An 83,478-nucleotide genomic window follows, 5' to 3' on the forward strand; every position below is an offset into this window, starting at 1 on the left:
GGCGAGTGGTTTAGCGGGGTGCGACATGGATTAATAATACCATCACCAGTAAACTATTTCAAGGACAGTGCACTAGCAGGCCGCAAGCACGTCCATTCCATAACCAACGCAAAGAAGGGTGACCTGTGTTCACGCACCGGCCACCCTTCTTTCGCACCCAAAGCAATCCGAACGCCAACTCTGCCCCGCAACAACCATCACCGAATACATACCTAGGACTAAAGTAGCGATCACCCCACCATCCGATCATGCATTTACAACAATAAATAAGATAATTACGACCGCGTCAGTTAGTGCAGAAACGGCCATATTCCGCGATATTTTTGCGACAGATCACGAAGTTTAGAGACACTTTTGCGAGACTCTTGACACGCCTCACCCACCCGGGACTAAAGTACTAACCGAGCCGGCGAAGTGGCCGGCGACTCACTACTAAAAGAGGTGATTTTTAATGGCGAAAATTCTGATGGTGCTGTACCCGGATCCCGTGGACGGCTTCCCGCCCAAGTACATTCGCGATTCCATCCCCACGATCGATTGCTACCCGGGTGGCTCCAGCACTCCTACGCCGTCGGGCATCGATTTCACCCCGGGCGAGATGGTGGCGTGCGTCTCCGGCGCCCTGGGCCTGAAGAAGTGGGCCGCGGATAACGGTCACGAACTCATCGTCACCTCCGATAAGGAAGGCGAGAACTCGGAATTCGAGAAGCACCTCCCCGATGCGGACGTGGTTATCTCCCAGCCGTTCTGGCCCGCCTACCTGGGCAAGGATCGCCTGGAGAAGGCCAAGAACCTCAAGCTGGCCATCACCGCCGGCGTGGGCTCCGATCACGTGGATCTCACCGAAGCGATGAAGCGCAATATCACGGTTGCTGAGGTCACCTACTCGAATTCGATTTCGGTGGCCGAGCACGCGGCCATGACCATCCTCAATCTGGTGCGCAACTTTGTTCCCGCCCACCGCATCGTCACCGACGAAAAGGGTTGGAACATCGCCGATGCCGTGAAGTGGTCCTATGACCTGGAAGGCATGGACGTGGGTGTTATCGCCGCCGGGCGTATCGGCCGCGCCCTGCTCAAGCGCATGAAGCCCTTCGATGTGAACCTGCACTACTACGATCTGTACCGCCTCGATCCGAAGACGGAGAAGGAACTCGGCGCCACCTACCACGAGACCGTTGAGGACCTCATGCGTAGCGTGGACGTGGTGTCCATCCACTCCCCGCTCACCTCGGATACCTACCATATGGTGGACGAGAAGATGATCAACTCGATGCGCCGCGGTTCCTACATCGTGAACACCGCCCGCGCGGAGATCGTGGTGCGCGACGACATTGTCAAGGCCCTCGAATCCGGCCAGCTCGGCGGCTACGGCGGGGACGTGTGGTACCCGCAGCCCCCGGCCGAGGATCACCCGTGGCGCACCATGCCGCGCAACGCGATGACCCCTCACACCTCCGGTTCCTCGCTGTCCGCACAGACTCGCTACGCTGCCGGCACCCGCGAAATCCTCGAAGATTTCTTCGCTGGCCGCCAGCTGCGCGATTCCTACATTATCGTCCAGGGTGGGGCGCTCGCCGGAACCGGCGCGAAGTCCTACACCACCGACGGTAAGGCCAGCCCCGGATCCACCGGTAAGTAAAGGTAGAGCGTTCTCGCTCTATTTCTAGCTCTCGCAAGTCCTGAACTCTCCATTGGCGCCGCGTTGCGAACCGCGATCTCCCTCGGGAATCCAATTCGCTCCGCGGCGCCGGTGTCGTGTGTGGGTGTTTTCTATTCCGCCGCACGGCCGCCTTTCACGCGAGCCAGCTTCTTCCCACTATGCGTCCGGCGTACGCCCAGGAACGGCCACTAACCTGCGCTCCGGGAATTATCCCTTTCACTTTCACGGTCGAAACAGAAAGAGACTCTTATGCGCACATCGGCACTCCTCATGACGGGGGCTCTGCTGGTCCCGCTCCCGCCGCCGCCAGCGACATCGCGCCAGGTAGTAATGCCGCAACCCAGCTCGCCGTGGCTTGTGCCCGGCTCACCGCCGCGATTAAAGCCCGGGACGCCATCCTCGCGGAAATAAAAGCGAGCGGCGCGAGCCTCGCGGATATTCAGAGCGCCGCGCAGGATTACGCACGGGCAAACGCGCAGGTGGAGGCCGCGCAACAGGCTTATGATGCCGCGGTAGCGAAAGCTTCCGGTTTCGATTCCGCAAAGAAGGGGTACGACGACGCAGCTTCCGTCATGCCCCAACTCACCAAGAACGCTGAGTCCGCGCTGGCCCGCCGCGATGCCGCGCAGGCCGCCTACGATAAGGCGATTGCACCCAATCCCGAAGCGGCCAAAGCTGCCCAGGAAAAAGTGGATGCCGCTCGGACCAAGCTCGAAGAATCCAAGGCTGCGGCGAAAGCGCAGTGGGACCGGGGAGCCCTCGGGTTTTACGAAGCCCGCAGCGCCCAGAAAGCCCTCGATGTTTTCAGTACCAATACGGAGTACCAGGGTAAGCCGCTGGCTTCCTATACCCACCCGGGCGCAGCCGATGACGCCACGAACCTGGATTCCATGGCGACAACCCTGAGCCTCATTACGAAGATCAACGAGCTGCGCGCCACGCACCAGCTTGAGCCGCTCAAGGTCACGGACTACCTCATGGCGGTTGCCCAGCTGCAGGTTAATGCGCAATCCCGCACCAATAAAATGGCGCATATTAAGGCGTTCAACGTGGCAGAAAACCTTGCCTCCGCGAACTATCCCGGCGATGAGCTTTCCCTCAAGCTCTGGTATCACAACGAAAAGGCACTCCACGATCAGGGCGTCACGGACTTCGCGAAAGTCGGGCATTACCTTAATATTGTCAATCCCAATTACTCCGTGACGGGGATAGCTTTCGCCCCTAATATCCAGGCGAATACTTTCGATCACACGCCTCTGTACGGGGATCGCTCCGAAGCGCAAACGGTTGCTGACTACTCCGCCGCATTGCAGCGCTATATGGATGGCCTCAAGGATGAGATGGCTCAGGGATCCTCCGTGGCTCGCACGGCTCTGGCAGATGCCACGGCCGAACTCGAAGCCGCCACCAAGGGCGATCCCGAATCCTTGGAGGGTCAAATCGCGAAAACGCAACTCGAGACCGCTGCCCGAGAGTACGAAGAGGCCAAGGCCGCGCTCGATACCGCGCAGGCCAAGCTCACGGCCGCGACCGCAGCTTATGAGAGCGCGAAGGCCGCGAAGGAAACCGTCCAGAAACTAGCCGAGCAGCTCACCGCCGCTCAGGGCGAGCGGGATCGCGCCGCCGCCCGTGCCGCGCAGCTCTGGGAATTCGGCGAGCGGCTCGCCGCCGCGGAAGCCGATGTGGCGCGCGCCCAGGCCGATGTAGATCGCCTCTCCCCCACGCCGAAGCCCGCGCCGGACCAGCCCAAACCCGCGCCCACACCCGGCGCGCCCGGCACGAACGCGCCCACTCCCAGCAACCCCGCCACCGGCAACGTCTTCTACGTCTCCAATGATTGGACCTCACGCGAGGCCGCCAGCGTATTTTCCTATGGGCGAGCCGGCGATGAGGTGCTCGTCGGCGATTGGGACGGCGATGGTAAGGATACGTTCGCGGTGCGCCGCGGCAACAAGATCTACGTCAAGAACAGCGTGGATGGCGGGGCCGCCGATGTGGAATTCGCCTACGGTCGCGCCGGCGATGAGATCCTGGTGGGCGATTTCGATGGCGACGGTAAAGATACCTTCGCGGTGCGGCGGGGCAATACTTTCTATGTCCTCAATTCCTTGCACGGCGGGGAGGCCGACCGGGTGGTCCACTACGGGCGTGCGGGCGACACCGTCCTCACCGGCGATTTCGACGGGGACGGCAAGGATACGTTCGCGGTGCGCCGCGGCAACCTGTACTACGTCAAGAACGCCATCGCGGGCGGCGCAGCGGATACCGTTTTTTCTTACGGCCGTGCCGGTGACGCCACAATTTTGGGTGATTTTAACGGCGACGGCGTAGATACGCTGGCGGTGCGCCGGGGCAATACCGTTTATGTGAAGAACTCGCTGGCCGCTGGTGAAGCAGACCAGGTCCTCACCTACGGGCGCACCTCCGATCAGCTCTTCGTGGGCGACTGGGACGGCAACGGCACTGACACCCCCGCCGTCCGCCGCTAAGCTCCACACCTGAAGAATATCTCCGTACCGGAGTTCCCTTGACCTGGAACCACTTACGGCTCTTCCGCCCTCATCGCTTCATTGGGATGAGGGCGGAAATTTTGCGCCGTCGCCAACGGTTTTATGAAAGACGCAAAATCCTGATTCCGCACCACCGCAACAACCGAACAAAATACTCACATACCGTTCTATTAATTAACTGTTGACTCCGCTTTCCAGTACTTTATAGGCTTCTTATAACCTCAACGATGAGGTATCGATAGCAGAGGAGCTATAAATGAAATACAAGAGAATCACAGCAGCACTGGCCCTTCTTGGGTGCTCGGTTGCCCTTCTACCCGCGGCTAACGCGCGAACCGCTTATTTCGTCAAAGACAACGGTGTTGTTTCCGCCTCCATCTGGACGACTAACAACGAACAAACCGTTAATGTCGAAGACGAAGCACCCGATGATCGCTGGGTACTTGGCAATTACACCCGTATGGGACATGGGGACAACGTCCGCCAGGTTGTCAACCGTTCCGGTTACGGAGCAGTTGTCACCCGCAACGCTGGCGGTACGGTTTCATCCGTACAAGCTTGCCAATCCGGTGCCGGATTAGCACCCATGCAATGCGGCCAGTGGAAGTAACCCGATAACACACGAGGTGGGGGAATAGCTCATATAGTTATTCCCCCACCGCATAAGAGAAGGACCACCCATGGGCAGCAAACTCACAGTCACTAACCTCGCAATGCAGGTAGGAGACCGCCAGCTATTCAGCGGGGTTTCTTTCTCACTAGCCTCCGGCGAAAGCCTCGCGCTCCTTGGGAAAACCGGGATTGGCAAAACTACGCTGCTTAACGGAATCCTGGGCTTTCTCCCTCTCGCATTCGGGAGTGTTGAGATCGACGGCGTGCCTATCGAATTTGGCGATAAAGAAAAACAGCGTGCATTCCGCCGGAAATTCTTTGGGGTGGTCTATCAAAATGCCGAACTTTACGGCCCCATGAGCGCGGTGGAAAACGTCGCGCTTCCGCTCCTCTTTTCCGATGATAAGGAAGTGCGGAAATACGCCATTGACCGGGCCCGCACATTATTAGAAGAACTGGAAGTCGAATCTATTCATATCCCCGCTTCCCAGCTCTCCGGAGGGGAACGGCAACGCACATCTTTGGCCCGTGCACTCATCACCGAACCGAAGTTCATTCTTGCGGATGAACCGACCGGCAATCTTGATGATCTCACCAAAAATCGCGTCGCGGACTTGCTCTTCGAAAAGCAGCGGCGCCACGGCTTCGGTATTCTTTTCGTTACTCACGATCATGAGCTGGCCCGCCAAGCCGATGCCCATGCGTTCCTCACTCAACAAGGGCTCCGCGATTCCCAGGCCTCCGGGAACGGTGATGGCCATGAGTGACCCGCTTTCCGCAATTATTCGCATGCCCACCTGGAGGCGCCTCTGCCTCGCATTTTTTGTTAGCGCTTTTATTCTGGCAGTAACCAGCATCGGCATGGTTAGCGCAGGTTATAGCGGTGCCGCTCAGCGCAGCCCCATCCCCGCGGGAGTACCCGCTCAGAGCGACGCGGATACCATCGCACTTTTCAGTTACGGATGGGATTCTCTGGAAACTGAACAATACGGTGTTTACTACTACATCCGCACAAATGATGCCGCTCCCCCACCGCCAGGCTTAGATTCATGGCCGACTCCTGGATCAACCGCGGTTTCTCCCGAGCTTTACGAAGCCCTCAGTAGCGAGCGCGGACCTTCTTCCACCCAAAATACGGTCGTCATTGCACCACAGTTTTTGACACAGCCAACTGAAAAACTGGCCTACGTCTTCCCATCCCCCGAACAAGCCCAGCTTGATAAGTTCACTCCGATTTCGGCCTACGGCGGCAATCTGGCTTCGGTCAGTGAAATGCTTAATTACCAGAATATGTGGATGTTGCAGGCTGTTTTCGCACTCATGTTTATCCCCGCCGCAGCCCTGGGGATCTTCACCGCCGCTCGCATCAACCATCAGCGCTGGAAGGACCTGTCCCGAGTTTTCCGCGTCCTCGCGCTTCCCCATCGCGATTTACGCGCTCTGATTCTTCGATACGTGATGCCCAGCCTGCTCTACGGGGTTGCCGGAGCGGTCATTATCCTAGCGCTCTTCTGCACGCTGCCGATCCGCCTGCCGTTCACCGGCTTCATCACCACACCCTCCGATTACAGATCCGCGTTAGTTGTGCTCCTTCTCCTCGCGACGCTAGGACTGCTATGCGCCGCATTCCTGACCGTGAGCGCCATCGCTACGCACCTGAATAAAACATCAGGAACAGCTCACCGCAGCTCGGAATTACGCTGGTACCACTATGTCTGCGCCCTGGTTTTCCTCACGATTCTATGCGGGTTAATCCCCCTCGTTTCACTCCTATCCGATATTCCCGTCATTGAACTAACGACGATCATCTACGCAGCATGCACAATTGTGGCGTGTATCGTTCTCCCCGGAACTATCACGCTTATCTCGGCACTCACGGGCAGGCTCACCGCCGCGCTCGGAAAACGCCGCCACGCCGGCGCACTCCTCCTGGTCGGAACGGCGCTGCGCAGCGCGCCACGTATGGCTGGTAAAACTGCAACAATCCTCGCCTTCGCCCTGTTCTTCGTATCCCAACTCCAGTTGTGGCAGGGGACTCTGGGCCGCGATTCGCGGGGAATCGAGATATACCAGGCTCAATTCGGACATATTCTCGAGGGTGACGACGACGCTCCAGCCGTCCTCGCGCACTTCCGCACGGGTTTGGATCAGATTCCAGAAGCCACCTGGGTTCTCATGTATATGGATCGGGCAGAGAGCGGTGATCGCGAACTGACGGTCTCCGCAACAGAAGAGAATCTTCGGAAACTGGGAGTTGCTGCCGGCACCGTTCACGAACTCAACGGCAATTCTTCCCCTTCCGACTCAATTCTGGAACAGCGTGCGAGCCTGTTACGGGTGGAGCGAGTGTATTACACCTCCCTCACGGAAGCTCATCCGGAAAGCCGCTTGGCTCTTTATTCGGACGGGATCCACCGTTTTGACGGGAAACAGGTCATCGAGCTCGGCCGGAGCGTTGCACCTTTCTACAGGTTTGACACTCCCGCTTCTTCCTCGGTAATCGGATCGCAACGTCTCATCCACCAGGGTCACTGGCTGACATTCGCAACGGTGGGAGGATGTATTCTCCTCACCTTGGCGACTCTCATCTGGACGGCTTCTCAAGCACGACTGAAGCCAGAGGAATGCGGCCCACTTGCCATAAGCAATGTTCCCCGCTCGGCCACCCGCAGACTCACGATGTCCAGATTTATGGTTCCGGTATGGATCGCCATCGCGCTCTCCTTCCCCATGACCTACGTTTTTGGCTACATCCACATCGACCCACTTTTCGGCGTAACTATCCCCTGGCCGGCACTCCTGGCAAGCGCAGCATGCGTGGTGCTATGCGCCTGGATCATCGGTCACTATGTGGCTAAGGCGTCCGCAAATACCGCGGATACCTGGATTCCCGGCCGGAGCCAAGGCGAGCTTTAGCTCACGTGCCCGCCAACTCGCTTTGGCTGGCCCGCCCGCCAACCCGGCGTGCCAGCCAACCCGCCGCGCTAGCGCGCCACTTCGCCGCCGGAGATCTCCGCGATGGTGAGTTCTTCGCGGGTGGGCCCGCCTTCCCAATCGCCGATGGTGCCCACAGCGAAGGCCCCCAGGAGGTGCCCGCGGTCCAGGCGCTCCGCGAAGGACAGCCCCTCGAGCCACCCGGAAAGATAACCGGCCACGAAGGCGTCACCAGCCCCGATGGTATCCACAACGGTCACCCGCCGCCCGGGTCGTTCTACCGACTCGGTGGGGGTGGTCACGCGCGCCGTCGTCGAATCTTTCCACACCACTTCCGAAACGCCCCAGTCCAGCAGGCGCTGAGTCGCCGCGGCCACCTCGGATTCGCCGGTGAGCAGCTCCAGTTCCTCCGTACCGCCGAAGACCACATGAGCCCCGCGCGCGATTTGCGCGAGCACCGGCGCTGCCTCCGTCGCATCCCACAGGCGCGAGCGGAAATTGACGTCGAACGACACCGGCACCCCGCGCTCCCCGGCCAGCTCCACGGCGAGCATCGTGGCGGCGCGCGCTTCCTCCCCGAGCGCCGGGGTGATGCCCGTCAGGTGCACGATTTTTGGCTCCAGCTCAAACATGGCGCGGATCTGATCAGGGGTAATGAGGCGCCCCGCGGAAAACTTACGATGGTAATCCACCGCGAACGTGCCCAGCCCGGCGTGGCGCGAGACCAGCACCCCGGTGGGCGCGGTGGTGATCTGGCGAGCGTGATCCCAGCGCACGCCCTCGCCGCGCAGGGTCCGCATAATCATGTAACCAAATAGGTCCTTGCCGACGCTCCCGACCCACGCGGTGGAATGCCCCAACCGCGCCATCCCGATGGCCACATTCGTTTCCGCGCCGCCGAAGGACGCGCGCGGCCGCGCCCCGATCTGCGGGGATTCCGTAAAGGTCAGAGCCCCCATCGATTCGCCGAAAGTCACCAGATCCGTCATATTTTTCCTCCTTGATGACGACGCCGCCCGCGCCCCGCCGCCCCGGCCTTGAGTGCCGGGGTCGCGCGCGTGGCGGTCACCATAGCCATCATATCGAGGGGAAGTCCGCGCGGGAGAAGAGGCCCGGCGTCGTCGTTAAGAAAAGGAAAAGCGCGGCGACCGGGCCGCACGGGGACGTGAACGGGCCGCGAGCGCGCGCGTGAATCTCGGCACATCGCAGCCCTCAGCACCGCACCTAACTAAAACATCGCCGTAGTTTTACTGTATCTTTACTAATGGGAGTGGGTTCCACGCACCCTTCCCGCAAGCTTCGCGTGAATCGCGCGGGCCCGGGCAGATCGCAGACCGCGAGCGCCCGCGCATCGCGCCAAGCGCACCTATCGCAACCGTAGGAGGGACGATGAACGCATATACGCCGTGGACCATGCTGGTCGATGCCGGAATGATTGGTCTGCTGCTCGCCATTGGGGTGTTTCTGCGCGCCCGGGTGAAGTGGCTGCAGAATATGCTGGTTCCCGCCTCGGTGATTGCCGGTGCGCTGGGGCTGGTGCTCGGTCCGAATGTGCTGGGGGCGGTGGCGGAAAGCCGCGGCTGGCATATCGGGTCGTGGCAGGTGACCGGGATTCCGTTCTCCGAGCATATGGGCACGTACGCCTCGATTCTTATTGTTATTGTGTTTGCCTGCATGGCCCTCACCGATGATTTCGATATTCGCAAAGTCAATAAAGCGGTGGGCGGTTTCGCATCCTACGGGGTGCTTATGTACGGGGCGCAGGTGGCGCTCGGTATGGCGTTCGCGCTGCTGTTCCTCACCCCGGTGCTCGGTTCGCCGGATGTGCTGGGCATTATGCTGTTCACCGGCTGGGCGGGCGGTTTTGGTACCGCGGCGGCCGTGGGCAATATTTACGCGGAAAATGGGCAGCCGGAAGTGGCCTCGCTGGCTTTCACCTCGGCCACGGTGGGGTTGCTGGTCGGGGTGGTCGGCGGGATTATCCTCGCGAAATTCGGGGCGCGGCGCGGGCAGGCCAAGGCTTTCCGCGGCATGGATTCCCTGCCCGATGAGCTCCTCACCGGGGTGCTCGACGCCAATAAGCGCCGTCCGGCCCTGGGCTACCACACCTTCTCCGGCGGTTCGATTGAGACGCTCTCCTTCGAGGTGGGGATTGTGAGCCTGGTGGCGGTGGCCGGCTACGGCATTGGTCAGCTCCTCAAGCACCTGTTCCCCGGTATTTCCTTCCCGCTTTTCGCCATCGCTTTCCTGGTGGGGATCGTGGTGCGGATTGTGATGAACGGGGTGGGGGCCTCCCACCTGCTCGATGCGGGCACGCTGCGCTCGGTTTCCGGGCTGTGCACAGACATTCTGATTGTGTGCGGTATTGCTTCGATTCAGCCGGAATTTGTTTCCGACCACCTGCTGGCCCTCGGGTTACTGTTCCTCTTCGGTCTTATTTTGTGCACGTTTTTGGGCCTGGTGGTGGCTCCGCGGCTTATGGGCGAGGGATGGTTCGAACGTCAGCTCTTCACCTGGGGGTGGGCGACCGGCTCGGTTTCCACCGGCCTGGCGCTGCTGCGCATTGTGGATCCCAAGCTGGAATCGGGCACCATTGAGCAATTCGGTTACGCCTATCTGCCGGTGGTTCCGGTGGAGATTTCCGCGGTGTCCTTCGTGCCGGTTATGGCGCTGGCCGGGATGGGCTGGGCCGTGGTGGGCGTCTGGGGTGCCATCGCGGTGCTCGGGTTGCTCGGCGGCTGGTGGGTGGTGCGCTCCGGGCACGCGAATACCCACGGCGAGCCCGGTCCGGTGGGCACCCTGGGTACCGGGTTTACCGGGTAGCGCGTTTCGGCTCGCGTGCGGTTCGCCTGGGGTTCGCGTGCGGTTGCACGGTTGCACGGTTGCACGGTTCGCCCACCCACTCCAATCCGTGCAACGCGGCCCGCTTCGCTACCATGGTGGCATGAACGACGACGCTGCCACCTCCCCGACCGCGAACTCTCTCACCCAGCGTTTCCTCTCCGCCGTGGAAGACCTCCGGGCTGAGCTCGATCATGCCACCGGCCTGGATTCGCGTGGTTTCGGGGATGCCTGGGCGAAGGCGTACGAAAAGCGGGTTCCCGCCGTCGTTCGCAATAACAACCTGGGCGAGGTACTGCGCAATCTGCGCAATACCATCGCGCATAACAACTACAAGAACGGCCAACCCATTGCCACCCCGCGCGCGGACCTGGTCGAAGCCGCCGAGCGGCTACTTTTCCAGGTGCGCAACGAACCGCAGATCCAAAACTTCATGATTCACGACGTCGCGACCGTCTCTCCCGTGGATACTTTCGCTACCGTCGCCGCTATTCTCGACGCGCACGGCTACGCCCAGCTTCCGGTAGTGGATGGCTCCACGATTATCGGGCTGCTCACCACCAATATGGTGGCCCGCTGGGTGTCCGGAATGGTGACTGCCGGGAAAGAATCCCAGCTGGCCGACGTTCCGGCCGGGGATATCCTCGCCCACAGCGGCACGCACGACGCTCCCCTCTACGCCAAACCTTCTGATAGGGCCATGGCAGTATGTACAGCTCTGACCGACCGCGGCCATCCCGCAGTGCTCATCACTCGCACCGGGGATGCCACCGGGGTGCTTATCGGGCTGGTGGCCCGCGCGGATGTGGGGCGGATTTTCAGGGACATCGCCATCGCAAGGTAAGCGGGCGGGGCGAGAGGCTGCGGCGGCGTCGTACTATTCTGTGGTGCGGCGGCGCGAAACCGCTGCGCCCTCGCTCATGAAGAAATTTCCGCTCTCCCGTTTCTATTTAAAGCTTTCTACGGCACACTAGAATGTATCTATCGCCACGTTATTGGCTGACGCAAAGGGGATGTGATGGCGCAAAAAGATGTTGAGAACGCACGGGCAAGCACCACCGGGCCGCTTCCGGGCTCCGGCTACGTGGCGTCCTCCTCGGAAGAAGCGCGGGCAGCCGCGGCGCGCGAACCGAACCGCCGGACCGTGGGCGAATTGTTTTCCTCCGCCACGGCGCAATTCTCCACCCTGGTCCGCGACGAAATTCAGTACACCCAGGCCAGTCTCAAGCACAAGGTCCTCAACCTCGGGATGGGCGGGGTGCTCCTCGCGGTGGCCGGGGTGCTGGCCCTGTTCATGCTCGGGTTCCTGCTGCACGCGGCGGCGGCCTTCTTTACGGTTGTGTTCGGCGGGCGCTGGTGGGCCGGCTACCTGACGGTTGCCGGAATTCTGCTCCTTATTATTGCGGTGCTCGCGCTGCTGGGGCTGCGCAAACTCAAGAAATCCGGAAAGTATCCAACTAATCTTGTTGGCGGCCTGAGCAAGGACGTCGACGCCGTGAAGAAAGGCCTGTCGAAGTGAGCGCTTCCGATAACCGTAAACCTGAGGACATCCAGCGCGATATCGAGCGCACCCGCGCGGAACTGACCGCCACCGTCAATGAGCTGGTGGATCGCCTGGATCCGCGCACAAATATCAAGAACGCGACCGACGCCGCGAAGGACAAGGTGGCCACCACCACGGCCACGCTCAAGGACAAGGCCTCCGCTTTTGCCGAGGCGGCGAAGGATAAGGCTTCAGCTTTCGCGGATAGTGCGAAGAGCACCGCGGCGGACGCCTCCGCCAAAGCCTCCGCGAAAGCCTCGGATTTCGCGCATACCGCGAAGGCGAAGGTGAACGACCTGGCCGATTCCGCGAAGGAACACCTCGCGGGCGCGGGCCTAGGCGGAGGTGCTGACGGGGCTGGTGCTGACGGTGCCGATTTCGGCGAGCCGTGTGGCTGCGGTTGCGCGGATGCTGATGTTGAGGCGGTTACTGAAGGCGCCGCGTGCGGTGGCGGTTGCGGTTGCGGCGGGGCTTGCGGTGGCGCGCATCATTACGACGACGCCGCTACCGGCCACGGGTGCTCAGGCCGCTGTTCCGCTGGTCATTTCTCCGCTGGTGGCGGCGCTGCCAGTCATTCCTTTGCCGGAATTCCCTCGGCCGCGCAAGTAGCCCAGGATGTTATTGACGATGCTCGACGCGGGGAACAAACCGGGCTCGCCGTGGTGGCTGGCCTCGGGATTGCCACCCTGGGTGCGGTCACGCTGCTAGGCAGCGCCCTCTTCGGGCGCGGGCGCCGGCGCAAGTAACCGCGTGGCGGGCCGGTTCACGGAAGATTTCCGCGGGCTGGCCTGTGCGGGCCAGCCTTATGTGAGTGTCGGCCTGTGCGGGGAGTCGAGCGTGGCGCGCGACACCTGTCGCACGACTTATGGCCCGCAACGGGCCATCTACCTGGGAAAGGTGAGGAGCGCCGTACTCTTTCCGCGTATGTCACATAGCCATATATAGGCCATAGCGGCTAATATAGGTCACGAAATAGTAAACCGGGCCAGATGAGCCCAGATGAGATGAAGGGGGTCGAGCTCATGGGGCGCGGCCGTCAGAAGGCTAAGCAGCGTAAGGTAGCCCGGAATCTCAAGTACTTTACACCGGATACTGATTACGCCGCTCTCGAGCGTGAGCTGGGTATTAATCGTGATGAGCGCCAGGAATCCCACTACGATTCCTCGGATGATCCGTATGCTCGTTACGCCGACTACGCAGATTACGACGAGTCAGATGACAATGACGATGACTGGGCGGATGATTACGATCCGAACAATATTCCACCAGCCACCAAATAGGTACTCATTCCTGTAACGAACGTGCCGGCGGCCCCAGGGCTGCCGGCACAATTGTTTCCAAAGAACAGGGCATCAGCATGGAAACCGGCCGAAACAACGAAATGCAACGGCAACTACATTAACTTTCCCAAATCGTGCGCTGGTGTTACTTTCTGTAAGCTCACGTCTCGAGGCGTTGCATTCTGAAGAGAGCCCTCGCCGGAAGGTTGCTTTTTGCGAGAGTGCGTGTCGAGGCGTTGCTTTTTACACCCATTCGGGTTGGGATGTTGCTTTCTGTTTGCCACCTCGGCAGGGCGTTGCTTTTTGCGACGCCAGCGGCGACACTGACCGCTCTCAATCACGCCGGCTCACAAAGTGGTACTGGAGCTACAGCCAGGACCCGATTTTCTGTCGTGCAGTACCACTCTGTAAGGCCCGCTGTCCAGTACCACTTTGTCTCCGCACCGCGGGCCTGGTGGCCAGCCACCACCCGGAACCGATCTGACATCTGGCGGCCCGGGCCCGCCCAGCCCGGGCGAGTCCAGCCCAACCCCGAAAACAAAGTGCGCGTAAGAGCACCGTTTCGGAGCGAATTCGTGTCTCTAACGCGCACTTGACGAGGGTGACGGTTCGAAATGCACGTTTTGCGGCCGTGAAGCTTGAGAACGACTCACTCCACCTGCCCCGCGCCGGCCGGTGCGGGTATGTTTTTCCGAGATGTACTTCGCATGTACAACATCTGCACTACAGCTCAGACAACACATACCACCCCGGCGGAGACCCGTGTGACTATTGAGACTCCAGAGGCTTGTGCGACTTATGGGATTACCGCGCGCGGCACTCCACACCCTCGGCTCAGTGATCCGCACCGGCCACATGCACCAGGGGGAGAAACTCGGAGAGGTTCGCGCGGGTTCCGGAGGCGTCCACCCGCCCGGAAGCCACGGCATCATCCCAGTTCAGAGTCCCTACACACAATCCTAGGAACGTGCCCGCATCGCATTCGACCACATTCGGCGGGGTACCGCGCCGATGGCGCACCCCGGCAACCGCCTGCACCGCGCCAACATATGGAACCCGGATTTCCACCGCGTGCCCGGGATGCCGCGCCGCGAGTTCCTCGAGAAGGAAGCGCACGGCCGTACGCGATTCACTCGCGCTGAGCTCCTCACCTGCGCGAAAGCGGGCGAGGAGGGGCAGCGCGTCCGCGCTATCGATTTTTCGTGTCACAGATCCACTCTACGACGCCTTGGATGACAACGGCACCTAAGGTACGACGGCGCCGCCGGGAGCGCGCCCGCGGCGCCCGGCGCACGCCGCCCTTAGATCACACCCTGGGCGATCATCGCCTCGGCGACCATCTCGAAACCCGCGGCATTGGCGCCGACCACGTAGTTGCCTTCGTGGCCGTAGCGGGCGGCGGCATCCAGGGAGGTGTCGTGGATATCGCGCATGATGTCGTGCAGTTTGGCATCCACCTTCTCGAAGCTCCAGCTTTGCCGCGCGGAATTCTGCTGCATTTCCAGCGCGGAGGTAGCAACCCCGCCGGCGTTCGCGGCCTTACCGGGGGCGAAAAGCACCCCGTTTTCCTGGAGCAGGTGGGTAGCTTCCAGGGTGGTGGGCATATTCGCGCCTTCCACCACCGCGCGCACTCCCCCGTTGAGAAGCTGGCGCGCATCGGCCTCGTTGAGTTCGTTCTGGGTAGCGCACGGGAAAGCGATATCCGCGCGAATCCCCAGTTCAGCCAGGTCCCACACCTTCGCTCCGGCCTGGTAACGCGCGCCGGGGCGCTGCGCCGCGTAATCAGAGACCCGCCCGCGCAGATCTTCCTTAATATGGCGAAGCAGCTCGACGTCGATGCCGGCGTCGTCGTACACCATCCCGGAAGAATCCGAGGCCGTGACCACGCGCGCGCCCATCTGCTGCGCCTTCGCGATCGCGTACAGCGCGACGTTCCCGGAACCGGAGACGATCGCGGTGCGCCCGTCCAAACTTTCCCCGCGCGCGGCGAGCATAGCGTCCGCGAAATAGACCGCGCCGTAGCCGGTGGCTTCGGTGCGGGCGAGCGAGCCGCCGAAGCCGAGGCCCTTGCCGGTGAGCACGCCGGCGTCGAAAGTATCGCGGATGCGGCGGTACTGGCCGAACAGGTAGCCGATTTCGCGCCCGCCCACGCCGATGTCGCCGGCGGGAACGTCAATATCGGGGCCGATGTGGCGTTGCAATTCGGTCATGAAGGACTGGCAGAAGCGCATCACTTCGTTATCGCTTTTGCCTTTGGGGTCGAAATTCGCGCCGCCTTTGGCGCCGCCGATGTGCTGGCGGGTTAGCGCGTTTTTGAAGATTTGCTCGAAGCCGAGGAATTTGAGCATGCCCAGGTAGACGGTGGGGTGGAAGCGCAGGCCGCCTTTGTAGGGGCCGAGCGCGGAGTTGAATTGCACCCGGTAGCCTTTATTGACGCGAATCTTGCCGGCGTCATCGACCCACGGCACGCGGAAGGCGATAATGCGTTCGGGTTCAACCAGCCGTTCCAGGATGGCTTGGTCGGCGTACTCGGGGTGAGCCGCGAGGACCGGAGCGATGGAATCGAAAACTTCGCGCACGGCCTGATGGAATTCGGGTTCGCCCGGATTGGCGGCGACGACCTGATCGTAAACTTTATTCGCGTAATGCATATCAAAATGGTAAAACGTCCGGGTGCTTTCGCGGTATGATTTCGAAGCTCGAACACCACTCCGCGGTGCACGTCACATTGAGGTGCGGTGCGCGCGGGGTTCGTGTAGAACGACGACGGCGCCACCGGGCAGCCGCCACCCCGGCGCGTAAAGTGAGTGCGGCGCGCGCCCATCGCTGCGCCGCCGAGCCGCCGCACTTAGTGCCCGGGCCAGCGCTCCCCGGTGAGCATTTCGCATACGCGCAGGTAGCGCTCGCGAATATCGGCCACCACGGCGGCGGGGAGGGCCGGCGGCTGGGTGCCTTGCTCCGCATTCCACCCGGATTGGGCGGACATGAGCCAGACCTGCGCGGCGTCTTTATCGAAGGGGCGCAGCGCCTCCGGGGTGGGCAGCGCCTCCCCGGATTTCACCGCGCGGTAGTCGATGGAGAGCCAGTAGTGGGCGGTATCCGGGGTGAAGGCTTCGTCGGCCAGGATGAGGCGGCTGGAGCCGGCATCCATATCCGTGCCGAATTCCAGTTTGGCATCCGCGAGCACCAGCCCGCGGGCCAGCGCGATGGCGTGGGCGTGCCGGTAAAGGTTGAGGGCCAGCACGCGCACCCGTTCCGCGGTGCTCTCCCCCACCCGCCGCATGAATTCATCCCACGGGATGGGGATATCCGGGCAGCCGGGCCGGCGCTTTTCCGCGATTCCGACCCACGGTAGTTCCAGCTTGGCGCCGAGCTCAATAGCGCCGTCGTACCGCATGGCATCGAGAGTGCCGAGGGTTTCGAGGGAGCGGACCGCACCGGCGGTCAGATAACCACGCACCAGCACTTCGTAGGGGAGCATGCGCAGGGCTCGCACCAGGATGCCGCGCGCGGCGATGTCCCGCGGGACGCCGCCGGGCAGGTAGTGACTTTCCGCGATGTCCCCGGTGCGGTCGAACCACCAGCGGGCGATCCGGGTGAGGATTTCGCCTTTGTCCGGAATGAATGTGGGAACAACGTGGTCGAATGCGGCGATGCGATCCGAAGCCACAATGAGATAGGTATCCATCCCGGCCATCGCGCCCCCGGGCACGGGCCAGTACAAATCGTGCACCTTCCCGGAATAGGTGCGTTGCCATCCCCGAATGGGGACAAGGCTACCTGTGGTGTATGTAGACATTCCCGCCCCTCAATCTCTTCACGCGGGAGGCTCCTTCGCGTTCCCGCTCCGGTGCTGCGCGAGGGGCCACCGCCGGTTCCGTACCGCGCATCGCGGCGCTGTTCGCAACCGCGCCCGCGGCTCATAACGAACTCACGGCCCGGGGTGACCCTCCCCACACAACCTTCTTTTCCTTATAGTAAAGGAATTCTTACCACCTGTCCTGGGAGCTAAGTCACGCACGGTGCATTAGCGCAGGTCAAACGGGGTAAAGTACGACGGCGCAGCTGCCCGCCGGGCAGCTGGCGGCGCGGCCGCGCGGGTGCTTTCGCTAGTGCGGAGCTGCCGCTCCGCGCCCGCGCCCGCGCCCGGCCGCCCAACTTAGCCAAGCAGATCGTGAAGCACGATGGTTTGCTCGCGATCCGGCCCCACCCCGATAAGCGAGAAGCGGCAGCCAGCCATCTCCTCCAGCCAGCGCACGTAGCTTTGGGCGTTGGCGGGCAGGTCCGCGAAGTCGCGCACCGTGGAGATATCCTCCGTCCAGCCCGGGTGGTATTCGTAAATGGGCTTGGCATTGGCGAAATCCCAGGTATCGATGGGGAATTCGTGCACCCGCTGGCCGTCAATCTCATAGCCCACACACACCGGGATCTGCTCCACGCCGGTAAGCACATCCAGCTTGGTGAGGACCAGGTCGGTCAGGCCATTGACCCGCACCGCGTAGCGGGTGACCGGGGCGTCATACCAGCCGCAACGGCGCGGGCGCCCGGTGGTGACCCCGTATTCGCCGCCCGCTTCGCGCAGCCAATCACCTTTCTCCCCGTGCAATTCGGTGGGGAATGGCCCCTCGCCCACGCGGGTGGCATAGGCCTTGACGATGCCCACCACCCGGTCGATGCGGGTGGGGCCCACCCCGCTACCGGTGACCGCCCCGCCGGCCGTGGCATTCGAGGAGGTCACATAGGGGTAGTTGCCGTGGTCGATGTCCAGGAGGGTGGATTGCCCGCCTTCGAAAACAACCGTCTTGCCTTCATCGAGGGCCTGATTGAGTTCGCGGGAGGCGCTAATCATCATGGGCGCGAGGCGTTCCCCATAGGCGAGCAGCTCGGTGAGCACGTCGTCGACATTAATCTCCTCACGCCCCAGGGCCCGCAACACCAAGTTTTTCTGCGCCACCGCGGTCTCCACCTGCCCGCGCAGGCGCCGCGGGTGCACGAGGTCGACGATGCGAATCCCCACGCGATTGGCTTTGTCCGCGTAGGTGGGGCCGATGCCGCGGCCGGTGGTGCCGATTTTGCCGTCGCCGAGGACTTCTTCGTTGAGGCGGTCGAACATTTTTGTGTACGAGGTGATGACGTGCGCGTTGCCGGCGATGCGGAGGTTTTTCGTGGAAACGCCGCGCGATTCCAGCTCCGCCATTTCCGCGAAAAGCGCTTCGGGATCAACGACGACGCCGTTGCCAATCACCGAGATGCAATCTGAATTGAGAATGCCGGACGGGAGGAGGTGGAGAGCGAATTTTTGGCCATCCACGCTGACCGTGTGGCCGGCATTATTACCCCCGTTAAATTTCACAACATAATCGGCACGCTGGCCGAGCTGGTCAGTTGCCTTGCCTTTTCCTTCGTCGCCCCACTGGACGCCGAGAATAATGACCGCGGGCATAGTATCTAATCTCCTCGTTATATCAAACAGGTGTAAAGAGCTCCGCCGCCCGTGCCGCTGTGCGGCCACCGTGCCGCCGCCATTGGACAGCCGGCTGCCGACCGTATGGTCACCGGGCGACCGCCGTATGGCCGCGCCCCGTTGAGCCTGAGGCCCCGGGCTAACGTCCCGCTTTACTACACAATAATAACCGCCACAGCCCGGCGCGGGCATCTTTGCACATTTTCAGAAAGTTTCTCAGCTAAGGTAGAGGAGGCACGTGCCCGAATACTTTCGAGGAGCAAAATGTCTGAACTGACTCAACCACTCGGGGCTTTTACCCGTTCGGTATCCGGTGTTTCGACCTCCGGATCCTCCCTGCGCGATTACTGGGAGGGGCTGTCCGAGCTCACCATGAGCCGGCTGGCCGATAACTGGGAAGCTACCACTAAAAAATACCGGGAGGGTCAGCGCGCCAGCTACTTCTCCGCGGAATTCCTCATGGGGCGCGCACTCCTGAATAATCTCGTCAACCTTGGCCTGGTGGAAGATGCCCGCAAGGCGCTGGAAGATTACGGCCTCAACCTCACCGATGTGCTCGATGAAGAACCCGATGCCGCGCTCGGTAACGGTGGGCTGGGGCGCTTGGCCGCCTGTTTCATGGATTCGTGCGCTACCCTGAATTTCCCCGTGGTCGGCTACGGGATCCTCTACCGCTACGGCCTGTTCAAGCAGAGCTTCGTGGATGGTTTCCAGAAGGAAGAACCCGATCCGTGGATGGAAAACGGTTCGCCTTTCGTGGTGCGCCGGGATAGTGAATCCAAGCACGTGAAATTCGCGGATATGGATGTGCGCGCGGTTCCTTATGATATGCCGATCACCGGCTACGGCACCGCGAATGTCAATACCCTGCGCCTGTGGAAGGCGGAGCCCCTCGAAGAATTCGATTACGATGCCTTCAATTCTCAGCGTTTCACCGATGCGATTGTGGAACGCGAGCGCGTGAATGACCTGTGCCGGGTGCTCTACCCGAACGACACCACCTACGAAGGCAAGGTGCTGCGGGTGCGCCAGCAGTACTTCTTCTGCTCGGCTTCCCTCCAGTGCCTCATTGCCGAACATAAGGAAGCGCACGGGGATATTCGTTCCTTCGGGGAATACAACTCGATTCAGCTCAATGACACCCACCCGGTGCTCGCCATTCCGGAGCTCATGCGCCTGCTCATGGATGAGGAAGGCCTGGGCTGGGAGGATGCCTGGAAGATCGTGTCCCAGACCTTCGCCTACACCAACCACACGGTGCTGGCCGAGGCCCTGGAGACCTGGGAAACGTCGATTTTCACCAAGCTTTTCCCGCGTATTTATGACATTGTGGCGGAAATGGATCGGCGTTTCCGCGCGGAGCTGGCGGAGGCCGGTTTCCACCCCGGCAAGATTGAGTACATGGCGCCGCTCTCCGGCGGGCTGGTCCATATGGCGTGGATCGCCTGCTATGCCTCCTTCTCCATTAACGGGGTGGCCGCGATTCACAGTGAGATCCTCAAGCGGGATACCCTCCACGACTGGTACGACATCTGGCCCGAGCGTTTCAACAACAAGACGAATGGCGTGACGCCGCGCCGCTGGCTGCATAATTGCAATCCGCGCCTGGCCGCGCTGCTGACCGAGGTGCTCGGGGATGATTCCTGGGTGACGGATCTGGATAAGCTGGCCACCATTGAGGAACGCGGGAATGCTGATATTTACCGGCGCCTCATGGAGATCAAGGCGGAAAATAAGCGCGATTTCGCGCGCTGGATTAAGCGCCGCGACGGCATCGACATTCCTACCGATGCTATTTATGACACGATTATTAAGCGCCTGCACGAATACAAGCGCCAGCTCATGAACGCGCTGTACATCCTCGATCTGTACTTCCGGATTAAGGACAATCCCAGCATGGAGGTCCCGCCGCGGGTCTTCATTTTCGGGGCGAAGGCCGCGCCGGGCTACAAGCGCGCCAAGGCGATTATCAAGTTCATTAACGAAGTGGCGAAGCTGGTGAATAATGATGCGGATACCCGCGGCAAGATCACCGTGCTCTTCGTGGAGAACTACAATGTGTCGCCGGCCGAGCATATTATTCCGGCCACCGATATTTCCGAGCAGATTTCCCTGGCCGGGAAGGAAGCTTCGGGTACCGGCAATATGAAGTTCATGATGAACGGCGCGCTGACGCTGGGCACCATGGACGGCGCCACCGTGGAAATCGTGGATGCCGTGGGCGAAGAAAATGCCTATATTTTCGGGGCTCGCGAAGAGGAGCTGCCGGAATTGCGGGCGCGCTACAACCCGCGCGAACAGTACGAGACCGTGCCCGGGCTCAAGCGGGTGCTCGACGCCCTGGTGGACGGCACCGTGAGCGACGGCGGGACCGGCGAATTCCACGACCTCCTCGGGTCCTTGCTGGACGGGTCCTCGTGGGAGACCCCGGACGTGTACTACGTGCTCGGCGATTTCGCTGATTACCGGGCCACCCGCGACCGCATGGCCGCGGATTACGCCAACCAGGAAGAGTGGGGCCGCAAGGCGTGGATCAATATCTGCCGCTCGGGCCGCTTCTCCTCCGACCGCACCATCGCGGATTACGGCCGCGATATCTGGGGCGTGAAGGCGACGCCGATTAAGTAGCTGCGGGTACCCAAACTGAGCGGGCGGCTGCGCGACGCTACTCGAACCGCGGGGGGCTACACGTAAAGCGCACGCAAACTAAGCGGGCGGCGGGTGTGTGATTCTGGCACATCCCGCCGCCCGCATTTGTTTTGTTTCGCGGCCCGGCCTACCCGCCGCGAACGTTCATGCGCGGGCGGCTTCTCATTTTTAAGAACGACGACGCCGCGCCTACCGGCCAGCCGGGTCTCGTATAGCGACCGTGACCCGCGCGGCGAGTTGGTCACGCTGCGGTCGGTGTGGCAGTTTCGCTTTCCGAGCCGGCGTTTCGGGTGAAGAAGAGGAGCACTGCGATGAGTGCGTACACCGCGGCGGACAGCATAATCGCTTTATCCAAGCCGCAGGCCAGCCCGATTGCCGCGACTGCCGGGGCGAATAATGCCGTGACGATGGAGTCGGCCAGGGAGATCACCGACAGGGCACTTGCTCGCACGCTATCGGAGATTCGGGTGTGGTAGCGCCCGGAGACCTGGATGATCAAGATTGTTTGCATGGCCACGTGGAGAGCGAACGTTATCCACACAAAGAACTGCTGCTGGGCAAGCGCGAAGAGTGCCGCGGCCAGAATATTGGCGACCGCCACAGCCCAGGCCCACCGCGAAGGAATATTGAGTTTCTCCTGGAGGGTGGCCGCACCCAAACCGCCCAGGCACATGGCAGCGTAACCGGCTGCCACCAGCCAGAGTGAGGCCTGGCCGAACTTGATTTGCCAGAGCATGAACGGCCCGAGCGCTGCCGAATTAACGAGGATTAAGGCGAGTGCTTGGTGTGACCACACCGCGGTTTTCAGATTTGCGCCGAGTTCCCGCCAGGTATATTCGGCAGCTTCCTGCGAATCAGGAACTGTCCAGGAGACCATCGCCGCACCAATAAGCGCGGCGATGCCAAGCAGCCAGATCGCCGGCGGCCATATCGCGTAAACCGCCACTCCGGCCAAGCCACCCAGGAGGGAGGTACCCGACCGCACGAACTGCATGATCGTCAATGTCTTGCTTGATTTTTCGGCGGTCAACGTATCGACCTGGTTCATCACCAGCGCCTCGAGAGTGCCACTCATAGCGGCACTGGCGATTCCTGCAAGGAACTGACCGGTCAATAGGACGCCGTCGTTCACCGCCCAGAAGAATGCCGCGAAAGCGACGATGCGCACCAGAATCCCCACCAGAAGAACCGCGCGCTGCGAGTAGCGGTCAAAGAGTACGGAGAACGGAAGTTCCGCCAGAGAAACGGTGACATTGAAAACCGACACCATGACACCGAGGAAAACCAGGTCTCGCCCGAGGAACTGCGTGAAGTACAGGTTATCGACCGCACTGAAGCAGGCAACCGCCAGGGTACAGAGACCTAAAAGGGCTAAAGCTTTACGCATTTCATAAGGGTACATCCCCAATTCCGAAATTCCGAGAGTTACACAAGGGCCAGGCGTCCGCACCCCTTTCTTAACGTAGCTGCCGTTGCGCTTTGATTTCGAGAAGCCACGGCAACCGGCCCGCGCGATTCTCACGGGCCGCGCGAACTTCAACAGTCACACCAGCACCTGGAGAGGTGGCACGTGTTGTCAGAGCTGTACTTCATATGTCGTACATGCGCAGTACATCTCGGAAAAAGCACCCCGCCTCCGGCCGGGGCGGTGAATCGGCGGGAGCCAAAATGTGTATTCCAGACGGTGCATCCCGTGTAGTGTGCGTAAGAGACATAAAACCGCCCCGAAACGGTGCTCTTATGCACACTTCATTTCGGGGGCGCGCTGGCAGCGGCCGGCGTCTAGGAAGAAGCTTACGCTGCCGATCCGCTTTCGGGTCCGCTTTCGGGCTCGGGCTCAGGTTCGGACCAGGGCTAGCCTTCGGCTTCGGCGAGGAGGGCGTCGAGGACCGGGCGTTGCAGCCAGGCCGTGAGGTAGAGCGGGACGCTCAGCCCGGCCAGCGCCAATGCCCAGAAGATGGCCAGGCGCGATACCGGCGCATAAAGCCAGGCCAGCGGGAGCGCCACTGCGGCCGCTACGCACGCGGCCGTGCGTAGCGGCCGGGTGATGGCGAGGAGCACCGAGTTACCTAGGTGCTCCAGGAAGGCGTTGGAGAAGAATGCCTGGAGCGTTACCAGCCAGACCAGCACTGCCAGCACTAGCAAGAGGGCCACAATAATGAGGCCCGAGAGGATGCCGGCCAGCCGTGGATCCGCGGCGATTGCGGGGTCAGTAGTGAGCGCCGCGGCAGAGTCGACGACCGATTGCCCGGCGAGAGCAGAATCGGCGGCGTGAGCGGCCGCGGAGGCGGCGTTGCCGGGGGCGGCGAGGCCGGAGACCCAGCGGTTTTCCCACCAGGCCAGACCGAGGAGCCCGAGAGTGGGCAGCCACCAGGCCAGCGAGGGCAGCAGAGCAGCGCGGAAATGCTGCCACCACAGGCGCCAGGGCCGGGGCGCCTCGCCGCGAAGCAGCTGGGCGCTCACCCGCGCCGAGGCCACCAGGCTGGCTCCCCCGCTCACCACCGGGAGCAGCCCGAGCAGGGTAATAATATTGAGCTCCACCAGGATGACGGCGTCGGAAAGTCCGCGCTGGAAAGGTGAGTCAGGATCGAAAATCCGGCGCATACATCTCCTTCAGTTGGTGGCGCCCGCGGGTGGAAGCGCTACGGGCTTGTGCGGCAAGCGAAGCCCCGCGGACCGGCACTTCACAGGCCAATCCCCACGTGGCTGAGCTACGGCGCCGCGCGCCCGGTATCGGGTGCGCGGCGCCGCGTCGTCGTCGTACTTTTTAACCCTTGACGGAACCCGCCGCAACGCCTTCCACAATATAGCGCTGCGCAAAAAGATAGAAAATAATAATCGGGATAATGGCGAGCACCAGCACCGCCATTTGCGCACCCAGATCCTTATTTCCATTCGAGCCCACCAGGAATTGGATCACCACCGGGACAGTGCGGTAGGCCTCCTCGCGCCCGATCACGAGGTTAGGGAGGAGGAAGTCGTTCCAAATCCACATGGTGTTGAGGATCGCGACCGTGACCGCCGTGGGCTTGAGCATCGGCATGACCACCTGGAAGTAGGTCTTGAAGGGGCCGGCGCCGTCGATGGACGCCGCCTCCTCAATTTCGCCGGGGATCGACCGCACGAAGCCTGCGAAAATAAATACCGAAAGCCCCGCCCCGAAGCCGAGATACAGCACTACCAAGCCCCACGGCGAGGAGAGCCCCAGCTTGTCCGCAATTTTCACGGTCGGGAACATGACCATCTGGAAGGGCGCCACCATGGAGAACACCAGCAGGTAGTACAGCAGCGACGTCCACCAGGAACGCACCCGCGCCAGGTAATACGCCGTCATCGCGCAGAAGAACACAATGACCAGCACGGACGCCACCGTCACGAAGAACGACCAGCCCAGGGCCCGCATAAAACCGGACAGGCTCAGCGCGGTCTGGTAATTATCCATCCCCGCGAAGGTTTCGCCGGCCGGCAGGCTGAAGGGGTCGTCCGAAATGAAGAAGCGGCCCTTGAAAGAATTGACGAGGATGAAGAGCAGCGGCACCACGTAAATGAGGGAAAGAACCCCGAGGAAAACCACCGCCGCCCAGCGCCCGGGGGTCATGCGCACCCGATGGCGCGGAGCATTGAGCTTCGGTTTCGCCGCGGGATCGGTGCCGCGCGCTTCCGCGTGCGCTTCCGTGCGTGCAGAGTCGCGCGCTTCCGTACGCGTTTCCGCGGGTACGACGGCGCCCTGGGACTCAGCGGCGACCGCGCGTTTGCCAGTTTCGGTACTCACAGGTCCACCTCCTTCGTGCGGGTGGCGCGCAGCTGGATGAGCGCAATCGAGGAGACGATGAGGAAGAAGATCACGGCCTTGGCCTGCGATACTCCCTGCTGCCCGACCTGCTCATACATGCTCTTGACGATATTAAGCGCCGCCATTTCGGTTTCCCGCATGGGGGCACCGTTCGTGAGCGCCAGGTTTTGGTCGTAAATCTTGAAGGTGTTCGCCAGCGTCAGGAAGAGGCAGATCGTAATCGAGGGCATCATCATGGGGATGGTGACCGAGCGCAGGGTGCGCCAGCGGCTGGCACCGTCGATCTGCGCGGCTTCGTTGAGTTCGGCGGGAACATTCTGGAAGCCGGCGATGTAGATGATCATCATGTAGCCGATCATCTGCCAATTGACCAGCAAGATGAGGCCGATGAAACCGTATTTCGAGTCATTGACCAGCGTGGTGCCGTAATTGGAAAGGATCGCGTTGAGGAGGGACTGCCAGGTGTAGCCCAGCACGATCCCGCCGATGAGATTCGGCATGAAGAAAATCGTGCGATAGAAATTCGTGGCGGGTAGTTTCTGCGTGAGCAGATACGCCAGGAAGAACGCGATGATATTGACGCTGATAATGGATACGATCGCCACCGAAGCCGTGAAGATCAACGCCCCAACGTAGTTTTGTTGCTCCGTGAAGGCATTGACGTAATTCTGCACGCCCACCCAGGTGACATCATCCAGCGTGGTGAAATTCGTGAACGAAAGATAGATACCGATAAAGAACGGGGCGAGGAAAGCTATCCCGAACGCCACGTACGTGGGCCCCACGAAGGCAAGCCCGTGTTTTTTCAATGTTTTCATGAGAAACCCCCTGTGAGAGGCGGGGCCCACCGCGATGGTGAGCCCCGCGCCTCACCTCAGGCAAGGCAGGTGTGGTAGCAGTAGGCGCGGGCGCTGCGTGGCGCCCGCACCGGCCAGCTACTTCACCCCGGCAGCTGCCTTCTCAGTGTTCCACTGGGTGACGAAGTAGTCCTTCACCTGATCCCAGCTTTCCTTACCGACGGCGTACTGGCTCAGGTGCTGGCCCAGTCCGTTCTTGAAGTCCATGGACGGAGCCACCTGGAAGTCCCAGGCCACGTTGTAGTGCTCGGTATCCTTCATGTACTTGATGACTTCCTTACCGAGCGGGTCGGTGGGCGAGAGGCTGGCGTATTCCTTGAAGGGGGCGATGAAGCCGAGGTCCTCCGCGCAGAGCTTGGCACCGGTGGGATCATTGAGCATCCAGTTGAGGAAGTCCATCGAGGCCTTCTTATCGGCATCCGAGGCCTTGTTATTGATGGTCAGGTAAGCTTCAGTACCCACCGAAATACCGGCCTTTTCTTCACCCTTGACGCCCATGTAAATGGGCAGGAAGTGAATATCTTCCGACTTGACGGTATTGCCGTCCACCCCATCAATCTGCGACCACGCCCAGTTACCGTTCTGCACGAAAGCCACCTGGCCGAGCGCGAATTCCGCCATGGAATCGGTGACCGCCTTCGCGGTGGTTTGCGAGGGATCCACCGTGGAATCGGTGAGGTACAGGTCGAAGATCTTCTTCATATTATCCAGGTAGGTACCTTCGATACTCCCGGTATCCTGCACGCCCTTATCCCGCAGTTCGTAGAAAAGCGGCCAGTTCATGAGGTGGGTCTGCCAGCGCCAGTCCTCATTCGGGGAGAGCGAGGTGACCGCGAAGGCGCCCTTGATGCCGAGCTCGTCCTTCTTGGCCTGCATATCGTCCGCGACTTCCTTGAGCTTGTCAAAGTTCTTGATTTCGTCCACGGACTTCGCCTTGGCACCCGGCAGCGCGAAGTACTTCTGCAAAATGGCATCGTTGTAAATGATGCCGTAGCCTTCCACCGCGTGGGGGACGCCGTAAACCTTGCCGTCATCTCCCTTGAGGGCCATTTCTTTATCCGTCATAGCCTCAATGAAGGGAGCATCGGAAATATCGCTGGCGTACTGCTTCCATTTTGCCAGGCCGATGGGGCCGTCCACGCGGAAAATAGTGGGGCCGTCCGCACGCCCGAGCTCATTGGCGAGGGTGGGCTCATACGAACCGCCGGTCGCGGATACGATTTTAATATCCACCCCGGTTTGTTCGTGGTATTTCTTCGCCAATTCTTGGAATGCCTGGTCCGATTCCGGCTTGTAGTTGAGGAAGTAGACCTTGCCGGCCCCGCCTTCGCTTCCTCCGCCACTATCGGAATTGGATACGCAGCCACCCAATCCCGCGATGGCCACCAACCCAGCTGCGGCGAGAGCCGCAATCTTCTTCACTGAATGCATCGTTACGTCTCCTATGATCGTCAATGCCAGCAAGAAAGCCGCAACCGCGACAGCACCGTAGCGCCCGGCTCCCTTGCCTGTGTGGTGATACTAGTTTACACCACAGTGTGACTTATCTTGCGTTCTACAGTTCTAATTTAATGTCACCTTCGCGTGTGCATCCGGGGGTTGCGACGGGCACGCCCGTGGTGAGTGCGCCCGTTGTGGCGGGCGCACCATTCGGGCGACGACGCCGCCAGCCGCGCCATCAGCACCCTTCCTCGGTATCCGTGCTGAAAGGCACCAGGTAGACCGTGGTATCGGGCGGGAGCACCCCTTCTTCCAGCGGCGCGGAGCTGAGGAGCACCGCCCAGCCTTCGGGCAGGGGGAGGGGCTCGGCAAAGGCCGTCATAATCAAGAGGTCTCCGCGGGAAGTGGCGGCGTCGTCGCCCGCAAAATTGATGAGCGCGACGCCGCTGCCGGCGTACTCGGGCGCGCGGCGCAATCCGCCCAGGCCCAGGTCGTAGCGGGCGCGCAGGTGCAGCAGCTCCGTGTAGTAGGCGAGCGCGGATTCCGGATCGGCTTCCTGCGCGTCCACCGCGAAACGGCGCCAGTCCGCGGGTTGGGGCAGCCAGCTTTGCCCCTCGGGTGAGAATCCGAAGGCCGGGGCGTCCGCGCGCCAGGGGATGGGCACCCGGCAGCCGTCGCGGCCCAGTTCCGCGCCGCCGGTGCGTGCGAAGGTGGGATCTTCGCGGGATTCGGGCGGCAGCTGGGTGGCTTCGGGCAGTTCGAGCTCTTCGCCCTGGTAGAGGTAGTAGGACCCGGGCAGCGCCGCCGTGAGGGTGTGCCAGGCGCGGGCCCGGCGCGCCCCCAGTGCCGCATCGGGCTGCGGGTCATCGGGGCCGATGCCGCTCGGGCCGTTCCCGCACCAGCCGGTGGTCACGCCCTCCAGGCCCAGGCGCGAGGTGGCGCGCAGGGTGTCGTGATTGGAGAGCACCCAGGTGGTGGGGGCGCCTACGGCGTCGGTGGCCCGCAGCGAGGATTCGATGAGCGCATTAATGCGGTCCGCGCGCCAGGGCGCGGAAAGGTATTCGAAGTTGAAAGCCTGCTGCATTTCGTCGCTGCGCACGTAGCGGGCCAGGTCTTCCTCGGTATCCACCCAGGCTTCGGCCACCATCATGCGATCGCGCCCGTATTCGTCCAGGATCGCGCGCCATTCGCGGTAAATATCGTGGACGGCGGGCTGGTTGGCCATGGGGGCGGGCGGCACGTTCACGTCCGGGTTGTAGCGCACGTCCTCCACCTTGTAGGGCCAGTCCGGGAGGGCCGGGTCTTTAGCCAGTCCGTGGGCCACATCCACCCGCAGGCCGTCCACGCCGCGATCCATCCAGAAACGAATGGTGTGAGCAAATTCATCATGAATAGCTGGGCTCTCCCAGTTGACATCAGGCTGCGAACGATCAAACAGGTGCAGGTACCAGGTTTCTTCGTGTTCCTGCGGGGTTCCTTTCACCCAGGGAATGTCCTTGACCTGCGACCAGGCCGGCCCGCCGAAGGAGGACAGCCAGTCGGTTGGCGGCTCGCTTCCACCTTCCCCACGCCCGGGCCGGAACCAGAAATTATCGCGCTGCGGGGCGCCCGCGCCGGCCAGCACCGCTTCCCGGAAGAGCTTGTGATCCCAGGAGGTGTGGTTCGGGACGATATCCACAATGACTTTCATACCGTGCGCGTGGGCTGCCGCGATGAGCCGCTCGGCATCGGCGAGGGTGCCGAAGCGCGGATCGACGTCGCGATAATCAGCCACGTCATACCCGGCATCGAATTGCGGGGATACATAGAAGGGCGAAAGCCACACCGCATCCACCCCGAGCTTCTCCAAATAATCGAATTTTTCGGTGATGCCGGGCAAGGTGCCGAGCGGCCCGCCGCTCGACGCATAGGACCGCGGATAAATCTGGTAAATAACGGCATCGCGCCACCACTGGTCGCGCTGCTGGGGCGGGTGGATAACAGTGCCGGGGTGTTGTGCTGTCACGATCAACCTCTTCGTTGCCGGGAACCGGTGCCGGTTAGCACCGCACTTCCAAGCTTACGTGATAGGTACGACGACGCCGCCCCGCGCCCCACCAGCATTTTTGCCACGGCTGCGCGCCCGGCGGCGGGCTGGCCGCTAGCCGTGCGCGAAGCGAGCGGCCGGGCGGTAGCTGCCCAAGTGTTAAGCGAGCGCTCCCCCGGCAGCGCGAAGTTTGCGGCGGAATTCTTCCAGGTCCCGGGCCGGGCCGGCCGGGAGTTCCCCGCCGTGTGCCGCAGCCTGTGCAGCGGCAGCGTCGAGCGTCGCGATGGCGGCCTGCCAGGCGGTGCGCGCCGCGATCATATCCCGAGCTTCAGCGTGTAAATCGCCGAGCAGTCCGCGGCAGTGGGCGGCGGAGAGTTCCTCGCCCAGCCCCGCGTAGATCGCGGCGGCTGTGCGCATGGCGGGAACGCCCTGCGCGGGCGCGCCGTTTTTGGCCTGGGCCACCGCAACGTGATGCCAGGACATGGCGGCGACTTCCCAGGCAGCGAGCTCGGCTTCGGTGGCGGTGGTGCTTGGCTCGGGCACACCCGCCGCATCGGCACGCTCGGCAGCCGGCTCCCCGCCGGCCAGCTCCGTGGCGCGCGCCGCGACTTCCGCAAAATGCGCCGCGGCGGCCGGGTAGTCCCCGCTCCCGAGCACCGCGCGCGCCCGCCCGAAAGCACAATCAATCGCATTAAATTCCTGGCCGGGGAGCGCCGCGAAAGCCGCTTCCGCCGCCCGGTAATCGCGCGCGGCCGCCGCGAACTGCCCGGCGTCCAAGCGCGCCGCGGCGAGGGTTGCCCGAATGGCCACCCGCCCCAAATCCACCTCCGGCAGCGCACCCGCGGGCAGCAGCGCCGCTTCCAAAGCCGCGATAGCAGCGGTGAGATCGCCGGCTTCCGCGTAGGAGATTCCGGCGTTATACAGCGCATTGGCCTGCTGGGCCTCGTGCCCACCCAAAGCTGCGTACACGCCGGCCGCCTCCCGCATGGCCTGAGCAGCTGCGGCGTCGCCCCCGCCGTCGTGCAAAAAATATCCGTACGTTTCCCAGGCGCGCGCAGCCCGTAATGACGGCGGCGCGGCGCGATACGCCTCCACGGCGCGGCGCGCAAGGCCGAGGGGGTTCTCCCCCAGCTGCCCGGTGGCCAGCGCCGCGAAATACAAGGCATCCGGGTCGCTCACCTGGGCAAACAATTCAGGCGCGGAATCGCCGGGACGTGCGGAATCGGAAAAGGCACCGCCAGAATGGTCGCCACCGGGAAGGGTGCCGCCCGCGAGAATGCCGCCGGCGCTCCGGCCACCCGCGGCGCGGCGCTCGGTTTCCCGCGCCTCCACGAAACGGGCGCGGGCCTCATCTTCATTGTGACGCTCGAGGGCAGCGAGCCCGGCGCGCAGCAGCTCGGTAACGGTGGCGTGCGTAGACATGTCGAGACGGATGAGCCGGCCTAGATAGACCGCAGTTTTTGGAGGACTTCGATCTGGAGCTCCTGGGTATTCGGCGCGGTGCGGTAGGCCGAATACGCCTGGTTGTAGGAGATGCGGGCGGCGTCGAAATCGCCGGCTTCCTCGTTGATCTCGCCGATATGCCAGAAGCAATTGCCCATGCTCACGGCGGCGTCGCCGTTTTCCGGGAACTGCTGGAAGAGCGAGATCGCGCGGCCGAGCCGATCCGCCGCCTCGTCCATCTCCCCCACGGCCTTGAGGGAAATGCCCAGCTGGCCGTTGGTGACGGCGCGCTCGAGGTAAAGCTCCGGGTCACGCTCGAAAGCATCCGCGGCGGCGCGGTAGAGCTCGATGGCGTCCTTAATATTGCCGGCGCTAAAAGCCTGCTGGGCATCGTTGAAATAGGCAAGGCCCGCACGCTTGCCCTCGTGCGGATCGCGGGCGGCAGGCTCCGGATGCGCGGGAGTGACTGGTGTTTGCGTCATGTGCGGGCTTCTTTCTGACTTGTTCGGTTACGTGAGAGCGGCCGCCGGCGCGAGCCGTGGCCTGGACCACTGACCATTCTATAACTTGTGAGCGGAAACACAAACCCGGGGAAGGTGTGCCTGACGTGGGCACGCGAAGCGTCGCGGCGGTTCCCGCGCACCGTGCCGCGCACCGTGCCGCCGCGGCGCTCGGGCGAGCACGCCAAAGGCGGGAGGCCGGGCGCTCTCACGCTCGGCCTCCCGCCTCATCGCTACACCGCTGCGGATGTACCGCTCCGGTTATTCACCCGGCGGCACTATCCGCCCCGCCGCCACTATTCTCCACGACGGCGCAGCACCAGCACCCCGCCGGCCAGCAGCGCGAGGACCGCTCCCGCGGCTCCCAGCACTCCCGCACCGGTGTGCGGCAGGCGCGGGCCGGAGCCAGCCTGCGCGGGCGGAGTTGGGTTCGCACTCGGGGTCGACGACGCCGCCGGCCCGTCCGTGCTTGCGCTGGGCTGGGGCGCGGGCGCCGTGGTGCTCGCCGTAGGCACCGGGGTGCTCGGGACCGGCGTTGTTGCTTCCGGAGCGCTCGGCTCCGGCGAGCTCGGCGCGGGCACCGTCGGTTCCGGAGTTGTGGGCTCGGGCGATGTCGGCTGCGGCCCGGGTGCCGGCGCCGTGGTTGTTGGCACGGGTTCCGGCGTGGTGGGCTGCGGCTCCGGCGCGGGCGGAGCCGGCTCCGTCGTTGTCACGCTCGGCGTGGGCTCCGGATCGGGCTGCGCGCGATCCGTCGTCGGCTGCGGCGCGGGCGCCGTGGTCGTCGGCGAAGGAGCCGGCGCGGGCGTGGTCGGTTCCGGAGTTGTCGGCTCGGGTGCCGGCGGCACCGGAGGCTCCGGCGGTACCGGGGGCTGCGGCGGGACGGGCGGGACCGGCGCCACGTAGTGGAAGCCGAAATCGGCATCCAGCACATCTGCGGTGCTCAGGGTAATTTCCCCGGAGCTGGCCTTCTCCTTATCGCCCGAGCCTTCCCGGACATGGGTAGTTTCCCAGGTCCCCTCGCGCTTCGGGAGGGTGGCGCGATCAACCACAACCGAGTACGTGCTAGGTTCCAGGCCTCGCACAAGGTACTTGCCGCTGGCGTCCGTCGTCGTCGTAACAAATGGTTCCGTATCGCCGGGGCGGAACACCTTCACGGTCACGCCCGCCAGGCCCGGCTCGCCCGGATCCTCCGCGCCATTGTTATTCGTATCCTCAAAGATGCGATCCCCCAGGTTCACGCCCACGGTCAGGCAGGCATTCGCCTTCGTGCCCGCGAACTTCTGACCCTTCGAATCGAGGCGATCCTTGGCCGGGGTGAGGGCCTCGTTGCAGACCTGCTGGGAGCGCGCGGTTTCATCAACCACCGCGTACAGGTGCAGCACCTCTTCGCCGCCCGGGGCGATCCCGCGTTCGTGGGTGAAGCGCAGGTAGGCATCATCGGTGGCGCTCGGGTCCGCGCCCTCCACCGGGTCGCCGGTGCTCGGATCCACAACTTCGGTCACCGTGTCATTAATGCGCCAGGTGCCGGTGGCGGCATCGTATCCGCCGTTGGTGCTCCAGTAGCCCACGTAGGTGACGCCCTTGGGGAGCATATCGGTGATTTCCACACCGGTGGCGAAGCCGGGGCCGGCGTTCTTGGCGCGCACCACGTACTCCACCACGGAGCCGGTGGCCCAACGCTCGGTTTCGTTCTGCTTCTCGATATCGGCGAGCTGCATACCCTCGGCCAGGCCGGCATGCGCGGGATCGGCGGCAACCTTCTCGCTCAGCACGCCGAGATCAGCGGATTTCGCGTGAATATTTTCCTTGGTGAGGTCCAGGTCGAAGGGCATGGTCAGCCCCACCTTGGCCGGCTCGGTCGGCATGACGGGCGCGCCGGTTTCGGCGTTCTTGCCGGTCACCGCGTAGCTATTCCAGGCGATACCGCGGGCGGCGGCCGGGGCCGTCACATTGGCGTTGATCGTCCAGGTATCCGCGCGGGTGAGCTTGGCATCCTGCGGGAATTCCACCCGGAAAGCACGCACCTGGGAGAAGTCCCCGCCCAGTTCCTCGGCGGTCTTCCACGTGCCCGGCTCGCAATTCTGCGGGCTGGAATCCTGGGCAGCGCCCAGCTCCATAACTTCGCCGCGGCACGGGTTGATCGAGGTGGAGTACAGCACCGAGGTGGGCTGCGGAGTACCTTCCCCGAAGGTCAGCGGGCCGTTGAGGCGCGGGCGCCACGTGGAACCGCGCTCGTTTTCCGGGGTATTGGCCCCGCTCACGCCGTGGTCACCCGGGTAGGGCAGCACATCGTAGGCCACCACCCCGGAGACCCCCGCATTGCCGTTATTGACCAGGTCCAGCTTGAGTTCGGCATTGGAGGCCGGCGAAACGGTCCCGTAATTCGGGTTGGCCTGGAACTCGGTATCGACGTCGCCCTTCACGTAATTCTTGCCCGCGAGCGCCGGCAAGCCCGCCACGTTGAACTTCGTGGAGGTGGTGCAGCCGCGCGCTTCGGGGCGGTTGAGGCCGTCGAGGTTATCGGTGAGTTTGCGGCTATTCGTTTCCGCCCACCAGTTGCGGATGCACTGGTTCGGGGCGACGGCGGTGCCGAGGTTCGGGCGCTTGGCGTCCGCGAGGATCATGTCATTGGTGTTTTCGCCGGGCTCGGTGGCCGCGGTGATTTTCGCGCCGAAGTAGAGCACCATTTCCGAGGAGTTGGAGCGGCTTTGATCGCCGGTGCTGGGCGGGGCGAAGTAGTCGCCTGTGCTGCCGGGTGTGCCCGCGGCGCCGTTAGCGTCGTCGCCCGTACCTTCGCCGGTACCGGCGCCGTTACCCGCGCCCGCGCCGTCGTTCGGCCAGGTGAAACGCACCAGTTGGCGCTGCTTGCCGTCCACAGTTTTCATTTCGGTTTCCACCCGCATTTTGTCGAGCGGGAGGGTGGCCGGCCAGTTCGCGGAGGTGGTGATCTTCTGCGTGGGATCGTATTCCATGCCGGGAGCGAGCAGGTCCATGATCACCGGGGAGAGCTTGGCGCCCTTGCCGGTGTAGAAGCCCAGCCCGAAGGTGTAGGTCTGTCCGGTTTGGAAGAGCTCGCCGGGTTTGGTGTCGAGGTTGCCGACCATCTGGCCGCCCAGGTGCGAGGTTTTCGACACCCCGTAGGTGGGGTAACCGTCCACAATCGCGACCTGCGCCGCGGATTCCCGCGTGGTAATCTTCGCGGGCAGGTCCGGGGTCGGGTTGCCGGCAAAATCGAGGGATTGCGCGGTCACGACGGCGCGATTCTCCAGCGTGGGGACCTCGTAGCGCGGGGCGGAGCTGTAGGTGGCGCCGTCGGGCGCGGTGGTGCCGTTATGCACATCGGCCGGGAAGTCCGCCACCACAGTTCCACGGATTTCCAGCGTGATATCGCTCCGTTCACCGTTGAATACGTCCACGTCCAGGGCGATGGAGGTGATCTCTTCTCCCGCGGGAACGGGGAGGTCAAAATCCCGTGTGGTAGTTGGGTCGACGACGACGCTCAGCTGCGTCCCACTCGTGGTGGTGTAGGTGACTTTCGCCGGGACATTCTTACGGAGCGGGCGGACCAGGCCGGCCTTGACATTGCGCAGGGCCGGGGTGGCGCAGGCACCGGGCGTTTCCGGGGAGACGTAGCGGCAGGGCAGGTTATCAGCCACGTGCATACGCAGGGGAACATTCCCGGTATTCGACCAGGAAATATCCCAGCTGGCTTCCCCGTCGCGCTGGGTCACGGCCTTATTGGCGGTTTTGCGGAAATTGCCTTCGGCACGCAGGTTTTGCAGCTGGCGGGTCACGGAATCGGTGGCGGTGACGTCCGCGTGCTTGGGATCGAGCGGGGTGCCGGTGGCTTGCACGTTGTTGGTGGCGCTGGCGCCTTCGGCGAAGGTGCCGGCGGGGAAGGCTACCGTGACGCGGTAATCTTCGATGGCGCGTACGACGGGTGAGCCGGGAACCACCCAGGTGACGGTGCGGGTGGCCGGGTCGTAGGTGCCGTCATTGGTGGCGCGTACGAATTCTGCACCTTCGGGCAGGGTATCGACCAGGCGGATTTCGGTGAGGCCCATGAGGCCGGGAGTGCCGGTGCCCGGGTCCTTGAATTTGTTTTCGTTGGTATTGAAGGCGCCTTCGTAACCGGCGGTAATGGTGTAGGTGTACTGGCCACCGATGGCCGGCTGGGATTCGGGAGCGAATTTACGGACCGCGATGGTGGGGTGGCATGCACCGGGGTGGTCAGTTCCACCGGGTCGGCTACCAGGCCGTTTGTTTCGCCGGCCACCTTCGGGTGGATCGCTTCACCTTCGGGCCAGCGCAGGTTCTCCGGGCGTACCTGCACGCGCATGGCGCCGGTGGTTCCCACCGGCACGGTGCCCAGGTTCCAGGTGTAGGTATCGCCTTCGCGCACCGGGACTGCGGATTGATCGTGGGAAGAATTGGTGGCGCTCACGTGGGTGAGAGGGAGCTGATCGGCACTGGAAATGGAATCGACCAGGCCGGGGATGGTCACGCTGAGAGTGGTGTTCTCGCATTGACCTTGCACGCCGGCGCAGGACCATTGCACGTCGTAGCTGGCCAGGGCGCCGGATTTCACGCCGTTGGCTTTCTGGTCGGCAGGTTCGGCCACCGCGACTTCCAAGCGGGCCGAGGCTGCTTCCGCGGCGCGCTCGGCGTTTTCAGAGTTTTCAGTGTTTTCGCCGGTGGCGTTGGTGTTGTCGCCGGTGGTGTTTGCGGCGTTGTCACCATTCGTTGTGACTCGCACGTTCGCGGCCATGGCCGGCGCGGTCAGCGGAATCGCTCCGCCCACCGCGACGACGGCGGCAATAAGCGCCGCCACCGCACCCGTGATCAACCGGTGCGCCGCGACTCGCGAACGCGCCGCTCCCGTTCTTAATTTTTGCATTCTTAGATCCCTTATTAGTTACCCGTTTTTACCGGATTCCACGCCCCGGCGGCGCGGTGAGACGCCCCCAAACACGTGGCTCAGCTGCGGAAACACCTTGATGACTCGAGGTACTCCTGGCGCCCCGCGATTATAAACCGTTTGGAAGGTGTTCAAGCACGACTTAAATAACTATGTGGTAAATCTTATCTTCCGAGGTAACTGTCTCAGAGTATGACCATTTGCGCTGGTGGCGGCGGTGCTGGGGTGTTGACGGGGGTGGTGCGGGCGCGGGGCGGCGCCACCAATATTGGCTACGGCACCGCGGTACCGCGGCGGGCCGCCTGCGCCGGAGCGCCATCGCTCGAATGCTGTCGCCCGGCACCACATAATGCAAATCCAGGACCGCGCACGCCACGTAGTGCAACCTGGTGACAGAAAAACCGCCAAAACCGTGCGCCAATTTGCACTACGTTTTCCGGGCCAACGCGGGAACTGGTCGCGGAAATCCCACAAGTCACACGAACCACAATCGGCGCACTAGCCCCTGCGGGGGTGGTAGGTGTTGTCAGAGCTGTAGTGCAGATGTCGTACATGCGAAGTACACGTCGGAAAAACACACCCGCCTCCCGCCGGCGCGGGGCAGGCGGAATGGGTCAGATTCAAGCTTCAAGGCTGCAGAACGTGCGTTTCGGACTGTTAGGGCCACAGGATGTACGCCACGGACATTAAATCGCGGAAAAACTGTCACCTATGTACATTCTGCTGTCCGGCCTGGTGTCTCGCCTCTTCGAAGTGTGTATTTCAGACAGCGCATCCCGTGTAGTGTGCGCAAGGAACACGAAATCGCTCCGAAACGGTGCTCTTACGCACACTTTGTTTTCGGGCGGGCTGGACTGGCCCGGGCCGCCAGATGCCAGATCGGCTCCGGGTCGTGGCTGGCCACCAGCCCCGCGGCGCAGTGCCAAAGCAGCACAAAGGGCCGGCAGCCCAAAATGAGCTACCGGCCCCTTGTTACGCAGAACGTGCCGAACCGCGAACGGCGCACCAGCACACCCGCTTCGCGAGCGGCCCGCAAGCGCCATGCGCTCGCGCACTTGCGAAAGCTAAGCGCGGCGCGCCCGCTCCGCGGGCACCGCCCTTACTTCATGCGGGTGCCGGTGGAGCCGAGGCGCTCGCACGCTTCGACAACGCGGGCGGCCATGCCAGCTTCGGCGGCCTTGCCCCACGAGCGCGGGTCGTACTGCTTCTTGTTGCCCACTTCGCCGTCGATCTTGAGAACGCCGGAGTAGTTGGTCATCATCCAGTCGGCCACCGGGCGGGTGTAGGCGTACTGGGTGTCCGTGTCCACGTTCATCTTGATGACGCCGTTTTCCACCGCGGTGCGGATTTCTTCGGCGGTGGAGCCGGAGCCGCCGTGCATGACCAGGTCGAAGGGCGATTCCTTGCCAACCTTGGCGCCGACTTCCTTCTGGATCTCACCGAGGATTTCGGGGCGCAGCTTGACGTGACCGGGCTTGTACACGCCGTGCACGTTCCCGAAGGTCAGCGCGGTGATGTAGCGGCCGTTTTCGCCCAGGCCCAGCGCTTCAACCGTCTTGAGGCCGTCCTCAGCGGTGGTGTACAGCTTCTCGTTGATTTCGCCAACGACGCCATCTTCTTCGCCACCCACAACGCCGATCTCAATTTCGAGAATGGTGTTGGCCTTCTGGGAGAGCGCCAGCAGTTCCTTGGCGATTTCCAGGTTCTCATCCAGCGGCACGGCCGAGCCGTCCCACATATGGGAGTTGAAGTAGGTCTGCTTGCCGGCCTTGTGCTGCTCAGCTTCGAGCTCCATAAGCGGGCGGATCCAGGAATCGATGTTCTGCTTGGCGCAGTGATCGGTGTGCAGCGCGATGGTCACATCGTAGTTCTTGGCGACGGCGCGCACGTACTCCACCAGGGCGATGGAACCAGCCACGCGGTCCTTGACGGTGGAGCCGGAGAGGTATTCGGCGCCGCCCACGGACACCTGGATGATGCCATCCGATTCGGCTTCCGCGAAACCGCGCAGGGCAGCGGTGGCCGTCTGGGACGAGGTGACATTGATGGCCGGGTAGGCGAACTTATTCGCCTTGGCGCGGTTGAGCATTTCGTCGTACTGTTCGCGGGTTGCAACAGCCACTGAGATCTCCTTTATTCGGCGTTCCTCGAACCATCTGTCCGAGAGGTTTTCTGTGTGAGCACGCGAACCACCGCGATGTGGCGAAGGCTCCGTGCGAGTGCCGCGACCGGCACTCTTTGAGGGTTCCTCAAACAGGTTTTATTATCCCACGTTTGGCCCCGCCGTGGCCGGACCTTTGCCCTGAGGCGAAAGATTCACCCCGCCGCGCATTCGGGATACGATGAGCGAGGAAGCGGCATGCCGGCCCGGTGCACGCACGCGCGCCCGCATGGGACCGATCCGCACCGGCCGCCGCACCGCCCGAACCACCGGAGCCAGCACGAGGGAGTCACCATGATCACCAACGACACCACCGAGGCCGCTCGCGAACTAGCCGAGCTCATGGCCGGGCGCACCACCGTAGTTATTGCGGGAGCGGGCGTCTCCACGGCGTCCGGCATTCCCGATTACCGCGGCACCGGCTCCTCCGATACCCCCTCCATTGATTACGACGCCTTCGTTTCCGACCCGGTATGGCAGCGCTGGGTATGGCAACGTAATCAGGAAACGTGGCGCGCGCTGAGCGGCGTCGTCGCCAATCATGCCCACACGGCACTGGCACGTTTCGAAAAAGCGGGCCTTATTAATGGTGTCGCTACTCAAAATGTGGATAATCTCCACCAGAAAGCCGGTTCCACCAAGCTCGCGGAACTGCACGGGAATTTTTTGCGGGTCGTGTGCGTGGAGTGCGGGGCGGAGTTTCCGCGCGCGGAGATTGCCGCGCAGCTCGACGCGCTCAACCCGGGCTGGCCCGAGGATCCCGATCCGGCTCACGTGGCGATTTTGGCTTCCGCGGACCGCGCCGGGGCGGAGGCCTCCACGTTCCGGGTGGCGCCGTGCCCGCGCTGCGGCGGTCTACTCAAACCCGCGGTGATATTTTTCGGCGAGGCGCTGCCGCGCGATGCGATGGAGCAGTCTTTCGCGTGGGCGCGCGAGGCGGATGTGGCACTGGTGGTGGGCACGTCGCTCGCGGTGCTAACCGGTTCGTGGGTGCTGGGCGAGGCGCTCCAGCACGGCGCGGCGTGCGCAATTATTAATATCGGCCCGACCACCGCGGATCGTTGCGCCGATCTGCGCGTGGAGGGGGACGTGGGGACGGTGCTCGCGGGCGCCGCGGATCTTTTAGGAGCGTGAGTCCATGCGTGGTTCAGCTTTTAGCGACGACGACGGCGCACGCGGCTGGTTCAAACGCCGCCGCCAACGTAAACGCGCCCAGGACCTGGCCGAATGGCAAACCCGCGCGCACCGTTCGGCGTTTTCGGAAAGCCCGCCGCGCGCCGGTGCCGGCTCGGCTTTCTCGGAACCGGAAAGCGAGCGCCGGCCGGTGGTGGCGCGGGCGAAGGAAGGTTCGCGGAGTGGCGTGGGTTCGCGGAGCAAAGAGCGCTCGCGCACTCGCCAAGGCTCCCGCACGAAACCGCATCCGCGCGACGAGCGGGCGATGCGCCAGGCTTACGCAAGTTCGGCGCAACTGCTGCCCACCGTCCCGCCGGTCCCCTATCCCGCAAGCGCTGGTACGCAGCAGGCCGGCGGCACAACCGGATCCTACGGCGCAACGCGGGCCGGCGGCACAACCGGAGCCTACGGCGCAACGCGGGCCGGCGGCACAACCGGAGCCCACGGTGCCGCGCGGGTCAATACCGCGCCGCCGCCCGAGGAGCCGAAGAAAAAGAAGGACCACGGCCTCTTCTGGTGGCTCATCATTGTTTTCGTGTGCTTCCCGGCCGGGTTTTTCCTTGCCGATATGGAAGATGAGGTGAGCGACCCGCCGGCCGAGGTGGGCAACGCGCAGAGTGCTGAAGATTCTGGCGGCGCAGATTCCGGCGATGCCGGGGGCGCCGCGAGCGCTGCCGTCCCGGAGGCTGGCGCGCAGCCGCTGGCTACTTACGCACCCGTCCCGCAGAATATTGCAGATACGCAGGCGGTGCGCACCGAATCACACATTCTTGCCTTCCCGGATCGGCCTTTCGTTATCCCCGCCGGGCACGTTTTCGGCGGCTACAACACCAAGGCTAATTCCACGAGCTTTTATGACACGGAAACCGGGCAGCTGCGCTATAGCTTGCCCGGGGAGCTCGCATGCGCCCCGGCTGGTGAGACCGCGAATATGTGGTGCAAACCGAATTCCTGGGGGAATCCTTACGCCAGCTCATATATTTCGGACGTACCCGCCACCCTGCGCGCCGCAGCGGATGGTGCCGTGATCTGGGAAAGCGGAGAGGACGCGCAGGGCTTCGCGCCCGGGGTGCTACTCTCCCGGGCTGATATTCGCGAGGAACGTTTCTCCTGGCTCTCCCCCACGGATGGGGCGGTGTTGGCCGAGCTGACCGTCCCTGCCTCGCTCGGGAATTTTCACGTGGCGCCGAGCGGGGAGCTGCTGCTTTTTGATCGGGAGGGCACCACGGTCAACTGGACTGTTTTCGATTCCGGAGGCCGCACGCGCGGTTCTGGTTCGGTGAAGGCCGAGGATGTGGAAAGCGCCTCGGTCATGCCAACCGCGGATGGCTGGTTCATCCCGGAGGCCAATCTGGCTATCACGCTGGAGGGGAAGGTGAGCACCGGGGCACCGTTGCCTGGAGAAGTGTCGGTGCGGGAGGCTAGCTGCCCGGCTCCGCAAGCAACTAACGCGCAGCTGCGGGAGGATCTGGAGAAGCTGCTAGGGCAGCAGCCAGCGGGTTCTGCCGCGCGGTATCAGGTAGCGATCTCCGCCTGCGTGCCGGGCGGGGTGGCGTATCTTTCTAGCTTGACCGGATCTACCACCACGGTAGTGGCGGCGGGTCAGCTGCGCGAGATTCCGCTCGCGAGCGCTAGCTTGGATTTTGTGGCGCTCGGTAACGGGATCGTGCTGACGGGTTACCGCGAGGATTCCCGTGATGCCACCTTTGCTTTCGACTGGAACCAGGGCGACGCCCCGGTCTGGTCAGTGCCCGCCACCATAACCGATGCCGTGCCTGGCTACGGCTTCGTCGGCACCGACTATTCCGCCGCTGATCCCAAGCCCGTCTACTACGCTTTCCGGGCGAAGTAAGTCTTGAGCAGCAGCCGCGCTCTTGAGCTTCGTCCGCGGCCTTGAGCCTTTGCCGCGGCATTGCTAGAGTTTATTCACCAGTACCGGCCCGCCTACCCGCTTTGCAGAGTAGGTCAGGGCCGGTCTTCACAATTTGAATCCAGGTCTTGACATCCCCTCCGGTTCTGGTAGATTTTAGATACCAGAACCGGCCCGCCCACTTTCTTTACAGAGTGGGTCAGGGCCGGGCTTCACATACCGAGGCCCAGCGAGGCGCGATGGCAACTACTCCGAAGCCCTGGACCACTTTCCACCAGCAGATTGAGATACTCACCAGCCGGGGCCTAAGTGACGCTGCGGAATACGCACAATACTTACGATCAGTCGGCTATTACCGACTCTCAGGTTATTGGTATCCGCTGCGCCAATTTGCAAATCAGAACCACGCACTAACACACCGCCGCTCGGATCTTTTCGTTCCGGGCGCGAAGATGCACCACGTTATTGAACTTTACGAATTTGACGAAAAGTTACGGTCAGCTGTCTGGCAGGCACTTTGCAAATTTGAAATTGCGTTACGGGTCGATGTCGGTCACGTCTTCGGTGAAACAGATCCCTACCTACATATGCATATCCTCGAAATCCAGAATAATGACCGCGATCGTAACAAAGCTCGCAATTTTGCAGTCACCTTAGCCGAGACGCAAAAAAGATCCCGTGAGGCATTTGTCAAGCACCACCAAGACGCATACAACGGCCAAATGCCGATTTGGGTCATCACTGAGATTCTGCAATTCGGTTCCCTCATTAGCCTTTACCTACTCGCGCCTTTCAAACTACAAGTGCAGGTGGCGAATCTATATTCCACCCGAGTGGACACACTGGGGTCATGGCTAAGAGTTATGAACAGCCTGCGTAATATCTGCGCCCACCACGCCAGGCTATGGAATCGCAAAATGGCCGTCACACCTGCAACAAATCTCCGCAATTCTTGCGGCAAACTCAAGTCATGCCTAGGTCGGCCAGAAAAGCTTTTCACAAGTCTTAGCATTGCGGTTTACCTGCTGGAGTGCAAAGGCTTCGTTGAGGAGATTCGAGCCATCGCCCGGGTCCTGACCGAATTCCCGACCGGGATTCCCGGATGCTCTATATCTGACATAGGAGCGCCATCCGATTGGCGAAGCACCCCACTATGGGCACCCTATTGCGCATAATAGGTCGAAACCTGCCCAGTGCATACCACTATCGCCCGCGAGCCGGTCATGCACCCAACACTTAGACCACATCACGCAATTTCAGGCACGCCTTGCGGCACTCACCGCCGCTCGCAACTCGCGCTAATCCTCTGCACCAACCCGCGGCGCCGGGTGCCGCTTGTCGATATACGCGCTGCACCCCATCGAGGTCACCAGCATCCACACCACCAGCAGGAACGACGGCCACCGAATCGATTCGTACGCGTACTGAAACACCAGGAAGGACAGCCCGGCAATGATTCCGTAGCCGGCGTCGAGGAGGTACCCGAAGCGCCGCGGCGTCCGCCCCACCGCGCGCGTCATGTAGAAACTGGCGATGCTAAAAAGAATAAGTACGACGACGAAGCTCCATAGCGGGAAGGAATGCCGGCCAGCAAGGAAAACCACCAACAGGGCAAACCCGAAACCGACGAGGAGGATAATCAGAAAGCTTGCGATCTTACCGATGGGGACTTTCCTGCTCGGCTGCCGATGCTGCGGTGCGTCTGCCATAGCCCATTCCCTTCACCCTTGAATATCGGCCATAATTATCCTATGAACGAGGATGTCACACAAGAACCTAAGCAGCAGCCCACAGACACCACGCAAGCACCCGCCGATTCTGAACAAATGCCGCCAGGCTCCATGCACGGGCCCAAGAACCGTGAAAAATCCGCCGAGAGGGCGTACCGCTACCGCAAGGGCGCTACTTTACTCGTCGTGGTCGTTGCCGGGTTGGCTGCGGCAATACTTCTGTTCTGGGCCACCGGTGATCCGGAGGTGAAGATGTGGATGTTCTGGACTTCCACCCTCGTTTACCTGGCAGCGAGCGCGCTTCTCACCAAGGCTGCGGCGGTGCTGCGCCGGGCGCGTGGCGTGCGGAGCCCGTGGGGCTATGTCTTGGATGCCATCTACGGTGCTTTCTTCGGCATTTCGTTCATCATCGCGACCGAACTGCCCCGCATTACGCTCTTCGGCGGCCTCAACTGGTACTCCGCCCTGGCCTGGCTCTGGATCCTCGCCTTCGCCGTGTTCTTCAGCACCTACCTAGCCCAGCGGCATCCGGCGCGCAATAACTCCTGCGAGCCACCGAATGAAGCACTGTAACCCTTCGGTTATTTTGGCCAAATACAAGTACGATTAGGGAAGCTGCCTTTACCGCATAGAGTCCGCTGGGTTCTATGCGGTAAATATAATGACGAACCCGGAGGTACTACATGTCGAGATTAACCGACCTTTTGGCCCAGGCCACCAAGGTAAATCCGCAACTCGGCAAAGATCTCACAGCCGAGGTCCAAGCCCTGATGAATCGGCGTAGTTTCGGACTCGTATTTGAAAGGCACCAGCCTGAGGCAGTTGATCTTCCTGGGCAACCAGTACGCCGCGGCGACACGGTACGCATCCTTTCCCCTCGGGGATCGAATCAAAAGGAGAGTAGCGAGCTGTGGCGTGTCGAAGAATTACGGGGCGCAGCTAAACAGCGACAAGCATTCTTGATTAAGCTGGAGGGCTCTGAACAGCAAACAACAACGGTAGATGTATGCGATCTGGTGGTCGTGGCACGCTTTGCTGACAAAATTTACCCTGGGCTCGTCGAGACTGGACGGGTTGAGCGTGGTGGAGATAAGCCTTACCACACGGTAATCAACGGCGAAAATTACCATGTTCTGCAGATGCTCACGTACACGCATCGTCATAAAATTGACGCGATCTACATCGACCCTCCCTATAACACAGGGGCGAAAGACTGGAAGTACAACAACGACTACGTGGTGTCAGATGATGCCTACCGTCATTCCAAATGGCTCGCGATGATGGAGCGGCGTCTGTTGGTCGCCCGCGAACTGTTGAATCCTGCGGACTCTGTTCTTATCTGCACCATTGACGAGAAAGAGTATTTACGCCTCGGACTTCTTCTTGAACAGTCATTCCCCGAAGCGCATATCCAGATGGTCAGTATTGTTATCAACCCGAACGGTGTTGCCAGAGATACAGAATTAGCTAGGGTAGATGAGTATGCCTTTTTTGTTTTTCTTGGCGAGAGCAGACCAGCGTTATTAGAAGATCCCCTCCTCACACGGAACGCAGAAGAAGAAAAAAATAGAGTGGCTGCTTCCCGGAGTAGCCTCTCCCAACGCAAGGTACGTTGGGAGTGGCTACTCCGGGGGGGGGCACGAACTCTGCCAGATCTCATTCCCCCGGATGTTTTTATCCAGTATATGTTGATCCCATCTCTCGAAGAATAGCTAAAGTAGGAGAGCCACTTCCTCCATCAGCTGCACGAGCAGATGCCCCGAACATACCCGGTTTAATCACAGTTCTGCCTATTGGCAGAACCAACGACGATGATCGAGTCTGGCGTATGAGTCCACAAAGCCTGCGCGAATTAGTCGAAGGTGGATTTGCGAAAGTTGGCGCATACGATGCCAAGCGCGACCGGTGGACTCTGCTGTATCTTGGACGCGCCCAGCGCGAACGCATTGATCGAGGCGAAATCGTGGTTACCGGACGTGATTCCAATGGTGTAGTCGAAGTTGAATACAGTGGCGACATTAAGCATGGAACTCTACCCAAAACCGTCTGGAACCGCCAGGCTCATAACGCGGGTGAATATGGGTCACGACTGATCCTGAAACTATTGCCTGAGAGGCGCTTCCCATTCCCTAAGTCCCTGTACGCAGTAGAAGATGCCCTTCGGATAGTTGTCAAGGATAAGCCCCACGCCACAGTTCTCGATTTTTTTGCAGGATCGGGCACAACTGCTCATGCGGTTATGCGGTTGAACAAGCAGGACGGAGGCTCTCGGCAATGCATTAGTGTAACCAACAACGAAGTTTCTGCTGATGAGCAGGCAAAGCTGCGTAAAGATGGATTCCGTCCGGGTGATCCAGAATGGGAGCAGTGGGGTATCTGTGATTACATTACTAAGCCGCGCATTCAGGCAGCTATCACAGGAAAGACGCCCAACGGCGAGCTGATTAACGGTGACTACAAATTCACCGATGGGTTCCCAATGAGTGACGGTTTCAAGGAAAACGCCGCATTTTTTACGCTAACGTATGAGGCTCCGCTCTCAGTTCGACATAACAGAGCATTCGAGAGAGTCGCACCAATATTATGGCTTAGAGCCGGCGCTCGCGGCCCGATTCTTGATGACGTTTGCGAGGACGGCTGGGCCTTGAGTGATACTTATGGAGTGCTAGCTGACGTGGATCAGGCAGACATCTTCCTTCTCGCAACTGCTGACCGGCCCAACATTACGACAGTTTTTGTAATCACTAATGATGATGCAGCGTTCCAATTTGTCGCTGGAGAGTTACCTCCTGATGTACAACCCGTAAGACTGTACGAATCGTATTTGCAGAACTTCGAGATTGCCGCGGGAAGGGACTAAAATGCGCTACGCCCTAAAGGACTACCAACTTGCTGCAGTACGCCAGGTCTTGGCTCAGCTTGAGACCGCACATGACCTTTACCGAAAGAGCCAATTAACTTCCCAGTTTTCGCTGTCAGCAGCTACCGGTTCCGGGAAGACGGTAATGGCAGCTGCCGTCATTGAAGCGCTGTTTTTCGGCAACGAAGACTTGGATTTCTTGCGGGACCCCGGCGCGGTAGTGTTGTGGTTCTCAGATGACCCATCATTGAACGAGCAGTCCCGCGCACGCATCCACTCGGCCTCTCCAGAACTTGGCGCACGGATGACGATCGTTGAGACAAATTTCGCCGAGACAAAGCTACGCCCCGGAAACGTCTATTTCTTGAACACGCATAAACTTGCAAAGAATTCGAGGCTTGTTCGAGGAGTCGATTGGGAAGCAGATAACTCGCTTACATCGCTTTTACCGCCTCCTGATGAGTACCAGCAAACATTTTATGATGTGCTGTCAAATACGCTATCCGATCCGGATATCACACTGTATATGTTTCTCGACGAAGCACACCGTGGAATGGGAAAGCCTGCGAAAGATCGCAGCTCCATTGTGCAAAGACTCATTAATGGCGAACGGCAAAACAAACCCATTCCAATCGTTCTCGGAATTTCCGCTACCGTGGAACGTTTTGATCTTGCTATGAAAGCTATCGGCACTGCTGGCGGCCGGGTTGCGCTACCGCCCGTAACAGTAGACCCACAGCTGGTCCAAGAATCAGGTTTGTTGAAGGACGATATTGTTCTTGAAATTCCTTCCGAAAGCGGAACTTTCGACACGGTTTTATTGCGTCGCGGAGTGGAAAAACTACGTAGATCAACGTACGAATGGGCCGAATATGCTCGCGAACAACATGACGGAGAACCTGTTCTTCCATTAATGGTAGTTCAGGTCCCCGACAAGTCTGGCCGCGATGTATTCACTCGTATTTGGGACACTATCTACGAAGCATGGCCGGAACTTCCGACCACAGCTTTTGCTCACGTCTTTGGTGAGCATTCCGATATTCCCCTGGGGCAATTCGTTATTCCCTATGTGGAACCTCAGCGCGTCCAAGAACAGAAGAACATCCGTATTCTTTTGGCTAAAACCGCTATTTCTACCGGCTGGGACTGTCCGCGCGCTGAAGTTCTCGTGAGTTTCCGGCCCGCAGTTGACCATACGCATATTACTCAGTTACTCGGACGCATGATCCGCACGCCACTGGCGCGGCGTATTCCCGGTAATGAACTGCTGAACTCAGTCGATTGCCTACTACCCTTCTTTGAGCGAAAGACCGCCGAAGCTGTAGTGAAAGCCTTGGTGAGCGGTGGTGACGCTCAAAGTGGCGTTGGGGCTGGGAAACGAGTGCTCTTCGATCCTGTTCTACTGCACCCGAACGCAAATATCGACCCCGCAGTTTTCGAAGCGTTCGCGAAACTCCCATCGCTGACAATCCCCAAGGTCACAGCTAAACCAATTCCACGCTGTACCGCCATAGCCGCAGCATTAGCAAAAGATGGCGTGGTGGAGGGCTGCGTCGCCAAAACCTACGCAAAGCTGTGTGCAGCGCTAGATGGGCGTGCTGTTCAATATGCAAAACAGGTGGATGCTGCGCGCCAAGACGTACTAACAATGAACGGTGAGGAGATCCGCACCAAAGTCGGTTCCGCGGAGGTGAAATCTTCGAGGGCGTTTTCAGTGGCGGCCGACACCCGAGCAATTAATGATTCCTACCGATCCGCGGGACGTTCTTTATCCAAGCAATTGTGCGCAGCGTACGTTGACCACCTTGTACCATTCGATGAAGATGACGATAAGCTGCTTGATGCCCACGTTCGAGTTGCGGCTCTTGGAGCTGTTCCCGAAATCGTTAAGGACATCGAGGCAGAAGCAAACAAGATCGCCAGCGAGCTTCTAGACTCCACACGTGTCGCGCGCAAGAACTTAAGGGATGCGGACCAAGCCATTTATGATCACCTTGAGGCGCAAGCATCCACTCCGCAGCTCACAGAACTACTGCTACCCCGGGAAGCTCAAGTCGACACGAGAGTTCTTCTCAAAAACGGGTCCGAAGAGAACTTGCCCACCGACAATATGCACCTTTTAGCTGACGAAAACGGTGAGTACCCATTCAAGCTCAACGAGTGGGAGAGACATGTTCTATGTACTGAAAAATCGCGCAGTGGCTTCAAAGGTTGGTATCGTAACCCCAGCCGAGGCGGACAAGATTCGTTGTGCATTCCGTATGAAGATGACGGTTGGAAGGCTTTGCGGCCCGATTTCATCTTCTTCGCAGATGACGGCCACGGGGGTGTCGCCGTCGACATTGTAGATCCGCATGGTTACCATCTTGCAGATGCTTTGCCTAAGCTTCGGGGGTTTGTTAAATACGTACGGAACCATGCTGGTGCTTACCGCCGTGTCGAAGCGGTAGCAGTACTCAATGACGGCAGACTCCGAGTTCTCGATATAACGAAAACATTCGTTCAAGAAGCAATTCTCGAGGCAGAAACTGCCCAAAGCTTGTATAGCTCTGCAGTGGCCTATGACTACCAGTGATTACTAGCGAGGAAGATATTACTTTGACAGGCATCCACGAAGGCATGAGTGCATACCACGCGAAATTTTACGCGCATGAATTGGCACGTTCTTTTGCCTCCGACCACGTGGGAAAACTGGCCGGCCTCTTATTTGACGCACAAGTAGAGCCGAAACCGCACCAGATTGATGCCGCGTTATTCGCACTGAAGAACACCACTCTCTCCGGCGTGATTTTGGCTGACGAAGTTGGACTCGGAAAAACAATTGAGGCCGGAATCGTAATCTGCCAATATTGGGCAGAACGTAAGCGCAGAATCCTGATCATTGCACCGTCGTCTCTGCGTCAGCAATGGAAACAAGAGCTAGGTGAAAAATTTGCCCTTTCCGCAGCTCTTGTAGACCGCTCGAATGTAAATAAGCTATTAGGGCCAAACTCTACCGAGCAAATTCTTATCTGTTCCTATGAATTCGCAATGCGTCACGAATTGAAGCTATCCCGCGAATGGGACTTAGTAGTGGCAGATGAAGCTCATCGACTCCGCTCATTTTGGACAGGTAAAACAAAGACAGCAAATGCTATTGCGACACTCATGGAGCAAGCCCGGAAGGCGCTGTTGTTAACCGCGACACCATTACAGAACAGGTTAGAGGAGCTGTTCGGATTAGTCTCGGTCTGCGATCCGAAGTTTTTTGGCTCCTTGGACGCTTTCCGCGCCCGCTACATAGACGGAAGCGATGAGTACGGAAATGATGATCTCGCGGAACGTATACGATTAATTGCCAGGCGAACACTACGGAAGGATGCAAATAAGTACATCCGTTTCACAGAGCGCATACCGTTAACGTTAGAATTTTCACCTTCCGCAGACGAACAGAAGCTATATAGTCTCGTTAATGATTACCTCAGTCGTGAACACTTGTGGGCTTTCGAAGGATCACAGCGTCAGCTTTCCGCTCTGATTATCCGCAAACGCCTTGGTTCGTCTACCTACGCAGTGGCTTCGACGCTTGAGAACATCGCCTCGCGTTTAGAGGACGAAATCTTATCAGGAAAAATTGAACAGAAAGCGATTGATCCCGACATAACAGATGAGGAAGCAGAAGCTTTCACTCTCGCAGTGGGTACGCATGGCTTAGAAAGTTCATCAGCACGGGAGGCAGCCCTCGCCGAAGTTGAAGAGCTTCGAGAATATGCATCATTAGCACGAAGCATCACTGTCAATCAAAAAGCCATAGCCTTGCTCGGCGCGTTAGACCAAGGATTTGCAAAACTTGCCGAGATCGGCGCTCCGCAGAAGGCTATTATTTTCACCGATTCCACGAAAACTCAGGAGTACCTCGCGCGAATGCTTCGCGAAGCGGGTCGCGGGGACGGTCTCATCCTCTTCAATGGGCAGAATACATCACGCGACGCTAACGATATTTATCAGCAATGGCTCGAACAAAACGAAGGTTCGGATTTGATAACTGGAGTCCCCGCCGCAGATCGGCGTAAAGCTCTGGTTGATGAATTCCGCGACCGCGGCACACTAATGATCGCTACGGAAGCGGCAGCTGAAGGTATTAATCTGCAGTTTTGCTCGATGCTCGTAAATTATGATTTACCGTGGAATCCGCAGCGGGTTGAACAGCGGATCGGTCGAGTCCACCGATTCGGACAGAAATTTAACGTCGTCGTTGTCAATTTTTCCAACAAAGAGAATCTCGCTGAGAAACGTATCCTGCAGTTACTAACGGAGAAATTCCAACTCTTCACATCCGTTTTCGGTGCTTCGGACGAGATACTTGGATCCATCGAAGACGGGTTGGATGTAGAGAAATCAATTGGACGGATTCTCGACAAGTTCAAGACCGCAGAAGAAATCAGTCGAGCTTTTGATGAACTAGAAGCACAGTATTCCCACCAAATTAATCAGGAAATGGAAAAGGCCCGCGCAAGGGTTTTCGATAATCTAGATCCGCATGTACAGGACAAACTTAAATCCTATGACGCGCAAACTGGTACCGTGCTCAATGCTTTTGAACGACTACTACTTGCCGTAACGCGTTACCAGTTGGCAGATTACGCCGAGTTTGATCAAGCCACCAGTGGTCGGCGCTTTATTCTTACCACTCCGCCAACCGCCAACGTAAAAACTGGTAAGTATTATTTCAAAGACAAACCACATTCGGGCGCTTACCAATACCGCTACAACTCACCTTTAGGCCAATGGGTAATAGGAGCAGCAAAAGCTGCTGAGACACCGCTGGCTGAGCTCTTCTTTTCGCTTTCTGATTCCGCACGTGTTTCTGCGACGATGAAAGACCTGGCCGGTAAAAACGGCCTTCTTGTAGTGAATGAAGCAACGTTTGCCCTCGACACCGGTATCAATCCAAATCAGGAACAGTATCTACTGGCCGCTGGCCTCACAGATGAGGGAAAAGAACTAGATGAAGAAGACGTACGATCATTGCTAGATTTAGCGGTCTCAAAGATTAAGCCGTTAAATACTTTGGCCAGCACCGATTCTGCACATATCGAGTTAATTAAAAAGAGGCTTGCACACCAAGAAGAAGCACTCCACTCCGATTTCGAGAACCGCACAGCTACCTTCTATTTTGAACAGGAATCATTACAGGATTCCCGATTGAAGGACTTGCGTGCTGAATACATGGCACGCGTGCGAGATTTTCAAGCGAAGGAAAAGAAAGCACGCAAAGCAGCTGAAAAGGAACAAGAAATGACCGGGCGACTAAAGTACGTAAAAGAAGCCCGAAAATGGAAAGCTAAAGCAGAAGCGGAAGAAGATGCTTACCGTGCAGCACGCAACAAACTTCAAACTCAAGGCGAAGACTACCTAACCATGATCGAATCAGCCCTATCGGGGACTATAGAGCATGAACATTTGTTCACAATTCGGTGGAGTATAGAAGCATAGCAGTTCTCGGTTAGTTTCTCCCCAGAGTCACATCCAAATCCGCGAATACAGCACGTTTTTCCAGAGCAGTCGGCGTTGTGATGCCCACCCGTATTTAATCCGCGAAATAGGCGCGTGGCTACTACCCGATAACGGGCCCGTCGCTGAGAGATAGTGCGGGCCAAGTGCGCAGCGCGCGGAGGTGCGGCGTCGTCGAAAAGAATGATGTGCGCGGAGATACAGGCGTGCGTTGCTGTTTTGTGCGCGGATGGCTCGGCCGGGAGAGCAGTGCGGAAAGGAAATCCCTGACAGTGAATGGTCTGCTTGAGGAACATGTTCAAGGCGGTGTACATGCCGGGGCTGAGGCGAGCGAAGCGCCGGCCTGACCTGCCTGCCTGGAATCTGGGCCGCTCGTTGCGGCGGTAGGATGAAGCATGGCATGGAACAATGTGGCCCGCGGTGTGGCGGGGATATGTGCGGTGTGCTTGCTGGGGGCGTGCACGAGTAGCAGCCAGGCCCCCGCGGCGGGATCGCGGAGCGAGACCGGCGCGGCGTCGTCGGCCTTGAAGGAAGATGCGGGTGGCGGGGCAAACGCTGCAAGCCCAAGCGCCTCGGCGGCGGAACAGAATGCAGGCAGCGGTGACACCAGCGAGGCGATTGCCCGCGAGGCGCTGAGGTTCGTGGACGAACTCGCAGAAGCGGAGATGGGAATTATCCACTGGGACAATACCAAGGGCGGCCCGGAGGACCTCAATTACGTGGGCGAACGGCGCATTGCAGTGACCTACTCGGGCGACGAGGCGAGTGACTATACCGTGCGCACGCGGGTGCCGGACGATGCTGAGGGCGGCCCCGTTCTGAAAAGCGATATGCGTTTCCTGATTGAGCATGCCAATTTTGGGCCGGCGGACGAGAGGGGCGTCTCCCACGGGAGCGTGCGCGAGGGAACCGCGGTGCCGGCCGCCGATAGTCGCCTCCTCGAGGGATGCTCGGAGGGTGACGGGTGGATCATCACGCGGGGGTGGGTGGCATACAACCGGAACACCGATGTGATTGAGTCTTTCGACTTCACGGTAAAGAAGCCGGGCGCCACGATTGCGGTGCGCCAGTCGGATGGATCAACGCGGGAGGAAACTCCGGCCTGCACCGTGGTGTGGGACTTGACCGCGGCAAACGGGCGGGTGATTGAGAAGCCGATGCCGAATTAGGGCGCATGAGGGAATAATGGAGCGGGCCGAGCCAGTGGGTGATGAGCTCAGTCAGGTTAGACGCCAAGACCCGCCGCAATTTTTTCGAGTGCATCGCGAATCTCTTGACCAGTCACGTACATTGTTATCAGGTCGTTTTCCTGGCGTACCGCTGGTTTAAAACCATACTTTTTGCGATAGTACTGAACTAAAGCGTCATCGCCAGTATGCAAGACAAGATACCTGGCGCTAGAAAACCTGATGCTATCCAGGAAACAAGAAAAAACGCCGTACATCATGAGAACACCAAATGGTGGCTTCCCGGCACAAGAAGCATCGAGAGCAAATTTTCCAAGCAAAACAGCCGGATGCATTTTATAGGAGCCAGCGGTACCGCCATTTTTCGGATCGAAATACTTGTCTCTGCGCCGGACATCATCGCACAATACCGAGTACGAGGAAAGACAAAAATACCCGAGAGGAACGTTGCTGTTTTTCGGAAGTACCACCCACACTCGGCAAAGATCTTCGCTATCCGCGCGCAGGGCATGACGGCGCAGCCAGGTTCCGTGATAGTCGCCATCGCCAAGCGTGGAAAAAGACGAAAGATCATGGCCTGCGCTAATTTGGGTAAGCTCCAGGCCATGCTTCGATAACAGGCTCATGCCCGACACAGCGCCAAAATATCCTCAACGAAGGACCCGTGATCGAAATCGGCAACAGGTTCCTCTTCAAAAACCGTCACCGCTCGCTCAGGCAATTCCAACCCTTCCGGGACTTTTTTAGCTATGAAGTGATCGATAATATCGGAGCTAGGGAGATCGGCCCGCTCGCTTCCCTCTACCCGGTTATTCCAGGCAGTAATCCAGGGCTGTTCTTCATGAGTCATATCCCGAAGCTCCCACCTATCGTGCGGGCTGTAGTAATCCCACACGGCCTCAAGAATCTCTTTTTCATAAAGAGAAAACTCAGCAGGTGAAAAACCGTGACGCTCCTGGGCACGTGCAAGCGGCTCTTCCGTCACGTCAATGGTTTTAGCATGAGCCGAATATAGGTCGGATATGACAGGCCCGTGCTTCATCGCATAAAAACGTTCGCGGAAAAGGGGCCGGGCAGTTTCGTAGGCATACCACCCGTAAGCATAGAAGCACAACTTCTGCAAGGTAATAGCGGGAATGCTTCGCGTAGGAGATTTCCGAATAAAAAACCGCGCAACATCAAAAACGGTGATCATACCTACCCCCTCACAGCCCTTGAAAACCGACAGAGTCTCCTACCCCAGCTTATTGCAAAAATGTGGCATCGTATACATTATCCGCAGCACATTTTTTACGACGACGCGGGGGGGGTGGCGCAGCCACCCGCCCCGTCGCCTTGCCAACAGCCCAATAATGATAGGTAGTCTCTTCCCCGCGCAGCGACCAACAATTCCCGAAGCGCCTGCGAGAAATCTGGGCGAATGAGGGAGCGGTACAGGTGGCCAGCTGCGTAATGGCAGTACTCGTTTGAGAGAGTACCGTTTAGACGAGAGTGTCGAGGAAGGTGAGGGCGTCGCGGAGATTATCGAAAACGGCGCCGTCTTCCGGAAGTTCGCCGGCCATGATCTTCTCCGCGTGTTCAATTACTTGCTCGGTGAGTTCATTCGGTACGTATAACTCACGTGGAGTACTTGGAGGTGCCTGGCCGTTGGTATGCGTATCAGCCTGATTAAGCATCGAATCTGGAAACTCCATTGGGGCCACCTCTTTCGCGCGGTTGGATTTATGGTGTGCAAGATTGAGACTACCGGGTGCGGGTGGGGAGGTGAAGCCCCTTCGATTCCGGAACGGTAAGACGCGAGTTCGGTAGGTGGAGGCGTGGGCCGGGCCAGTGGGTGATGAGCCAGCGGTCGTGCGTGGCGAGGATGATCGTGCCTGGCCAGCGGGCCAGGGATTCCTCGAGAGCGTGCATGGCGGCCAGGTCAAGGTAGTTGGTGGGTTCGTCGATGACGAGGACAGCAGGCTGGGCCGCGAGCGCGAGAGCGAGCTGGGCGCGGCGCTGGTTACCGGCCGAAAGCTCGGGGATCGGGGTTGCCCACATGGATGGGTGCAGGATGCCGGTACCCAGATCGCCAATGCTAGAGTTCCAGACCTCCGGGTTAAAACCGGGATCTCCGCAGCGCGGGAGGCGTTGCGGGACGAACGCTAGCGGGCCCGCGCAGGAGAGAGTGCCGGAAGGCTGCGCGGAGGGTGCCACGGCAGGCTGCGCGACGGTAGCAGACGCAGTGAGGCGCAGAGAGTCGGGCGATACCGCGACGGATGACGTAGCAGGCGGCGGGGTGCCGGTGGCGATCCAGGTGAGGAGCGTGGATTTGCCGCTGCCGTTGGCGCCGGTGACCACGAGGTGCTCGCCGTGGGAAAGGTCGAAGGTAACCGGGGCGAGGCGGCCGGGAATCGCTGCCGCGCGAGCAGATACCGCGAGGCCGGCGGATTGGCGGGCAGGCGCACCAGCGTAATCCGGGAACGCAAAAGTGTATCCGCGGGGTTTGCGTACTTCCCGGGTGGCGAGGGCTTCGAGTTTACGGTCGTCGTGGCGGGTGCGGCGGGTGGCCGTGCTCTGGGCACGGTCCGCGAAGAATTTCTTCGCCTTGCCCTCCGCATTGGCCAAGCGCACCCCGCCCCGGGCAATGCCACCAGCCGTCTGGCGATGCGCGCGCAGCTGCGTCTTTTCTTCTTGTTGGGCCAGGTAGAGCGCCCGGTAGCGCTGCTCCGCATCGCGCTTGGCTTCAAGATAATCCGTGTAAGTACCGCGGCACTCCCACACCCCGCGCACCTCGCCGCCAGCTTCAGCACGCGCCAGCTGCGCCCATACACTCACATCCATATCCACAATGAGCGTGGCAACATCCTCAATAAAAGCCCGATCATGGCTGGACATGAGCACCGGGCCCGGCCAGGAACGCAGCATATGGCTGAGGTATGCACTCGCCTCCACATCCAGATGGTTGGTGGGCTCGTCCAAAATAAGAACCTGCGGGCGGGCCACCAGAGTGACAGCCAAGTTCAGCCGCGCGCGCTGACCCGGGGAGAGCGTGGCCAACTCCCGCGAGCGCCCGCTCCCGGTCAACATTTCCAGGCCCAGACCAGCCAAAGCGTCGTCGACCCTGTCCTCGAGCGACCACAGGTCCAGGCGGGTGATCTCGGATAATAGCCGGTCGTATTCGGCTGCGACCGGGCCGCCCTCCCCCAGGCGTGCGCTGAGCGTTTCGAAACGGGCGAGTAGTTCCCGCGCGGGCGCGAAGGTGCTGTCGAGGAAGTGAGCGACGGTCGCGGCGGCGTCGTCGTTCGGCACGGGGTTCCACGGGATGGTGCTGGCGTCGGTGCGGGTGACGGTGCCGCGTTCGGGGCTGAGGTGACCTGCGGCGATGCGCAGCAGGGTGGTTTTGCCGCAGCCGTTCGGGCCGATGAGGACGGCGCGGTCGGCGGTGGCGAGGCGCAGGGTAATGCGGTCGAGGAGCGGGCGGGCGGTGTAAGAAAATGAAATATTATCAAGAATGAGGGCAGGCATGGTGATCTCCTTGGACGCGGGTGCGGGGTGCGGCGTCTCAGCGGGGCTGAGTGGGGATCACAGCGACATCGGAACGATGGCCTCCTTCGGCGTGGGTTGTAGTCCCGGTTACATAAGTAAATGTAGCGACGGCGTGGGCGGTGGGTCAATCACGCTGGCCGCGAGAGGACACTTCCCGCTGCGCTTCGGCTAAGAAAAACGTTTATTGGCGCCCTGGCGAGTCATGCCGAGCACGCGGCCGATGGCGGACCAGCTTTCGCCGGATGCGCGCGCTTCTTCTACCGCGGTATCGAGCTTGCGGTTCGCGGCGTTGAGCTCGATATTCGCGAGCAAGACACGCGTGAGTGCCTGGCCGAGCGGCGCGCCAACCGTATTGGGGCCGCGACCGCCGTCGGCTTTTTCGTAAAAATCCGCGGCGGCAAAAGCTTCTTCGCTTGCTTCTTGGGTCACATTGGTAACTGTAGTTACCGCGCGGGCGGTGGGTCAATGGGCAGCGAACGGGGCGCAAATGGTGCGGCTGCGCAATGCGCGCAGACTGAAAGTCTGGACGCCAGACTCATAGTTAGACTCACAGTTTCACAGCCTTAATTGATAGTCTGATGCTATTTTTCGCAGTCTGCGTGTGAATTTTAATAGTCTCAAGGCGATTTTGGCAGTCTGAATTATAGTTAGCAGCCAAAACCGCCGCCAGACATCGAAAATCGGGGGAACACTTTTAAATGTCTAAGAGTGTGATTCACAGTGTGACCCGTAACATTCGGACGGGCAGGGCGTGAAAACCACGACGTATACCCTTTGCGAACGGGGTGTTGCACAAGGGGTGGCTGATTAACTGCCCGAGGATTACCCGCCACTGGAAGGTTTCCCGGAACCGCTCGGCCCGGAATCGCCGGAGCCGCTCGAGCCGGAAGAATTCGCTTGGCTCTTCTTGCTGAGCGCTCGCGCGCGAAGCGACTGGCGGGATTGGTTGCGGCGTCGTACCGCACGTTCCTGGCGTTCGGCGCGCGCCTGGCGGCGATGCTCCTCATCACGCAAGCGATGCATGCGGCGACTGAGCGAAGAACTCACGTGCTGGAGCGTGTCATTGACGGAATAGTCGCGGTTCACGGGCAGGGACCACTCGAAAACGCGAGCCAGAATCACCAGCAGGGAAGCGAGCAGCGTAGAAACCGCCATCGCCAGCATCGGCGCGTGGTTGTACCACAGCACCACCGCCGGGAACGCCGCGATAAGCGAAGCCGTGGCGTAGAGAGTATTGCCGCCGAAAATCACCGGGGTGCGGCCCACCGTGATGTCGCGGATAAGCCCGCCGCCCACCGCAGTAATCATGCCCATCATGACAGCCGGCATCACACCCAGCCCCGCGTTGAGAGTTTTGATCACGCCGGTGGCGGTCCAGGCGCCCATCACGGCGGCGTCCATGACCGTCATGAAACGCCGCACCCATTTGCCGCGCAGGCGCAGCAGGTAAGCCACCAGCGCCCCGAGCAGGGCACAGCTGAGGTAGTACGGATTGGTGAGCGCCACCGGCGGTTCCTTGAGAAGCGGCGCCTGCTGGATGAGGACATCGCGCAGCATGCCGCCGCCCAGGGCGCTGATAATCGCCACGATAACGAAACCGACGATGTCGAAGGACTTTTCGCGGGCCACCATGCCGCCGAGGATGGCCGCCACGAACACCCCGAAAATATCTAAGAGGTCAAAAACAACCGGAGACCATTCCGAGAGCGTATCCAAATCCACGTCTTCCATTCTAGGGGACTGAAGTTTTCAAGGAGTGGGATTGGGGTGGTGTGGTAGAGGCGCTGGAGGAGATGTTCCGTGGTACGCAACAACCGCGCCATCGCACTCCAAGCTCTCGCAGAGTGATCTAGGATCACGTGAGCGCAAAGAGGTTATAGGCGCGGGCAATGTGCGCCAGGGCCTGGAGAATCTCCTTCATAGTGGAAGCGATATACACGCCAGGATTACCCACGAGCTTGCGCGCCCACTGCGTTTCGCGAGCCACGGGCGCAAGGAGATAACGCTGCGCCCGTGCGCTAATGCAGAGCGTACGTGGTTACGGGTCCCTGAATATTCACCGGCAGCCACCACAATGGTTGCCTGGGAATATCCGGACATGGTGGCGTTGCGCATCGGGAAAGACGCCTTGGTTGGCGCGACACCCGGCTCGAACTGGGTGAGGACCAGACCCCCGCTCTCAATAATTCGCGAACGTAGCTGGATGTTTTCGGGCGGATAGGTGATATCGATACCGGTTCCCATCACGGCGATGGTGCGCCCACCAGCCTCCAATGCCCCTTCGTGCGCCGCGGTATCGATGCCGCGTGCCAACCCGCTGGTAACGCTATAACCTTGCTCAACCATCATCTGGGCGATCAACCGGGCACGTTCGCAGTCACCCCGTGTGGCCTGGCGTGAGCCAACAATAGCAACAGCCCGGTCTACAGGATCAATCTTGCCTTCGTAGTAGATGAGCAAGGGCGCATCACGAACCTGGGCAAGATACTGGGGATAGTCATGATCCAAGACCGAGAGGATCTTGATGCTGCGCTCTTGCCAGGTAGCAATATCGTGAGCGGCTTGTTCGCGTTCAAGCTGGCATGGCAGGAGCGCGCCCGGATCAACCTCCATGAGGGCAGCGTCAATTCCTTCGTAAAGCAGGGTGGCGAGGCGTACCGGCTGCGTGATCTTCTTATTGGTTTTACGCGCGAGCGCAAGAATATCGGCCAGCTGGCTCATCGTTGTTGTCACCCCCTATCTGTGGTTTCCACCTTAGCGTTGCTGTCATATTCGAGGCCTGCCTCCAACGTGACCGGGCCACTTAACGCACAGTGGGAATACAGCACGAAGGGTAGCTAACTGTCAAAGTTAGTACCCCGATAGAAAGCCGCCTCGTAAGGGATGCTCTCCCCGAGGCTCGCGCCTGCCCAGGGCGCTTCGCGGCGGGACAGCGCTTCCAGCTGCGCCCGGCTCAAGCGTGAGTAGGTCCGGCGAACTCGCTCCAAGATGACCCGATCACCCTCGTCAAAAACCGACATATCTGGCTCGCGCAAGCCTTTGTATACACCCGTGGCACGCGACTCCGTGTTCTTGTCTTTTTCCGCTATCGCGAGCAACCCGCGTTCCGCCATACCCTTGGCAATATCGAGGTAGGCTTCGGGGGCCGGCCCCATTCTGCGATTCCGGTAGGTATCCCCGGTAATGGAGACCATCGATTCCTTGTACTCGAAGCGATCAAAATCGGCATAGTAGAGGAGGCTGGCCAGTTTTTGGCTCCCATGCACGGCATCGTCTTCTTGCGTTGCCGCCAAGAACAAGATGGTGTTTTCGTACTTTTCTACATTGACCACGATGCCTCCCCGCTCCTGCGTTTAGCCTATCGTCTTACCGGGGCCGACTAAAGGTTTCCCGACTTGACTCAAAGTAGTCAGGTTGCCAAAACCAGTCAACGAGAACGGCAAGATCGCGCAGGCTATTCGATGGCTGGCTCAAGTTATCCACAGAATTACTCCGTGTTTTTCCACAGGTTGTGGGTAGCTCTTTTTCGCACTTGCATACCGTGCAAGAATGACGGAGAAGCACGCATAACTACTTCGCCATGAGGCGATTGAAGGAGTGAGACAAATGGATATTGCTGAGGATCGGCTGTGCTTACCAGACCGTGTTTACAACTCACTGGAGGAGGTTCTCGAGCGCAAAGAAGAAATCTTGCAGGAGGTCAGAATGACCCGGGAAGAATTCGACTGGCGTGCCGATAACTACCAGCTCGGGCCAAAAGAAACTAACGCCTACTTCGAAATGGAAATCCTGGATCGCTTCGAGGAGTTGTACCGTGGTGAACGCACATTTGAATGAGTGCGCCGATAAGTTCGCGGCGCATCTACAGCTAATTGGGGAGCTCATTGACCCCAGTTTCTCGCTAGTGAAACACGAAACCGCAAAGGCGGCTTTCCCGTCAAAAATCCTGTCGGGAGATATTCGCGTTGATCGTTTCCTCATTGTCCGCTTCGATTACGAGGTTTTCCTCAATTCGAAGACCGGGCTTCTAGCTGTCAATGAGTCAACCTTCTCAGTGATTCACGGGAGGGTTGGAAAAGAGCCGCTGGTGCGGTGGGATTATATTCGCTCACCGCGGTCGAATATTCCCTGTGCGCATGTCCAGGTGCATTCCCACCGTGATGAATGGACACATGCTTTGCTCCTGGGCGGCAAGCATTCCCGCCGCTCGCGCCGGCGCCTCAAGAATGCGCTGCGCACTCCCCGGATTGCCGATGTCCACTTCCCGGTAGGTGGGCGCAGATTCCGGCCCTGTTTGGAAGAAGTTCTTCTTTTCGTTATCGACGAGTTCGGGGTGGCCTGCACGCCCGAGGCACGTGAAGCGCTCCAGCGCGGCATGCGGGAATGGGAAGAGATTCAGGTGCGCTCCGTGGTGCGCAACAACCGTGCCATCGCACTCCAAGCCCTCGCGGATTGAACCGCCTACGTTACCTGTCTGTCTGAGGGTTACTAGACAGGCTTGAGCCGCACGATGATGCCGCGGTGGTCGCTGGCGTTATCCGGGTCGATGATCTCCCCGGCCACCCCGCGGTAAGCCCCCGAACTCATAACCCGATCAATCGGCGAGGCCAGCAGCGCGGGCACCGTGGTAGGCCAGGTCCCCACCGCCCCGATACCGGCGTCGGCCCCCAGATCGCGGCAGGTAGAGCCGGGGCTGAGGGCAGCCTGGTGGTCCGCCGTCGAATTAAAATCCCCTGCAACAACCGCATCCGGCACGGCCTCGCACACCCGGTACAGCGCCCGCGCCTCCGCGCGCCACAAGTCCATATACGCAGGTACCGGTGCTGTGGGATGCCCGGCCACGAACATCGGAGCATCCGGGCGCGCCCCGCCGCGCGGCGCCGCCGCCACCGCACGCGACACATCCTCCCCGTACGTCTCACTCAGATCCACCGCTTCATACTCCCCGCGCGCGGCAGACACCAGCAGCACCGAGGACCGCCACGCGGCGCTATACCGCGACACCCCGCCGTCGAAAAGCTGATAGTCCGCCCCGCGCGCGGCCAGTTTCTCCTGAATCTCCGCGCCGGCCTCGCTCGACGTTTCAATAAGCGAGACCGCATCCGCACCCACCCGCACAATCGCATCGGCCAGGTGATCCAGGTCCACGCGCCCGCCCTCCGTGTTGTATTGCACCACGGTAAGCTCGCCGGCCGCGGGCGCGCCGAGGGTCTCCCGCTCCAGCCCGCGTCCGCTCAAGGTTCCGGCATGCGCCAGGGCCACGAGTAGTAGTACGACGGCGCAGCTCACCGCCACGCGCCCACCCCCGAAATACCTACGGACCGCGCCGAGCAGCCCCACCGCGAGCGCGGCGATGAGCATCCCGAGCGCGAGTGCCCCGCGGCTGGACATGATCTGAGCCCCGGGCACCACGGTGGCGAGCCGGGCAGCCGGACCGAACCAGGCCGGCTGCACCGTGAACACCGCGAAGGCGGCCAGGAGCAACCCGAGAAGAGAACTAAGAACGCGCACCGCGCCTACCTTTCCGGCTGGCTTAGGCCCCGCACAGGGCCTGCTGGATAAGGGTAGCGAAGTGCTGCTGCCCGGTGGGTGTGAGATGGATGCCATCGTCGCGCAGGAATTCCTCGTGGCCTTCGGTGGCTGCCCACCAGTCGATAATGCCAACGTTGGGGTGGGAGGCGGCATAGGACTTGAGCAGCTCGTTATTGGGGTTTTGGGCCTCCAACGGGCTGCGGTTCGTCACGAAATAGACGGGCAGGCCCTGGGCGGCGTCCACAAGTTTTTGAATATCTGCCTCGCTGCCGATGAGCCCATTTGAGCCGAGGGCGTAGATAAGCACCCGCGGTTTCTCCCCCAGAGCTTGGCGCTGGGCAAAGACCTCCGCGCCGGCAGCGAATTGGCGGCTGACCTTGCCGTCCACCACCGAATTGGGGAGGACTTCCTTGAGGGCTTCGGTGGCGCCCAGGGTGACCGAATCGCCGATCATCACGGCGTTTGCGGAGCAAACGCCGGTGGCCGGGTCCTTGGCCCAGGCTGACGTATCCAGGTTGGCCGGGACTTGGGTGGCGATGGGCTGGAGGGCACTTGAGCTCGGCGTTGGAGTGGGAGTCGGCGTAGCCGGGGCGGAGATAGCAGGCGCGGGCGCGGCGAGCTCGGGGCGCAGCGCCACCGCGCGGGAATCCGCGAGGCGCTGCCAGGGAATCGGCGCGAAAGCCAGCAGAGCCACGAGCAGGAGAGACACCGCGCTGAGCATCGCGAAGATCGTGCTGCTGAGGTGGTGCTTGCTCACCAGGCTGCGCCAGGTGCGCCAGTTACGTGGGCCGGTGCGCCACGCGCGCATATCGCTGCGCCACGCGCGCAGGCCAGTCCACCAGCTGCGCAGGCCCGTGCGCCAGCCGGCCCGCGCCAGGCGCGCGCTCGGTTGCTCCACACAGCGATAAAACAGCTCCGCCACCAGGCCCACCACCAGCAGCTGCCCGACTTTGGCCGCCCCGGAAATCTCCGCGGTGCGGGTAGCCGGATTCATGAGCAGAAGCAGCGGGTAGTGAACCAGATAGAGGGAGAAGGACCGGGAACCCAGGTAAGCCAAGGGCGCGCTGGCCAGCACCCGGCTCAGGCCGAGCCGCGGGTTGTGCACGGTGAGCACAATGAGGGCGGCCAGGAGCGCCGTCGTCGTTAAACCACCCGCGTAGGTGAGGGCCGATTCGCCATCCGCCCATACAGCCAGCGCCAGCAAAGCCAGGAGAGCGGCGCCGGTGCCCACCCGCAACGCGAAAGCGGCGGTGGCGGAATGGGTGGGAGGCTGCGGCGTCGTCGTACTATCCGCGCGCGGCCACAACGACGCAACATACGGCGAAACGAGAGCCGCGAGCGCGCCGATGAGGAACTCGGCGGCGCGGGTGTCCAGGCCGTAGTAGGCGCGGGTGGAATCCGGGCCCGCGAAGAACAACACGGCCATGAGCAGGGCGGATGCGAGGGCCAGGCCCGCCACGATCCGGAGCGTCGAATAGCGCACCCGGCGCAGGGCCAGCAGGATAAGCGGCCAGACCAGGTAAAACTGGGCGAGGACCCCCAGGTACCACAGGTGGGTGAGCGGGGAGGGCAGCCCGGACGCCGCGAAATACGGGACCTCGCGGAAAATATAGACCCAGTTGCTCGCGAAAAGCGCGGCGGGTAGGGCGTCGGCCTGGACTTTCGGGAGGAGGCTGGGCGCGATGAGGTAGCTGAGGAGCGCAGCCCCCGCGATGGTGACGAGAACCGGGGGCCACAGGCGCAGGAGGCGACGGCGCAGGTAGCGCCGGTAGGAGAAGCGGCGTTCGCGGCTCAGCTCGCGCAGCACGCTGCGGGTGATGAGGAAGCCGGACAGCACGAAGAACACCGTGACGCCCACGAAACCGCCGGTGAGCAGCGCCGGGCGCATGTGATAGAGCACCACCGCGATGATCGCGAGCGCGCGGATGCCGTCGAGGGCGCGGATGCGGGTGGTGGTGCGTGAGGATTGCGGCATAGGCACATTCTAGGACTGCGCGAATACGGGGCGGCGAGACACGGGGCGGCGGTGCGTCCATGAGATGAGCGCCACCGGGGAGCGGGCGGGGCGACTGTAGAATTGTGACGTTGCCTAATCCAGCACGAAAGGACTGCCTGTGATAACAGTCGAAGCCCTGACGAAACGCTACGGTGCGACCACCGCGGTCGATAACCTCAGTTTCCAGCTCCAACCCGGGAAAATCACCGGGTTCCTCGGCCCGAACGGTTCGGGCAAATCCACCACGATGCGTTGCATTATGGGGCTGGATCGCCCCACCTCCGGGCGCGCCCTCATTGCCGGTCTGCCTTACGAGCAGCTCGCCTCCCCGCTCACCACGGTGGGTGCGCTGCTGGACGGCAAGGCCTTCCACGGCTCGCGCAGCGCGCGCAGCCACCTGCAGATTCTGGCGGCCACCCACGGGATTCCCGCGCGGCGCGTGGACGAAGTGATCGAGCTGACCGGGATCGGGAGCGTGGCCAAGCGCAAGCTCAAGGGCTTCTCGCTGGGCATGGGCCAGCGGCTCGGGATTGCCGCGGCGCTGCTGGGCGACCCGGAAGTGCTGCTCTTTGACGAACCCGTGAACGGCCTGGATCCGGACGGGGTGCGCTGGGTGCGTCTGCTTATGCGCACGCTCGCGCAGCAGGGCCGCACCATCTTGGTCTCCTCGCATCTCATGAGCGAAATGCAGCAAACCGCCGACGACCTACTGGTCATCGGGCGCGGGCGCATGATCGCCTTCGGGCCCATCGAAAGCTTCACCGAGGCAGCGGCGAACACCACCGTGCTGGTGGCTTCCCCGAACCGGGCCGGCCTGGAGGGCGCGCTGCGCGCGGCCGGGCTGGACTTCCAGGATGCTAGCGAGGTTGCGGCACCCGCACCCGGCACAACCGCCGCGCAATCCGCGGCGCCCACGGCCAGCGCAGCCGCGGCGCCCGGGGAGCACGCCGCACCCGCACCCATCGCCCGTTTCGCGATCCCGGGCGGTTCGCGCGCGGACATCGGCAAAATCGCCTTCGAGGCGGGGGTGCAGCTGGACGAACTGGCCACCATCCACCGCTCGCTGGAAGATATTTTCATGGACCTGACCGGCCACGACGTCGAATACGGCGCGGGCCGCCCCGCCACGAACCTCCCGGGAGGCCACCAATGAGTACCGCTTTTGTTCCCGCCGGGCCCGGCACTCCTGGCCCCGGCACTCCCGGCGCTCCCGGTGCCGCCGCGCCGCAGCTAGCTCAGCTCCCCCCGCGCATCAGCCAATTCGCCGCGCCGAGCTACCGCGTCACGCTGGGCCGCTCCGTGCGCTCCGAGCTGCGCAAAATCCTCACGCTGCCTTCGCTGCGCTGGACGCTCATCATCGGCACCCTCTTCTCGCTGGCGATCACCGCGCTAACCGCCTGGGGTTCCAGCGAGCTCGAACTCAACACCTACGCCACCGCGATGGGCGCGGAGCATTCGCTCGCCGCCTACGTCCTCATCAGCGCAAGCAGCATTTTCCAGATCATCATGGTGGCTTTCGGCGCCGTCACGGTGTGCTCGGAATACGCCGCGAACACCATGCGCTCCACCGTGAGCGCCGACCCGCGCCGCTGGCGCAACGTGGCCGCCCGCACCCTCGCGCTCAGCCTGGTTGCCCTGGTCACCACGCTGGTGCTCCTGGTGCTGGGCGCCGTGGTGGGCACCCTCTTCGGCCTCACCATCGGGTTCAGCGGCGACGCCTGGTGGCTCTACCTCAACTTCATCATCGCCATGGTCACCTCCGCGTGGATGGCCCTGGGAATCGGCTACCTGCTGCGCAGTTCGGCCGGCACCATCGTGCTGATTCTCGCGGTGATGATGCTATCCCCGGTGCTCGCGCTTATTCCCTCCGAGTTCGTGCGCAGTTTCGTAATCCCCTACCTGCCGCCGATGCTCCTCACCGCGGCGCTCAGCCCGCCCGGCCTCAACGCCGGCGCCGACGTCACCTCGTTCACGGTCTCCAGCCCGGCCATCGGCCTGGGGTTGTGGTGCGCGCTGGCGGTGGTGCTGCTCGCGCTGGGTGGCTGGCGCTTCTCGCGTTCTGACGTGTAGTCGCGCCTGAGCCGCGGCGCTTTCCGGCGCAGCGCTTTTTAGCACGACGACGCAGGTGGGGCCCGGGCAATCGCCCGGCCCCCACCTGTTTCACTAGCCCACAGCCAACCCCAACCGGTAGGAAGCTCCGGCCTGACTTGCACAGCCTTAGTGACCCACCACCCCTCAGCAGCCGGCAGTCGGGTCACTAATCTGCACGAGTCAGGCAAACCGGCGAATGACGGGCAACACCACCTTCCCGAGCAAAACCCGTCCTGAGTGACGGAGAACGACCTTTTCCCGAGCGGAACCCACAACAAATAATGGACAACCGCCAGATCCCAAGCAAAAGCACTCGCGAATGATGGACAATGGGCACTTCCCCATCATTCATCGGCGCTTGTGATGGTAAACCAGCAGGAGAAGCACACCCCCTCACAGCCGGAAAAGCCAGCCGAGATGCCCGCCAAAGCGCCCCGAAGGCTGCTGTCGGCTCAGGCTCAAACCAACACCCGAACGATCGCAGGCGCGAAATACACTTTCGGCCGAGCGCTCTCGTTGACGGCGGCCAAGATTTCCAGATTCTCTAGCTGCCTAATTAGCTCGCCCGCTCGCGCCACTGAAAGATCCAGTTCTTCCGCTAGCGCCTTAGTCGTGAAAGTGATTTTCGCGATGGCTAAATCGACCACACGCAGACCCGCTTCTGAACGTAGACCAGAATCACGCACTTTGCCTTTGAGCACATTTCGAACACGCATCAGCTCCTGCACCTGGCGCAAGGCCTGGCTGGCCGATTGCCCTATTCCTCTGGCGAAAAATTCGACGTACTCATCCCAGTTACCGGCGGTACTTACCGCAAGCAGCCGGTCATAGTATTCTGCTTGACAGGCTTCAAACCAAGGCGAAACGGAAAGCGTCGGCTCGGAAAGCACACCCTGAGACATCAGGTGCAGAACTATCAGCAGCCTACCGAGCCTGCCGTTGCCATCCATAAACGGATGTAGAGTCTCAAACTGATAATGCGACATTGCGGCGGCGACCACGGGGTCTATCCGCTCAGAATGATCCTGCCCTATCCATTCCACCAGCCTTTCGACGCCCGAAATCAGCAAGTCCCCCGGAGGAGCTGGAACAAACCTAGAGGAAAGTATCGCTGGCTCATTTGCTTTGGCGCTACTTCGCTTACCTATGACAACCTGACGCTCTCGCAGCCGTCCGGATTGCCCAGCCAGTCGAGTGCCTTTCATCAGCTCCCCCTGCAGGGCAGTAAGCATCCCAACAGATATTTCTCTCCCGTAACTCAACCATTCAAAAGCCGCATAGGACATATCCAGATAGTTGACGATCTCACGCATGGTCTCGTCTTCTGGCGAGTCAACATCAGTTGTCATGACTCGCTCCAGAGGAGCATATGCGCCTTCCAAAGCAGAGGTGCTTTGCGCTTCCCGACGAAGAGCAGAACTTCTGAAAAGAGCAGGGTTAGGAAGCTGTAAAGCAACAGCGTCCAAAGCAGCCAAGCTAGACCTGGCATTTGCGACTTGGACGACAGTCCGCCCAGACAGCTCAGGCATCTCAGAAGGAAGCACGGCGGGCACGAACGCCTTGTGCTCCCAACTACCCAAAATGGGATCACTGCCCGCAATGTCCACCAACGAACCCATCTGCGGGGCAGTAAAGTCTTCAAGCCTCATGACGTAAATTTAGGTCACCGCGACGCACAAACCCAGGCTCAATGATGGACAAGTGCCACTTCCCAAGCAAAACCACTAGCAAATGATGAACGAGAGGCACTTCCCCATCATTCAGCAGCTCCATTGATGGTAAACCAGCAAAGCTGAAGCCGGCCAAGAAGCGGTCGGAGCTGACTCGTGGAGCACGGTAGCGAAACCACCCCACTACATTCGTAACTCATTTTCGTAAATATTTACGCCTCAATGCAGTAGCCCCGCTTCACAGTTGGGCTACTGAACCAGACCAGTAGTAGACACCACCCCCGAAATGGTTGCTAATAATCCGACTTTCCCTTGCTATACCAATGAAAAGTCGGCCTTATTGAGGTCGAGCACCTCAATAAGCTTGCTTCCTTGACATGCATTGCGTGACATGCCTCGACGGAAAACTCGTTCCGTCCGGGCTGCCACGCGACACAGTCACGGGGCGGATAGAGGTGTCAGAGTGCGCTTACCACTACCAGCTTGCCGATGAGTATGCGGTTCCTACCTATTTCGCTGACCCGTATTCTTCCTGGCAGCGCGGCACGAACGAGCGGTTTAATCGGGAGATACGCCGGTACCTGCCTAAGGGGGCGAGTTTCACGGAGTTGAGTGAAAGTGACTTGGCAGACGTTATTGACGAGATCAATCATCGGCCGCGTAAGTGTTTGGAGTGGTTGTCCCCGCGAGAGGTTTTTGATCGGCTAAACTCAGGGCAGACACCCGCTATTGCACTTCAAACTAGAATCTAGGCTCGCGTTCTGACGTGTAGTCGCGCCTGAGCCGCGGCGCTTTCCAGCGCGGCGCTTTTGCGTACGGCGCTTTCCAGCGCGGCGCTTTTTAGCACGACGACGCAGGTGGGGGCCGGGCAATCGCCCGGGCCCCACCTGTTTCACTAGCCCGCGGCCAACCCCGGCCGGTAGGAAGCTCCGGGGAGGCGTGGAATAATGAGGCACGATATGGATAAGTCTCAGGAACCCGCAGCGCCCTCCGGCAAGGGCGAGGCCAACCACCACGCTCGCACCGACCAGCACAACGGTGATGGCTCCACCGGCCGGCAGGGAGGTGGCGCTTCGCGCCGTCGTCGTTCCAACCGCACCGGCACGCAAGACAAACGCGGCCACCACAACAGCCGAAACGCCCGCCGCAACCGCACCAACCCACGCGGGCCGCGGCCTTTCACCCCCGCGCAACTCGAAGCGCGCAAGGCCGCCGTCCCGCGCATTAGCTACCCGGAGACCCTGCCCGTTTCCGCTCGGCGCGCGGAGATCCGCGCGGCCATCGCCGCGAACCAGGTGGTTATTATCGCCGGGGAAACCGGCTCCGGGAAAACCACGCAGCTGCCGAAAATCTGCCTGGAGCTGGGCCGCGGCATCACCGGCCTCATCGGGCACACCCAGCCGCGGCGCATCGCCGCCCGGTCAGTTGCCGAACGCATCGCGGCCGAACTGGGGCAGAAAGTCGGCGGCGCCGTCGGCTATCAGGTGCGTTTCACCGAAGAAGTGGGCCCCACCACGCTCGTCAAACTCATGACGGACGGCATCCTGCTCGCGGAGATCCAATCCGATCCGCAACTGCTGCGCTACGACACCCTCATCATCGACGAAGCGCACGAACGCTCCCTCAATATCGACTTCATCCTCGGCTACCTCGCGCGGCTCCTCCCCGCGCGCCCCGACCTCAAAGTCATCATCACCTCCGCAACCATCGACACCGAGCGCTTCGCCGCGCATTTCGGCGAGCACCGCGCGGGCGGCCGCCCCGGCGATACCGCGCCCATCATCGAAGTGTCCGGGCGCACGTATCCGGTCGAGATCCGGTACCGGCCCCTCGATGAGGACCAGGGCACGGAGCACGGCGAACAGTACGACGACGCCGGTGCGCAGCGCGTGACCGCGCCGCGCACCCCGGGCCGGGCCGCGGCACTTGATCAGGTGAGTGGAATCGTGGCGGCTGCCGAGGAGCTCATGGCGGAAGGTGAGGGCGATATTCTGGTCTTCCTCTCCGGGGAGGGCGAGATTCGCGATACCGCCAAGGCCCTTGATGACGAGCTCGGGGCGCGGTATGTGGCGCCCGGGAGGAGCTCCAGCGCGCCGGGTGCCGTGGAGGTGCTGCCGCTGTTTTCGCGGCTTTCCGCGGCGGAACAGCACCGGATTTTCCAGCCCGGGCCCTACCGGCGCATTATCCTGGCCACGAATATTGCGGAGACCTCGCTGACGGTTCCCGGGATCAAGTACGTGATTGACCCGGGCACCGCGCGCATTTCGCGCTACTCGAATAAGACGAAGGTGCAGCGCCTGCCCATCGAGCCAATTTCGCAGGCCAGCGCCAATCAGCGGTCGGGGCGCTGCGGGCGCGTCATGGACGGGGTGGCGATCCGGCTCTATTCCGAGGATGATTTCCTGGCTCGGCCCGAATTCACCCAGCCCGAGATTCAGCGGACTTCGTTGGCCGCGGTGATTTTGCAGATGCTCGCGCTCGGGCTGGGCGCCGTCGACGATTTTCCTTTTATTGACCCGCCCGAAGCGCGGGCGGTGCGGGCCGGCACCCAGCTCCTCGAAGAAATCGGGGCGATTACTTATGGAGCGGCGGGTGCCTTCGGGGCGGACAGCCGCCACGCCCCGCGGCTGACCGCCATCGGGCGGCAGCTCGCGCGCCTGCCTATCGACCCGCGCCTGGGCCGCATGCTGATCGAGGCGCAGCGCAACGGGTGCGCTTCCGAAGTATTGGTGCTGGTGGCGGCGCTGTCGGTGCAGGATGTGCGCGAGCGCCCCACTGAGAAACGCGCCCAGGCCGATCAATTCCACGCGCGTTTCACGGCCGGCTCCTCGGATTTCCTCGCGTATCTGACGCTGTGGCGCTATCTGCGCACCCAGGCGCGCGAGCTGTCCGGTTCGGCGTTCCGGCGCATGTGCCGCGCGGAATTCCTCAACTACCTGCGCTATCGCGAGTGGGCGGATGTGGTGGCGCAGCTTGAGCAGATGGCGCGGCCGCTGGAGCTGACGATCCGCCGCCTGGCGCTGCCCAGCTCGAAGCAGATTCGCGCCGCGGCCGATGCGGGTGCGGGGGGCGGAGCGTCTCAGCTGGGCGGGGCCCCGAATTCCGGGGCGGTGGCGCACGCCTGCCGCGAGCTCGGGCGCGGTTCGGATACCCCGGAGTCGGGGGCGATTCACCGGTCGCTGCTGGTGGGGCTGCTGTCCAATATCGGCAATTATTCCCCGCGCAGCCGCGATTACCTGGGCGCGCGCGGCACCCATTTCGTGATCTGGCCGGGCTCTGGCCTGCACCGACGCACCCCGGAGTGGGTGATGGCCGCCGAGCTGGTGGAAACATCCCGGCTGTTCGCCCGCACCGTGGCCGCGATCCAACCGGAGTGGATCGAGCCGCTGGCGAAGAAGCTGGTGCGGCGTTCCTATTCGGAGCCGTATTGGTCGGCGAAGAACGGCGCGGCGATGGTCCACGAAAAGGTGACGCTTTACGGGGTGACCCTGGTGGCGGACCGCCCCGTGCTGCTGGCGACTTCCGGTTCGGATGCGGCGCGCGAGCTGGCCCGCGAGATGTTCATCCGCCACGGCCTGGTGGAGGGCGAGTGGCGCACTCACCACGAGTTCCTGGCCCGCAACCGCGCGGCCCTCGAGGAGGCCGGTCGCACCGAAGATAAGCTGCGCCGCCACGGGCTGGTGGCTGATAATGACGCGCTGGCCGCATTTTACGAGGAGCGCATCCCGGAGAGCGTGGTCTCCGGGCGGCATTTCGATTCCTGGTGGAAGAAGGAACGCCACGCGCGCCCCGAACTGCTCGATTTCACGCAGGATTTCCTGCTGGGCGGGGCCGGCGGAAGCGCCGCGGAAGAGGACTTCCCCACCGAATGGCGCCAGGGCGATATCACGCTGCCCATCACCTACACCTTCGCGCCGGGCTCGTTCAACGACGGCATCACCGTGGACGTGCCCATCGCGCTGCTCCCGCGCCTGCGCCCGGACGGTTTCGACTGGCTGGTGCCCGGGATGCTGGACGAACTCGTGGTCGCCACGATCCGCGCGCTGCCCAAACGCGTACGCCGCAACCTGGTGCCCGCTCCCGACGTCGCCCGCGATATCCGCGCGGTGCTGCCCACTTGGGAGGAGGCCGTACACGGAACGGAACCGATTTCTTTCGAGGAGGCTTTTCGCGTGGCTACGGCCCGCGTGCGTGGTATTGAGATCGACGACGCCGCATGGCAGGAGGTTAATCTTCCCGCGCATCTGACTGTGAATTTCCGGGTGCGTTCGGAGCGGGGTGCGGTGCTTGAGGAATCAACGTCGCTCGAATATTTGCAGCGCAGTCTTGCCCCGCAAACGAAGGCGGCGGTGGAAAACGTGGTGGCCGGGGCGGTAGCCCAGGCCCTCGATGAGGCACGGGCGCGGTTACGCAAGCCCAGCTCAGCGAAACAGGGCACGAAGCACTCCGCGGGCGCACAGTCTGCGGGCACCCCATCCGCCGGCACGCCGTCCGCGAGCGCGCCAGCCGCACGTTCGGCCGGCACCACCGGTTCGTCCGGTGCGGCCGCCGCCGAACTCGCATCCGGGGATGCTCTGACCGGTTGGCCCGAAGTGGAGCAGGGGATTATCCCGGCGGTTATTGAAACTGAGGGCCCGGCCGGGACGGTTCGTGCCTACCCGGCGCTCGCTGACCGTGCCGGAAAGGTTGTGCTGGATGTGGTGGCGGAGCCGGGTGAGCAGGTGCGGGTGCATCGCGGCGGCGTGATTCGTTTGCTCGCGGATGCGCTGGCGCTGCCCGAGGCTCGGATCACCTCGCGCTGGGATGGCGAGCTGGCTTTGCAGCTGGCTGGCAGCCCGGCACCGTCTACTGCGGCGCTGGTGGCTGATCTACAGTGGGCGGCGGCGCGGAATCTCGCAGACCGCTGGGGCGCGGCCAATGATGCCAGCCCGGAGGAGCTGCGTTCCGGGCGTGAATTCGAGGAATTGCAGGCATGGGCTCGTGACGAGTTCGAGGACGAAGTGTTCTTGATCGCGCAAGGTGCGGGCAAGGCCGCGGCCGCCTGGGCGGAAGTTGAGCAGCTGGTGCGGGATAACCGCTCAGTGGCGCTGCTTGCCACCATGAGCGACGAGCGCGCCCATCTGGATGCGCTCATGCCCGCCGATTTTGTGCGGGCCACGCCGGCAGCACGCTTCTGGGATCTGCCGCGTTATCTCCAGGCCGCGAAACTGCGCATCGAGAAGGCCGCGGTGAATCCGGCAGCTGATGATTCGCTCGCCTGGCAGGTGCAAACCGCGGCGGATGCGGTGGAGAACGCCCGCGAAGAAGCCAGCTACGCGGCTTTCGATCCGGGCCGCGCGCGGGTACTCGACCACGCCCGCTGGCTCCTGGAAGAGCTGCGCGTCTCGCTTTTCGCCCAACAGTTGGGTACCAAGGAAAAGGTGTCCGTCAAGCGCATCCAGAAGCTGTTGGCCAGCTAAGGACCAGCCGCGCGTCATCACTTCTCGGTCACGAAGAATCCCCGTGTCGCTTCAAAATCAACCGTGGAGTTTCCGTACTTTTCCCAGACGTTATCCGCCAGGTTTCCCTCAGGTGACACGTGCCAGAAGTAGGCTGACCCCAGTTTTCCCTCCGCATAGTTGAGGGTCTGGAGCGCGCCGAAACCATCAGTTCCGGCAGGAGCCTGGCACTTGTCGCCCCCACGTTCCCTGCCAACGCCACCGCACTCCACATAGAACACAGCCGCGTAATCCAGGGCGGTGTTTTCATCTAACGGGCCGAGCGCGAAATTCTTCTCCAGAGCGCTTACGAGTTGTGCGTAATTCTTCTTGTCACGAGCAACAATGGGAGCCAACTCCGTATCATTCACTTCAACTATTCCGTCCCCGGAGAGTACGATTTTTTCTTTCAGATCCGTATGACCCGGAATCGCTCGCTCCGAAAGCTCCGTCAAAGTACGAGCGTTCCCGGCTCCGTAGATCATATTCCAGTTCTTTTGCGCACCCGACTCCTTGAGTTCCTCATCAAGAGCTGCGGAAACCCGCGCGAAAGCTTCATCCGAGCCACCGGTAACTGATACCGGCACATCGCTAGTCACGGGCATTGGCCCTGTCCCAGTCGCATCGGATCCGGCCCCCCTTTTCCGATGAACACCCGCCGGCCGCGAGCGCGAGCGCTAAAGCTCCAGCAGCCACGAGAGATAGTACGGGCCGCGAGCTAATTTTTTGCACAAACATAATGGAGATCCTCATAAGTATTGAGAGGAAACAAGGATGGCGGACCGTGGCATGAGAGCCCGCATATTTCTGATTAGCATCATTGCTTATCAGGTCGCGTTAGGGTTCGTTCTGACGGCAACTGTCTCGTCCGCCTTCAATGCATGTTAACTGAATTATCCAGCGGTGCGCAATGGCTTCCTGCGATGTAGTTGTGCGGGCTCGCCTCATGGCCGGGCCGCGATGCACCTAAATGGCCGGGTGCATATATGCGTCGTCGTACTTCTTGGAATTACAGCAGGCTGACGATGCCCATGATGACAGCTGCGAGCAGCGCGCCGGCGATCATTCCACCCCACCATTCCAGCTGGTCCCCGGTGGTGACTCGGTCGAGGGACTGCGGCTTGAACGGCAGCACCGGCGCGGTATTGGGCAGCAGTTTCGGGCGCTGTTCCAAGGAACGCATGAGGGCTTCTTGTTCCGGGCTGGCTTCCTCCACATTGGCGAGGCCACCGTAGCCCTTTTCTGTTTGGCGCAGCGGGAGCAGGGTGCCGGGCTTGCTCTCCGCAAAGCCTGCCTGCTCGGCGCCGTGCACCGCGATAACGGTGCGGAAATCCGCTGATTTATCCACCGGGCGGACCACCACCGGCACCATGAGCGCCTGCTTGCGGCGGCTATTGCCAACCGTGCGCATCCGCCGGCTTTCGTCGGTGCCTAGTACCCGAGCAACCACGTCCACCCCGGGCGCGGCCGGCGTTTTATCGCGGATCAGCCACGGCAGCGCCAGCAGAAAAGCCACCACCGCGAAGGCCGGGATCAGGTAGAACGCACGCGAACCGACCAGCGCATTCGGGAAAGCGATGAGTCCGAGCACCACGCCCGCGCCCAGGCCCCACAGGGTGCCGGTGCATACCCGCCGGGCATGATCGATAGGCCGCGCCGCCGGGAGGTTGCCTTCCCGCCAAATCTCAGCCACAACGTTGGTGCTCATACGTCCTTCCTCTTCTCTCGCGCCGCTGTTAGCGCTTTCCATGGTAACCCGGGCTAGCGCAGGCTTTCACTTTCCAGCACCACGTCCCCGTTCTCCACCCGGAAATGCACCGTCTGCTCCCGCTCGAAAACCCGCGCGGTGTCCGAGCGTTTCTCCCAGTTCAGCGGGGCAAGAAGCCGCCACTCGTAGCTGCGCTCCAGCACGCCTCCCCGCACGCTCACGGTTCCGCCCAGCCCTTCCACAGACGCACTCACCTGCGGCTTCTCTTTCCAGCTCAGCTTCTCCTTGCGGGTATCTCCGAACGTACGATCCTTGCGGAAAGCGGCCGGGCAGCCAGCTGGCGGCGTCGTCGTACCATCACCGCGTACGCAACTTTCCACGAGGCGTTCCACCAGTTCCACCGCGCGTTCGCCCGCGGCCGGGGTGGCCTGGGCGCTAAGACGCGCGGCCGCGGTCTGGCCGGGCCGCACCGTGGCGGTGGCACCGGCCCCGAAGGTGAGGTAGCGCGAATCGCCGGGCGCCGCGACGGTGTAGTCGCCGGGGAAGGCTGGGGCGGATTCCTGGGGCGCGAGAGCGACGGGTACGTCGTTGATGCTGGTGAGGGCGGGAGGGGTGGAGGCAGGGTCGCTGGTGGTTGACGGTTCGCTGCCGGACGCTTGCGCGGTGCCGCTGGAAGCTTGATCGGCGGAGTGCTCTAGGCGCAGCTGGCCGAGGGCGCCCTCGCTCACCTGCCAGCGCGGGCTCAAGATCGGGGTGGTGCCGCGGCGCACCAGGGTAATGCTCAGGGGCTCTTGGGTGCCGTTGTAGCTGACGACGCCGTCTACGCGCACGCTGATTTCGGCGCCGTTACTGGTACCAGCGGCATTGCCGGCGCCGTTGCCGGAGTCGGCACCATTACTGGTGCCGGTGCCAGTGCCGGCTCCAGTTTCAGTGAAGCTGGTTTCGCGCACCTGGAAATGGGCGGGGCGGCCGGGGACGGCACGATAGACTTCGTCGCTCAGCAGAGCGAGGGAGCCGGAAAGTGCGCCGGGATCGGTGAGGTCCAGGGCATCGCGAGCGCGGCCATCTTCAAGAGCGGCCATATATCGGCTGGCCACGGCCGCGGGAGAGTAGTAGATGGCGGCCAGGATCTGGCGCACGGCCAGCACCGCCAGGGCGATCAGCAGCACCGCGAGCGCGCCGAACAACACCCTCCGCCGGCGCATAACTATACGGGCGCGCGCCGCGGACCGAGTACGCGCCGCGGGCTGGGTACTCACCGCGTGACGAGTGCCCACCTCAGGCCGAGTGCTCACCGCGCCACGGGCAGGTGACCGCGCAGCAGCTCCACGAGGCGCTCGGAGCCGGCTTCCACGCAGGCGAGCGTCGCTTCGAATTCGCGCGCCGACCCGCCCCACGGATCGGGCACATCGTACTCGCCGGACGAATAATAAAAATCGGAAGAATGCTGGCGGCCCGAGGCCCGCCCGGCGTCGTCGGAAAGAATGCCGCCGTGCCCGAATACGCCCTCCGGCGCGATCCCCACCTCCGGCAGCGCGAACTCGGTCCACAGGTGAATATTGGTCAGCGAAAGGGAGAGGGAGCGGCACAGCCGGCGCACCGCCCGGGCGTGCCCGGTGGTCATGGCCAGAATCAGGCCGGCTTTTTCCAGTTCCTCGGCGGTGACGCGGTGGGCCCGGTGGTGATCGGGCAGGTCATAGCCGTGTTCGGTAAGTGTGCGCTGGGCGGGCGGGTAAATCGGGTTGCCGGATTCCTCATTCGAAACCCCCGCGGACGCCACCGCAATATCAATACCGGCATCGCGCAACCGCTGGCGCAGCACGATTTCCCCCATGGGAGATCGGCAAATATTCCCGGTACAGACAACAAGAATGCGGGGCCGTTCCGCCAGCGCGCGAACGACGCCCGCACCGGGGTAGGCAGCGGGAGTGGCACTTTCCGTCATGCTGGCAAGTCTAGGCACCGCGCCTGAAAAGTTTTGAGCAGTAGGTCTCATCGAGTGCATACTACGCTGAAAGTATGCAGAATCCCGGGATAGAAACGCCCGGGCACGTGTGACCGGGCGGCCCAGATCACCCGTGTTGAACTGCGGAAAAGTCACGTCCGGGCAGTTCCGCGCCGCGGTTATGCATAATCCCAGCTGAAAGCGCGTGATTTTCACCACGACCCACGTGGGGCACGATGGCGCGCTCATTATTGGGTAACGACGACGCAGGGCCGGGGCGCACGCGCCCCGGCCCTGGAAGATAGGCCACTGCCTGAGCAGCCTCGCATCGCCTCATTAATGCGGGCACTACCCCGGCTAGTTGATGCGCGTGCCATCCCCGGCATGGAACACATGGATAGCATCCAGGTTCGGGGTGGCGTACGCGGTGTCACCCACCGCGGGGGCCTTGAACGGCGGGATCCGCACAACCACCTGGGAGGAGCCATCGCCCGAGCCGAAGCCGGACTTCTCCACGCCGGCGATCTCGCCGTACACGTAGTTATCCGAACCCAGGTTTTCCACCATATCCACCACGATCGGCACCGAGCTTTCCCCGGGCTCGCGCGTGAGCTCCGTGAAGGATTCGGGGCGCACGCCCAGGATGACCTTGCCCTTATCATCCGGGGTGATCGCATCGATCACCGCGCGGGGCAGGCGAATGCGCGCTTGGCCGAGGACTGCGTCGTCACCCTCAATACTAAAGGTGCCGAGGTTCATGGCCGGCGAACCAATGAAGCCCGCCACGAAAGCGTTTTGCGGCCGGTTGTACAGCTCATCCGGGCTGCCCACCTGCTGCAACACCCCGAAGTTGAGCACGGCGATGCGGTCGCCCATGGTCAGCGCTTCGGTTTGGTCGTGGGTGACGTACACCGTGGTGGTGCCCAGGCGGCGCTGCAGGGTAGCGATCTGGGTGCGGGTCTGCACGCGGAGCTTCGCGTCCAGGTTGGACAGCGGTTCGTCCATGAGGAAGACCTGCGGGTTACGCACAATCGCGCGGCCCATCGCCACGCGCTGGCGCTGCCCACCGGAGAGCGCCTTCGGCTTGCGATCCAGGTACTCGGTCAGATCAAGAATCTGGGCGGCTTCCTTAACGCGCTTATCGATTTCTTCCTTCGGGGTGCGCGCGATCTTGAGCGCGAAGCCCATATTCTCCGCCACCGACATATGCGGGTAGAGAGCGTAATTCTGGAACACCATCGCGATATCGCGATCCTTAGGCGACACATTGGTGACATCGCGGTCCCCAATATAGATACGCCCGTCATTAATATCTTCCAGGCCGGCCAGCATGCGCAGCGACGTTGATTTACCGCAGCCGGACGGTCCCACAAGAACAAGGAATTCCCCGTCAGCAATGTCGAGGTTGAGCTGATTGACAGCCGGGGTATCCGACCCCGGGTAGATACGCGATGCGTTCTCAAATGTTACAGATGCCATTACTGGTCCCTTCACCGGCAGGTACGTGCCGGACGATCCGAGTGAAGAGTGCCGTTGCGGGCACCCGAAGCTCCAGCACTTGCGGTACGACGACGCCGCCCCTTGGCAGGCCGCAATGCCCCCACGCCCGGAAACCCGGGCCATGTACAAAATGCTGTGACTTCAGAGTGTCCACTCTGACACAGTCGCCCTGTGCGACATACCCAATTTTGCCAGGCGCCGGCGCGGATTTCCAGCTCGGCTGCCATGTTTTGCGCAAAGCTTCCAGGCTTTTCCCGGGTTCGCGGCGCGCTCGTTCAGAAAGTGTGGTGGAAGCGAAAGTCGATGGTGCCGGATAGCGCCGTCGCCGTAAAAAGCGCCGTCGTTCTTAACTGGTATCGCCCGCGGTCCCCCGCTGCGGTTGGAGGGAACGCACGCCGGCGGGATGCGGAATCGCCAGGATCAGATCGCGCACGTACTGGCCGATCGGGGTGAGTGGCACCGCGGTATTCGCCACCACGGAAACTTCCCGCCCGTAATCACCCGCGATAGCAATTGCGCGCAACCCCTCGTGATCGCAACTGCGAAAAGCCAGCAGGTTAATAACCGGGGTGAGCAGCCCGGCCTTGCACATATTCAGGAGGGTCTGGGGTTGCTCAGTGCGGAAATCCGCGATGCGCGGCTCCAACTCCCATAAATCAAAAGCGGCGCGCATTTCCGGGTCGATACTCAGGCCCGGCGCGCCGGTCAGCCCCAAGGTCACCTCCGCGAGATCGGCGGGAGCCACCACCTCCACGCCCTGGAAATCCGGGGAATTCTTGCGGACCACCGCCACGTAGGGCTCCCACCACAGGCGCTCCGAATCCGGAATGGAAGGCAGCGAACTAAATTGCGAAACGATGGCCAGCTGCGCGTGCCCGGCCCCCACTTTCTCCAATAATTCCGCGGAGGTGCGCTCCAGCAAATTAACGGAAATACCGGGCTCTTCCAGCTGTAATTGCGCCAGCATTCCCGGGCACAGCACCGCCGAAATAGAAGGAATCACCCCGAGGGTAACCGCGCCCACCAGGCTGCCCGACTCGGTATTGAGCTCGTCGACCGCATCGCGCAGCTTCACCAAGATCTCCTCGGCGCGCGGTAGGAACGTTTCCCCTTTCGCGGTGAGGGTGCAGGGAACATGGCTGCGATCCACCAGGGTATGGCCCGTCGCCCGCTCCAAATTCGCAACGTGGAGCGATACCCGCGACTGACTGCTGTGGAGCAAACGAGCCGCCCGCGAAAAGGACGATAATTTCGCAACGGCAACGAAAGACTCCAACCATTCAAGTCGGTCGATGCGCATAAAACCCTCCACGACTATGTGGCACCAACGAGCTCTCCGATAATTTACCTGGCGCATTTCAAGTTCTTTCGCGGCGAGTCGGCTCCCCCGGCGGCGCGCGGCTGCGCGCCGCCGGGGCGGCGTCGTCGTTCCACCACCACCGCACCCACTCGGGTAGGTGACTTATCCGCGGAATCTCGCTGCGTTTCACGCGCGCCAGCGCCGCGCCGTGCCCACCGCACGCACCCGGCTTCCACCCCGCCCGCGTATCGCTATTCGAAATCCGCATATGACATATCGAAATATCGCCGTCTCTCGGGCGTGATTTCGGCGCATTCCCGCCGCGATACTGAAGCCATCGGAGCTCGCTTATCCCTCCGGCTATCCGCCCGGAAAGCAGCTTCTTCTCAGTTAACACAACGAAGTGAATGTGGAAGGCACCTCATGTCCAAACAACACCCGCCGGGAACAGTAACCGCCCCGGTGCCCACGCGCTCGACCTCGGACCTGGTCAAGGCCGCGGTTTCCGGCTGGCTCGGAACAGCTCTGGAATTTATGGACTTCCAGCTGTACTCCCTGGCCGCCGCGCTCGTCTTTAAAGATATTTTCTTCCCCGCCGGCCACCAGTCCATGGCGATCCTCGGGGCCATGGCCATTTATGGTGTGGGCTACGTGGCCCGCCCGCTGGGCGCCTGGTACTTCGGGCGGCTCGGCGACCGCATCGGCCGCACGAAGGTCCTCTTTATTACCATCGCCATGATGGGCGTGGCCACCACCCTCATCGGCTTCCTCCCCACCTACCAGGTGGTGGGTATCTGGGCGCCGATTATGCTGGTGATTCTGCGGCTTATCCAGGGCTTCGGGGCCGGCGCGGAAATTGCCGGCGCCTCCGTGATGCTGGCCGAATACGCTCCGCGGGAACGCCGCGGCATTATTTCTTCGCTGGTGGCCCTCGGCACCAATACCGGCACCCTGGGCGCCGGCGCGATCTGGGCGATCATGCTCGCCACCATGGGCACCGACACCGTGGTCGCGTGGGGCTGGCGTATCCCCTTCATCGCCTCGGTTGTGCTCATGGGCCTGGCTGTGTTCATCCGGCTGCACCTCAAGGAATCGCCTGTTTTCGAGGCGGCTACCAGCGGGGAGATTTTGGACGACGCCGCCCTGGTGACCACCTACGACCAACCGCTTCCCTCGCGCGCCGAGCGGAAGGCGGCGGCTGCGGCCGCGAAGGCCGGTGCTGCTGAAGCCCGCGGCAATGCTGACGCCCGCGCCACCGCGGCCGCCCAGCGCGAAGCCGCCGTGGAAGAACTCGCCAAAACCCCGAAGTCGTTCAAGGCGTTCATGGCGGCCTTCCTGCTGCGCTTCGGCCAGTCCGGCAACTCCGGCATGGTGCAGACCTACCTCATTACCTTCCTGACCGCTCAAATCCTGGTGGCCAAGGACGTGGCGTCCGCCGTGGTGGTCTACTCCTCGCTAGCCGGCTTCATTACCGTGCCGATTATCGGCTGGATCGGCGACCGCATCGGCCGCGAGCGCACCTACCGCCTGGTCACCGGCCTGGGGATTCTCCTCATTATTCCGTGCTTCTTGCTCATGGTGTCCCCGCGCTTCCTGGGCGATCTCAATGCGCCGGAGCTGGTGGACGGGCAGATGGTGGACCATTACGGCACCCCCACCCTGCTCTTCTTCATCGGGTACATCGTGCTGCACAACATCACCGTGCTGGCCATGTTCTCCCTGGAAAACATCACGATGGCCGAATGCTTCGGCTCCGCGCACCGCTACGAGCAGCTGGCGCTCGCCAAGGAAATCCCGAATATGATCACCGCCGGTTTCGGCCCGCTGATCGCCGCTGGCCTGGTGCAACTCTTCGGCGGCTCCTGGATCGCCTGCGCGATTCTCATGTTTGTTTACACCGGAGTCACCCATATCACCGCGTGGCTCATGCCCGAAATTACCGGGCGCGACCTCACCCTCAAGGAGGATGCATTCTAATGAAGGCTGTACAAGTTCGTACCGATACCCCCAAGCAGATTCATATCACCGACGTTCCCGACCCGGTTGCCGGCGCTGGCGAGGTGCGGGTCCGCATGGAGTGGGGCGGCATTTGCGGCTCCGACTTGTCCTACTGGAAGAACGGAGCTTCCGGGACCGCGATTATGCGCGAACCGCTGATCCTCGGGCACGAAGTTGCCGGCGTGGTGGACCAGGTGGGCGCGGGCGTGACCGGAGTTGAGGTAGGCCAGCGGGTGGCGATCTATCCGCCGACCCTCGTGGGCGAGCACGATATCCCGGAAAGCACCCGCGGCAAAGATAACCTGTGGCCGGAGGTCCGCTACTTCGGATCCGCGGCTTTCTTCCCGCACGAGCAGGGCGGTTTTTCCACCTACCGGGTGGTGCGGCCCGATCAGCTCCGTGCGCTGCCGGAGAACGTTTCGACGAAGGAAGGCGCCGTCGCCGAACCTCTCGCGGTGGCGATGCACGCCGTGAGCCTAGCCGGCGATCTGTCCGGGAAGCGGGTGCTGGTGAACGGCGTGGGCCCGATCGGGGCGCTGGCCGTGGCCGCCGTGAAATTCGCGGGCGCGCGCGAGGTTATCGCTTCCGATGTGGCCGCGGAATCCCTGCGGATCGCGAGCGCGATGGGCGCCACCAGCACGGTGAACCGCAGCGCCGGCGAGGAGCTTCCCGCCGACGTAGACGTCACCATTGAAGCGTCCGGCGCCGCCGTTGCCATCGGTGATTGTTTGCTGGCGACCGTGCGCGGCGGCACCATGGTGCAGGTGGGGAACTTGCCGGCCGGCGCGGTCTCCGTGGTGCTCGGGCAGCTGGTCACCCGCGAAATCACGTACCGGGGCTCGTATCGGTTCAACCCGGAGTCCATGGACGCCGCGATTGACGCGATGGCGCGCGGATTGGACGTTTCGCCCGTGCTCACGCACGAATTTAAGATCGACGACGCCGCAGCCGCTTTCGCCACCGCCGATGACCGGTCCACGGGGTCATCCAAGGTGATGCTCCAGCTCAGCTAGGCGGAGCGGGCCGGCGCGGCTGGGGGATGCACTCTCGCCCGGCTCGGGCTGGTACTTGCCTCGTGATTCGCAGCGTACATCGCGCGACGCGCGGTGTACCTCGCTCACGAGGCGGCGAAGGGGCACGGACTTACGGGTCCGTGCCCCTTTCCGTACCCTTACCATATCCACAAAGTGCAACCTCCTGACAGCGAAGCCCGCAGGATGCAACCTCACGACAGCGAGCCCCGCAGGATGCAACCTCACGACATCAAAACAATTTCTTAATGTAGCTGTCGTTGCACCTTGATTTCCGGCAGAGAAGACGACCGGACCGCGCGAATCTCACGGGCCTCGCAAACCCCAATAGTCACACGAATCCCTACGAGGGCGGCATATGTTTTCCGAGCTGTAGTGCAGATGTCGTACATGCGAAGTACATCCCGGAAAACACCCCGCCTCCCGTCTCCTCGAAGTGTGCATTCCAGACAGTACATCCCGCGTAGTGTGCGTATGGAACACGAAATCGACCCGAAACGGTGCTCTTACGCGCACTTCATTTTGGTGCCTCGGCGACTAGCCCGCCGCTGCCCAACAAAGTGGTACTCCACGACAGTGGAAGGAACAAAGTGGTACTCCACGACAGCGGAAGAAACAAAGTGGTACTGCACGACAGAAAATCGGGAGTTCGTTGTAGCTCCAGTACCACTTTGTTTTGGGGCCCGGAAAGTCCCCGGCGAATCAAGTTCCCAAGCCCCCAGGCGGGCAAAGAAAGCGGGGGGGGGGGGGGGGGG

The 83,478-nt window shown here is 61.6% G+C and carries 62 protein-coding genes; 28 read left to right on the forward strand and 34 right to left on the reverse strand.

From position 1 onward, the window contains the following. The first annotated feature begins 451 nt into the window (after positions 1–451). The 5 genes from ACRQEC_RS07595 (at position 452) to ACRQEC_RS07615 (ending at position 7,701) form a co-directional block, all read left to right on the forward strand. Complete coding sequence (locus ACRQEC_RS07595; RefSeq protein ID WP_026428718.1) at positions 452–1,642, forward strand: NAD-dependent formate dehydrogenase; 1,191 nt, start codon at positions 452–454, stop codon at positions 1,640–1,642. A 371-nt stretch (positions 1,643–2,013) separates the two neighbouring features. Further along, positions 2,014–4,152 (forward strand): CAP domain-containing protein, encoded by a 2,139-nt coding sequence (locus ACRQEC_RS07600; RefSeq protein ID WP_284890396.1) that lies wholly within the window; start codon positions 2,014–2,016, stop codon positions 4,150–4,152. A gap of 277 nt (positions 4,153–4,429) precedes the next feature. Then, a complete protein-coding gene (locus ACRQEC_RS07605; protein WP_284890397.1) occupies positions 4,430–4,783 on the forward strand; it encodes a hypothetical protein in 354 nt (117 codons plus the stop codon). 70 nt (positions 4,784–4,853) lie between these two features. Further along, on the forward strand, positions 4,854–5,552 hold the full coding sequence (locus ACRQEC_RS07610; RefSeq protein WP_284890398.1) for an ABC transporter ATP-binding protein: 699 nt from the start codon (positions 4,854–4,856) through the stop codon (positions 5,550–5,552). Further along, positions 5,545–7,701, forward strand: a complete 2,157-nt coding sequence (locus ACRQEC_RS07615) for a hypothetical protein (RefSeq protein WP_284890399.1) — start codon at positions 5,545–5,547, stop codon at positions 7,699–7,701. Before ACRQEC_RS07610 ends, ACRQEC_RS07615 begins: the two co-directional genes overlap by 8 nt. A 68-nt stretch (positions 7,702–7,769) precedes the next feature. Here the strand turns inward: ACRQEC_RS07615 and ACRQEC_RS07620 are convergent, their stop codons facing one another. After that, positions 7,770–8,708, reverse strand: a complete 939-nt coding sequence (locus tag ACRQEC_RS07620; RefSeq protein WP_284890400.1) for a sugar kinase — start codon at positions 8,706–8,708, stop codon at positions 7,770–7,772. 400 nt (positions 8,709–9,108) lie between these two features. On the opposite strand from ACRQEC_RS07620, the gene ACRQEC_RS07625 reads away from it, so the two are divergent. The 5 genes from ACRQEC_RS07625 (at position 9,109) to ACRQEC_RS07645 (ending at position 13,383) form a co-directional block, all read left to right on the forward strand. Continuing rightward, on the forward strand, positions 9,109–10,542 hold the full coding sequence (locus ACRQEC_RS07625; RefSeq protein ID WP_284890401.1) for a sodium/glutamate symporter: 1,434 nt from the start codon (positions 9,109–9,111) through the stop codon (positions 10,540–10,542). Positions 10,543–10,663: 121 nt separating this feature from the next. Then, positions 10,664–11,404, forward strand: coding sequence for a CBS domain-containing protein (locus ACRQEC_RS07630; RefSeq protein WP_087071110.1), 741 nt, complete (start codon positions 10,664–10,666; stop codon positions 11,402–11,404). Positions 11,405–11,578: 174 nt separating this feature from the next. Beyond that, a complete protein-coding gene (locus ACRQEC_RS07635) occupies positions 11,579–12,079 on the forward strand; it encodes a phage holin family protein (protein WP_284890402.1) in 501 nt (166 codons plus the stop codon). After that, positions 12,076–12,849 (forward strand): DUF3618 domain-containing protein, encoded by a 774-nt coding sequence (locus tag ACRQEC_RS07640; RefSeq protein WP_284890403.1) that lies wholly within the window; start codon positions 12,076–12,078, stop codon positions 12,847–12,849. Before ACRQEC_RS07635 ends, ACRQEC_RS07640 begins: the two co-directional genes overlap by 4 nt. A 258-nt stretch (positions 12,850–13,107) precedes the next feature. After that, positions 13,108–13,383: a DUF3073 domain-containing protein gene (locus ACRQEC_RS07645; protein WP_236624486.1), complete on the forward strand. Its 276-nt coding sequence runs from the start codon at positions 13,108–13,110 to the stop codon at positions 13,381–13,383. 834 nt (positions 13,384–14,217) lie between these two features. Here the strand turns inward: ACRQEC_RS07645 and ACRQEC_RS07650 are convergent. The 4 genes from ACRQEC_RS07650 to ACRQEC_RS07665 form a co-directional block, all read right to left on the reverse strand. Further along, positions 14,218–14,592, reverse strand: a complete 375-nt coding sequence (locus tag ACRQEC_RS07650) for a sterol carrier family protein (protein ID WP_284890404.1) — start codon at positions 14,590–14,592, stop codon at positions 14,218–14,220. Positions 14,593–14,684: 92 nt separating this feature from the next. Beyond that, positions 14,685–16,034, reverse strand: a complete 1,350-nt coding sequence (gdhA, locus tag ACRQEC_RS07655; protein WP_284890405.1) for an NADP-specific glutamate dehydrogenase — start codon at positions 16,032–16,034, stop codon at positions 14,685–14,687. A gap of 197 nt (positions 16,035–16,231) precedes the next feature. After that, complete coding sequence (locus tag ACRQEC_RS07660) at positions 16,232–17,182, reverse strand: phosphoribosylaminoimidazolesuccinocarboxamide synthase (protein ID WP_435734867.1); 951 nt, start codon at positions 17,180–17,182, stop codon at positions 16,232–16,234. A gap of 360 nt (positions 17,183–17,542) precedes the next feature. Next, positions 17,543–18,826 carry an adenylosuccinate synthase gene (locus tag ACRQEC_RS07665; protein ID WP_284890407.1) on the reverse strand — a complete coding sequence of 428 codons (1,284 nt, stop codon included), beginning with the start codon at positions 18,824–18,826 and terminating at the stop codon, positions 17,543–17,545. A 285-nt stretch (positions 18,827–19,111) separates the two neighbouring features. On the opposite strand from ACRQEC_RS07665, the gene ACRQEC_RS07670 reads away from it, so the two are divergent. Beyond that, positions 19,112–21,475 carry a glycogen/starch/alpha-glucan phosphorylase gene (locus ACRQEC_RS07670; protein ID WP_284890408.1) on the forward strand — a complete coding sequence of 788 codons (2,364 nt, stop codon included), beginning with the start codon at positions 19,112–19,114 and terminating at the stop codon, positions 21,473–21,475. A 262-nt stretch (positions 21,476–21,737) separates the two neighbouring features. On the opposite strand, the gene ACRQEC_RS07675 is transcribed toward ACRQEC_RS07670, so the two are convergent. The 11 genes from ACRQEC_RS07675 to fbaA form a co-directional block, all read right to left on the reverse strand. Next, the gene (locus ACRQEC_RS07675) at positions 21,738–22,883 is read right to left on the reverse strand and encodes an MFS transporter (protein WP_284890409.1); all 1,146 of its coding nucleotides are present in this window, start codon (positions 22,881–22,883) and stop codon (positions 21,738–21,740) included. Between the two features lie 467 nt (positions 22,884–23,350). Beyond that, complete coding sequence (locus ACRQEC_RS07680; RefSeq protein WP_284890410.1) at positions 23,351–24,100, reverse strand: hypothetical protein; 750 nt, start codon at positions 24,098–24,100, stop codon at positions 23,351–23,353. A 163-nt stretch (positions 24,101–24,263) separates the two neighbouring features. Beyond that, entirely contained in the window at positions 24,264–25,094 is an 831-nt protein-coding gene (locus tag ACRQEC_RS07685; RefSeq protein ID WP_234984567.1) for a carbohydrate ABC transporter permease, read from the reverse strand. A 170-nt stretch (positions 25,095–25,264) separates the two neighbouring features. Continuing rightward, positions 25,265–26,107 carry a carbohydrate ABC transporter permease gene (locus tag ACRQEC_RS07690; RefSeq protein ID WP_284890411.1) on the reverse strand — a complete coding sequence of 281 codons (843 nt, stop codon included), beginning with the start codon at positions 26,105–26,107 and terminating at the stop codon, positions 25,265–25,267. A 117-nt stretch (positions 26,108–26,224) separates the two neighbouring features. After that, positions 26,225–27,577, reverse strand: coding sequence for an ABC transporter substrate-binding protein (locus ACRQEC_RS07695; protein WP_284890412.1), 1,353 nt, complete (start codon positions 27,575–27,577; stop codon positions 26,225–26,227). A gap of 247 nt (positions 27,578–27,824) precedes the next feature. After that, positions 27,825–29,591, reverse strand: coding sequence for a glycoside hydrolase family 13 protein (locus ACRQEC_RS07700; RefSeq protein ID WP_284890413.1), 1,767 nt, complete (start codon positions 29,589–29,591; stop codon positions 27,825–27,827). A gap of 180 nt (positions 29,592–29,771) precedes the next feature. Next, positions 29,772–31,034 (reverse strand): hypothetical protein, encoded by a 1,263-nt coding sequence (locus ACRQEC_RS07705; protein WP_284890415.1) that lies wholly within the window; start codon positions 31,032–31,034, stop codon positions 29,772–29,774. Between the two features lie 20 nt (positions 31,035–31,054). Further along, the gene (locus ACRQEC_RS07710) at positions 31,055–31,537 is read right to left on the reverse strand and encodes a tetratricopeptide repeat protein (RefSeq protein ID WP_026428701.1); all 483 of its coding nucleotides are present in this window, start codon (positions 31,535–31,537) and stop codon (positions 31,055–31,057) included. Positions 31,538–31,851: 314 nt separating this feature from the next. Beyond that, the gene (locus ACRQEC_RS07715) at positions 31,852–35,217 is read right to left on the reverse strand and encodes an SdrD B-like domain-containing protein (RefSeq protein WP_306471261.1); all 3,366 of its coding nucleotides are present in this window, start codon (positions 35,215–35,217) and stop codon (positions 31,852–31,854) included. A gap of 239 nt (positions 35,218–35,456) precedes the next feature. Further along, positions 35,457–36,452, reverse strand: a complete 996-nt coding sequence (locus tag ACRQEC_RS07720; protein ID WP_336620283.1) for a hypothetical protein — start codon at positions 36,450–36,452, stop codon at positions 35,457–35,459. Positions 36,453–37,572: 1,120 nt separating this feature from the next. Further along, entirely contained in the window at positions 37,573–38,601 is a 1,029-nt protein-coding gene (gene fbaA / locus ACRQEC_RS07725; RefSeq protein WP_284890454.1) for a class II fructose-bisphosphate aldolase, read from the reverse strand. Between the two features lie 327 nt (positions 38,602–38,928). Between fbaA and ACRQEC_RS07730 the strand changes: the two genes are divergently transcribed. The 3 genes from ACRQEC_RS07730 to ACRQEC_RS07740 all read left to right on the forward strand — a co-directional run bounded on the left by ACRQEC_RS07730 (position 38,929) and on the right by ACRQEC_RS07740 (position 42,852). Next, a complete protein-coding gene (locus tag ACRQEC_RS07730; RefSeq protein WP_284890416.1) occupies positions 38,929–39,768 on the forward strand; it encodes a Sir2 family NAD-dependent protein deacetylase in 840 nt (279 codons plus the stop codon). Positions 39,769–39,772: 4 nt separating this feature from the next. Further along, entirely contained in the window at positions 39,773–41,659 is a 1,887-nt protein-coding gene (locus ACRQEC_RS07735; RefSeq protein WP_284890417.1) for a hypothetical protein, read from the forward strand. 257 nt (positions 41,660–41,916) lie between these two features. Further along, positions 41,917–42,852 carry an Abi family protein gene (locus ACRQEC_RS07740; RefSeq protein WP_284890418.1) on the forward strand — a complete coding sequence of 312 codons (936 nt, stop codon included), beginning with the start codon at positions 41,917–41,919 and terminating at the stop codon, positions 42,850–42,852. A gap of 123 nt (positions 42,853–42,975) precedes the next feature. On the opposite strand, the gene ACRQEC_RS07745 is transcribed toward ACRQEC_RS07740, so the two are convergent. Continuing rightward, entirely contained in the window at positions 42,976–43,386 is a 411-nt protein-coding gene (locus tag ACRQEC_RS07745; protein WP_284890420.1) for a hypothetical protein, read from the reverse strand. 42 nt (positions 43,387–43,428) lie between these two features. Between ACRQEC_RS07745 and ACRQEC_RS07750 the strand changes: the two genes are divergently transcribed. The 6 genes from ACRQEC_RS07750 (at position 43,429) to ACRQEC_RS07775 (ending at position 52,929) form a co-directional block, all read left to right on the forward strand. Next, complete coding sequence (locus ACRQEC_RS07750; RefSeq protein WP_284890421.1) at positions 43,429–43,980, forward strand: hypothetical protein; 552 nt, start codon at positions 43,429–43,431, stop codon at positions 43,978–43,980. Positions 43,981–44,090: 110 nt separating this feature from the next. Next, positions 44,091–45,119: a DNA methyltransferase gene (locus tag ACRQEC_RS07755; protein ID WP_435730295.1), complete on the forward strand. Its 1,029-nt coding sequence runs from the start codon at positions 44,091–44,093 to the stop codon at positions 45,117–45,119. Positions 45,120–45,235: 116 nt separating this feature from the next. Further along, the gene (locus ACRQEC_RS07760; protein WP_284890423.1) at positions 45,236–46,267 is read left to right on the forward strand and encodes a DNA methyltransferase; all 1,032 of its coding nucleotides are present in this window, start codon (positions 45,236–45,238) and stop codon (positions 46,265–46,267) included. A 1-nt stretch (position 46,268) separates the two neighbouring features. Continuing rightward, entirely contained in the window at positions 46,269–48,842 is a 2,574-nt protein-coding gene (locus ACRQEC_RS07765) for a DEAD/DEAH box helicase (RefSeq protein ID WP_284890424.1), read from the forward strand. Beyond that, entirely contained in the window at positions 48,839–51,742 is a 2,904-nt protein-coding gene (locus tag ACRQEC_RS07770; protein WP_284890425.1) for an SNF2-related protein, read from the forward strand. The genes ACRQEC_RS07765 and ACRQEC_RS07770 overlap by 4 nt, the downstream gene beginning before the upstream one ends. Positions 51,743–52,155: 413 nt before the next feature. Further along, positions 52,156–52,929 (forward strand): hypothetical protein, encoded by a 774-nt coding sequence (locus ACRQEC_RS07775; RefSeq protein WP_284890426.1) that lies wholly within the window; start codon positions 52,156–52,158, stop codon positions 52,927–52,929. Positions 52,930–52,985: 56 nt separating this feature from the next. Here ACRQEC_RS07775 and ACRQEC_RS07780 read toward each other — a convergent pair whose 3' ends face one another. The 8 genes from ACRQEC_RS07780 to ACRQEC_RS07815 form a co-directional block, all read right to left on the reverse strand. Next, complete coding sequence (locus ACRQEC_RS07780; RefSeq protein ID WP_284890427.1) at positions 52,986–53,582, reverse strand: hypothetical protein; 597 nt, start codon at positions 53,580–53,582, stop codon at positions 52,986–52,988. Next, positions 53,570–54,142: a Panacea domain-containing protein gene (locus tag ACRQEC_RS07785; RefSeq protein WP_284890428.1), complete on the reverse strand. Its 573-nt coding sequence runs from the start codon at positions 54,140–54,142 to the stop codon at positions 53,570–53,572. Before ACRQEC_RS07785 ends, ACRQEC_RS07780 begins: the two co-directional genes overlap by 13 nt. Before the next feature lie 286 nt (positions 54,143–54,428). Then, positions 54,429–54,641, reverse strand: coding sequence for a hypothetical protein (locus tag ACRQEC_RS07790; RefSeq protein ID WP_284890429.1), 213 nt, complete (start codon positions 54,639–54,641; stop codon positions 54,429–54,431). A gap of 49 nt (positions 54,642–54,690) precedes the next feature. Further along, positions 54,691–56,454, reverse strand: a complete 1,764-nt coding sequence (locus ACRQEC_RS07795) for an ATP-binding cassette domain-containing protein (RefSeq protein WP_284890430.1) — start codon at positions 56,452–56,454, stop codon at positions 54,691–54,693. A 189-nt stretch (positions 56,455–56,643) separates the two neighbouring features. Further along, complete coding sequence (locus ACRQEC_RS07800; protein WP_284890431.1) at positions 56,644–56,904, reverse strand: hypothetical protein; 261 nt, start codon at positions 56,902–56,904, stop codon at positions 56,644–56,646. Between the two features lie 393 nt (positions 56,905–57,297). Further along, positions 57,298–58,206 carry a trimeric intracellular cation channel family protein gene (locus tag ACRQEC_RS07805; RefSeq protein ID WP_284890432.1) on the reverse strand — a complete coding sequence of 303 codons (909 nt, stop codon included), beginning with the start codon at positions 58,204–58,206 and terminating at the stop codon, positions 57,298–57,300. A 186-nt stretch (positions 58,207–58,392) separates the two neighbouring features. Beyond that, on the reverse strand, positions 58,393–59,208 hold the full coding sequence (locus ACRQEC_RS07810) for a DNA-processing protein DprA (protein ID WP_284890433.1): 816 nt from the start codon (positions 59,206–59,208) through the stop codon (positions 58,393–58,395). A gap of 104 nt (positions 59,209–59,312) precedes the next feature. Beyond that, a complete protein-coding gene (locus ACRQEC_RS07815; protein WP_284890434.1) occupies positions 59,313–59,807 on the reverse strand; it encodes a Panacea domain-containing protein in 495 nt (164 codons plus the stop codon). 274 nt (positions 59,808–60,081) lie between these two features. Between ACRQEC_RS07815 and ACRQEC_RS07820 the strand changes: the two genes are divergently transcribed. Next, positions 60,082–60,312: a hypothetical protein gene (locus tag ACRQEC_RS07820; protein WP_284890435.1), complete on the forward strand. Its 231-nt coding sequence runs from the start codon at positions 60,082–60,084 to the stop codon at positions 60,310–60,312. After that, positions 60,290–60,931, forward strand: coding sequence for a hypothetical protein (locus ACRQEC_RS07825; RefSeq protein WP_301575069.1), 642 nt, complete (start codon positions 60,290–60,292; stop codon positions 60,929–60,931). The genes ACRQEC_RS07820 and ACRQEC_RS07825 overlap by 23 nt, the downstream gene beginning before the upstream one ends. A gap of 32 nt (positions 60,932–60,963) precedes the next feature. Here the strand turns inward: ACRQEC_RS07825 and ACRQEC_RS07830 are convergent, their stop codons facing one another. Beyond that, complete coding sequence (locus ACRQEC_RS07830; protein WP_051278324.1) at positions 60,964–61,986, reverse strand: endonuclease/exonuclease/phosphatase family protein; 1,023 nt, start codon at positions 61,984–61,986, stop codon at positions 60,964–60,966. 22 nt (positions 61,987–62,008) lie between these two features. Continuing rightward, entirely contained in the window at positions 62,009–63,982 is a 1,974-nt protein-coding gene (locus ACRQEC_RS07835; RefSeq protein WP_284890437.1) for an acyltransferase family protein, read from the reverse strand. 139 nt (positions 63,983–64,121) lie between these two features. Between ACRQEC_RS07835 and ACRQEC_RS07840 the strand changes: the two genes are divergently transcribed. Both ACRQEC_RS07840 and ACRQEC_RS07845 read left to right on the forward strand, forming a co-directional pair. Next, on the forward strand, positions 64,122–65,156 hold the full coding sequence (locus ACRQEC_RS07840) for an ABC transporter ATP-binding protein (RefSeq protein ID WP_284890438.1): 1,035 nt from the start codon (positions 64,122–64,124) through the stop codon (positions 65,154–65,156). Beyond that, the gene (locus ACRQEC_RS07845; protein ID WP_284890439.1) at positions 65,153–66,073 is read left to right on the forward strand and encodes a hypothetical protein; all 921 of its coding nucleotides are present in this window, start codon (positions 65,153–65,155) and stop codon (positions 66,071–66,073) included. Before ACRQEC_RS07840 ends, ACRQEC_RS07845 begins: the two co-directional genes overlap by 4 nt. Before the next feature lie 479 nt (positions 66,074–66,552). On the opposite strand, the gene ACRQEC_RS07850 is transcribed toward ACRQEC_RS07845, so the two are convergent. Then, positions 66,553–67,743, reverse strand: a complete 1,191-nt coding sequence (locus ACRQEC_RS07850) for a Fic family protein (protein WP_284890440.1) — start codon at positions 67,741–67,743, stop codon at positions 66,553–66,555. A gap of 398 nt (positions 67,744–68,141) precedes the next feature. Between ACRQEC_RS07850 and ACRQEC_RS07855 the strand changes: the two genes are divergently transcribed. Together ACRQEC_RS07855 and hrpA are read left to right on the forward strand one after the other, a co-directional pair. Continuing rightward, a complete protein-coding gene (locus tag ACRQEC_RS07855) occupies positions 68,142–68,516 on the forward strand; it encodes an IS30 family transposase (RefSeq protein WP_369281069.1) in 375 nt (124 codons plus the stop codon). 207 nt (positions 68,517–68,723) lie between these two features. Next, positions 68,724–73,223 carry an ATP-dependent RNA helicase HrpA gene (hrpA, locus tag ACRQEC_RS07860; RefSeq protein WP_301575068.1) on the forward strand — a complete coding sequence of 1,500 codons (4,500 nt, stop codon included), beginning with the start codon at positions 68,724–68,726 and terminating at the stop codon, positions 73,221–73,223. 17 nt (positions 73,224–73,240) lie between these two features. Here hrpA and ACRQEC_RS07865 read toward each other — a convergent pair whose 3' ends face one another. From ACRQEC_RS07865 to ACRQEC_RS07890, 6 genes are all read right to left on the reverse strand, one after another. Beyond that, positions 73,241–73,846, reverse strand: coding sequence for a hypothetical protein (locus tag ACRQEC_RS07865; protein WP_284890445.1), 606 nt, complete (start codon positions 73,844–73,846; stop codon positions 73,241–73,243). A 404-nt stretch (positions 73,847–74,250) separates the two neighbouring features. Then, entirely contained in the window at positions 74,251–74,949 is a 699-nt protein-coding gene (locus ACRQEC_RS07870) for a hypothetical protein (protein WP_284890446.1), read from the reverse strand. A 53-nt stretch (positions 74,950–75,002) separates the two neighbouring features. Beyond that, positions 75,003–76,139, reverse strand: coding sequence for a hypothetical protein (locus ACRQEC_RS07875; RefSeq protein WP_284890447.1), 1,137 nt, complete (start codon positions 76,137–76,139; stop codon positions 75,003–75,005). 101 nt (positions 76,140–76,240) lie between these two features. Continuing rightward, positions 76,241–76,894: a low molecular weight protein-tyrosine-phosphatase gene (locus tag ACRQEC_RS07880; RefSeq protein WP_284890448.1), complete on the reverse strand. Its 654-nt coding sequence runs from the start codon at positions 76,892–76,894 to the stop codon at positions 76,241–76,243. A 357-nt stretch (positions 76,895–77,251) separates the two neighbouring features. Beyond that, on the reverse strand, positions 77,252–78,373 hold the full coding sequence (locus tag ACRQEC_RS07885; protein ID WP_284890449.1) for an ABC transporter ATP-binding protein: 1,122 nt from the start codon (positions 78,371–78,373) through the stop codon (positions 77,252–77,254). A 367-nt stretch (positions 78,374–78,740) separates the two neighbouring features. After that, the gene (locus ACRQEC_RS07890; protein ID WP_284890450.1) at positions 78,741–79,694 is read right to left on the reverse strand and encodes a LysR family transcriptional regulator; all 954 of its coding nucleotides are present in this window, start codon (positions 79,692–79,694) and stop codon (positions 78,741–78,743) included. Positions 79,695–80,117: 423 nt separating this feature from the next. On the opposite strand from ACRQEC_RS07890, the gene ACRQEC_RS07895 reads away from it, so the two are divergent. Continuing rightward, on the forward strand, positions 80,118–81,671 hold the full coding sequence (locus tag ACRQEC_RS07895) for an MFS transporter (RefSeq protein WP_284890451.1): 1,554 nt from the start codon (positions 80,118–80,120) through the stop codon (positions 81,669–81,671). Then, on the forward strand, positions 81,671–82,705 hold the full coding sequence (locus tag ACRQEC_RS07900) for an L-idonate 5-dehydrogenase (RefSeq protein WP_284890452.1): 1,035 nt from the start codon (positions 81,671–81,673) through the stop codon (positions 82,703–82,705). The genes ACRQEC_RS07895 and ACRQEC_RS07900 overlap by 1 nt, the downstream gene beginning before the upstream one ends. The last annotated feature ends 773 nt before the right edge of the window (positions 82,706–83,478 follow it).

Source organism: Actinotignum saccati (assembly GCF_051265055.1).
Classification (GTDB): domain Bacteria; phylum Actinomycetota; class Actinomycetes; order Actinomycetales; family Actinomycetaceae; genus Actinotignum.

Bases quoted from the DNA above. Each gene is read 5' to 3' on its own strand.
- ACRQEC_RS07595 (WP_026428718.1), top strand. From the start codon at position 452: ATGGCGAAAATTCTGATGGTGCTGTACCCGGATCCCGTGGACGGCTTC.
- ACRQEC_RS07605 (WP_284890397.1), top strand. From the start codon at position 4,430: ATGAAATACAAGAGAATCACAGCAGCACTGGCCCTTCTTGGGTGCTCG.
- ACRQEC_RS07610 (WP_284890398.1), top strand. From the start codon at position 4,854: ATGGGCAGCAAACTCACAGTCACTAACCTCGCAATGCAGGTAGGAGAC.
- ACRQEC_RS07615 (WP_284890399.1), top strand. From the start codon at position 5,545: ATGAGTGACCCGCTTTCCGCAATTATTCGCATGCCCACCTGGAGGCGC.
- ACRQEC_RS07620 (WP_284890400.1), bottom strand. From the start codon at position 8,708: ATGACGGATCTGGTGACTTTCGGCGAATCGATGGGGGCTCTGACCTTT.
- ACRQEC_RS07625 (WP_284890401.1), top strand. From the start codon at position 9,109: ATGAACGCATATACGCCGTGGACCATGCTGGTCGATGCCGGAATGATT.
- ACRQEC_RS07630 (WP_087071110.1), top strand. From the start codon at position 10,664: ATGAACGACGACGCTGCCACCTCCCCGACCGCGAACTCTCTCACCCAG.
- ACRQEC_RS07635 (WP_284890402.1), top strand. From the start codon at position 11,579: ATGGCGCAAAAAGATGTTGAGAACGCACGGGCAAGCACCACCGGGCCG.
- ACRQEC_RS07645 (WP_236624486.1), top strand. From the start codon at position 13,108: ATGAAGGGGGTCGAGCTCATGGGGCGCGGCCGTCAGAAGGCTAAGCAG.
- gdhA (WP_284890405.1), bottom strand. From the start codon at position 16,034: ATGCATTACGCGAATAAAGTTTACGATCAGGTCGTCGCCGCCAATCCG.
- ACRQEC_RS07660 (WP_435734867.1), bottom strand. From the start codon at position 17,182: ATGTCTACATACACCACAGGTAGCCTTGTCCCCATTCGGGGATGGCAA.
- ACRQEC_RS07665 (WP_284890407.1), bottom strand. From the start codon at position 18,826: ATGCCCGCGGTCATTATTCTCGGCGTCCAGTGGGGCGACGAAGGAAAA.
- ACRQEC_RS07670 (WP_284890408.1), top strand. From the start codon at position 19,112: ATGTCTGAACTGACTCAACCACTCGGGGCTTTTACCCGTTCGGTATCC.
- ACRQEC_RS07675 (WP_284890409.1), bottom strand. From the start codon at position 22,883: ATGCGTAAAGCTTTAGCCCTTTTAGGTCTCTGTACCCTGGCGGTTGCC.
- ACRQEC_RS07680 (WP_284890410.1), bottom strand. From the start codon at position 24,100: ATGCGCCGGATTTTCGATCCTGACTCACCTTTCCAGCGCGGACTTTCC.
- ACRQEC_RS07685 (WP_234984567.1), bottom strand. From the start codon at position 25,094: ATGACCCCCGGGCGCTGGGCGGCGGTGGTTTTCCTCGGGGTTCTTTCC.
- ACRQEC_RS07690 (WP_284890411.1), bottom strand. From the start codon at position 26,107: ATGAAAACATTGAAAAAACACGGGCTTGCCTTCGTGGGGCCCACGTAC.
- ACRQEC_RS07695 (WP_284890412.1), bottom strand. From the start codon at position 27,577: ATGCATTCAGTGAAGAAGATTGCGGCTCTCGCCGCAGCTGGGTTGGTG.
- ACRQEC_RS07705 (WP_284890415.1), bottom strand. From the start codon at position 31,034: ATGTCTACGCACGCCACCGTTACCGAGCTGCTGCGCGCCGGGCTCGCT.
- ACRQEC_RS07710 (WP_026428701.1), bottom strand. From the start codon at position 31,537: ATGACGCAAACACCAGTCACTCCCGCGCATCCGGAGCCTGCCGCCCGC.
- ACRQEC_RS07715 (WP_306471261.1), bottom strand. From the start codon at position 35,217: ATGCACGTGGCTGATAACCTGCCCTGCCGCTACGTCTCCCCGGAAACG.
- ACRQEC_RS07720 (WP_336620283.1), bottom strand. From the start codon at position 36,452: ATGCAAAAATTAAGAACGGGAGCGGCGCGTTCGCGAGTCGCGGCGCAC.
- ACRQEC_RS07730 (WP_284890416.1), top strand. From the start codon at position 38,929: ATGATCACCAACGACACCACCGAGGCCGCTCGCGAACTAGCCGAGCTC.
- ACRQEC_RS07735 (WP_284890417.1), top strand. From the start codon at position 39,773: ATGCGTGGTTCAGCTTTTAGCGACGACGACGGCGCACGCGGCTGGTTC.
- ACRQEC_RS07740 (WP_284890418.1), top strand. From the start codon at position 41,917: ATGGCAACTACTCCGAAGCCCTGGACCACTTTCCACCAGCAGATTGAG.
- ACRQEC_RS07745 (WP_284890420.1), bottom strand. From the start codon at position 43,386: ATGGCAGACGCACCGCAGCATCGGCAGCCGAGCAGGAAAGTCCCCATC.
- ACRQEC_RS07750 (WP_284890421.1), top strand. From the start codon at position 43,429: ATGAACGAGGATGTCACACAAGAACCTAAGCAGCAGCCCACAGACACC.
- ACRQEC_RS07755 (WP_435730295.1), top strand. From the start codon at position 44,091: ATGTCGAGATTAACCGACCTTTTGGCCCAGGCCACCAAGGTAAATCCG.
- ACRQEC_RS07760 (WP_284890423.1), top strand. From the start codon at position 45,236: ATGAGTCCACAAAGCCTGCGCGAATTAGTCGAAGGTGGATTTGCGAAA.
- ACRQEC_RS07765 (WP_284890424.1), top strand. From the start codon at position 46,269: ATGCGCTACGCCCTAAAGGACTACCAACTTGCTGCAGTACGCCAGGTC.
- ACRQEC_RS07775 (WP_284890426.1), top strand. From the start codon at position 52,156: ATGGCATGGAACAATGTGGCCCGCGGTGTGGCGGGGATATGTGCGGTG.
- ACRQEC_RS07785 (WP_284890428.1), bottom strand. From the start codon at position 54,142: ATGATCACCGTTTTTGATGTTGCGCGGTTTTTTATTCGGAAATCTCCT.
- ACRQEC_RS07790 (WP_284890429.1), bottom strand. From the start codon at position 54,641: ATGGAGTTTCCAGATTCGATGCTTAATCAGGCTGATACGCATACCAAC.
- ACRQEC_RS07795 (WP_284890430.1), bottom strand. From the start codon at position 56,454: ATGCCTGCCCTCATTCTTGATAATATTTCATTTTCTTACACCGCCCGC.
- ACRQEC_RS07805 (WP_284890432.1), bottom strand. From the start codon at position 58,206: ATGGAAGACGTGGATTTGGATACGCTCTCGGAATGGTCTCCGGTTGTT.
- ACRQEC_RS07820 (WP_284890435.1), top strand. From the start codon at position 60,082: ATGGATATTGCTGAGGATCGGCTGTGCTTACCAGACCGTGTTTACAAC.
- ACRQEC_RS07835 (WP_284890437.1), bottom strand. From the start codon at position 63,982: ATGCCGCAATCCTCACGCACCACCACCCGCATCCGCGCCCTCGACGGC.
- ACRQEC_RS07845 (WP_284890439.1), top strand. From the start codon at position 65,153: ATGAGTACCGCTTTTGTTCCCGCCGGGCCCGGCACTCCTGGCCCCGGC.
- ACRQEC_RS07850 (WP_284890440.1), bottom strand. From the start codon at position 67,743: ATGAGGCTTGAAGACTTTACTGCCCCGCAGATGGGTTCGTTGGTGGAC.
- ACRQEC_RS07855 (WP_369281069.1), top strand. From the start codon at position 68,142: ATGCATTGCGTGACATGCCTCGACGGAAAACTCGTTCCGTCCGGGCTG.
- hrpA (WP_301575068.1), top strand. From the start codon at position 68,724: ATGGATAAGTCTCAGGAACCCGCAGCGCCCTCCGGCAAGGGCGAGGCC.
- ACRQEC_RS07865 (WP_284890445.1), bottom strand. From the start codon at position 73,846: ATGCCCGTGACTAGCGATGTGCCGGTATCAGTTACCGGTGGCTCGGAT.
- ACRQEC_RS07870 (WP_284890446.1), bottom strand. From the start codon at position 74,949: ATGAGCACCAACGTTGTGGCTGAGATTTGGCGGGAAGGCAACCTCCCG.
- ACRQEC_RS07880 (WP_284890448.1), bottom strand. From the start codon at position 76,894: ATGACGGAAAGTGCCACTCCCGCTGCCTACCCCGGTGCGGGCGTCGTT.
- ACRQEC_RS07885 (WP_284890449.1), bottom strand. From the start codon at position 78,373: ATGGCATCTGTAACATTTGAGAACGCATCGCGTATCTACCCGGGGTCG.
- ACRQEC_RS07890 (WP_284890450.1), bottom strand. From the start codon at position 79,694: ATGCGCATCGACCGACTTGAATGGTTGGAGTCTTTCGTTGCCGTTGCG.
- ACRQEC_RS07895 (WP_284890451.1), top strand. From the start codon at position 80,118: ATGTCCAAACAACACCCGCCGGGAACAGTAACCGCCCCGGTGCCCACG.
- ACRQEC_RS07900 (WP_284890452.1), top strand. From the start codon at position 81,671: ATGAAGGCTGTACAAGTTCGTACCGATACCCCCAAGCAGATTCATATC.